89 protein-coding genes, 1 tRNA gene and 2 pseudogenes are annotated in these 85140 nt (G+C 63.5%); 66 read left to right on the forward strand and 26 right to left on the reverse strand.

What is annotated here, in order from left to right; genetic code table 11:
• Positions 1-72: 72 nt before the first annotated feature.
• Positions 73-467, reverse strand: a pseudogene (locus tag ACEN2S_RS18670) (transposase); the annotation flags it as partial.
• Positions 468-516: 49 nt separating this feature from the next.
• On the opposite strand from ACEN2S_RS18670, the pseudogene ACEN2S_RS18675 reads away from it, so the two are divergent.
• Together ACEN2S_RS18675 and ACEN2S_RS18680 are read left to right on the forward strand one after the other, a co-directional pair.
• Positions 517-702 (forward strand): annotated as a pseudogene (locus tag ACEN2S_RS18675) (transposase); the annotation flags it as partial.
• 113 nt (positions 703-815) lie between these two features.
• Positions 816-1283, forward strand: coding sequence for a hypothetical protein (locus ACEN2S_RS18680; protein ID WP_441868988.1), 468 nt, complete (start codon positions 816-818; stop codon positions 1281-1283).
• Between the two features lie 335 nt (positions 1284-1618).
• On the opposite strand, the gene ACEN2S_RS18685 is transcribed toward ACEN2S_RS18680, so the two are convergent.
• Positions 1619-2929: an aminotransferase-like domain-containing protein gene (locus tag ACEN2S_RS18685; protein WP_441868991.1), complete on the reverse strand. Its 1311-nt coding sequence runs from the start codon at positions 2927-2929 to the stop codon at positions 1619-1621.
• Between the two features lie 265 nt (positions 2930-3194).
• Here ACEN2S_RS18685 and ACEN2S_RS18690 point away from each other — a divergent pair, with 265 nt between their 5' ends.
• From ACEN2S_RS18690 to ACEN2S_RS18700, 3 genes are read left to right on the forward strand one after another with little or no spacing between them, the layout of a single operon-like run.
• Positions 3195-3548 carry an EamA family transporter gene (locus ACEN2S_RS18690; protein ID WP_441868994.1) on the forward strand — a complete coding sequence of 118 codons (354 nt, stop codon included), beginning with the start codon at positions 3195-3197 and terminating at the stop codon, positions 3546-3548.
• A 21-nt stretch (positions 3549-3569) separates the two neighbouring features.
• Positions 3570-4166, forward strand: coding sequence for an EamA family transporter (locus ACEN2S_RS18695; RefSeq protein ID WP_441868997.1), 597 nt, complete (start codon positions 3570-3572; stop codon positions 4164-4166).
• Complete coding sequence (locus tag ACEN2S_RS18700; RefSeq protein WP_441869000.1) at positions 4153-4608, forward strand: GNAT family N-acetyltransferase; 456 nt, start codon at positions 4153-4155, stop codon at positions 4606-4608. Before ACEN2S_RS18695 ends, ACEN2S_RS18700 begins: the two co-directional genes overlap by 14 nt.
• A gap of 207 nt (positions 4609-4815) precedes the next feature.
• On the opposite strand, the gene ACEN2S_RS18705 is transcribed toward ACEN2S_RS18700, so the two are convergent.
• Genes ACEN2S_RS18705 through ACEN2S_RS18715 form a run of 3 tightly spaced genes read right to left on the reverse strand, consistent with a single transcriptional unit; the run spans position 4816 to position 7627 of the window.
• Complete coding sequence (locus tag ACEN2S_RS18705) at positions 4816-5580, reverse strand: ABC transporter ATP-binding protein (RefSeq protein WP_441869003.1); 765 nt, start codon at positions 5578-5580, stop codon at positions 4816-4818.
• Positions 5577-6608, reverse strand: coding sequence for a FecCD family ABC transporter permease (locus tag ACEN2S_RS18710; protein ID WP_441869006.1), 1032 nt, complete (start codon positions 6606-6608; stop codon positions 5577-5579). Before ACEN2S_RS18710 ends, ACEN2S_RS18705 begins: the two co-directional genes overlap by 4 nt.
• Positions 6609-6616: 8 nt before the next feature.
• Complete coding sequence (locus ACEN2S_RS18715) at positions 6617-7627, reverse strand: ABC transporter substrate-binding protein (protein WP_441869009.1); 1011 nt, start codon at positions 7625-7627, stop codon at positions 6617-6619.
• A gap of 189 nt (positions 7628-7816) precedes the next feature.
• Here ACEN2S_RS18715 and ACEN2S_RS18720 point away from each other — a divergent pair, with 189 nt between their 5' ends.
• The 9 genes from ACEN2S_RS18720 to ACEN2S_RS18760 all read left to right on the forward strand — a co-directional run bounded on the left by ACEN2S_RS18720 (position 7817) and on the right by ACEN2S_RS18760 (position 23620).
• Complete coding sequence (locus tag ACEN2S_RS18720) at positions 7817-8950, forward strand: Hint domain-containing protein (RefSeq protein WP_441869012.1); 1134 nt, start codon at positions 7817-7819, stop codon at positions 8948-8950.
• Positions 8951-9317: 367 nt separating this feature from the next.
• Complete coding sequence (locus ACEN2S_RS18725) at positions 9318-10730, forward strand: MATE family efflux transporter (RefSeq protein WP_441869015.1); 1413 nt, start codon at positions 9318-9320, stop codon at positions 10728-10730.
• 821 nt (positions 10731-11551) lie between these two features.
• Complete coding sequence (locus ACEN2S_RS18730) at positions 11552-14251, forward strand: Hint domain-containing protein (RefSeq protein ID WP_441869018.1); 2700 nt, start codon at positions 11552-11554, stop codon at positions 14249-14251.
• Between the two features lie 296 nt (positions 14252-14547).
• Positions 14548-15378, forward strand: a complete 831-nt coding sequence (locus ACEN2S_RS18735) for a Hint domain-containing protein (protein WP_441869021.1) — start codon at positions 14548-14550, stop codon at positions 15376-15378.
• Positions 15379-15566: 188 nt separating this feature from the next.
• A complete protein-coding gene (locus tag ACEN2S_RS18740) occupies positions 15567-17465 on the forward strand; it encodes a Hint domain-containing protein (protein ID WP_441869024.1) in 1899 nt (632 codons plus the stop codon).
• A 273-nt stretch (positions 17466-17738) separates the two neighbouring features.
• Positions 17739-18602: an NAD(P)-dependent oxidoreductase gene (locus ACEN2S_RS18745; protein ID WP_441869027.1), complete on the forward strand. Its 864-nt coding sequence runs from the start codon at positions 17739-17741 to the stop codon at positions 18600-18602.
• Positions 18602-19834, forward strand: coding sequence for a glycerate kinase type-2 family protein (locus tag ACEN2S_RS18750; RefSeq protein WP_441869030.1), 1233 nt, complete (start codon positions 18602-18604; stop codon positions 19832-19834). Before ACEN2S_RS18745 ends, ACEN2S_RS18750 begins: the two co-directional genes overlap by 1 nt.
• Positions 19835-20031: 197 nt before the next feature.
• Positions 20032-21201 carry an RsmB/NOP family class I SAM-dependent RNA methyltransferase gene (locus ACEN2S_RS18755; protein ID WP_441869033.1) on the forward strand — a complete coding sequence of 390 codons (1170 nt, stop codon included), beginning with the start codon at positions 20032-20034 and terminating at the stop codon, positions 21199-21201.
• 130 nt (positions 21202-21331) lie between these two features.
• Entirely contained in the window at positions 21332-23620 is a 2289-nt protein-coding gene (locus ACEN2S_RS18760) for an ATP-binding response regulator (RefSeq protein WP_441869240.1), read from the forward strand.
• On the opposite strand, the gene ACEN2S_RS18765 is transcribed toward ACEN2S_RS18760, so the two are convergent.
• On the reverse strand, positions 23621-24214 hold the full coding sequence (locus tag ACEN2S_RS18765) for a hypothetical protein (protein WP_441869035.1): 594 nt from the start codon (positions 24212-24214) through the stop codon (positions 23621-23623).
• 262 nt (positions 24215-24476) lie between these two features.
• Between ACEN2S_RS18765 and recA the strand changes: the two genes are divergently transcribed.
• From recA to ACEN2S_RS18785, 4 genes are all read left to right on the forward strand, one after another.
• Positions 24477-25544 carry a recombinase RecA gene (recA, locus tag ACEN2S_RS18770; protein ID WP_441869037.1) on the forward strand — a complete coding sequence of 356 codons (1068 nt, stop codon included), beginning with the start codon at positions 24477-24479 and terminating at the stop codon, positions 25542-25544.
• Between the two features lie 452 nt (positions 25545-25996).
• Positions 25997-28660, forward strand: a complete 2664-nt coding sequence (gene alaS / locus ACEN2S_RS18775; RefSeq protein ID WP_441869040.1) for an alanine--tRNA ligase — start codon at positions 25997-25999, stop codon at positions 28658-28660.
• Positions 28657-28953, forward strand: coding sequence for a DUF1330 domain-containing protein (locus ACEN2S_RS18780; RefSeq protein ID WP_441869043.1), 297 nt, complete (start codon positions 28657-28659; stop codon positions 28951-28953). Before alaS ends, ACEN2S_RS18780 begins: the two co-directional genes overlap by 4 nt.
• A 195-nt stretch (positions 28954-29148) precedes the next feature.
• On the forward strand, positions 29149-29946 hold the full coding sequence (locus tag ACEN2S_RS18785; protein WP_441869046.1) for a class II glutamine amidotransferase: 798 nt from the start codon (positions 29149-29151) through the stop codon (positions 29944-29946).
• A 117-nt stretch (positions 29947-30063) separates the two neighbouring features.
• On the opposite strand, the gene typA is transcribed toward ACEN2S_RS18785, so the two are convergent.
• The 4 genes from typA to ACEN2S_RS18805 form a co-directional block, all read right to left on the reverse strand.
• The gene (gene typA, locus ACEN2S_RS18790) at positions 30064-31881 is read right to left on the reverse strand and encodes a translational GTPase TypA (RefSeq protein WP_441869049.1); all 1818 of its coding nucleotides are present in this window, start codon (positions 31879-31881) and stop codon (positions 30064-30066) included.
• 70 nt (positions 31882-31951) lie between these two features.
• Positions 31952-32287, reverse strand: coding sequence for a DMT family transporter (locus ACEN2S_RS18795; RefSeq protein ID WP_441869052.1), 336 nt, complete (start codon positions 32285-32287; stop codon positions 31952-31954).
• A gap of 48 nt (positions 32288-32335) precedes the next feature.
• Positions 32336-32971 carry a YitT family protein gene (locus tag ACEN2S_RS18800; protein WP_441869055.1) on the reverse strand — a complete coding sequence of 212 codons (636 nt, stop codon included), beginning with the start codon at positions 32969-32971 and terminating at the stop codon, positions 32336-32338.
• 129 nt (positions 32972-33100) lie between these two features.
• Positions 33101-33703, reverse strand: a complete 603-nt coding sequence (locus ACEN2S_RS18805) for a YitT family protein (protein WP_441869058.1) — start codon at positions 33701-33703, stop codon at positions 33101-33103.
• A 525-nt stretch (positions 33704-34228) separates the two neighbouring features.
• Between ACEN2S_RS18805 and ACEN2S_RS18810 the strand changes: the two genes are divergently transcribed.
• A complete protein-coding gene (locus ACEN2S_RS18810; protein ID WP_441869061.1) occupies positions 34229-34480 on the forward strand; it encodes a hypothetical protein in 252 nt (83 codons plus the stop codon).
• A gap of 195 nt (positions 34481-34675) precedes the next feature.
• Here ACEN2S_RS18810 and ACEN2S_RS18815 read toward each other — a convergent pair whose 3' ends face one another.
• On the reverse strand, positions 34676-35890 hold the full coding sequence (locus ACEN2S_RS18815; RefSeq protein ID WP_441869064.1) for an NADP-dependent isocitrate dehydrogenase: 1215 nt from the start codon (positions 35888-35890) through the stop codon (positions 34676-34678).
• A gap of 128 nt (positions 35891-36018) precedes the next feature.
• Between ACEN2S_RS18815 and ACEN2S_RS18820 the strand changes: the two genes are divergently transcribed.
• Complete coding sequence (locus ACEN2S_RS18820; protein WP_441869067.1) at positions 36019-36684, forward strand: hypothetical protein; 666 nt, start codon at positions 36019-36021, stop codon at positions 36682-36684.
• Positions 36685-36759: 75 nt separating this feature from the next.
• On the opposite strand, the gene ACEN2S_RS18825 is transcribed toward ACEN2S_RS18820, so the two are convergent.
• The 4 genes from ACEN2S_RS18825 to ACEN2S_RS18840 are packed head-to-tail and all read right to left on the reverse strand — an operon-like array spanning position 36760 to position 38640.
• The gene (locus tag ACEN2S_RS18825) at positions 36760-37104 is read right to left on the reverse strand and encodes a hypothetical protein (RefSeq protein WP_441869070.1); all 345 of its coding nucleotides are present in this window, start codon (positions 37102-37104) and stop codon (positions 36760-36762) included.
• Between the two features lie 2 nt (positions 37105-37106).
• A complete protein-coding gene (locus ACEN2S_RS18830) occupies positions 37107-37721 on the reverse strand; it encodes an HD domain-containing protein (protein WP_441869073.1) in 615 nt (204 codons plus the stop codon).
• Entirely contained in the window at positions 37718-37984 is a 267-nt protein-coding gene (locus tag ACEN2S_RS18835; protein WP_441869076.1) for a hypothetical protein, read from the reverse strand. The genes ACEN2S_RS18830 and ACEN2S_RS18835 overlap by 4 nt, the downstream gene beginning before the upstream one ends.
• Positions 37981-38640, reverse strand: a complete 660-nt coding sequence (locus ACEN2S_RS18840; RefSeq protein WP_441869079.1) for an alpha/beta hydrolase — start codon at positions 38638-38640, stop codon at positions 37981-37983. The genes ACEN2S_RS18835 and ACEN2S_RS18840 overlap by 4 nt, the downstream gene beginning before the upstream one ends.
• Positions 38641-38848: 208 nt before the next feature.
• Between ACEN2S_RS18840 and ACEN2S_RS18845 the strand changes: the two genes are divergently transcribed.
• The 10 genes from ACEN2S_RS18845 to ACEN2S_RS18890 all read left to right on the forward strand — a co-directional run bounded on the left by ACEN2S_RS18845 (position 38849) and on the right by ACEN2S_RS18890 (position 46791).
• Positions 38849-39307, forward strand: coding sequence for an Rrf2 family transcriptional regulator (locus ACEN2S_RS18845; RefSeq protein WP_441869082.1), 459 nt, complete (start codon positions 38849-38851; stop codon positions 39305-39307).
• Positions 39304-40347 carry a cysteine desulfurase family protein gene (locus tag ACEN2S_RS18850; protein ID WP_441869084.1) on the forward strand — a complete coding sequence of 348 codons (1044 nt, stop codon included), beginning with the start codon at positions 39304-39306 and terminating at the stop codon, positions 40345-40347. Before ACEN2S_RS18845 ends, ACEN2S_RS18850 begins: the two co-directional genes overlap by 4 nt.
• Before the next feature lie 67 nt (positions 40348-40414).
• A complete protein-coding gene (gene sufB, locus ACEN2S_RS18855) occupies positions 40415-41935 on the forward strand; it encodes a Fe-S cluster assembly protein SufB (RefSeq protein WP_441869087.1) in 1521 nt (506 codons plus the stop codon).
• The gene (locus ACEN2S_RS18860) at positions 41932-42246 is read left to right on the forward strand and encodes a heavy metal-binding domain-containing protein (RefSeq protein WP_441869090.1); all 315 of its coding nucleotides are present in this window, start codon (positions 41932-41934) and stop codon (positions 42244-42246) included. Before sufB ends, ACEN2S_RS18860 begins: the two co-directional genes overlap by 4 nt.
• Before the next feature lie 9 nt (positions 42247-42255).
• Positions 42256-43026, forward strand: coding sequence for a Fe-S cluster assembly ATPase SufC (gene sufC, locus ACEN2S_RS18865; protein ID WP_441869093.1), 771 nt, complete (start codon positions 42256-42258; stop codon positions 43024-43026).
• Positions 43026-44324, forward strand: coding sequence for a SufB/SufD family protein (locus tag ACEN2S_RS18870; RefSeq protein ID WP_441869096.1), 1299 nt, complete (start codon positions 43026-43028; stop codon positions 44322-44324). Before sufC ends, ACEN2S_RS18870 begins: the two co-directional genes overlap by 1 nt.
• A complete protein-coding gene (locus ACEN2S_RS18875) occupies positions 44324-44824 on the forward strand; it encodes a YIP1 family protein (RefSeq protein WP_441869099.1) in 501 nt (166 codons plus the stop codon). Before ACEN2S_RS18870 ends, ACEN2S_RS18875 begins: the two co-directional genes overlap by 1 nt.
• Complete coding sequence (locus tag ACEN2S_RS18880; protein ID WP_441869102.1) at positions 44814-45404, forward strand: YIP1 family protein; 591 nt, start codon at positions 44814-44816, stop codon at positions 45402-45404. Before ACEN2S_RS18875 ends, ACEN2S_RS18880 begins: the two co-directional genes overlap by 11 nt.
• A gap of 1 nt (position 45405) precedes the next feature.
• Positions 45406-46626 carry a cysteine desulfurase gene (locus ACEN2S_RS18885; protein WP_441869105.1) on the forward strand — a complete coding sequence of 407 codons (1221 nt, stop codon included), beginning with the start codon at positions 45406-45408 and terminating at the stop codon, positions 46624-46626.
• Between the two features lie 88 nt (positions 46627-46714).
• Positions 46715-46791 (forward strand) — tRNA-Arg (locus ACEN2S_RS18890).
• Between the two features lie 54 nt (positions 46792-46845).
• Here ACEN2S_RS18890 and ACEN2S_RS18895 read toward each other — a convergent pair.
• From ACEN2S_RS18895 to ACEN2S_RS18925, 7 genes are all read right to left on the reverse strand, one after another.
• Positions 46846-47898, reverse strand: coding sequence for a site-specific integrase (locus tag ACEN2S_RS18895; protein ID WP_441869108.1), 1053 nt, complete (start codon positions 47896-47898; stop codon positions 46846-46848).
• Positions 47877-48101, reverse strand: a complete 225-nt coding sequence (locus ACEN2S_RS18900; protein WP_441869111.1) for a DNA-binding protein — start codon at positions 48099-48101, stop codon at positions 47877-47879. The genes ACEN2S_RS18895 and ACEN2S_RS18900 overlap by 22 nt, the downstream gene beginning before the upstream one ends.
• The gene (locus tag ACEN2S_RS18905; RefSeq protein WP_441869114.1) at positions 48094-48762 is read right to left on the reverse strand and encodes a hypothetical protein; all 669 of its coding nucleotides are present in this window, start codon (positions 48760-48762) and stop codon (positions 48094-48096) included. Before ACEN2S_RS18905 ends, ACEN2S_RS18900 begins: the two co-directional genes overlap by 8 nt.
• Entirely contained in the window at positions 48759-49034 is a 276-nt protein-coding gene (locus tag ACEN2S_RS18910; RefSeq protein ID WP_441869243.1) for a DUF2312 domain-containing protein, read from the reverse strand. The genes ACEN2S_RS18905 and ACEN2S_RS18910 overlap by 4 nt, the downstream gene beginning before the upstream one ends.
• Positions 49035-49207: 173 nt before the next feature.
• Entirely contained in the window at positions 49208-49393 is a 186-nt protein-coding gene (locus tag ACEN2S_RS18915; RefSeq protein WP_441869117.1) for a hypothetical protein, read from the reverse strand.
• Positions 49393-49626, reverse strand: a complete 234-nt coding sequence (locus ACEN2S_RS18920; protein ID WP_441869120.1) for a hypothetical protein — start codon at positions 49624-49626, stop codon at positions 49393-49395. The genes ACEN2S_RS18915 and ACEN2S_RS18920 overlap by 1 nt, the downstream gene beginning before the upstream one ends.
• A 275-nt stretch (positions 49627-49901) precedes the next feature.
• Positions 49902-50234: a helix-turn-helix transcriptional regulator gene (locus ACEN2S_RS18925; RefSeq protein WP_441869123.1), complete on the reverse strand. Its 333-nt coding sequence runs from the start codon at positions 50232-50234 to the stop codon at positions 49902-49904.
• 437 nt (positions 50235-50671) lie between these two features.
• Here ACEN2S_RS18925 and ACEN2S_RS18930 point away from each other — a divergent pair, with 437 nt between their 5' ends.
• The 4 genes from ACEN2S_RS18930 to ACEN2S_RS18945 all read left to right on the forward strand — a co-directional run bounded on the left by ACEN2S_RS18930 (position 50672) and on the right by ACEN2S_RS18945 (position 53227).
• Positions 50672-51103, forward strand: a complete 432-nt coding sequence (locus ACEN2S_RS18930) for a hypothetical protein (protein ID WP_441869126.1) — start codon at positions 50672-50674, stop codon at positions 51101-51103.
• A complete protein-coding gene (locus tag ACEN2S_RS18935) occupies positions 51100-51753 on the forward strand; it encodes a hypothetical protein (protein WP_441869129.1) in 654 nt (217 codons plus the stop codon). Before ACEN2S_RS18930 ends, ACEN2S_RS18935 begins: the two co-directional genes overlap by 4 nt.
• Positions 51754-51923: 170 nt before the next feature.
• The gene (locus ACEN2S_RS18940; RefSeq protein WP_441869132.1) at positions 51924-52511 is read left to right on the forward strand and encodes a hypothetical protein; all 588 of its coding nucleotides are present in this window, start codon (positions 51924-51926) and stop codon (positions 52509-52511) included.
• Between the two features lie 2 nt (positions 52512-52513).
• Positions 52514-53227, forward strand: coding sequence for a hypothetical protein (locus ACEN2S_RS18945; protein ID WP_441869135.1), 714 nt, complete (start codon positions 52514-52516; stop codon positions 53225-53227).
• Between the two features lie 5 nt (positions 53228-53232).
• Here the strand turns inward: ACEN2S_RS18945 and ACEN2S_RS18950 are convergent, their stop codons facing one another.
• From ACEN2S_RS18950 to ACEN2S_RS18960, 3 genes are all read right to left on the reverse strand, one after another.
• Positions 53233-54153 carry a hypothetical protein gene (locus tag ACEN2S_RS18950; protein ID WP_441869137.1) on the reverse strand — a complete coding sequence of 307 codons (921 nt, stop codon included), beginning with the start codon at positions 54151-54153 and terminating at the stop codon, positions 53233-53235.
• 8 nt (positions 54154-54161) lie between these two features.
• The gene (locus ACEN2S_RS18955; protein WP_441869139.1) at positions 54162-54959 is read right to left on the reverse strand and encodes a HipA family kinase; all 798 of its coding nucleotides are present in this window, start codon (positions 54957-54959) and stop codon (positions 54162-54164) included.
• A 266-nt stretch (positions 54960-55225) separates the two neighbouring features.
• A complete protein-coding gene (locus ACEN2S_RS18960; protein ID WP_441869142.1) occupies positions 55226-55771 on the reverse strand; it encodes a hypothetical protein in 546 nt (181 codons plus the stop codon).
• A gap of 198 nt (positions 55772-55969) precedes the next feature.
• On the opposite strand from ACEN2S_RS18960, the gene ACEN2S_RS18965 reads away from it, so the two are divergent.
• From ACEN2S_RS18965 to ACEN2S_RS19105, 29 genes are all read left to right on the forward strand, one after another.
• Complete coding sequence (locus ACEN2S_RS18965) at positions 55970-56386, forward strand: HNH endonuclease (RefSeq protein WP_441869144.1); 417 nt, start codon at positions 55970-55972, stop codon at positions 56384-56386.
• 71 nt (positions 56387-56457) lie between these two features.
• On the forward strand, positions 56458-56895 hold the full coding sequence (locus ACEN2S_RS18970; protein ID WP_441869147.1) for a P27 family phage terminase small subunit: 438 nt from the start codon (positions 56458-56460) through the stop codon (positions 56893-56895).
• Positions 56882-58540, forward strand: coding sequence for a terminase large subunit (locus tag ACEN2S_RS18975; RefSeq protein WP_441869149.1), 1659 nt, complete (start codon positions 56882-56884; stop codon positions 58538-58540). The genes ACEN2S_RS18970 and ACEN2S_RS18975 overlap by 14 nt, the downstream gene beginning before the upstream one ends.
• Positions 58537-59835 carry a phage portal protein gene (locus tag ACEN2S_RS18980; RefSeq protein WP_441869152.1) on the forward strand — a complete coding sequence of 433 codons (1299 nt, stop codon included), beginning with the start codon at positions 58537-58539 and terminating at the stop codon, positions 59833-59835. Before ACEN2S_RS18975 ends, ACEN2S_RS18980 begins: the two co-directional genes overlap by 4 nt.
• Positions 59832-60731, forward strand: coding sequence for a S49 family peptidase (locus tag ACEN2S_RS18985; RefSeq protein WP_441869155.1), 900 nt, complete (start codon positions 59832-59834; stop codon positions 60729-60731). The genes ACEN2S_RS18980 and ACEN2S_RS18985 overlap by 4 nt, the downstream gene beginning before the upstream one ends.
• Positions 60732-60821: 90 nt before the next feature.
• The gene (locus ACEN2S_RS18990; RefSeq protein WP_441869158.1) at positions 60822-62141 is read left to right on the forward strand and encodes a phage major capsid protein; all 1320 of its coding nucleotides are present in this window, start codon (positions 60822-60824) and stop codon (positions 62139-62141) included.
• 58 nt (positions 62142-62199) lie between these two features.
• A complete protein-coding gene (locus tag ACEN2S_RS18995) occupies positions 62200-62562 on the forward strand; it encodes a hypothetical protein (RefSeq protein WP_441869161.1) in 363 nt (120 codons plus the stop codon).
• Positions 62563-62565: 3 nt separating this feature from the next.
• Positions 62566-63084, forward strand: coding sequence for a hypothetical protein (locus tag ACEN2S_RS19000; protein WP_441869164.1), 519 nt, complete (start codon positions 62566-62568; stop codon positions 63082-63084).
• Positions 63078-63404 carry a head-tail adaptor protein gene (locus ACEN2S_RS19005; RefSeq protein ID WP_441869166.1) on the forward strand — a complete coding sequence of 109 codons (327 nt, stop codon included), beginning with the start codon at positions 63078-63080 and terminating at the stop codon, positions 63402-63404. The genes ACEN2S_RS19000 and ACEN2S_RS19005 overlap by 7 nt, the downstream gene beginning before the upstream one ends.
• Positions 63401-63745, forward strand: coding sequence for a hypothetical protein (locus tag ACEN2S_RS19010; RefSeq protein WP_441869169.1), 345 nt, complete (start codon positions 63401-63403; stop codon positions 63743-63745). Before ACEN2S_RS19005 ends, ACEN2S_RS19010 begins: the two co-directional genes overlap by 4 nt.
• Positions 63735-64190 (forward strand): DUF3168 domain-containing protein, encoded by a 456-nt coding sequence (locus tag ACEN2S_RS19015; RefSeq protein ID WP_441869172.1) that lies wholly within the window; start codon positions 63735-63737, stop codon positions 64188-64190. The genes ACEN2S_RS19010 and ACEN2S_RS19015 overlap by 11 nt, the downstream gene beginning before the upstream one ends.
• 28 nt (positions 64191-64218) lie before the next feature.
• Positions 64219-64638 (forward strand): phage major tail protein, TP901-1 family, encoded by a 420-nt coding sequence (locus ACEN2S_RS19020; RefSeq protein ID WP_441869175.1) that lies wholly within the window; start codon positions 64219-64221, stop codon positions 64636-64638.
• On the forward strand, positions 64638-65057 hold the full coding sequence (locus ACEN2S_RS19025; RefSeq protein ID WP_441869178.1) for a GTA-gp10 family protein: 420 nt from the start codon (positions 64638-64640) through the stop codon (positions 65055-65057). The genes ACEN2S_RS19020 and ACEN2S_RS19025 overlap by 1 nt, the downstream gene beginning before the upstream one ends.
• Positions 65058-65068: 11 nt before the next feature.
• Positions 65069-65218, forward strand: a complete 150-nt coding sequence (locus ACEN2S_RS19030; RefSeq protein WP_441869181.1) for a hypothetical protein — start codon at positions 65069-65071, stop codon at positions 65216-65218.
• The gene (locus ACEN2S_RS19035) at positions 65211-67640 is read left to right on the forward strand and encodes a hypothetical protein (RefSeq protein WP_441869184.1); all 2430 of its coding nucleotides are present in this window, start codon (positions 65211-65213) and stop codon (positions 67638-67640) included. The genes ACEN2S_RS19030 and ACEN2S_RS19035 overlap by 8 nt, the downstream gene beginning before the upstream one ends.
• Positions 67640-68302, forward strand: coding sequence for a hypothetical protein (locus ACEN2S_RS19040; protein ID WP_441869187.1), 663 nt, complete (start codon positions 67640-67642; stop codon positions 68300-68302). Before ACEN2S_RS19035 ends, ACEN2S_RS19040 begins: the two co-directional genes overlap by 1 nt.
• Before the next feature lies 1 nt (position 68303).
• Positions 68304-69095 carry a hypothetical protein gene (locus ACEN2S_RS19045; protein WP_441869190.1) on the forward strand — a complete coding sequence of 264 codons (792 nt, stop codon included), beginning with the start codon at positions 68304-68306 and terminating at the stop codon, positions 69093-69095.
• Positions 69080-69514 carry a DUF6950 family protein gene (locus ACEN2S_RS19050; RefSeq protein WP_441869193.1) on the forward strand — a complete coding sequence of 145 codons (435 nt, stop codon included), beginning with the start codon at positions 69080-69082 and terminating at the stop codon, positions 69512-69514. Before ACEN2S_RS19045 ends, ACEN2S_RS19050 begins: the two co-directional genes overlap by 16 nt.
• A 3-nt stretch (positions 69515-69517) precedes the next feature.
• Positions 69518-73708 carry a phage tail protein gene (locus ACEN2S_RS19055; RefSeq protein ID WP_441869196.1) on the forward strand — a complete coding sequence of 1397 codons (4191 nt, stop codon included), beginning with the start codon at positions 69518-69520 and terminating at the stop codon, positions 73706-73708.
• Positions 73705-74115, forward strand: coding sequence for a hypothetical protein (locus tag ACEN2S_RS19060; RefSeq protein WP_441869199.1), 411 nt, complete (start codon positions 73705-73707; stop codon positions 74113-74115). The genes ACEN2S_RS19055 and ACEN2S_RS19060 overlap by 4 nt, the downstream gene beginning before the upstream one ends.
• Positions 74112-74525 carry a hypothetical protein gene (locus tag ACEN2S_RS19065; RefSeq protein ID WP_441869202.1) on the forward strand — a complete coding sequence of 138 codons (414 nt, stop codon included), beginning with the start codon at positions 74112-74114 and terminating at the stop codon, positions 74523-74525. Before ACEN2S_RS19060 ends, ACEN2S_RS19065 begins: the two co-directional genes overlap by 4 nt.
• A 252-nt stretch (positions 74526-74777) precedes the next feature.
• Positions 74778-75035, forward strand: coding sequence for a spike base protein, RCAP_Rcc01079 family (locus tag ACEN2S_RS19070; protein WP_441869205.1), 258 nt, complete (start codon positions 74778-74780; stop codon positions 75033-75035).
• Positions 75035-75250, forward strand: coding sequence for a hypothetical protein (locus tag ACEN2S_RS19075; protein ID WP_441869208.1), 216 nt, complete (start codon positions 75035-75037; stop codon positions 75248-75250). Before ACEN2S_RS19070 ends, ACEN2S_RS19075 begins: the two co-directional genes overlap by 1 nt.
• Before the next feature lies 1 nt (position 75251).
• Positions 75252-76421, forward strand: a complete 1170-nt coding sequence (locus ACEN2S_RS19080; RefSeq protein ID WP_441869211.1) for a phage head spike fiber domain-containing protein — start codon at positions 75252-75254, stop codon at positions 76419-76421.
• Positions 76421-76690: a hypothetical protein gene (locus ACEN2S_RS19085; RefSeq protein ID WP_441869214.1), complete on the forward strand. Its 270-nt coding sequence runs from the start codon at positions 76421-76423 to the stop codon at positions 76688-76690. Before ACEN2S_RS19080 ends, ACEN2S_RS19085 begins: the two co-directional genes overlap by 1 nt.
• Complete coding sequence (locus ACEN2S_RS19090) at positions 76687-77001, forward strand: DUF5658 family protein (protein ID WP_441869217.1); 315 nt, start codon at positions 76687-76689, stop codon at positions 76999-77001. Before ACEN2S_RS19085 ends, ACEN2S_RS19090 begins: the two co-directional genes overlap by 4 nt.
• A 72-nt stretch (positions 77002-77073) precedes the next feature.
• Entirely contained in the window at positions 77074-77265 is a 192-nt protein-coding gene (locus ACEN2S_RS19095; RefSeq protein WP_441869220.1) for a hypothetical protein, read from the forward strand.
• Complete coding sequence (locus ACEN2S_RS19100; protein ID WP_441869223.1) at positions 77262-77789, forward strand: lysozyme; 528 nt, start codon at positions 77262-77264, stop codon at positions 77787-77789. The genes ACEN2S_RS19095 and ACEN2S_RS19100 overlap by 4 nt, the downstream gene beginning before the upstream one ends.
• Positions 77786-78025, forward strand: a complete 240-nt coding sequence (locus tag ACEN2S_RS19105) for a hypothetical protein (protein ID WP_441869226.1) — start codon at positions 77786-77788, stop codon at positions 78023-78025. Before ACEN2S_RS19100 ends, ACEN2S_RS19105 begins: the two co-directional genes overlap by 4 nt.
• 302 nt (positions 78026-78327) lie before the next feature.
• On the opposite strand, the gene galU is transcribed toward ACEN2S_RS19105, so the two are convergent.
• On the reverse strand, positions 78328-79221 hold the full coding sequence (gene galU / locus ACEN2S_RS19110; RefSeq protein ID WP_441869228.1) for a UTP--glucose-1-phosphate uridylyltransferase GalU: 894 nt from the start codon (positions 79219-79221) through the stop codon (positions 78328-78330).
• A 451-nt stretch (positions 79222-79672) separates the two neighbouring features.
• Here galU and ACEN2S_RS19115 point away from each other — a divergent pair, with 451 nt between their 5' ends.
• The 3 genes from ACEN2S_RS19115 (at position 79673) to ACEN2S_RS19125 (ending at position 84478) form a co-directional block, all read left to right on the forward strand.
• Positions 79673-80293, forward strand: a complete 621-nt coding sequence (locus tag ACEN2S_RS19115; RefSeq protein ID WP_441869231.1) for an SOS response-associated peptidase — start codon at positions 79673-79675, stop codon at positions 80291-80293.
• A 191-nt stretch (positions 80294-80484) separates the two neighbouring features.
• The gene (locus ACEN2S_RS19120) at positions 80485-81291 is read left to right on the forward strand and encodes a DNA adenine methylase (RefSeq protein ID WP_441869234.1); all 807 of its coding nucleotides are present in this window, start codon (positions 80485-80487) and stop codon (positions 81289-81291) included.
• A 295-nt stretch (positions 81292-81586) separates the two neighbouring features.
• Positions 81587-84478 (forward strand): NACHT domain-containing protein, encoded by a 2892-nt coding sequence (locus ACEN2S_RS19125; RefSeq protein ID WP_441869237.1) that lies wholly within the window; start codon positions 81587-81589, stop codon positions 84476-84478.
• The last annotated feature ends 662 nt before the right edge of the window (positions 84479-85140 follow it).

Genomic DNA, 85140 nt, shown 5'->3' on the forward strand with positions numbered 1-85140 from the left:
CTACCTCAGCCCGATGGAGTTCGAGGCCCGCGCTATGCTAGCTTAACCTGCTGTCCACGAAACCGGCAGCAGCTCATCCTGTCGAACCACCTCATAGCGCATGGTCATCCGGCAACAGCCGATCACCCGGCACGCCCGCCGTTCGCTCATCCCGAGATTTGCCGCCAGATGCGCGACCGCTTGCCGCGTCGCGACGGGCGTCCCCACTTTTTTCCCAAGAGATCCTTCAACCCGGCATTGTCGACCATCGCATCCGCCAGCAGCCGTTTCAGACGGGCATTTTCGTCTTCGAGCCCCATCAGGCGTTTGGCATCGCTGACATCCATCCCGCCAAACTTGGCGTTCCACGTGTAGACGGTCGCATCGCTGACGCCGTGCTTGCGGCACAGATCGGCGACGCAAACGCTTGCCTCATGCTGCTTTAAAATGCAGATGATCTGGTCTTCGGTAAACCTGCTGCCCTTCATCTTTGGACCTTTCGCGTGGGCCAGACTGGTTCAGGGTAGCGTTGAAACAAAGCCATGCATCCCAGGTCGGAAGTCACGCGGCAAGCCAATCAGGCACGACAAGCGCCGTTACAGGATCGAGATTATATTCGGTCGCTTAAAAGACTGGCGCAGGGTCGCCACCCGATACGATAGGTCCCCAAAGGTCTTCCTTTCAGCCATCACCCTCGCCGCAACCGTCATCTTCTGGCCATGACGCGAGAACGAGATGCCGCAACGGGGCCTGCGTCGCGATCCGTTCGTTACCGTTGCAAAATGGAGGGTAATTTGGCGTCATTCCCGTATCGGATCCCTAGGGAGGACTGCGGGATGAGACTGTTTACCGGATTGAATGTGTCGCTGGCAAACACCGCCATTGGCGTGATCCGCGAACAGGGGCAGCACGGGGTTGCGCGCCGCCGTGTCGCAACGCGCGCCATGGTTGCCCTGGCCAGACGCGTCGGGGTGATCCTTCACCGAACGGGGGGTGAGGACACCGCCTTCCGGTCCGGCATCGCAGGCCCCATTCGGCCTGACGACTCGCGTTCCCAACTGTTTCCTGCCGAAACGCAGGCTTTCGCGGTCCCCCCGGGACGCGGTTCCGATGAGGCCGTGGTCAGGATTGCTGCCCGCAACACGAAGCACCCCAGTGAGACGGGCACATCGGCATTGCATGGAACCAGCATCATCTTGGCAACCGTTGCGCTGGCCAACAAGCTCGCCCGAAACGCAGGGAGCGTTCTGCGCAACGGGATCCGATTCAGCGCTCGAAGAGACATGGCCGTGGACACCATCTGACGCTTTCCACGGTCAACAGGGGGGGGCGACATGGAGGTCAGCATGGAAAGGAGAACATACGCCCCCAGAGTCTGACGGTCCTCAGGGTCAGCAAGGACCTTGCCGCCAATGAGACCAAGGCGCGTGCGTAACCCCATCAAGGCCACGGCCCGCGCGCCGATCAACAGGCCGGATACCTATGCGTGATTTCCGAAGTCGTGCCAAAGTCTCAGTTGCGAACAGCAGCCGACAGATACGCCAGGGCCGGGTTTGACCCGAAAAGGCGTACCGGCGCCTTTCAGTCCGACCGCTCCGCAGGGCCCGCCATCACCTGCGCCAGCACCTCCCAGAAGCGCTCATTCATTTGGCTGACGTTGAACCGCATGAACTCCGCCGCCGCCTGCGCCGGGCTGAAGATATTGCCCGGCGCCAGCACCACGTTCTGACGCATCGCCGCCTGCGCGCTCGCTGCCGCATCCCGGCCATCGGGCAGCCTGCACCACAGTTAGAACCCGCCGCGCGGCATCAGCCAGGGTTCGATGCCCAGGTGCGCCAGCCGGGCGGCACAGTCCTTGCGCGCGCGCCAGCCTGCGCCGCACACCCCCGACATGTTTGCGATAGCTGCCGTCGATCAGCGTTGCATGGACGATCGCCGCCGCCACCGGACCGGGCCCCCCGAAATGCGTTGCCACCTGCAGATCGGTCAGCGCCGCGATCATATCGGGCGGTCCCGCGATATAGCCGCACCGGAGCGCGGCCGAGAGCGTCTTGGAAAAGCTGCCGATGCGGATAACCCGCTCCAGCCCGTCCAGGGTGGCCAGCCGTGGCGACAGATCGGGTTCGAGCACCGCGAAAGTGTCATCCTCGACAATGTTCAGGTCATGCGAAGCGGCGCGTGTCAGCAGCCGGTGCGCGGTTTTCGGGCTGATCGTGCCGCCGGTCGGGTTGCGCAGTGCGGAATTGGTGATGTAGAGGCGTGGGGCGTGATCGGCCAGCGCCGCCGTGAAGGCGGGCAGATCCGGCCCGGAGGGCGTGAAGGGAACCGACACGATCCTTTCCTTGTACACCCGGAGCAGCGCCTGGAAATTGAAGAAACAGGGGTCGTCCACCAGCACCGTATCGCCCGGCCGCAGCAGATAGCGACAAATCAGATCAAGGGCTTGCGAGCCTGAACTGGTCAGCAGGATCGTCTCGGGGCGGATCGCCAGCCCCTCATCTGCAAATTGCCGCGCCAGAATCCGGCGCAGGTTCTGCGACCCGAGGCTGCTGCCGTAGTCGGTCAGATCGGCATCCGGTCCCCGCGCCAGTTGCCGCAAGGCCCGCCGCATCTCCGCCTGCGGCATCCAGTCCGGGGGCAGCCAGCCACAGTCGGGTTTCAGCACGTCAGGCTCTGCATCCAGCGACTGGCGCGACACCCAGAAAGGATCCATGTCGCGTGCAGGCGCGGGTCCGGGCCCGCGCAGGTCCAGCGACGGCGAGCTGCCCGCGACATAAAAGCTGGATCCGGCGCGCGAGCGGATCAGACCTTCGGCGACCAGCCGGTCATAAGCCTCGACCACCGTCGAGGGCGACACCCCCATCATCCCGGCAAAGCGCCGGATCGAGGGCAGGCGCTCTCCCGGCACCAGCGCGCGCGGCGAGCTTGCGTCGGATCGCCTCCATGACATCGTTCGTGCGGGGGGATCGGGTCATTGCAGTGAATTGTATCCCTGACTGGAGCCGTACAGTTTGGCGCAATCGTATCGGTCCGTCCCTGTCCGCGCCAGCGCCAGGGCATTATCCCGGCGCAAAAGCGATCAGGTGGCCAATGAAGCGGTTTGGGGCAGGCTGGGGCAGCGGGCTCTTAGGGGTCATCATCTTCAGCGGATCGCTGCCTGCGACGCGGGTGGCGGTGCGGGATTTTCGCCGCTGTTTCTGACCTCAGCGCGGGCGGTGATCCCGGCATTGCTGGGCCTCGACCTCTTGATCGCGCTGCGGCAGGCGCGGCCGGTGCGCCGTGATCTGGCATCGCTGGGCTTTACGGCCGCCGGGGTGGTGATCGGCTTTCCGCTGCTGACGGCGCTGGCGCTGCGGCAGATGACCTCGGCCCATTCCATCGTGTTCATCGGGCTTTTGCCGCTGGCCACGGCGCTTTTCGCCGTGCTGCGCGGCGGCGAGCGGCCCGGTCCGGTCTTTTGGCTGTTTTCCGGCGCGGGCAGTCTGGCGGTCGCGGGCTTTGCCGAGGGCGCGGTATTGTCGCGCCGGCTCGGGGGCTGGCAGGTGATCTCGTGGGCGCTGGTGCTGTGACTGCCGATGATGGCCGCGCTGATGCTGGCAACCTGGCCTGCGGGTTTCGCGGAGATCACGCCGTCGCAATGGCTGAGCCTTGGCTATGTCTCGGTGTTCAGCATGCTGGTGGGGTTTGTCTTCTGGTATCGCGGTCTGGCGCGTGGCGGGATCGCGGGGGTGGGCCAGTTGCAACTGCTGCAGCCCTTCTTCGGGCTGGCGCTGGCGGCACTGCTGCTGGGCGAGCCCGTGGCCTGGTCCATGATCGCGGTGACGGTATTTGTGGTCCTTTGTGTCGCGGGGGCGAAAAGGTTCGCCTCAGGCGGAGAACTCCCCGCGCGGCGGCGCAATACCCTCTTGCCCCGCACCCGAAGGGGGCAACAGTCACGGGGGCACAGTCACGCGGCCTCATCGAGAGATCCGCGGCCGCAGGCTTTGGCAGGGGCAGAACAGGTCTCTTGCAGTCAGAGCGAAGAATTTTACGCGCGGAGCATGGAAGCAAGACAGCTGGGCCGCAAGATGGGCGGGCCGCGCCGCCGCACGTCCGCTTTGAACCCTTCGCCGCCCGGGAAAATCCTGCTAATCTCGGCGGATGACAGCGACCGGACAGTATCTCTTTCGCAAAGTGACTACGGGTGATCTGGCCCTGCTGTCGGGGTGGCGGGCACAGCCGCATGTCCGTGCCTGGTGGGGCGAAGATCAGCCCGATGGTGCAGAGAACCGCGCTGACCCACGCGTTGCCAGATGGATCGTCGAGACGGCGGGCAAACCCTTTGCCTTCATGCAGGATTACACGGTCCATGGTTGGGAGACGCATCATTTCGCCCCTCTTCCGGCGGGGTCACGGGGGATCGACCAATATATCGGCGCGGCTGAGATGATCGGCCTCGGCCACGGCACGGCCTTCATCCGGCAAAGGGTGCGAGATCTGTTCGCGGCCGGTGCGCCCGTCGTTGCGACCGATCCGCATCCTGAGAACGCACGCGCGATTGCCGTCTACCGGAAAATCGGCTTTGAAGTCTTTGGTCCCGCGCAGGAAACCCCGTGGGGACTGATCTTGCCGATGAAGATCGAAGGCTAGATCGACCGGCGGCCTTGCGCCCGAAGGGCTGATGCGGCGCGGCAGAGCAGGGTCGTCCCTGAAACTCTGGCCTTTGGTATGTTTCGCGCTGGCCAGTCCCGCCCGACAGGCGGCGAGGGTCCGCGCACCGGTGCCTCAGGCGGCCATATCGTTGCCGCTATCTGTCGTCCGGCCCCTATGGCTGGTGGGTGGGGACGGGCGGCGGCGCTACGCGACCTTGAAGCGGATATGCGGTTGTCCCGGCACGGCCGAGGCGCTGATCTCGGCCTCAACCCGGAAGACATCGCGCAAAAGCCTCTCGGTCAGCACGGTCTCGGGCGGGCCAAAGGCCACCACGGCGCCGTCTTGCAGCACCACGATCCGGTCGCAGAACATCGCGGCCAGATTAAGGTCGTGCAGGGCGACGATGCTGGTCTGCTCAAGGTCGCGGACCATCCGCAGGATCTCGATCTGGTGGTGGATGTCGAGATGGTTCGTCGGCTCATCCAGAAACATCACGCGGGGGGCCTGCGCCAGCGCGCGGGCAATGTGAACCCGCTGCCGCTCGCCCCCAGACAGGGTCTGCCAGGGCTGGGTCCGGCGGCTGGTCATGTCCACCCGCGCCAAAGCGTCGGCCACCGCGGCCTCATCCTGCGCCGACCAGCCCGCCAGCGCCGAGCGGTGCGGGGTCCGCCCCAGCCGCACCACATCGCGCACCGAGACATTGGTGTCGGTCGCGGCGCTTTGCTGCACAAAGGCCACCTGCCGCGCCAGCACCCGGCGCGGTACATGTGCAATGTTCTGACCGTTGATCTCGACCTGCCCGGATTGCGGTGTCCGCAGCCCCGCCAGCAGCCGCAGGAGTGAGGATTTCCCCGAGCCGTTCGGCCCGATCAGGCCCAGCGTTTCCCCCGGTTCCACCGCCAGCGAGACATCCGAAACGATGGTCCGGCGGCGGACGCCCCAGACCAGATTACGGGCGATGACACTCATATCTGCGGCCTCGAACGGTAGAGGATGATGGCAAAGAAGGGCACGCCGACCAGCGCGGTGACCACACCGATCGGGATGGTCTGCTGCGTCACGATCACGCGTGAGGCGATGTCGGCCAGCACCATGAAGACCGCGCCCGCCGCCGCGCAGGCGGGCAGCAGCCGCAGATGCATCGGCCCGACGATGGCGCGCGCCGCATGGGGTACCACCAGGCCGACAAAGCCGATCGCCCCCACCATGCTGACAATGGTCGCCGTCACCATCGCGGTCACACCGAACAGGATCAGCCGGATCCGGCCCACCGGCACGCCCAGCGCCGCCGCATCTTCATCGCCGAAGGTGAAGGCATCGAGCGAGCGGGCCATCCAGAGACAGACCGCAAACCCCAGCACCACCACGAAAAACAGCAGTTGCGCATCGGGCCAGCGCACGCCGCCGAAGCTGCCGAGCAGCCAGAACATCACATCGCGCGCCTGCTGTGCATTGCCCGAGGTGGTAACGATATAAGAGGTCAGCGCGTTGAAAAGCTGCGAGGCGGCCACCCCGGCCAGAATGGTGTGGTTCGGCCCGCTCGTGGCGCCATTCGACAGGAGGGCCACCAGCGCGAAAGCGGCAAAGGCCCCGGCAAAAGCCCCCATCGAGAGCGAGAGCCCGCCAGCGCCGATGCCCAGCACAATCACGCAGACCGCCCCCGTCGAGGCCCCCGCCGAAACGCCGAGCACAAAGGGTTCGGCCAGTGCGTTGCGCAACAGGGCCTGCAGGATCGCGCCGCAGAGCGCCAGCCCGGCCCCGGCAAGGGCCGCGACCAGGGCGCGGCTCAGCCGCAGGTCCCAGACCACGCTTTGCTGGATCGGCGGAATGTCGGCGTGGGTCAGGCCCAGACTGTTGCTGACCGCCAGAAATACCGTGCGCAGCCCGATGGTGTAATCGCCAATGGCGGTCGCCGATGCGACCGCCATCACCAGAATGACCAGTGCCAGCACGAGAACAAGAACCAGCCTGCGTGTCTGGTCGCGTGTGTCATCCATCGGCGCGATCACGGCAGCTCAAGCGTCCTGAGCTGTGCCGCCACTTCCTCGGCGCCGTAAAGGGTGCGGATGCTCGGGTTCATCGCGGCCCCGCTCATCTCGACGATCCGGCCGGATTTCACCGCCTCCATCTGGCTGACCGTCGGGTCCGAGGTCAGAAAGGCGATCTTGGCCGCCGCCGTGTCCAGATCCCAGCGGTTGCGGTCGACCTGTGCCGCCACAAAGACGGTCGGGTTGGCGGCCATGATGCCCTCCCAGCCGAGCGTTGGCCATTCGGCCTCGGTTTTCACGGCGTTGGTGCCGCCAAGGATGTCGGCGATATAGCCCGAGGGGCCATTGCCGCCGCCCAGATAGGCATCATCCGCCGGCGAGGGGCTGGAGAACCAGAACAGGAAGCTCAGCTTGTCATTCTGGGCGAATTCGGCGCGGAGCTTGGCTTCGCGCGCCTTGAAATCCGCGATCAGCGCGTCGCCCCGGTCCGCCACGTCATAGATGCGCGCCATATCTTCGATCTCTTGGTAGAGCAGATCCATGGTCCAGAGGCTGCCGCGGCTGCCATAGGCATCCTTGCCCGTCTGCGCGGTGGAGCAGGCACTGGGCGAGAGATAGGTGGGGATGCCGAGCTTTTCGAAATCCGCACGCTTGGCGACCTTGCTGTCGGGCCCCATCAGGGTGAGCAACATCGCGGGCACGAAATCGGGCTGTTTCGACAGCACCGCTTCCAGCGTCGGGAATTCGACGGTCAGCACCTCCACCTTGCTGTTGGCGGCCTCCAGCTCCGGCAGAACCTTGTTCGGCCAGAAAGCAGTGGCGGCCATCCGGTCCTCAAGCCCCAGAAGGAACAGGATCTCAGCGCTGTTTTGCCCCAGCGCGACCGTCCGCTCGGGCGCCTTGGTGAAGGTGACCTGTTCACCGCAATTCTCGATGGTGAGGGGGTAGCTCGTCCGCTCCGCCTGCGCGGCGGTGCAAAAAAGTGCCGCGGTGAGGCCGCTCAGCGCCGCAAGGCCAGTGGTGCGCATGTGATCCATCCATTTCCGACAAAAAAAGTCGGTTGCTGGTAGGCGGCGGCAGCGGAAAGATCAAGAGTGTTTTTGTCGGAAAATGCCGCGAGGCTGGCCGTGGCGCGGGTAGTGACTGTGCGGGGGGCGTGGTTTACCGCACGGTAAGGGCTGACGGCTATGCTGCGCCCCGAGGAAGGGGCCCGCGCGATGACAGACACCACCACCTGGGGATGGTATTCACCCAGCCCATGGCCCGGGTTTTCCATCTCTGATCAGGACAATCTCGACGCCAGCGGGAACGGCCTTGCCGTCAATCCGGCAGGCTATGTCGAGTTTGTGATGCGCGACAGCAATGGCGATGGCATCATCTATGACCATGACACGGATGATGTGCAGCCTGCCGATTACGCCGAATATATCCTGGGCCCGACACTGACGCTGCATCCGCAGGAAATCGCGCTGTATACCGGCTCGACCATGGTGATCGGCGGTGTCACCTACACCAACCTCAATATTGAAGTGACACTGTTTGAGGACGGTTCCTGGGGGGCGCGTCTGATGGACAGTTCGATCCCGCCCGGGACGCATCACATGAATGTGGAGCAGGTGACGCTCGGCACCTGGAATGGTGTGGAATATGATGGGGTGTATACCGCGAATGTGGACAATCCCTTTGTCTGCTTTGCGGCGCAAACCCGGATCGCGACCGAGCGCGGATGGCTGCGCGCCGATGCGCTTGCGGTGGGTGACAGGGTCGTGACGCGGGATGATGGGGTGCAGGAGATCCTCTGGACCGGGCGGCGGCAAGTCTTCGCCCGGGGACGGCATGCGCCCTGGATGGTGCGGGCAGGCGCCTTCGGGGCGCATGGCACGCTGATGCTGTCGGCGCAGCACCGGCTGTTTCTGGCTCCGGCAGCGGCGCAGGGCAGGGACAGCGGCTATCTTGCTGCCATCAAACATCTGGGCCAGGCCCGAGACGGCCGGATCGCGCGGCTGACCACGGGACGGTTGCTGACCTATGTGCATTTCCTGCTGCCGCGCCATGCGTTGGTCTGCGCCGAGGGGCTCTGGGCGGAGAGCCTCTATCCCGGACCCGAGGCGCTGGCCGCGCTGAGTGAGGCGGTGCGCGATGATTTGCTGGCCCGCGGCGGCCTTGCGGGGGCGGCGCTGCCCGCGGCCTATGGCCCGATGGCGCGCCGCTGCCTGAACCGGCGCGAGACGGCATCGCTGCTCCGGGGGCAGGGCGCTGAGGCCTGGATCAGACCGGTCGCGGAGGATCTGCCGCGGTGGCGGCAGGTCCCCGGTGGGGATGCTGCGCGCCCCGAGCCGCTGGCCTGTTGAGGGCCTGGCCCGTTGCGGGCCTGATTTGGTGAGGGCCAGACCTGTTGGTGGCCACACCTGTTGGGGACCCGTTGTTTAGCGCCTGACCTGTTGGAGGCAGCGCAGCCGGCTTTGGCCCACGCGCGCCGCACCGCACGGGTAACGCTCCGGTACCGCTGCGCCGCATCCTCCGTCAGGGCGGGCGTGCGGCATTGACAGGGCGCCCCATCGCCCGCTATCCCGGCGTCAAGGTTTCGTGCACCTGCCGCCTGCGGATGAAAATCACGGTGAAGCCCGACACGACGTTCTTCTCTTTCCCAAAGCGCATTTCGCAGCTGGGCAATGCAGGTCCCCATCCCGATCGAAATGCCTCTTTGAGGAATGAGCGATGTCGTCCGGAACCGCATCTGATAACCGTTTTCTGACCGCCCCCATCGGGCGGTTGTTCCTGTCCAATGCCCTGCCCATGATCGTGCTGATGTCGATGGGCGGGCTGCTCAATCTGGCCGATGCCGCGTTTCTGGGGCATTTTGTCGGCCCGCAAGCGCTGGCGGCCGTGAGCATCTGCTTTCCGCTGGTGATGCTCACCCTGGCGCTCTCAACACTGGTCAGCGGCGGCATGGCGAGCCTGTTGGCGCGGCATCTGGGGGCGGGGGAGCGCCGGGCCGCGGGCGTTGTGTTCGCCCGCGCGCATGGGCTGGCCTTGTGCCTTTCCCTTTGTCTCTTCCTGGCTTTTGGGGCCGGGGGAGCCGGAATCCTGCGGCTGATCACCGCGGATGACGGGGAAACCGCGCGGATGGCGCATCAATACATGCTGATCCTGGTGATCGGCACGCCGCTGCAATTCTGGCTGGGGGTGCAGGCGGATGCCCTGCGCACCGAAGGGCGGGCAGGGTTGATGGCCCTGATGTCGGCCGGGGTGACCTTGGCCAATCTGGGGCTGAATTACCTGCTGATTGTCGCGCTGGATCTGGGGGTGGCGGGATCGGCGCTGGGCACGCTGCTGGCGCAGGCTCTGGGCCTTGGGCTGCTGATCGGGCTGCGGCTGCGCGACAGGCGGCTTTTGGCCCTCTCGGTGCTGGCCCCCCGCCACTGGCCGCGCCGCGGGGGTAAGCTTTGGCGCGACGGCTGGCGTCCGATGATCCTGCTGGGGCTGCCGCTCTGCCTGAGCTTCATCGGCATGGCGCTGGTCTCGGCCATGGTGATTGTCACCTTGAAACGAACGCTTCCCGCCGGATACGCCGACGCCATCGCGGCTTACGGCATCGTCACGCGCATTCTCGGCCTGACCTTCATGCCGATCATGGCCATCGCGCTCGCCACCCAGAGCATCGCCGGGCACAACCTTGGCGGGCGTTTGTATCCGCGCTCAGATGCGGCGCTGCGCTGGGCGCTTGTGGCAAGCTTTCTCTATTGCCTCGCCTGTGAGGGGCTGCTTGCCGGGGCCGCTGCCCGCGTCGGCCCCGGTTTTGTTGCCGATCCGGCGGTCGCGGCGCAGGTCGCCCTGATCCTGCGGCATATGCTGTTGCTCTATCTCTTCACCGGGCCGGTGCTGGTGCTCGCCCTCTACTTTCAGGCGATCGGGCAGCCGGGACGCGCGGCGCTGCTCACGCTGACCAAGCCCTTCGTGCTGTCGCCGCTGCTGATCGTGCTCTGCGCCGGGTTTCGCGGGGGCGCTGGTCTCTGGAGTGCGTTTCCGCTGGCCGATGCTGTCATGGTGATCATCGCGGCGCGCCTGATCCTGCGGATCCGGGCAGGGCGGCGGGGGCAGGCGGGGTTCGGCCTGGCGGCAGCGGGGTGACAGACACCCGGTGGCCGTTTGGCGGCGGCAACCGGAAGCTGCCCGAATTGATTCGATTTTGATTGTTCACAATTTCGCACAAAGTCGTGGAATTGCGGATTTTAGCGTCAATTCAGGGACAGAGCCCCGACGCGGCTTTGGCGGCGCCTTGCGGTGAAATCAAGGCAGGCGCCGCCCCTGATTGTTTCCAATTTGACACCGGGACCGGGCAGGGCGATCTGCTGGGCAGCCCGGGCGCATTGCCGCCGCCGCCTTTTGCAAGTGCAGCATTTGCTGGGAATTGTTGAAGCATTCGAGGGCATCGGCCATACTTTTGCGCGGCCGGGGCGCGGGTTCAGCCGGTTTTCCCGCGTCCTGAAAGATGCAGCTGCGGAAACAGTAGCCGTCCAAAAGATGCCAAATTTATGAACATACGCTTAAGGCGGTGGCGACTATCGTCGTTAATCTGCCCTGTTAACGACATTTTTTGCTTTTTCCGCACCGCGTCACAGGGTACATCTTTAACGGCCCGACTGGGGGGCAAAAGTACGGCCATGGGGGTGGCCGGTTGTGAGTGTGGCGCCTTTCGGCGCCGGGTTGTGTAATGTCTGCTGCTGCCGTTGTTTCGAGGGCAAACTGCTTGTCCTCTCAATACGATACATTTGCATAAGTCTTTTGGTGCCTTTCGGCGCCCGATGGCGGCTGACATCTCTGATCCGGCCTTGGTGCCCTCTCGCGATTTTGTCCGGTCTTGTGACCGGGATGAATGGGTCGAGGCGCCGTTTCTACGCGCTGATTATCAACGTGTGGCACGGTGCGCTGCTGCGGATTAAAGAGGTGTAATGATGACGACGTCATATAATGACTGCTCGGATGATAAACTGGACGGGATTGTCGAGGGCACGTCGGGCAGCGATCTGATCAATTACTATTACACCAAGGACCCCGACGGGGACCGGATCGACCACAGTGATGCGATCCTGGCTGGTGAAGCGCCGAATGATGACATCGTTTATGCCGGATATGGCAATGACACCGTCTATGCCGGCGCGGGCAATGACGAAGTCCACGGCGAATCCGGCAATGACGTGCTCTATGGCGAGTCCGGCAATGATTCCCTCGATGGCGGCAGCGGCAATGACAAATTATTCGGCGGCAGCGGCGATGACACGATGCATGGCGGCTCGGGCGCTGACAGCTTCGACGGCGGCACCGGTATGGACTATGTCGATTACCGCGACTCGGGCGCTGGCGTGAACGTCAACCTCGCGACGGGCGTCGGCTCGGGCGGCGATGCGGCGGGTGACACCTATACCGGCACCGATGGCATCTTCGGCTCGGCCTATAACGACACGATGACCGGTTTCGACCAGTCCTCGACCGCCCCCAGCGACACTTTCACCAATGTTTTCTATGGCAATGGCGGCAACGATCTGATGTCGGGCGCTGGCGGCAATGACTACCTTGACGGTGGTGCCGACAATGACACGATCGATGGCGGCGCGGGCGATGACACGATCATTGGCGGCACCGGCAACGACAGCCTGATCGGCGGCGCGGGCAATGATTACATTGATGGCGGCGCGGGCAATGACACGCTGATCGGCGACGGTGACGTGGCGGGCTCGCCCGTGAAGATCACCGTGCTGGCCGGGTCGGACGCGAGCTATCACAACAAGCTTTTCGCCTACACGATCGATCCGGACACCGGCGCGATCACCAATGTGCAGATCCTGACCAACGATGCCTCGTGCAGCGAAGGCAACACCTATACCTACAACGCCGCGCCCGGCGCGACGGTGGGCGTGGGGATCATCACCCCAGAGGGCAAAACCTATTACAGCTCGGGCTATGGTTCGAACGTTGGCTTGAATGGCGACGGCCTGGCGCATACGGCCGGTCTCGGCACCACCGCTTCCGGTGCCGTTGACATTGGCTTTGAAGACATCAAGGGCCTCGGCGACCGCGACTTCAACGATGTTGAGGTCCGGGTGGATCTGGGCACTTCCGGCGCCACCTTCGACAATGCGCATTACGATTATACCTCGACCGCACCCGAGGCAGGGGCTGGCAATGACACGCTGATCGGTGGTGACGGCAATGACGTCATCCTGGGCGGCGGCGGCGACGACAGCATTCTGGGCGGCAACGGCCGGGATTCCGTCGATGGCGGCAGCGGCAACGATTACATCAACACCTCCTCGACGCTGGAGCGGCCGGACCTTGGCTATCCGGGTCTGTTCCCCGGCGACACCAACACCACCGACGACATGGACACCGTCTATGGTGGCGCGGGCAATGACACGATCATCACCGGTGACGACCGCGATTACATCGACGGCGGCGACGGCAATGACAGCATTGATGCGGGCGTGGACGCCGATACCGTCTTTGGCGGCGCGGGCAATGATTACATCGTCGGCGGCGAAGGCTCGGACAGCATCGACGGCGGCGACGGCGACGACACCATCTATGGCGGTCTGGCACCGGGCTATCCGGATGCGCTGAACGTGCCGGATGCCACCGATCTGGTGCCGAACAACGGCCGTGACACGATCAACGGCGGGGCTGGCAATGACCACATCTATGGTCAGGACGACAACGACCTGATCCACGGCGGCGCGGGCAATGATTACATTGACGGCGGCATCGACAATGACACGATCTACGGCGATGCGGGCAATGACACGATCATTGGCGGCGACGGCGTGGACAGCCTGGTCGGCGGCGATGACCGCGATCTGTTCATCGTCGGGTCGCAATCGGCGGGGGCGGGTGATGTCATCGACGGCAGCGAAGGCGGCGACGATTACGACACGCTGGATCTGACCGGTGCCGGGCCGCTGCGCATCGTTTATGATGCGAACAACCCGGAAAATGGTGTGGTCAACTTCTATGACGCGGATCACAACATCACCAACACGCTGACCTTCACCAATATCGAGAACATCGTGCCCTGCTTTACCCCGGGCACGCTGATCGCGACGCCGAAGGGCGAAAAGCTGGTGGAAGAGCTTCGCGTCGGCGACCGGGTGATCACCCGCGACAACGGCATTCAGGAAATCCGCTGGCTGGGCCGCCGGGATCTGACCCGGGCAGAGCTGGAACTGGCGCCGCATCTCAAGCCGATCCTGATCCGCGCGGGTGCGCTGGGCAATGGTCTGCCCGAGCGCGACATGATGGTCTCGCCGAACCACCGCATGCTGGTCGCCAATGACCGCACTTCGCTCTATTTCGAAGAGCATGAGGTTCTGGCGGCGGCCAAGCATCTGGTGGACCACAAGGGCGTGCGCGCCGTCGAAACCCTGGGCACCAGCTATGTGCACATGATGTTCGACAACCACGAGGTTGTGTTGGGCAACGGCGCCTGGACCGAAAGCTTCCAGCCCGGCGACATGACGCTCGGCGGCATGGGCAATGCCCAGCGCAGCGAGATTTTCGAGCTCTTCCCCGAGCTGAAAACCCGCGAAGGCATTGATGGCTACAGCGCGGCCCGCCGCACGCTGAAGCTGCATGAAGCGGCCTTGCTGAAGATCGGCTGAGCCCTGCGGCCCCGCGCCGTTCTGCACGGGGGGAGCTGGCCGGATTTCGGGGTCTGCCCCGGGGTGTATGGCTAGGGGACATGACAAAAGGCCTGAAAAATAAGCCGCCGCACCCGGAAACGGGGGTGGCGGTTCTTCGTTTTGCTCATGTTTACCAATCACTAAGGGTGCTCCGGTAAAGCTTGGAGGCAGGGATTTCCCACTGCCCCGGGCGGAGGTCCGGTTGGGGCAAGATACCGGAACAAAGCGCTGGACCAAATCGGGCAGGCAGGTGTGACAGAACAAGGACGTGGCCGATGACGCTGGGGGACATGCGGATGCAGACGGCGGGGTTGCAGGAGGCCCGTGACCGTTTGGGCGGGGTGTTTGACGCCAGTCCGGCGCCGGTCACCCGGCTGATCGGCGACCTGGACGCTGGCCCGCTGCAGGTCCATTCGGAAGCCGAGGGCGGGGCCGCGCTCTGGCAGGGCGATTGCGCGCTGCTGATGGCCGCGATTCCCTGTTTCACGCCCGGCACCACCCTGGCCAGCCAGCGCGGGATGATCGCGGTGGAAGATCTGCAGCCCGGCGACCAGTTGGTCACCCGCGACAATGGCCTGCAACCGTTGCTCTGGTCCGGACGCCGGAGATTTGATTGGCGGATGCTGGGGATGAACCCGGTATTGCGCCCGATCGAGATTGCGGCCGGGGCACTTGCGCCCGGTCTGCCGTTGCGCAAAGTGCTGGTCTCGCCGAACCACCGCCTGCTGACGCGTGCGCCCGAGGCGGGCCATGACGAAGGCGGCGAGCGGCTGATCGAGGCCCGGGCGATGGTGGGCCAGCCCGGCATCACCCGCGCGGCGGTGCCGGAGGTCAGCTATGTGCAATTGTTGTTCGCGCGGCACGAACTCTTGCTGGGCGAAGGCATCTGGAGCGAGAGTTTCCAACCCGATGCGCTTCGGTTGCTGGCACTGGGCGAAGAGGGCCTGGCCGATTTTCTCGCGCATAATCCTGAATTTATGCCGGATGAGGCGGGATGTGCCGCTCCGGCCTATGCCAGCGCGCGGCCGCATATGAACCCGATCGCCGAATGGGATCAGGACCGCCGTGAAGACGGCGATGATCTGGGCCAGGCCTCGGTCGCCTGAGCCGGCTGTGCGCGCGCCGGGGCGCTGTCCCGCAGCGCTGGCGCAGGCAGCACCCGCCACAAAAGCTGCCGTCACCGGCAGGATGACCCCTCGGCGCGACTTTAACCTGTCATTAACCAGCCATGAATCTGCCCCGATTGCCGGGCATCTCAGACGGTGGGACATGCCCCGCCCCGAGGAGATTCGACTTGGCCACCTACAATGGTAACAATTCCAGCAACGTCATCTACGGCACCAACGGCGCCGACACCGCCTATGGCAATGGCGGCAATGACACGATCTACGGCTTTGGCGGCGACGATTACATCGAGGGCAATGCCGGGCGCGACAGTCTGCTCGGCGGCGATGGCAATGACACGCTGGATGGCGGCGCGGACAATGACAACCTTCAGGGCAATGCGGGCAACGACAGCCTGATCGGCGGCACCGGCAATGACACGCTCTCGGGCGGGGCGGATGATGACACGCTCTCGGGGGGCGATGGCACCGATCTGCTGAACGGCGATGACGGCAATGACCTGTTGATGGGCGATGCCGGGTCCGACACGCTGAACGGCGGCACCGGCAACGACACGCTGGATGGCGGTGCCGACAATGACTCGCTCTCGGGCAATGACGGGGATGACTATCTGACGGGCGGTGCCGGGGCGGATACGCTGATCGGCGGCACCGGGAATGACACGCTGGATGGCGGCACCGAGAATGACAACCTGCAGGGCAATGACGGCAATGACAGTCTGATCGGCGGCGCGGGCAATGACACACTCTCCGGCGGGACGGGCGATGACACGCTCGACGGGGGCGACGGCGCCGACAGCCTGAGCGGCGATGACGGCAATGATCTGCTGAACGGCGGGGCGGGGAATGACACGCTGAACGGTGGCGTGGGCAATGACACGCTGATCGGCGGTGCGGGGGCCGACTACCTGAACGGCGGCACCGGCATGGATTTTGCCGATTATTCTGCCTCGGGCGCCGGGGTGAATGTCAATCTGAACACGGGCGCCGGGTCGGGGGGCGATGCGGCGGGCGACACGCTGACCGGCGTCGATGGGGTCTATGGCTCGGCCTATAACGACACGCTGATCGGCTTTGACGGCTCCTCCACCTCGGCTTCGGACACCTACACAAACATCTTCTACGGCGGCGCGGGCGATGATTACATCGACGGCGCGGGCGGTGATGACAGCCTCTATGGCGGCGAGGGCAATGACACGATCTATGGCGGATCGGGCAATGACTATATCGATGGCGGCGCGGGCGCGGACCTGATCGAGGGCGGTGCCGGGTCGGACACGATCACCCTGCGCGAGGGGGAAAGCGGCGGTGATACGATCGTCGGGGCCGAGGATGCGGGCGATACCGATGTCGATGTGCTCAACATCATCGGCCGGGCCAAGGTTGTCAGCACCGCCGGAGACCCCGAGAACGGCTATATCCGCTGGGCCAATGGTGACATCACCTATTTCACCAATATCGAGCGGGTGAATGTCGTGCCCTGTTTCACGCCCGGGGCGCTGATCGAGACCATCGACGGCCCGACCCCGGTGGAGGAGCTGCAGATCGGTCAGCGGGTGCTGACGCGTGACAATGGCTATCAGCCGGTGCGCTGGGTCGGGCAGCGCGATCTCACGGCGGCGGACCTCGCGGCGGCACCCGAGCTGTTGCCGGTGCGGATTGCCGCGGGCGCGATGGGGCGCGGGTTGCCAACGCGCGATCTGATCGTCTCGCCGCAGCACCGGATGTTGGTGACGCGGCGGCGGTCTGAATTGCTGTTCGGCGAGCCGGAGGTTCTGGCCGCGGCGGTGCATCTGATCGGCCAGCCGGGCGTGACACGGCATAGGGTGCAGCAGGTCAGCTATCTGCATGTGCTCTTTGATCAGCATGAGATCATTCTGGCCGAAGGCGCCTGGACCGAGAGCTTTCACCCCGGTGAGTTGGTTCTGAGCGGCATGGACAGCGCGCAGCGGGCGGAGTTGCTCACGCTCTTCCCGCGCCTGGCCGAGGTTCTGGCGGGGCGTCAACGCTATGATGCCGCCCGCCTTAGCCTCAAGCGTCACGAGGTTGCGGTGCTGATGGCGGCCTGATCCCTGTGCCGCTGTTGCTCCCGTTGTTGCTCCCGCCGTCGTGACCCCGGCTGCTGTTGCCGCCGCCGAGATTGCCCGCACCGAGATTGCATCTTCAAGATTGCCCTTAGCGTCATTGCCGTCACCGTCGGTGCCGCCGAGGCCGCTGCCGGGCGCGGCCGTCGCTGTCCCCGGCAATGCACGCCCCCTGCGGCTTTTTGATGCCGGTTGGTCTTGACCTTTCCCCCCCGCACGCGGTCTCTAGGCGCAACGCGTTTGAACAGGGGAATTGGCATGGCAAAGGTAGCATTTCTGGGTCTTGGGGTGATGGGCTATCCGATGGCGGGCCATCTTGCCGCCAAGGGGCATGAAGTCACCGTTTACAACCGCACCGCCGCCAAGGCCGAGGCCTGGGTGGCACAGCATGGGGGCCGGGCGGCCTCGACCCCGCGGGCCGCGGCACAGGGCGCCGAGATCGTCTTTTGCTGCGTCGGCAATGACAATGATCTCCGCTCGGTGGTTCTGGGCGAAAGCGGTGCCTTTGCCGGGATGGAGCCGGGCAGCCTCTTTGTCGATCACACCACCGCTTCCGCCGAAGTGGCGCGCGAATTGGCGGCGGTGGCCGAGGATCTGGGCCTGACCTTCATCGATGCCCCGGTCTCGGGCGGGCAGGCGGGGGCCGAGAACGGCGTGCTTACGGTGATGTGCGGTGGCGATGCGGCGGTCTATGCGACGGCGGAACCGGTGATCATGGCCTATGCCCGCGCCTGCCGTCTGCTGGGGCCGGTGGGCTCGGGGCAGCTGGTCAAGATGGTCAATCAGATCTGCATCGCGGGTCTGGTCCAAGGCCTCTCGGAGGGGGTGCATTTCGCGCAAAAGGCGGGCCTTGATGTCGAGGCGCTGCTGGAGGTGATCTCCAAGGGTGCGGCGGGCAGCTGGCAGATGGAAAACCGCGGCAAGACGATGAATGCCGGGAAATTCGATTTCGGTTTTGCCGTGGACTGGATGCGCAAGGATCTGGGGATTGTTCTGTCCGAGGCGCAGCGCAACGGCGCGAGCCTGCCGGTGACCGCGCTGGTCGATCAGTTCTACGGCGATGTGCAAAAGGCGGGCGGCGGGCGCTGGGACACTTCCTCGCTGCTGACGCGGTTGAAGTGATGGGCATTCCGGCCTGCCGCGCGGCGGCTTTGGAGGCGTTTTTGGCGGGGGTGGCGGCCGCCGATCCGGGGGCAGCCGTCACCCGGGCGCTGGCGGCCGAGCCGATGGCGATTGGCAATGGCCGCCGGGTGATCCTGGCGCTGGGCAAGGCGGCACCGGCGATGGCGCTGGCGGCGCGGCTGGCCTGGCCGGGGGCCGAGGTGCTGGTGGTAACCCATCCCGAGAACCGGACCGAAGTCCCTGGCGCGCGGGTCCTCTATGGCTCGCATCCGGTGCCGGGCCCAGAGGGGGCGGCGGCGGCCGAAGCGGTGCTGGCGCTGGCCGTCTCGCTGACGGCGGCGGATCAGCTCCTTGTGCTGATCTCGGGTGGGGCCTCGGCGCTGTTGCCCGCCCCGGTCGAGGGCGTCACGCTCGCGGACAAGATCGCGGTCACCCGCGCGCTCTTGGCCTCGGGGGCGGAGATCAATCAGATGAACCTCGTGCGCCAGAACCTGTCGCGGCTGAAGGGTGGCGGGCTGGCGCGGGCGGCGGCCCCGGCCCAGATCCGGGCGCTGATCCTGTCGGATGTGATCGGCGATGATCTGAGCGCCATCGGCTCGGGCCCCACCGTGGCCCCTCTGGGCGATGCGGCGGCGGCGCGCGATCTCTTGCAGGATCTGGGTCTCTGGGCGCATCTGCCCACCTCGGTCGTCAAACATCTGGAGCGGAACGTGACGCCGCCGCCGCTGCCGCCGGTGCAGAACCAGTTGATCGGCTCGAACAGCCAATCCCTCGCGGCGATGGTCGAGGCGCTGCCGCCCGCCATGGCGGAACCCCTGCCGCTGGTGGGCGATGTGGGGGCGGCGGCGCTGCGTCTGCTGGGCGATCTCGAAGCGGGGCCGGTGGTGCGCGCCTATGGCGGGGAAACCACGGTGCAGCTGCAGGGCAAGGGCCTTGGCGGCCGCAATCAGGAGCTGGCCCTGCGGCTGGCGCTCTTGGCCGAAGCGGCGGGGGTGCCGGAGGGCTGGGTGTTCCTCTCGGCGGGCACCGACGGGCGCGACGGCCCGACGGAGGCGGCGGGCGCGCTGGTGGATTCCGGCACGCTGGCGCGGATGCGGGCCGCGGGGGTGGACCCGGTCGCGGCCCTGGCCGAGAATGACAGCAATCCCGCGCTGGCGGCCTCGGGCGATCTGATCGTCATTGGCGCCACGGGGACCAATGTCGCCGATCTGCAGATCCTCTGGCCCGGGTGATCTGCGCTCTGCCGGGCGGGGTGCCCCCTGCCCGGCGCGGACGGGCGGTTGGCTTTCGCGGGCGGATGGCTTTTCCCGATGCCCGAAGCGGGGTAAAGAGGCGGGACTGCCAGCGAGAATTGGCAGGTGAAAATGAAATAAGATAGGTCTGAGAACATGTTGTCGTTCATTGCTCATGCAAAACCCGAGGTGCGCTCATGACCCCTCCCGCCCGCGCTGCGGCCGCGATCGAGATTTTGGGCCTCTGGCTCGCGGGGCAACCGGCGGAGGCGGCGCTGACCCAATGGGCGCGCGGCAACCGTTTCGCGGGCTCGGGCGACCGCGCGGCGATCCGTGATCTGGTCTATGCGGTGCTGCGCTGCCAGCGTTCTTATGCGGCGCTGGGGGGCGCGCTGACGGCGCGGGGGTTGATATTGGGCCATTGCCGGGCGCAGGGCATTGATCCGGCGGAATATTTCACCGGCCTGCGCTACGCCCCCGAGGCACTCTCGGAGGCGGAACTGGCGGCGGGTCGCGCGCCCGAGGGCAATGAGGCGCTGGATCTGCCCGATTGGCTGGAGCCGATCCTGCGCGCGGATCTCGGCGATGATTTTGCGGCGGTGATGCAGGCGCAACGTGCCCGGGCGCCGGTGTTCTTGCGGATGAACCTGACCAAGGCCAGCGCGCCCGAGATCATTGCCGCGCTGACCGCCGAGCAGATCGAGGTCTTCCCGCATTCCTTGGCCAGCACCGCGCTGGAGGTGACGCTGAACGCCCGCAAGATCGCGCAGACGAATTCCTATCAGCATGGTCTGGTCGAGCTGCAGGATGCCGCCAGCCAGGCCATGGTCGAGGACCTGCCGCTGGCCCCGGGCATGCGGGTGCTCGACTATTGCGCGGGCGGCGGTGGCAAGGCGCTGGCGGTGGCGGCGCGCTGCAAGGTTGAGGTGATCGCGCATGACATTGACCCCGCACGGATGCGCGATCTGCCGGTGCGCGCGGCGCGGGCGGGAACGAAGATCGAGATCCTGACGCCGGAGGCTTTGGCGCGCGAAGGCGTGCAGCCCTGCGATCTGGTGCTGGTCGATGCGCCCTGCAGCGGCTCGGGCACCTGGCGGCGCACGCCGGAGGCGAAATGGCGGCTGACGCCGGACCGGCTGGCCGAGCTGCAGGCGATTCAAACCGAGGTGCTGGATCTGGCGGCGAAACGCGTCAAACGCGGCGGTCATCTGGCCTATATGACCTGCTCGCTGATCGGCGCCGAGAATGGCGATCAGGTTGACGCTTTCCTCGCGCGCCACCCCGGCTGGACCGAGGTCAGCCGCCGCGCGCTGACGCCATTGCAAGGGGGCGACGGGTTCTTTGGCGCCATTTTGCAGCATGGTTAAAATTTTCTTGGGGTTTTTAGCGGTCCATCAACTATCGTTAAGAGGCTCTTAAGCATTTTTCGGCCGAATGCAGAGGCTCGATTCTGAAGGAGGGCTATGAGTGACGCATCCGGCGCTGTCTCCGCAACCGATGACCCGCACGGCCCTTGCCACCTCTTCGGGGGCGATCTGGCTGGTGGTCGCGGCGGTCGTTTCGCTGGCGATAGCCTTGGTTTCCGAGGCTGAGGTGCTGATGTTCGTGGCGCTGTCGCTCGCCGGGACCTTTCTCACACTGGCGGCGATGCTGCGCGGGCTGTCGGCCCGTCACGCGCGCGCCCGGGCGGCGTTTCAGGATCAGCTGTCGGCCTTTATCGCCAATGACGCGGCGCCGAGTTTCACCACCGACAGCGACGGCGGCATCGGCTTTCAGAACCGCGCCGCGGTCGAGCGGTTCGGCTCGCGCGGGGGGCAGTCGCTGACCCGCGCTTTGGGCGAGATTTTCGCCAACCCCGGCGCGGTGCTTTACCGGCTGCAGAACAAGGCGGCCACCTTGGGCAATGCGCGCGAAGATCTGGTGACGCGGCGCGGCCATGTCCGCCTCTCGGTGCATCAGATCGGCGACGAGGGCTTTTTGTGGCGGCTCGAGGATATGGCCGAGCGGCCCTCGGGCGGCAAGGGGGCGGAAACCATCAGCCTGCCGATGCTGACCGCCTCGAAGAACGGCACCATCCTCTTCATGAACGAGGCCTTGCGGCGTCTGGTGGGCGAGCGGGTGCGCACGCTGGACCGGATCTTTACCGATCTGCCGCTGCGCTCAGGCGAGGAGCATGAGGTGACCACGGTCAACGGCTCGGTCCGCTGCGTGATCGCCGAGATCGACGCCTCGGGCGGGCGGCAGGAGGTGTACCTCTTGCCGATGGTGACCGGGCGCGCGACGGCGACGGATCCGTCCTCGTTCGACGCGCTGCCGGTGGCCTTGCTGCGGCTGACGGCGGATGGCCGGATTCTGGCCGCCAACCGCGCGGCACGCGGCCTCTTGGGCGACCTCGGCCCCGAGGCGAATTTTGTCGAGCTGATGGAAGGGCTGGGGCGTCCGGTCAGCGATTGGCTGGCAGATGCCATCGCGGGCCGTGCCGAGCGGCGGCCGGAAGTGCTGCGCGCGCATCGGGGCGATCAGGAGGTGTTCTTGCAGGTCACCCTCGCACGCGTGGTCGATGAGGGGCGGCCGGGTCTGGTGGCGGTGCTCTCGGATGCGACGCAGCTGAAAACCCTGGAAGCGCAGTTTGTCCAAAGCCAGAAGATGCAGGCGATTGGCCAGCTGGCGGGGGGCGTGGCGCATGATTTCAACAATCTGCTGACCGCGATCTCGGGCCATTGCGACCTGTTGATGCTGCGGCATGACAAGGGCGATCCGGATTTTGCCGACCTTGACCAGATCAGCCAGAATGCCAACCGCGCGGCCAGCCTTGTCGGGCAGCTGTTGGCCTTTTCGCGCAAGCAAACGCTGAAGCCGCGGATCATTGATCTGCGCGACACCATGTCCGATCTGACGCATCTGCTGAACCGTCTGGTGGGCGAGCGGGTGCGGCTCTCGCTCAAACATGACCCCGATCTGCGGCTGATCCGCGCCGACAAGCGGCAGCTGGAGCAGGTGATCATGAACCTCGTGGTGAATGCGCGCGATGCGATGCCGCAGGGCGGCGAGATCCGGATCGAGACGCAGAACCTGCATCTGACCGATGAGCTGAAGCGCGACCGCGCGGCGGTGCAGCCCGGTGATTACGTCGTGGTGCGGGTGATCGACGAAGGTGTCGGCATCGCGCCCGACAAGCTGACCAAGATTTTCGAACCCTTCTACACCACCAAACGCACGGGCGAGGGCACCGGGCTGGGCCTCTCGACGGCTTATGGCATCGTCAAACAGACCGGCGGCTATATTTTCTGCGATTCGGTGGTGGGGTCGGGCAGCTGCTTCACGCTCTACATCCCCTCGCATGACCTCCTGGCCGAGCCGGATGTGGATGAGGACAGCGCGCGGCGCAGCCTGCCTGCGGCCCCCGCGCAAAGCACCGCCGCCACCGTGCTTCTGGTGGAGGATGAGGCGCCGGTGCGGGCCTTCGCCAGCCGGGCGCTGAAACTGCGCGGCTACACGGTGTTTGAGGCGGAATGCGCCGAGGATGCGCTGGAGCTGTTGCAGGATGATGCGCTGCACATCGACATCTTTGTGACCGATGTCATCATGCCGGGCCTCGACGGACCGAGCTGGGTGCGCGAAGCGCTGAAACAGCGCCCCGGCACGGCGGTGGTCTTTGTCTCGGGCTATGCCGAGGATGTGTTCTCGGATGGGCGCGAGCCGGTGCCGAATGCGGTGTTCCTGCCAAAGCCATTTTCGCTGAGCGAGCTGACGGCGACGGTGCAGAACCGGCTCGACGGGCTCTGATCAGCCGACCGCGTCGTAAAGCGCGAAATCCCGTGCCATGTGCCGCCGCAGCGCGGCTTCCGTCTCGGCGCTCAGCGCCACATCGGCCTTGGGCGGCACGTTGACCCAGGGCAGGGTGATCGCGCAATCCAGCCGGTCCTCCAGAAAATGCACGAAATTCTCGATCTCTTCATAGCGGAAGATCTGATCGACATTCCGCCGCCCCTCGGCATCGGTCAGATAGGCGGCCTGGGTGCCGATCGCGGCATGGGGGGGCGGTGTCTCGGCCATGTAATCGCGGGCGAATTGCTCAAAGCTGACGCCCTGCACCGCGTGATCCGGATCCTCGAAATCGTCGCGCTGGCGGAAGCGGTACCAGCTGCGCAGCCAGCCCAGGGGCTCGCGGATCAGCGCCACGGTGGTGAAGGACGTGCCCCCGCTTTGCGCCAGCAGCGGTGCCATATGTGCATGATAGGCCGCTGCCGTCAGATGTTTGAGGGGGGCGGGGCGTTGCAAAGCAACGCTGGCCAGTGATTCAAGCGCCATTTCAATGGCGGTCGATCCCGCTTTTGGCGTGGCCAGAAAGACCAGTTTTTGGTCCCAGAAAATAAGCATTGGTGCTCAATCCTCGCGCAGGCTTTGGCCCAAAGGGCCCGTAGGGAGTGGCTATACGGAAATCGGTGCCGGGGGAACCGCCTTCCTGCCGCAGGGTCAATGCCGGGTTCCTGCGGCAAAAGCATGGCAAGGGCTACGCCCGTGCGAAAGCAGTTGCAATGTTCCTGTTTTGGCCTCATAGAGGTGAGAACGGGACGGGAACATTCTGAAGGCCAAGCAAAGATTGCCCCCGCTGCTTGGCTGTGGAATAAGGATAGAAAGCATGGCAACGGCGAGCCTTTTTGACATGAACGATAAAAAAAACGCGGACAAGCAAAAGGCCCTCGACTCGGCCTTGGCACAGATTGAGCGGCAATTCGGCAAGGGCTCGATCATGAAGCTCGGTGCGGATAATGCCGTGATGGACATCGAGGCGACCTCGACGGGGTCGCTTGGCCTCGACATCGCGCTCGGGATCGGCGGTCTGCCCAAGGGCCGGATCATCGAGATCTACGGGCCGGAAAGCTCGGGTAAAACCACGCTGACGCTGCATGTGGTGGCGGAAGAGCAGAAAAAGGGCGGCGTTTGCGCCTTTGTGGATGCCGAGCATGCGCTCGACCCGCAATATGCCAAGAAGCTGGGCGTCGATCTGAACGAACTCCTGATCTCGCAGCCCGATACGGGCGAGCAGGCTTTGGAGATCGTCGACACGCTGGTGCGCTCCGGTGCCGTCAGCCTCGTGGTCGTGGACTCGGTGGCGGCTCTGACGCCGAAAGCCGAGATCGAAGGCGATATGGGTGACATGCAGATGGGCAGCCAGGCGCGTCTGATGAGCCAGGCGATGCGCAAGCTGACCGCCTCGATCGGCCGCTCGAACTGCATGGTGATCTTCATCAACCAGATCCGGATGAAGATCGGCGTCATGTTCGGCTCACCGGAAACCACGACCGGCGGCAATGCGCTGAAATTCTACGCCTCCGTGCGTCTGGACATCCGCCGCACCGGCTCGATCAAGGATCGGGACGAGGTGGTGGGCAACTCGACCAAGGTGAAGGTGGTGAAGAACAAGGTGGCACCGCCGTTCAAAGTGGTGGAATTTGACATCATGTATGGCGAGGGCATCTCGAAGGTCGGCGAATTGGTCGATCTTGGGGTCAAGGCCGGTGTCGTGGATAAATCCGGCGCCTGGTATTCCTTTGGCGATGAGCGGATCGGGCAGGGGCGTGAGAATGCCAAGCAATTCCTGCGCGATCACCCGGAAACGGCGGCAATCATCGAAGAGAAGATCCGCGCGAGCCACGGGCTTGATTTCACGGCGACGGATGGCGATGAAGCCGTGATGGAAGAATAAGCACCGCTGTGTTGCGATGATGGATCGGGCCGCGCTGGCGTCAGCGCGGCCCTTTTTCATGTTTTCGTGGCGTGTCGTGGTGGTCACAGACCGTGTGCGACGCTCTGTGATCCTCGCCGCCGGTCAGGCGGAGGCTGATCAGAGAGCCCGGAAACGCTGTGTCGGAATCTGCGGTGGCAGGAGATACGGTGCCGGAAATTACAGTAGCCGGACATGCGGTGCCCAAAATTCGGTGTCCGAAGGGCCTGGGGCGGAAGATCGGATGGCGGAAGATGCGATGGCGGAACGGTGCGGCGGGGCAAGGTGGCCGCAGGTGCGGCATCACCAGGTGCTGCCCGGCGGCGTGACACCGCAGAAACCCCGCAAGATGCACCTGATTTGCGGGACTTTCTGGACAGCGACCGGGCCGGGCGCTAAACGGAAAGGCGAAATTGCCCATAAAGGCCCCAGACATGCCCAGCTTGAACGACATCCGATCGACCTACCTCGGCTATTTCGAGAAAAACGGCCACCGCGTGGTCGACTCGAGCCCCCTCGTCCCGCGCAATGACCCGACCCTGATGTTCGCCAATTCCGGCATGGTGCAGTTCAAGAACTGCTTCACCGGCGTCGAGACCCGCGATTACAAACGCGCCACCACCGCGCAGAAATGTGTCCGCGCGGGCGGCAAGCACAACGATCTGGACAATGTGGGCTATACCGCGCGCCACCACACGTTCTTTGAAATGCTGGGCAATTTCAGCTTTGGCGATTATTTCAAGACCGAGGCGATCCCCTTTGCCTGGAACCTGCTGACACAGGAATTCGGCATCCCGAAGGACAAGCTGCTGGTCACCGTTTATCACACCGATGATGAGGCGGCGAACATCTGGAAAAAGGTCGCGGGCCTCTCGGATGACCGGATCATCCGCATCCCGACGAATGACAACTTCTGGATGATGGGCCCCACCGGCCCCTGCGGCCCCTGCACCGAGATTTTCTATGATCACGGCGACAAGATCTGGGGCGGCCCTCCGGGCTCGGCCGAGGAAGATGGCGACCGTTTCATCGAGATCTGGAACCTCGTCTTCATGCAATACGAGCAATTCGAAGACGGCACCAAACGCGACCTCGACATGCAGTCGATCGACACCGGCATGGGGCTGGAGCGGATCGGCGCGCTGTTGCAGGGCAAGCATGACAACTACGACACCGATCTGATGCGCAGCCTGATCGAGGCTTCGGCCCATGCCACCTCGAACGATCCCGATGGTCCGGGCAAGGTGCATCACCGGGTGATCGCCGATCACCTGCGCTCGACCTCTTTCCTGATCGCCGATGGCGTGACGCCCTCGAACGAGGGCCGCGGCTATGTCCTGCGCCGGATCATGCGCCGCGCGATGCGGCATGCGCATATGCTGGGCGCGAAAGATCCGGTGATGTTCAAACTGGTCTCGGAACTGGTGCGGCAGATGGGCGGTGCCTATCCGGAGCTGGGCCGGGCGCAGAGCCTGATCGAAGAGACGCTGAAGCTGGAGGAGACCCGCTTCAAGCAAACGCTGGACCGTGGTCTGAAACTCCTCGATGACGAGCTGGCAGACCTGCCCGAGGGCGCGCCGCTGCCCGGCGCTGCCGCGTTCAAACTCTATGACACCTATGGCTTCCCGCTCGACCTGACGCAGGATGCTTTGCGCGAGAAGGGCCGCGAAGTCGAAACCCAGGGCTTTGACGCCGCCATGGCCGAGCAAAAGGCCAAGGCACGCGCGGCCTGGTCGGGTTCGGGCGAGGCCTCGGATGCCAAGATCTGGTTTGAGCTGGCCGAGACGCATGGCGCCACCGAATTCCTCGGCTATGACACCGAGACCGCCGAGGCGCAGGTGCTGGCGCTGGTGAAAGACGGGGCCGAGGTCGCCAAAGCCGGTGACACGGTGCAGATCGTCGTCAACCAGACGCCGTTCTACGGCGAGTCGGGCGGGCAGGTGGGTGACACCGGCACGATCCAGACCGAGACCGGGATGGCGCAGATCACCGACACCAAGAAGGTGGCGGGCGTCTTTATCCACATCGCCACGGTGACCATGGGCGAGATTGCCAAGGGACAGGCGGCGAAACTGGTGGTGGATCATGCCCGCCGCTCGGCCATCCGCGCCAATCACTCGGCCACCCACCTATTGCATGAGGCGCTCCGCCGGGCGCTCGGCGATCACGTCGCGCAAAAGGGCTCGCTCAACGCCGAGGACCGTCTGCGCTTTGACTTCAGCCATTCCAAGGGCCTCTCGCCCGAAGAGCTGGCGCAGGTCGAGCTGGAGGTGAATGAATTCATCCGCCAGAACACTGCGGTCGACACCCGGATCATGACCCCGGATGACGCCCGTGGCCTCGGCGCGCAGGCGCTGTTTGGAGAGAAATACGGTGATGAGGTCCGCGTGGTCTCGATGGGCCGTCTTGAAGGCTCGGGCAAGGGTGCGGATCGCGCCACCTACAGCCTGGAGCTCTGCGGTGGCACCCATGTGGCGCGCACCGGCGACATCGGCGCCTTTGTCCTTTTGGGCGACAGTGCCTCTTCGGCCGGCGTGCGGCGGATCGAGGCGCTGACCGGCACCGGGGCGCTCGCCTATCTCAACGGGCAGGCGCAGCGTCTGGCCGAGGTGGCGGGTCTGCTGAAGACCGCGGTGCCGGAGGCGGTCGAGCGTGTGCGGGCGCTGGTGGAAGAGCGCAAGGCGCTCGCCAATGAAGTGGCGCAACTGCGCCGCGAACTGGCGATGGGCGGCGCGGGCGGCACGGCGGCAGAAGCCAAGGAAATCAACGGCGTGAAGTTCATGGCGCAGGTGGTTTCCGGTGTCTCGGGCAAGGATCTGCCCGCGCTGGTCGATGAGCTGAAATCCCGCATCGGGTCCGGCGCCGTGCTGGTCGTTGCCGATACCGGCGGCAAGGCGGCGGTGGCCGCGGGCGTTACCGCAGACCTCACCGCCCGCATCTCGGCTGTGGCGCTGGTCAAGGCCGCAGCCGAAGCGCTTGGCGGCAAGGGCGGCGGTGGCCGTCCCGATATGGCGCAGGCCGGGGGTGCCGATGCCTCGAAATCTGCAGAGGCGATTGCCGCTGCCGAAGCCGTTCTGATGGAAGGAGTTCCCGCATGACCACGCCCACCGCTCTCTGGATCGCCCATGTTACGGTGACCGATGCCGAGGCCTATGGCCGCTATGCAGCGCTTGCCGGTCCGGCGATTGCCGCCCATGGCGGTGCCTTTCTCGCCCGCGCATCCCGCTATGTACAGCTGGAGGGCAATGAGCGCGCGCGCAATGTCGTCGCGCGCTTCCCCAGCCTTGAAGCCGCAGAAGCCTGCTACCACAGCGCCGAGTATCAGGCGGCGCTCAGCCATGCGATCGGTGCGGCGGAACGCGATCTGGTGATCGTGGAAGAGAACGCCTGAGCGCCGCACTGCCCGCGCGACGGACAAGGCCCGCTTCGGCGGGCCTTTTTCTTGCGCGCCCGGTGAAAATCCGCGTGATTGCCGCCGGATGCTGCAGATGCCGCCTTCCGGAGGACGCTGACGGGCGCTATCATGTCGTTAACGTGACAAGCGTAGCATTCGGGGCAGCGTCAATCCCGAAGGGGGCAGAGAACCATGTGTCGTTGGGCGGCCTATATCGGGCAAGCGATCTTTCTGGATGAAATCATCAGCCGTCCGGGCCATTCACTGATCCATCAAAGCCATTGCGCCACCCAATGCCACACGGCGATCAATGCCGATGGCTTCGGCCTCGCCTGGTATGGCGAGCGGGCCGAGCCGGGGCTTTACCGCGATGTGATGCCCGCCTGGTCCGACCCCAATCTGAAATCGCTGACCGCCCAGGTGAAATCCGGCCTGTTTCTGGCGCATGTCCGTGCCTCGACCGGCACCGCCACCAGCCGCAACAATTGCCATCCATTCGCGGTGGGCCGCTGGAGCTTCATGCACAACGGCCAGATCGGCGGCTATGAGGCCTTCCGCCGCGATGCCGAGATGCTGATCCCCGACACCTATTATCCCCATCGCAAAGGCGCCACCGACAGCGAGGCCTTGTTCCTCGTTGCCCTCGGCGAGGGGCTCGAGGCCGATCCCAAAGCCGCAATGGAGCGCGCCTGCGCCAAGATGGAAGCGCTGAGCCGCCTGCGCGGCGCCGGGCCGCATCTGCGCCTGACCTGTGCCCTGTCCGACGGCACCCGCCTTTACGCGGTGCGCTATGCCTCCGACAATCAGGCGCCTTCGCTCTATCACCGCTGGTCCGACAGCCGTCGCGGCCGCGCCGTGGTCTCGGAACCCTTGGAAACCGAAGAGGGCGGCTGGGAAGAACTCGCTCAGAACGCCTTTTACACCTTTGAAGGCAAGAAGGTCACCAGCGTGCCCTTTGCCCCCGGCGCGCTGGCGCAAGCCGCCGCCTGAGCCAGCTGCCACCCTCTCAAACGAAAAGGGCGCCCCCAACAGGAGGCGCCCTTTCACATTGCTTCGTCTGAAATATCCCGGGGGTCCGGGGGCAGAGCCCCCGGTTCCGCCCTCAGATCAGGCCGATTTCGCCTGACGTTTGCGCTCATGCGGGTCGAGGAAGCGCTTGCGCAGACGCACGTTCTTCGGCGTCACCTCCACCAGCTCGTCGTCGTCGATATAGGCGATGGCTTCTTCCAGCGACATCCGGGTGGGGGTGGTCAGCCGCACCGCTTCATCCGTGCCCGAGGCGCGCATGTTGGTCAGCTTCTTGCCCTTCAGCGGGTTCACTTCCAGATCGTTGTCGCGCGAATGCTCGCCAATGATCATGCCCTCATAGACGGTTTCCTGCGCGCCGAGGAACAGCTTGCCGCGGTCTTCCAGGTTCCACAGGGCGAAGGCCACGGTGGTACCGTTCTCCATCGAGATCAGCACGCCCTGACGACGGCCCTGGATCGGGCCTTTATAGGGGGCCCAGCTGTGGAAAATCCGGTTCAGCACGCCGTTGCCGCGGGTGTCGGTCATGAACTCGCCATGATAGCCGATCAGACCGCGCGAGGGCACATGCGCGACCACCCGGGTCTTGCCATGGCCCGCCGGGCGCATCTCGACCAGATCGCCTTTGCGCGGCCCGGTCAGTTTCTCGATCACGACGCCCGAATATTCATCATCCACATCGACGATGACTTCTTCGATCGGCTCCATGCGCTGGCCGCCTTCGTCCTTGTAGATCACGCGCGGACGCGAGATCGACAGCTCAAAGCCTTCGCGGCGCATGTTCTCGATCAGAACGCCCATCTGCAATTCGCCGCGGCCCGAGACGATGAACGCTTCACCACCCGGCGTGTCTTCCACGCGGATCGCGACGTTCGATTCGGCTTCCTTCATCAGACGCTCGCGGATGACGCGCGACTGCACCTTGTTGCCGTCTTTGCCGGCCAGCGGGCTGTCGTTGATCCCGAAGGTGACCGAGATGGTCGGCGGATCGATCGGCTGCGAGGGCAGGGCCGCATCCAGCGTCAGATCGCAAAGCGTATCGGCGACGGTGGCTTTGGTCATCCCGGCGATGGAGACGATATCGCCCGCCACCGCTTCGTCGATCGGCTGTTGGCTCAGACCACGGAAAGCCAGGATCTTGGTGACGCGGAACTGCTCGAGACGCTCGCCGGTGCGGCTCAACGCTTTCAGGCTGTCGCCGACTTTCAGCGTGCCGGTTTCAACGCGGCCGGTCAGCAGACGGCCGATGAACGGGTCAGCGCCAAGCGTGGTGGCCAGCATCGAGAAGGCTTCGCCCGACTGCGCCACCTGTTTCGGGGTTTCCACATGCTCAACGATCAGGTCGAACAAGGCCGAGAGATCCTTGCGCGGGCCGTCCAGTTCGCGGTCGGCCCAGCCGCCGATGCCCGAGGCATAGACATGCGGGAAGTCGAGCTGTTCGTCGCTGGCGCCGAGGTTGGCGAAGAGATCGAACACTTCGTTCAGCGCGTTTTCCGGGTCGGCGGCGGGTTTGTCGACCTTGTTCAGCACCACGATCGGCTTCAGCCCGAGGGCGAGCGCTTTCGACAGCACGAATTTTGTTTGCGGCATCGGGCCTTCGGCAGCATCGACCAGAAGGCAAACGCCATCGACCATCGACAGGATGCGCTCGACCTCACCGCCGAAATCGGCGTGGCCCGGCGTATCCACGATGTTCACGCGGATGCCTTTCCATTCGACGCTGGTACATTTCGCCAGGATGGTGATCCCGCGTTCACGCTCAATGTCGTTGCTGTCCATGGCGCGTTCCGCCGTGGCCTGATTCTCCCGGTAGGTGCCCGATTGCTTGAGAAGCTCGTCCACCAGAGTCGTCTTGCCGTGGTCAACGTGTGCGATGATCGCGATATTGCGAAGGTCCATTTTATCCGCCGTTTTATGCTGCGCTGCCGCGCATAGTCGAAAACGCCCCGTTTGGCCAGCCTTATAGGGGCTAATGCACCGAGGATTTCGACAGAAGGTTGATGATAAGGATACCGGCGATGATGAAACCAAGGCCCACCATGGCCGCCAGATCCAGTTTTTGTCCAAAGAAGAGCCGCCCGGAGGCGGTGATCAGCAGAATGCCGATGCCCGACCACAGCGCGTAAGTGATGCCGAGAGGCAGTACTTTCAACACATGGGTAAAGCAATAGAAGGCGCCCGCAAAACCAACGATCACCCCCAGTGACGGCCAAAGCCGGGTGAATTGCTGGCTGGCCTGCAGGCAGGTTGAGCCAAAGGTCTCAAACAGCACCGCCACGAGCAGGTAGATATAAGTCTTCAGCATGGTGCGCCTCCGGCGGCAGGGTTCGGGCTGCTCATAGCCGATTCTGCCTCAGCTGACGACATACCAATCCCGCCGATGATTCAGCGCGATGACAAGATTGAGGATCATTGCCCCCAAAAGCGACCAGACCACCTTTTCCGGGGCCAGAACCGCGAGCGAGATCACGAACAGCACCGCATCATAGCCGATCTGCACCCAGCCCGCCCGGATCCCCCAGCGGTCCTGCACGATCACCGCCACGATGGAGACGCCGCCGAGGCTGGAGCCATGCCGGAACAGACCCAGCAGCCCGACGCCCGCGCAGACCCCGAACAACACCGCCGCAATCGCCGGGTTGAGATGGTCGATCACCAGCCAATGCGGCAGGGCCTCGGCCAGGGTCGAGACCAGCGTGACGCTGGCAAAGCTTTTGACCGCAAAGACCGGCCCTTTGCGCATCCAGGCGAGGGCATAGAAGGGCAGGTTGACCAGAAAGAACACACTGCCGAAATTCCAACTGGTCGCATAGGCGATCAGAAGGGCAAGCCCCGCCGTGCCGCCGGTGACCAGCCCCGCCGCGCGCAGAAGATGGATCCCCAGCGCGCATTGCACGGTGGATATGGCCAGACCCTGCGCATCCTCCAGCAGCGTATAGCGGCGGGCGGGCGTGGCGGTGATGGCGGTATGAGTAAGGTCAGCTTGCATGACCTATTTTCGCACGGCGCAGCCCGCCGGTCCAATGCTCGCGCTGCATGGCGCCACTGCGCCAAACGCATGGCTCCGGCGCGCGACGGCGCGGGGTGGCTCCGGCCACGGCTCAGGTGACGGTCCGGCTCAGGTGACGATATAGCGGTCCTTGCGGTGGTTGATCGCGATCACAAGGTTCAGGACCAGCGCGCCGAGAAATGACCAGGCCACGGTCACCGGCTCGCGCAGCATCAGGGCCACGGCAAACAGGCAGACGTCAAAGATCAGCTGCGTGTAGCCCGCGCGAAACCCGGTCTTGTCCTGCAGATAGAGCGCCACGATCCCGATCCCGCCCAGGCTCGCGCCATGCCGGAACAGCGCCATCAGCGCCGCCCCCGAGATGAAACCAAACAGCACCGCCCCCATGCCCGGCGCCAGATGCGCAAAGCTGACCCATCCGGGCATGACCGTGGTCAGCACAGACAGGATCCCAACGGCGACAAAGGTCTTGATGGTGAACCGCAGCCCCATGCGTTTGTAGCCCAGCCAGTAGAAAGGCAGGTTGATCACGAAGAAGACCGGCCCGAAACCCCAGCCGGTGGCATAGGAGATCAGCACCGCCGCCCCCGCCGTCTGCCCGGTGACAAAGCCGAGATGGGTGAGGATCAGGATGCCGAAACTGGCCATTGTGGCGCCAAAGACAAGGCCCTGGGCATCGTCGATCAGGCTGTGGTTCTGGGGTTCGCTCATCCGCCCTACATGCCAGCCCCGCCCCCGGGCGTAAAGGGGCCAGACAGGGGGCTTGCTTCGGGTGAAATATCCCCGCCGGAGGCTCCCGCAGATGCCCCGCCGCACCCCGGTGGGAATTTGCGCACAAACAGGCTTGGCAGAAGGGAGAACCCGTGGCATCTTGCCGCACATTGTCGCATCAGCACCAGCATCGGAGGGCGCATCATGACCACGTATTTTGCACAGCCCGCCGCTGCCGCCGGTCAGGCCATGGTTCAGGGCAAAGCCCGGACCGCGGGCTCAGGTCAGGGCGCTGCCCCGTCGGTAAACCCGCGACCGGGCACCCCGCGATCCGCCACCCTGCGATCGGCCACCCCGCGTCGGGATGCTCTGCGCGCCGTTTCACCGCGAAACCAACGCGGCTGAAAGCCCCGGGCCTGAGGGCCCTTCTTCTCAACCACAGCTGACCTCTGTCCGGGCTTTCGCGTCCGGAATCTGGGGTTCATTTTATCAGAAAGGCCGGTGCGCGTGGCGCCCGGATACCAAATGACCGACTCCCATCTCATGCGGGGGGCTGCCCCCGTGCTGCCGACCATTCCGAGTATCGAAAGCGTGCTTGCCGCACATGGTGCGGGCAAGGTGCTGCGCGCGGCACTGCTGGCGTTGCTGCGCGGGCAGGGCGATCCCGAAAAAGCACTGGTGGCGCTGCCCGATCACCTGCGGCGCGACATCGGCCTGCCGCGCAGTGCGGCACCCCCCGCCGATAGCCGCGACCTGCGGCTGCGGCAGTGGCCCTGATGCGGGGCCCCTGATCTGGGGGTGAATTGGGGGCGTTGACGCGTCCCACTGACCGGCGCGCTTATTGTGACCGCCGGACGCTCCGCGGGGGATATTTGTCATCAGGCAAAGTGCAGAGGGCGCGCCTGAGGCATAACCCCATGAAAAAGGGCCAGCATCTCTGCTGGCCCTTTGACATCTGATGGCGGGGTGGGATCAGCCCACCAGCGCTTTGTTCAGATATTCATCGACTTTCTCGAGGTAACCCATGGTCGAGAGCCATTTTTGATCCGGGCCGACCAGCAGCGCCAGATCCTTGGTCATGAAGCCGTCTTCGACGGTGGCCACGGTGACCTTTTCCAACGTCTCGGCAAAGCGCAGCAGCTGCGCGTTGTCGTCGAGTTTTGCGCGGTGCTTCAACCCGCCGGACCAGGCGTAGATCGAGGCGATGGAGTTGGTCGAGGTCTGTTTGCCCGCCTGGTGCTGGCGGTAGTGACGGGTCACGGTGCCATGTGCCGCTTCCGCTTCCACCGTCTTGCCATCCGGCGTCATCAGCACCGAGGTCATCAGCCCGAGCGAGCCAAAGCCCTGCGCCACGGTGTCCGACTGCACGTCGCCATCGTAGTTTTTGCAGGCCCAGACATAGCCGCCCGACCATTTCATCGCCGAGGCGACCATATCGTCGATCAGGCGGTGCTCGTAATGGATGCCCGCAGCTTTGAATTTGTCTTCAAATTCTTCGGCATAGACCTTGGCGAACAGATCCTTGAAGCGGCCGTCATAGGCTTTCAGGATGGTGTTCTTGGTCGAGAGATAGACCGGCCAGCCCTTGACCAGACCATAGTTCATCGAGGCGCGGGCAAAGTCGATGATCGACTCGTCCAGGTTGTACATCGCCATGGTGACGCCGGCGCCCGGTGCTTTGAACACTTCGCGCTCGATCACTTCGCCGTCGTCGCCGACGAATTTCAGCGTCACGGTGCCTTTGCCCGGGAAGCGGAAATCGGTGGCGCGGTATTGGTCGCCAAAGGCATGACGGCCCACCACGATCGGCTGGGTCCAGCCCGGCACCAGACGCGGGACGTTCTTGCAGATGATCGGCTCGCGGAAGATCACGCCGCCGAGGATGTTGCGGATGGTGCCGTTCGGCGATTTCCACATCTGCTTGAGGCCGAATTCCTCAACGCGCTGCTCATCCGGGGTGATCGTCGCACATTTGACGCCGACGCCGTATTTCTTGATCGCCTCGGCCGAGTCGATGGTGATCTGGTCGTTGGTGCGGTCGCGCTCTTCGATGCCCAGATCGTAATATTTCAGGTCAATGTCGAGGTAGGGCAGGATCAGCTTTTGTTTGATGAAATCCCAGATGATCCGGGTCATTTCATCGCCGTCGAGTTCGACGACGGGGTTGGCTACCTTGATCTTCGACATGAGGCCCTCTTGATGTTGGAGTCGATTGCCGCGTGCATAGCGGAAATCCGGCGTATTGGGAAGTGCGGTATGCAGATGTATACTGTATTGGCGCTGTTTTTCGCGCGGGGATGCACTAGATCAGTCGCATGAACAGGATCATCACCATAATCGCGCTGTCTTCCATCGGTTTTTTGCCGATTCCGGCAGCATCTCAGGGAATTCCGCGCGGCATGGTGGCGCTGTCGCAGCGGGTCTATGTCGATGCGGCGGCGAGTTCCGCCCAGCGCACGGCGATCCGTCGGCGGATTGCCGCTGCCGAGGCCGGCGTGGCGCAGCATTTCGGCGCGCTGCGGGTGGCGCCGATGTGGCAGGTCTGCGTGACGCCCGCCTGTGACGCGGCGAACCGGATCACCAGTCGGGCGCTGACCTATGGCCCCTTGCTGACGCAGATCTCCTCCAAGGCCTTTGCCGATGACAAAACCTATCTGCATGAGCATGTGCACACGCAGATGGCCGCGGCCTTGGGGTTGCAACTGGGCGGGGCGCGGCGCCTGCCGAACTGGTTTGATGAGGGGCTGGCGACGGTGATCTCGAGATCGGTGGGCTATCCTAAGAACCGCCGTGCAGATTGCGCCGCCGTGGCGCAGATGGCGCTGCCGAAAACCCGGGCGGAATTCGTGGCTTTGTCGAAACCAAAAGGGGCAGGGCCGGTTTACACCCGCTCGGCCTGTGCGGTGTTGAATTGGATGGATCAGGGGCGCGGCGCGCCCGAGGCCTGGGCGCAGCTGCGGGCGGGCAAAAGCCTGCCGTAAATCGCGCCGGAGCGGGGAATGCGGCGGGCCAGATTGGCCCGACCGCGCCTTTGCGGCCCCGCAGGGCCGGAGCACTCAGCTGGAATATTCGCCCATCCACAGCTCCATCCGATAGGCTTTGCCAGTGGCGCGCATCTTGGCGATCTTATCGAGCAGAATGAGCCGCATCCGCTTGGGTTCCATCGGAATTTCCCAATCGTCCTCGCCATCGAGGCCCATGATCGCCACGTCGATCTGACCGATTTCGCGGTCCTCGCGCAGCTCCCAGACCTCCATCGTATGCACCCATTCATCGAGCTTTTCGAGGCGGGGCGCCAGATGCTCCAGATCATCGAGGCTGGCCACTTTCACTGGGCCGTCCTCCAGCAAGGTCTTCACTTCGGCATTGGTCAGCGTCGGTTTGTAAATGCGGGCGGCCATGTCTATCTGCCTTTGAAAAATGCGGCGGTTTTCGCCTGAACATAGGGCCAGAGGCGCGGCGCGCCGCGGGCAACCTTGGCGCCAACGCGGGATTCCAGCTGCGCTGCGGTCACGTTGTATTCGATCCAGGTGCCACCGCCGGAGGCGATGTTGTGCAGCACCGGCTGCACCCGGTCGAGCGATTTGGCAAAGACCGCATCCGGGGTCTCGGCCGCCTCAAACTCTTCCCAGATCGCGCGAAGTTCAGCCTCCAGATCCTTGGGAAGTAATCCGAAAATACGGTCAGCGGCGGCGGCTTCCTTGGCGGCTTGCAGGGCCGCGTCATGCGCGCCGTGGATCGGTGTGTCGCCCGCATCAATCTCGACAAGATCATGCAGGATCAGCATTTTCACCACGCGCGAGATGTCCACCCCGGGGCCCGCCTGATCGGCCAGCACCAGCGCATAAAGCGTCAGATGCCAGCTGTGCTCGCCCGAGTTTTCCCGGCGCGAGCCATCGGCCAAAGTCGTCGCGCGCAGCACCTGTTTCAGCCGGTCCGCCTCCATCAGGAAGGCGAATTGCTGATCGAGGCGGCTCTGCGCTGCATCGTTCGGCGGCGGGGTCTGCACGATGCTCATGCGTCGCTTTCGGGCGAGATGAATTCCCGGTCGATGGTTTCGGCCTCTGCCCGCGCCGTGGCGAGGCGCGCGGCCAGATATTCGCGCGCCTTGACCTCAGCCATCCGCACCCGGATCGAGGTCATGAAGGCCTCCTGCATGGTTTGCGAGGCGGCCCCCAGCACTTTGGAGACTTCATTGACCAGCGAGGCATCGCCGGTTTCAGCGACGGCGGCCAGCGTGTCGCGGGCCAATGCGTCCCCCAGCTCGTCAATAAAGCTCATCTGCTGCCTTCGGTCAGACGGCGGCGGACATAGGTCTGCACGCTCGAAATCATCGGTTTCATATGCGCCTCGTCATCCTTGAAGAAGTGGTCGGCCCCTTCGACCTCTTCATGGGTGATGGTGATGCCCTTCTGCTCGCGCAATTTGCCGACGAGGGTCTGGGTATCTTTCGGCGGCGCGATGCGGTCGGCGGCGCCGTTGATGATCAGACCCGAGGCCGGGCAGGGTGCGAGGAAGCTGAAATCATACATGTTTGCCGGCGGGGCGACCGAGATGAAGCCGGTGATCTCGGGACGCCGCATCAGAAGCTGCATGCCGATCCAGGCCCCAAAGGAGAAACCCGCCACCCAGCAATGCTTGGAATTCGGGTTCATCGCCTGCAGGTAATCCAGCGCCGAGGCGGCATCCGACAGCTCGCCAATGCCCTGATCGTATTCGCCCTGGCTGCGCCCGACACCGCGGAAGTTGAACCGCAGCACGGTGAACCCCAACTTATGGAAAGCGTAGTGCAGGTTGTAGACGACGCGGTTGTTCATCGTGCCGCCAAATTGCGGATCGGGATGCAGAATGATCGCGATCGGTGCATCCGGCATCTGCTGGGGGTGGTAGCGGCCTTCCAGACGGCCTTCGGGGCCGGGGAAAATAACTTCGGGCATGAGCCTCGCCTGTAGCTGTGGGGGCTTTCGCAGCACCGTCGGAAAAGTTGACGGGTTCGCTGGGCTCCCCTAGTAGGGGGCAGCACTGCGTTGGGGCAGTCTGCCGATTGTGATCTGAGTTAAGCGGCCTTCCGTGCCACGTCAATGCTGGACGCGGAAGCAAGGGGCAAATGCGGGGCCATCTGGCCTGCTGTTTGGGAGAAATGCGATGAAATTGTCGACCAAAGGCCGTTATGCGATGGTGGCGCTGGTGGATCTGGCGATCGCCAAGGATGGCGAGCTGACCTCGCTTGCCGGGATTTCCAAACGGCAGGATCTGTCGCTGCCCTATCTGGAGCAGCTCTTCGTGCGGCTGCGGCGGGCGGGGCTGGTGACCTCGGTGCGCGGTCCCGGCGGCGGCTACCGTCTGGCGCGGCTGCCCGCCGAGATCCGGGTGAGCGAGATTTTCGAGGCGGTGGATGAGACCGTTTCCGCCATGCATATGGGGGCAGGGGCGACCGGTGGCGTCTCGGGCAGCCGCGCGCAGAGCCTGTCGAACCGGCTGTGGGAGAGCCTCTCGGCGCAGGTCTATGTGTTTTTGCACCAGACGACGCTGGCCGATGTGGTGAAAAACGGGCTGAAACCGTGCCCGGCGGTGCCGACCCTGTTTCATGTGGTGGATGAATGAGCCGGACCTATCTCGACCATAACGCCACCACGCCTTTGCGGCCTGAGGCGCGGGCGGCGATGCTGGCGGCGATGGATCTGTTCGGCAATCCCTCTTCGGTCCATGCCGAGGGCCGTGCGGCCAAGGGGCTGATCGAGACGGCGCGGGCGCAGATTTCCGCTGCGCTTGGTGCGGATGGTGCCGATATCATCTTTACCTCCTCGGCCACTGAGGCGGCAGCGCTAGGGATGGCCGGGCGTGATCTGGCGGTGGCGGAGATCGAGCATGACGCGGTGCTGAGCTGGGGCCGCCCGGCCCTGCCGGTGGACCGCGATGGCCGGGTGACGGTGACGGATCCGGCGCAATCTGCGCTGCAGCTGGCCAATTCGGAAACCGGGGTGATGCAGGATCTGCCGGAGGGGCTCTGGCTCTCGGATCTGACGCAGGCCTTTGGCAAGGTGCCGCTGGCCTTCAACTGGCTTGGCTGTCAGACGGCGCTGATCTCGGCGCATAAACTCGGCGGTCCGAAGGGGATCGGCGCGCTGATCGTCAAGCGCGGCACCGAAATTGCGGCGCAGCTGAAGGGCGGCGGGCAAGAGATGGGCCGCCGGGCGGGCACCGAAAACCTGATTGGAATCGCGGGCTTCGGGGCGGCGGCCGCGGCGGCGGCGGCGGATCTGGCGGCGGGTCGCTGGGACGAGGTTGCCGAACTTAGAAATATTCTAGAAAAGGCACTGGAAGCTGGCGCGGAAGATGTTATCTTTCCGGGTAGGAACGCCAGTCGGCTACCCAACACGCTCAATGTCCTGAGCCCCGGCTGGAAAGGCGAGACGCAAGTGATGCGGCTTGACCTCTCAGGCTTCGCGATTTCGGCCGGATCGGCCTGTTCGTCGGGGAAGGTGCGCGCCAGCCGGGTGCTGCGCGCGATGGGATATGACGAGATGGAAGCGGGCTCGGCCATCCGCATCTCACTGGGGTTGCAGACGACCCTGGCGGATGTGGAGCGCTTTGCGGATGCATGGCTTTCGGCCCGGGGCAAGCACCGGGGCCGGGCGGCCTGAAGGGCCCCGTCAGGGGCAAGATAGTTTAAGGACGGGGCGCAAGCCTCTGGCAAGGATGGAAAAGAACATGGCATTGGACGACGAGCTTGAAGTCCGCGAGGGCGTAGATCGTGAAACGGTCGAGACCGTCCAGAACATGGGCAGCTATAAATATGGCTGGGAAACCGAGATTGAGACGGAATATGCGCCGAAGGGTTTGAACGAGGATATCGTTCGGCTGATCAGCGAAAAGAACGGCGAGCCGGCATGGATGCTCGACTGGCGGCTTGAGGCCTATCGCCGCTGGCTGACCATGACCGAACCCAGCTGGGCGATGCTGAACTACCCTGAGATCGATTATCAGGACCAGTATTACTACGCCAAACCGAAAAGCATGGGCGACAAGCCCAAAAGCCTGGATGAGGTTGATCCCAAGCTGTTGGCGACCTATGCCAAGCTCGGTATCCCGCTGAAAGAGCAGGCCATTCTGGCAGGCGTCGAAGGGGCGGAGGCCGCGCTGGACGCGCCGCGCAAAGTGGCGGTGGATGCGGTCTTTGACAGCGTTTCCGTGGGCACCACCTTCAAGGAAGAGCTGAAAAAGGCCGGCGTCATTTTCTGCTCGATTTCGGAAGCCGTGCGCGAGCATCCGGAGCTGGTCAAGAAATACCTCGGCTCGGTCGTGCCGCAGTCGGACAACTTCTTTGCCACGCTGAATTCCGCTGTGTTTTCCGATGGTTCTTTCGTCTACATCCCCGAGGGCACCAAATGCCCGATGGAGCTGTCGACCTATTTCCGCATAAATGCCGAGAACACCGGCCAGTTTGAGCGCACGCTGATCATTGCCGAAAAAGGCTCGTATGTCAGCTACCTCGAAGGCTGCACGGCGCCGAAACGCGACACGCATCAGCTGCATGCGGCGGTGGTCGAGATTGTGATCCTCGAAGATGCCGAAGTGAAATATTCGACCGTGCAGAACTGGTATCCGGGCGATGAAAACGGTCTGGGCGGTATCTATAACTTCGTGACCAAGCGCGCCGATTGCCGCGGTGACCGGGCGAAAGTGATGTGGACGCAGGTGGAGACCGGCTCGGCGATCACCTGGAAATACCCCTCCTGCATTCTGCGCGGCAATGAGAGCCAGGGCGAGTTCTACTCGATCGCCATCGCCAACAATCATCAGCAGGCCGACACCGGCACCAAGATGATCCACCTTGGCAAGAACACCCGCTCACGCATTGTTTCCAAAGGGATTTCTGCCGGACATGCGCAGAATACCTATCGCGGTCAGGTCTCGATGCACCCGAAGGCGACCAACAGCCGCAACTATACGCAATGCGACAGCCTGTTGATCGGTGATCAATGCGGCGCGCATACCGTGCCCTATATCGAGGTGAAAAACACATCCTCCCGCGTCGAGCATGAGGCGACCACCTCGAAGGTGGACGACGATCAGCTCTTCTATTGCCGCGCCCGCGGCATGGATGAGGAAGAGGCCGTGGCGCTGGTGGTGAACGGCTTCTGCCGTGAGGTGCTGCAGGCGCTGCCGATGGAATTTGCCATGGAAGCTCAGGCACTTGTGGCGATTTCTTTGGAAGGGTCGGTCGGATGATCGTTACCACCACCGACCGCGTTGAAGGCCATCCGGTCACCCGCTACCACGGCATCGTGACCGGCGAAGCGATCATGGGCGCCAATGTGGTGCGCGATCTGTTCGCCTCGATCACCGATATCGTCGGCGGCCGCTCGGGGGCTTACGAGTCAAAGCTGAAAGACGCACGCGAAACCGCGCTGCGCGAGTTGGAAGAGCGCGCCCTGGCCTTGGGCGCAAACGCCGTGATCGGCGTGGACCTGGATTACGAAGTGGTCGGCAATTCGATGCTCATGGTGAGCGCATCCGGCACTGCCGTCACGATCGACTGAGGAAGAAAAATGCTGGAAATCAAGAACCTGCACGTCAAACTTGAAGATGAAGACAAGGTGATCCTGAAAGGGGTCAACCTGACCATCAACCCGGGCGAAGTGCATGCGATCATGGGGCCGAACGGCTCGGGGAAATCGACGCTTTCCTATGTGCTCTCGGGCCGCGATGGCTATGAGGTGACCGAGGGCTCGGCGACGCTGCTCGGCGAAGAGCTCTTGGAGATGGAACCGGAGGAGCGCGCGGCGCTCGGCCTCTTCCTCGCTTTCCAATATCCGGTGGAAATTCCGGGGGTTGGCAACATGACCTTCCTGCGCACCGCGGTGAATGCACAGCGCAAGGCGCGCGGTGAGGAAGAGCTGACGGCGGGTGAATTCCTGAAAGTCGTGCGTGAAAAGGCCAAGGCGCTCAAGATCGACGCCGATATGCTCAAGCGTCCGGTCAATGTGGGCTTCTCGGGCGGCGAGAAAAAGCGCAACGAAATCCTGCAGATGGCCATGCTTGAGCCGAAGATGTGCGTGTTGGACGAGACGGATTCGGGCCTCGACGTTGATGCGATGAAACTGGTGGCCGATGGCGTGAACGCTTTGCGCGATGCCGGGCGCTCCTTCCTCGTCATCACCCATTACCAGCGTCTCCTGGATCATATCGCACCGGATGTTGTGCACATCATGGCCGATGGCCGCATTCTGAAAACCGGCGGCCCCGAGCTGGCGCTGGAGGTTGAAAAGAACGGCTATGCCGCGATTCTGGCCGAAAACGGGCTGGAAGGGGTGCTCTGATGGCGGGTGCCGTGAAACCGGCCGAGGTGAAGGCCGCGGCGCTGGCCGCGCGGCTGACGGGGCTGAGCCTGCCGGAGGGTGGCTTTACCGCCCCCGCACGGGCGCAGGCCATGGCGCGTCTGCAGGCGATGGGCCTGCCGGGCAAGCGCGATGAATACTGGCGCTACACCGACCCGAGCTTGTTGACCGCGCCCGCGGCCACAGCGGCATCGCCGCATGACACGCAGGATGAGGCGCCGCTCTTCGCCGAGATCGCGGCGTTGCGTCTGGTGTTCAACGACGGCGTTTTCGATGCGGAAGCTTCGGATGCGCTGGCGGGCAGCGGGGTTGAGCTCCTGTCTTCGGTGCAGGCGCTGGATCTGCATTGGGCGCAGGGCCTTTACGGGGTGCTGGAAGCCTCGGGGCAAAAACCGGTGGACCGGCCCTTGGCCGCGCTGAACACCGCTGTCGCGCAAGAGGGCGTTTTGCTGCGCGTGACGCGTGTGGTCACCAAGCCGGTGCATCTGATTTACAACCATATTTCAGGTACCTCTGACAGCTATCTCCACCACTGCGTCAAGATTGAAGCCGGGGCCGAGCTGACGCTGATCGAGACGGGTGCCGCCGCCGCGCGCTGGAACCATGTGCTGGAAGTGGATGTGGCTGAGGGCGGCAAGTTCCACCATATCCGCAGCCAGGGCCGCGACCGCGAGCGTCAGGCCGCCACGCATATCTTTGCACGGATCGGCACCGGCGCGCTGTTCAAGAGCTTTACGCTGACTGCCAATGGCGTGATGACCCGCAACGAAGCGGTGATCGACATGCTCGGCGATGATGCGGTGGCGCATATCGCGGGGGCGGCTCTGGGCGATGGCCATTCGGGCAGCTTCCACCATGACGATACGGTTTTCATCACCCATGCGGGTCTGCGCGGCGAAAGCCGTCAGGTCTTTAAAAAGGTGTTGAAACATGGCGCTACCGGCGTTTTCCAAGGTAAGATCTGGGTCAAACAGGGCGCGCAAAAGACCGATGGTTATCAGATCAGCCAAGCGCTTTTGCTTGATGAGGACAGCCAGTTCCTCGCCAAGCCGGAGCTTGAGATCTATGCCGATGACGTGAAATGCTCGCATGGTTCGACCACCGGCGCGATCGACGAGACGGCGCTGTTCTACCTGCGCTCGCGCGGCGTGCCGCAGGAAGAGGCGATTTCGCTTTTGGTGCTGTCCTTCCTCGCCGATACGATCGCCGAGATCGAGGATGAGGCGTTGCAGGCCGAGATTGTCGACCGTCTGGAAGGCTGGCTGGCCCGGAGACGGTAATGGCGGTCAGCGATGATATTCTGGCCTCCTATCGGGGTCCGCGCCGGGTTCTGGCGCGGATCCTTGCGGCACCGCGGCGCGAGGATCGGCCGCTCGGCTATCTGATCGCGGCGCTGATCGTCGGCTTTATCGCCCTCTGGCCCGGGATGGCGCGGGACGCGCATTTCGCCCCCGAGGTGCCGCTTGGTCAGCGCATGCTGGGCGCGGCCCTGGGGATGCTGGTCCTGGTGCCGGTTTTCTATTTGCTCGCCGGGGCAAGTGCTTATGTGGCAAAGCTCATTTGGGGACGGCTGGATTTCTACGGCGCCCGCGTGGCTTTGTTCTGGGCCTTGCTGGCGGCATCGCCCTTGATGCTTTTGCAGGGCCTGGTGTCGGGCTTCATCGGTGGCGGGCCGCAGTTGACCCTGACCGGGGCCTTGGTTTTTTGCGTTTTCGCCTGGTTTTGGATCAGCGGTTTGCGACTATCGGCATTGGGCGGGGAGCACGTGGATGGAGCTTAGTTTTGCATCATTGATGCCCTTGGTCCGCGAGAGTTTCCGCGCGCCGAAGGTGACCTTTGCGCAGATCCTGGCGCTGGCGCCCAGCCTGGAAGCGCGGGTTCTGGCGGCGGCGGCGGTCACCGTTCTGTCGGCGCTGATCGGGCATCTGGCCAATATCCTGTTTCCGGTTCCCATGGAGTCAGCCTTCACCTGGGCGACGACATCACCGCTCAGGCTCTTGCTGATTCAAGGGCTTATGATCTGCTACACGGTGGCTGCCGTCACCGTCGTCGGCCGCATGTTTCGCGGGACGGGCAAGGCAGCCGACGCGCTGTTGCTGGTCGTTTGGATCGAGTTCATCCTGCTGATCCTGCAAGCCGTCCAGCTGGTGATGATGGTGCTGTTTCCGTTGGTGGCGACGCTGGCCGGCATCGCCTCGGTGGGGCTGTTCTTTTGGTTGCTGACGCAGGTGGTGGCGGTGCTGCACGGGTTCAAAAAGCTGCCGCTGATTTTTCTGGGCATTCTGGGCACGATTTTCATCAGTGCGCTGGCGCTGAGTTTCCTTCTGTCCTTGCTGGGTTTCCCGGCGCTGGAGATGTGACATGTATGACATTGATGCGATCCGCGCCGACTTTCCGATCCTGTCGCGCGAGGTGAACGGCAAGCCGCTGGTCTATCTCGACAATGGCGCCTCGGCGCAAAAACCGCGGGTGGTGATCGACGCGATGACCCGCGCGTATGAGCATGAATATGCGAATGTTCACCGTGGCTTGCACTATCTTTCGAACCTTGCGACGGAGAAGTATGAGAGCACCCGTGCGGTCATCGCGCGCTTTCTGAACGCGCCGGATGAGGAAGAGATTGTCTTTACCACCGGTGCGACCGAGGGGATCAATCTGATCTCTTACGCCTGGGCCGCGCCGCGCTTGCAGGCGGGGGACGAGATCATCCTGTCGGTGCTTGAGCATCACGCCAATATCGTGCCCTGGCATTTCCTGCGCGAGCGTCAGGGCGTCGTGCTGAAATGGATCGAGCCTGAAGATGACGGCAGTCTTGATCCGCAAAAGGTTCTGGCGGCCATTGGCCCGAGGACCAAGCTGATCGCAATCACCCATATGTCCAACGTGTTGGGCACCAAAGTTGATGTGACCACCATCTGCAAAGCTGCGCGCGCCGCAGGGGTCGCGGTGCTGATTGACGGCAGCCAGGCCGCCGTGCATGGTCCGGTGGACGTGGCCGCCATTGGCTGCGATTTCTATGCCATCACCGGGCATAAACTCTATGGTCCCTCGGGGTCGGGCGCGATCTACATCCGGCGCGAGCGGATGCAGGAGATGCGCCCCTTCCTCGGCGGCGGCGACATGATCCGCGAAGTCAGCCGCGATGTCGTGACCTATGCCGAGCCGCCGCTGCGGTTTGAGGCGGGAACGCCGGGCATCGTGCAGCAGATCGGTCTGGGTGTGGCGCTCGACTATCTGATGTCGATTGGCATGGATAAGATTGCCGCGCATGAGGCAATGCTGCGTGACTATGCGCAGGCCCGTTTCGCGGGGTTGAACTGGTTGAACGTTCACGGTCAAGCCGCTGGAAAAGGCGCGATTTTCTCCCTCGCGATTGCGGGACAGGCGCATGCGCATGACATCTCGACCGTGCTGGACAAGCGGGGCATTGCGGTGCGGGCGGGCACGCATTGCGCGATGCCGCTGATGCAGCATCTGGGCATCAGTGCGTCGGCCCGCGCCTCGTTTGGCATGTACAACACCACGGGTGAAGTGGACGCTTTGGTCTCGGCGCTGGAACTCTGCCACGAGCTCTTTGGGTAAATGCATGGCGGGGGGATGAAAATTGCCTCCGCCGGTGCGCGGCCCATTGCAGGGGACTGCGCGAGCGGTTATAGAACGCTCATCCGGCGCACCCGTAGCTCAGCTGGATAGAGCGCTGCCCTCCGAAGGCAGAGGTCACTGGTTCGAATCCAGTCGGGTGCACCACTTTCAGAATATTATGATTGCTTTCAACTGCTTGCTCGGCCGGTTTGGAAATTTTCAATCACGGTTTACCGTGTTCCCATATCGTTCCGCACTTAGAATTCCTTTCTGATCCGCCTGCCGCGTGTAATGCGCGATCTCCGAGAGGCTAGCATGTCCGGTCCATGCGCCGATTTGCAGCGCCGAGGCACCGGCTTCGGCCAAGGCTGCGGCGCGGGCTTTGCGCAATCCATGGGCCGTGCAATCGGCGGCGAGTCCGGCGGCTTTGGCATTGGCGCTCATCCATTGGCTAAGGCCTTTTACGCTCCGCGGCTTGCCTGTGCCTGTGGTGATCCAAAATGCTGTCTCAGGCGACAGAGCCGCGAGGAAATGCTCGTGATCCGCGCGCATGCTGCGCGCCCAATTAGGCAGAACCCGCACCGGGCAGGTGGCGGGGCCTTTGGTCTTGGCCTGAACATAGGCCAACCATCCCGATCCATCGACACGGGACCATCCGAGCGCCACGGCATCAACGCAGCGTGCGCCGGTCCAGTAAATGACCTCGAAGGCGATGCGCTCGGGCGCACCCGTGGGCCAATGGGCGCGATAGGCTGCAATCTCGGTTGCGGTCCATTGCCGGTGCGGCGTGACCTCGCCTCGCTGGGCTTTGATCCCGAAGCTTGGGTCGCTGATGATCCAGCCTTCCTCGACAGCGAATTTCAGAATCGAGCGCCAGGCCTTGATCCGGTTCGATGCCGCGCCGGGCGTCAGCGCCCTGATATCCTTGCGGATATGATCCGGCCGCAGATCCGAGACCATTCCCTTGCCGCGCTGCTCGCGGATGCGGTCCAGCGTGTTGCGCCACACATTGCGCGTGCTGGGTGCCAGTCGCGCATATTCCGGCGACCGCAGGTAGGCCACGCAGAGTGCGGCAATGCTGCCCGCCACCTCACGGTTGATCGGCTTTGCGGGCGCGGAACCTGCTGCGGCATAGGCGGCAAGAAAGCGCGGGTCATTCTCCGGCAGATCGGGGAGGCGGTGCAGCGTGGTGCCAACCCGGCGGTAGATATAGCGCTGGCCATTCTTCTTTGTGATGACCTTGATTCCGGTCAGTCGAATACCGCGTCGCATGTGTTTCCTTTGGGAGTTGCGGCCTCGGTCGGAAGATCGGAGGCATAGGTGTCCAGATCGAGGCGATCAAACAGGCGTTTGGCACCCAGCATTTTTCGCGGAATTCCAAGCGTCAGCAATTTGGACATGCTGACGCCGAGGTAATGCGCAGCCTCGGGGGCGGGCATCAGGCGGGGCGCAAAATGCGGCTCGTGCTTACCCATGTCGGACCTCCTGTTCTCGGGCACATCCGCCCCATTGGTTAGCGCAGGCTTCGGCGATGCCGGTGAAGCTGCGGGATCTGAATTTCCAGCGGTCTGGCCCGGGCGGGGCGCGGTGGATGGCGGACCATGCTTTGTGCCGGTCTGGCTCCTGCGCCTTCCTGGGCGGCGACAGGCGGTTTGTGGCGGTCAGCGGGGCAAGGCCGCGCAGATAGAAGCCGGTCGCCTTGAAGTAGGGCTCGCCGAACCACCACGGCTGGACGATCTGCGGCTTTGGCAGATCGGTGGGCAGCAGGGCGCGGGCGTGGCGGTGCATCACCGGGTTCTCAATGGCGATGCGCGGGATCGGGGCGCGCCAGCAGTCCGAGAAGAGCGCAGCGCCCGCCTCCAGCTCAGCCTGCATATCGGCGGCGGTGCGGCCGGGCGGCGGAACGTGCAGCCACCGCACCCCGGAATTGCAGAGCCGCGTGCAGGGTGGATGCATCACCGCCAGCATGTCCCAGCCGTCGTGCAGATGGTCCCGCACGTCGCCCCGGATGTGGCGGTTGCTGCCGTCCTCGGCCGCCAGCAGATCGCAGGACCAGACGTCATGCCCGCGCGCGGCAAAGGCCCGGCGCATCACGCCCGAGGTCTCGCAGCCGATCAGGATCCGCATCGGGGTCATGTCATCCCCAATGAGGCTTTGTAGAGATCCATGATCGCCTCTTCCTCGGCGAGGTCGTTCTTGTCGCGCTTCCGTTCGGCGATGATTTTCTTGATGACTTTGGTGTTGTAACCGCGGCCCTTGGCCTCGGCCATCACCTCTTTCTGCTGATCGGCGATGTCCTGCTTTTCCGCCGCAAGATGCTCGTATTGCTCGATGAACTGGCGCAGCTCGTCGGCGGTCACGTCGAAAGCGGTCTGGTTGTGTTTGCGGAAGTCCGGATCGTCCTTCATCGGCGGCTTGCCCTGTTCCTGGCGCAGGCGGTCATGGGCCGCGCCGATTTGGGCCGCCAGAGCGGGTTTTTCGTCTTTGGGCATCTGAACCTCAGGAAGAAAGGGCCCCGGTGGCCGGGGAGGAGCGTCAACAGCCGCCGGGGCAGGTGGCGCGGTTGATCCGCGCGGATTGTTCAATAGCGGGGCGCGCCAGCTTCGAGCGTGATGCGCAGGGAGACGGCGGTGGCGAGGGCCGCGCGGGCGAAGAGCAACCCGCCGAGGCAGATCAGCGCCACCAGAAGGACGGTGGGCCAGAGGCTCGGGCGCTCGGGCGGTGTGCGCAGGTTCAGAAAGCGGGCGCTGCGGTCGGGATCCTGCATCAGCGGAACTCCAGCGTGAGCGGCAGCGGCTCGCCCGTCTCTTCGTGCAGAGTATCGGGTTTCAGGTGCCAGCGGCGGCTCCGCAGGATTTTGCGAACACGGTGGAGGGCGATGCCCGTCTCGCGCGCCAGCTCCGGTGCCGTGCCGTACCAGTTCCGGGCATTGGCGGCGCGGTAAAGGGTGAAGGGTTCGATCTGGGCAGTGTTGTGCGCTTGAACGGATTTTTCTTGCACGTTGTCTCTCCTCTTGTTGGAGAGAGATAATGTACAGAAAAAATGGACTGTCAAATACTAATGTACAAAAAATATGTACTTCCTTACGCTGCCTCCCCGGCTCTTCTCTCCTGGTGAAGCGGATTTCGTTTACCCACAGGAATCTGACTGGCAGGTGATTGACCCGCGCAGGCGTCCTGCCGTAACAGGAACGAATATAGAACAAAAAGATTGTGAGGTGTCGGTGAAGATGCAGTTTTGGCTTGGGAGAATTGCAAGGAAGTTAGGCTTGGACCTTAACCTTCTCTTTGATCCCATTCATTGTTTGCGGCTTCGAGCGCGGCGAACAGCTTCTCCTGAACGTCACCCGGAAGTTGAGCAAAGTCGCCATTCATCATGAAATTGAAGTCTATCCGGTAGGCGCGGTACAGATGCTTCATCACGGTACGGTTGGGATGGGTAAGCCCTGCTTCCGCGTTGTTGAGCACTTGCTTCGTCGTGCCGATCTCTTTTGCCAAGTTCTGTTGGCTCAGGCCGGTGAAAGCGCGCGCAGCACGCAGCCTGATGGCGCATGCCGCTAGGCCCATATCGTTCTGGTGGGCAAGCCGCTGTTTCTGTTCGAAATCCATAGTTCAGTTATAGACCCCGTACAGAAATATTGAACTCACTCCGGCATGTACCTTGTCGGTACAGAATTTTTGTACTACGCCATGTGCATGTCTCGATTTGGGGGATGCACATGACAGTCCAGACTATTTGCGATGTTCTTGGGCGACGGTCCATCGCGGCCCGGGTTCGGGTTGGCCTTCCAGCCGTCAGCAATGCTTCGGTTGCGGGGCGGTTTCCGGCGCGATGGTACCTCGCGATCCGTGCGATGTGCGACGAGGCGGGGATTGCCTGCCCGGATGAACTTTTCAGCTTCATTCCCACCTCCGGCGGCGTCGGTGTCGAGCGAGATGCGGCATGAGTGGCACCATTCACTGCCAGGGTTTGTCCCGTTGGCACTTTTCAACTGCCCGGCCGGCTGCCTGCTTTCAAGAAAACCACGTTGCTGAAGGGGCTGCACATGTCTGACCCGGTGCTTATTCTCAACGCCCATATGTCGGCGTTGGTCTCACGCCTCGGTTGCTTTGACGCGGTGGCGGAAACGCTGACCGCGCGCTGGGGCGGGGGCTGTTCCAAGGGGACGATCAGCCGCAAGGTCTCGGGTTCGCTCGATTGGACCGTGCGCGACGTGATCGGCATTGAAGATGCGCTCAGCGAGTTCCCGGTGACCCGGATGCTCGAGCGGCGGCGGGCCGGGGTCGCGGTGGCGGCGCCGGTCAGCATGATCCTGCAGGCGGGCGCGATCAGCCGCGAGACGGGCGAGGCGGTGGGGGCGATCCTTGCCGCCGAGCAATCGGCCCGCGCCGAGGACCGCGCGCAGGCCTGCAAGGAGATCACCGAAGCGATTGCGGCGCTGCAAACGGCGCTCTCACGTCTGGAGGCCGCAGCATGATCCCCGCGCGCGCCGGACCGCAACTGATCGATACGGGGGATTTGCCGCTCTATCCCATCGATGCCAGCGCCCGGTTGACCGCGCATTATTTCACCATGTGGCGGCATGACCAATTCCTGGCGTCTGATCTGCATCTGCTGGCCAGCTATGAGGTGCAAGGCGTAGCGCGGGCGCTGTTCGATTACGCCCAGAAGCAAACGCCCATCGGCACCCTGCCGGATGATGATCTGCGGCTGTCCAAGTTGTTGCGGATCGATCTGGCAAGCTGGAAGGATCTGCGCGCCCGCAGCATCGGCCCGCTGCACCAATGGCAGCGCTGCCGCTGTGGTGACGAGATCCGGCTGATGCATCCGGTGGTGCTCGAGGTCGCGATGGCGGCGATTGAAAAGCGCGATCTGCGGGAGGCCAGCAATGCCGACAAGGCGGTCTATCAGCGGCAGCGCCGGTTGCGTGAGGCGCTGACCGAATTGGGCTGCAGCCGCGATGTGATCGCCGATGAAGTGCTGATCACCCGGATGGATGACTGGCTGCTGGAGACCTGCCGCAGCAACCGGCGCACCCGTGCCGTCTATGAGCGGGCCTTGGCGCATGCGGGCGCGCAGGGTTGGTTTGGCTCTGGCCGCAAGCGGTTTGAATCATTCAATAATTAGTGTTCCCGGAACAGTAATTACTGTTCCGGAACGTTCCAGCACTGTTCGGGAACAGTTCCGGCCTAAAGGAAAGGATAGGAAATGAAATCAAAAAACACCTTCCGTGCCGTGTCACTCCGGCGTGCCGTGCCTGTGGATAACCCGGGATTTGCTGAGAAAGGGCTGGGGTGATGAGCGAGGCAAAGGCAGAATACCGGGCGCGGGTGAAGGCGCTGCTGGTGGAGCGTTTGAGGCTGGCGGGTTTGCGCCGTCCGTCCAGGTTCTCGGTGGCGGATCAGGATGCGGTGGCGCTGCGGCTCGGTGAGAGGCTGGGTTATATGACGGCGGAGAACCTAAAGACCTTGGCCGAGACTCTGATCAACAATTCTGGCGACGGGATCTGGCCGAGCGAGCGGGTGGTGATGATCTTCGCCCACTCCTTGCAGGAACCGCCGCTGACCGAGCATCGGATCATCGGTTCCTGGCTTGCCTCGGTCGAGGGGCCGAAGGCGGAGGCGGGCGGCTATCTGGTCGAGCTTTACCGCTATCTCGCGCGGGCGGGGCGGCCGCCGATGCCGGTGGATGCGCGGCAGATCCGCACCGATGCGGCGGCGAATGCGCGGCAGGTGATGCTGATCCGCGACCGGATCGGGCGGGATGCGGCGGGGGCCGAGGATCGGGCATGGCTGGAGCATTATCTGGCAGATCAACAGGCGGCGCGGGCCATTGTGGCGGCGGGCGCAGAGAAACGGGCAGAAGACAAAGGGCAGGCGGCATGATGATGGCACGGAAAGAGGCGACGGTGATGCGCCCGGCGACGGATGGCCAGGGCAGGGCGCGCCTGTCAGCAGAGGCGGCGCGGCTGGCGCAGATCCTCGCCGCGGCGACGCCGCCGGAGAGCTGCGGCCCGGAGATCCCGGTGGCCCCGGCGCGGGGTGCCTGCAAAGTGCTGCGCCCGGTGGTGATGGTGCCGGGCGGCAAGAACGGCTGGAAAGCCGAGCCCGCAGGCTACAAGGGCCGCAACGCGGTGGCGGCGCTGGATGTGTTCGATGACATGGCGCGCAAGGCGGCGGCCAAGGGCCTGCCCGCACCGTTCACCCCCGCACAAGTGGCGGTGGCGCGCCGCTACCGCACGCTGGTCGAGCGGCATTCGGCGGGCGGGGTGCGTTGTTCCAGCCTCGAGGCGCAACGGGGCGGCTCGGGCAGGGGTGGCGAGTTCATGGATGCCTTCGTGGCCGAGGGCGATGAGATCCGCCGGATGCGGGCGCGGGTCGGCACCGGCGCGGCAATGCAGGTGCGGCGGATCCGGCCTTCGGCGCGGGGAGTGGCGTCGCGGGGGATCATCACCGATCTGGCGTTGCTGGATGCGGTGTGTTTGGAGGGGCTGACGCTGAGTGCGGTGTTGGAGCGGTATGGGTGGGCTGTGGATGGGAAGCACCGGGAGGCGTTGCGGGCGGCGTTGGGCAGGGCACTGGATCGGGTGGCCGGTCGGTAAACTCCTTAAGCTGCTTCGTCATACCGCAACAGTCTTTCACCTATGGCAGGGACTGAATTCAATGTGAGCAAACGAAGGTCTTCTTGGTCTGCTTGCATTTCAAGAGCTTGTAATGCTTCGCTTATATTCGCCTGCTGCTGGTCGGTCACTTGCGGATCGTCCATGCTCGGACGATGAAGTATCATCTCGTGGGAACGCTTGAATGCTTCTTGTGTTTCTCTGTCGCGTTCGACTTTCAGATCCCACAGACGTCGCTTGATCAAGTGGATTGAGCTAGTTAGTGAACCTGCGCGAAGGGTGCCAAAATTCGCCACAAGCTTTGGCCCTGCAAAATCAATTACGACCTGATGGCTTGCACCTTTCTTCCTACGGGCACGGCCTTCCTGCAGGTCACGGCTGAAAAATCGGCTGTAACCCTCTCGTTGAGACCGAACATAATCACATACCAGAAAGGGTAAGCGGTCGCTTATGCTCGAGGCCTCAGAGGCAACCATTAAGTCCGGCTCTGGCGCCAATACCAACGCATCTTGTCCAAGCGTTGCGTCATAAAGCGAGGAAAGAGCCGCCATCCAGCTCGAAGCCATCTGTTCTAGGCTGAAACCTTCGGCTTCACGACATTCGCCTATAACTACGCCTGAAACTGCTGACTCTGGTTGGAGGATAGCATCGCGTGAGCGCTGTGCTAGGTCATGTTGCAGGCACTTTCCCGCGATCTGCACGGCAGTCACAGCAGCAGCGGCACTCTCACCATAGAGGCAATTCAGGCGACTTAGGACATTCGCCAGCTCGAGATGAAAGCCGTCACTGTTTACTGCCACAACGCCCACGACAAGGCGCTCATAGGAGCCAGCGATGGGTTCAAGAAGAACGGGCGCCCACAGGGCTCGCACGCCGCGATCAATTGTCGGAAATTCACTATGGTCCATCAGTGAAATCATACCAACACCGGGATGCCGAGGGCTATGCTTGTCTGCCGAGAAATTTGTGCAGTACGGGCTTCCAGAAATGCCTTCAAGGCGCTGATACACTCTACCGGTAAAAGTTGTGTTATGCGACTGGATTCCGAGGGCTCTGTGGCACTGAAACCGCGTAGCGCCGTCTCGAAGGCTGTGGCTTCTGCCTTTCGCTCGCGCTTCTGAACGGAGGATAGAAATGGTGTCATCCATTCGGAGAGTCGATTTACGAAATCGCTTGCTGGGTTGAGGTCTTCGGGCCGCCACGCTGGACCACTGAAGCAGTGACCATGGTCAATGAGCCAGGTATCACCCGGGTTTCCGAACAGAAAATTTCCTGGGTGCCGATCTATATTGGCAATCCAAGCATCAAACGCATAGAGGCGTCCTAAATCGGACCACTCAGCTATTTCATTCAAGAGTGCCAATTGTCCCGCAGGGTTGGAGCTCTTGAGCCGAAATGTAACATTCGGGACCTTCACGTCCGCACTTACGAAAACGAGCCGAGATCCGTCCTCAAACGATGGCGCTTTACTTGCTGGCATCACCTCGGGGCGGGCGAGGCCAAGAAAGCAGTCTGGAACTGGTAGCCCGACGAGTCGCGCAAGGCAAAACGCGAGAAGCTCGTTGCAGAGTTGGGGTAACTCAAGGTCTTTGATGATCGCCTGGCGAATTTTCCTATCGTTCAAGAGCACCTGTCCACGATAGGTGTCGTTGACATTCCCGACATTAAATCCTGTCGCACCCAGCAAAACTGTCGCAGTTTCAATCGCGGCCATACAACCTCAGCAAAGTAGGATAATTTTGAAATCACTCGATACGTGTCAGCTAAGCTGCGAAATTGGCAGATGGCAACTAAAACCCTTCGTTGGCATTGACGTGCGGAAGCTGAGCGGCGTAGCGGGCTGCAGAGAGCTGACCGAACTGGGCGCGGGATATTGCGCGGAACATCAAGAAGTGCGGGACACGCGGGTCACATTTCGTGAGGCGGTGAGATCAAGCGCGTTTGGCTCGACCCCGGTTGGTGGGGCCGAGCCGGAGATGGTCAGATCGCGCTGGCGAACTGCGGATTGGTCACGATGGCATTGATGAATGCCGCCGCAGCTTTGTTGAAGGCAATCGCCGCATTCGGGCAGGCCGAGGCTGCGGAGAAGCTTGTCTTGTAGTCGAAGCGCGACTGCACTTGGAAACCGCCAGGCATCTTCGGCGATTGCACGGTACCGGCGAGCAGCCAGTAGCCTTCCATCGAGCTTACTTGCAGGTTGGTCAGCGTGATCGTCAGCGGCGTCCCGTTGGCGGCATATACGCCCCCGGCGAGAAGCTCTGCCGTCATCGCATCCTTCAGCGCCGCAACGGTCGATTGACCGCCGCCGATATCCAGCGGCCCCATCAGGCGGCAGGTCGGGTTGAGGTTCACATTGGAGTCTGCCGTCACCGAGGCAACGATGACGTGTTTGCCGCGCGCGGCGAGCGGCTGCAGCGCAACCGTATTCTGCGGGCTGGTTTGGTAGCTCGGGGCAACGGAACTGTCGCAGGCCGCGAGTGCGAATAGCGGGATCGAAAGGGTGAGAACTTTTGCGAGTACGCGCATGTAAACCTCTTGGTACAAAAAAATGCACGTGTGCAATATCATGATTGGCCGGGCCGACAACGTTGAACCTTCCTGAATCCACGGTAAAATTTCCCCCCTTGACGCTTATCCCCATCGCTGGCATCTCTGTTGACATCATCCACAACTCCGCCCGCAGGTCGCCTGACCGTGCGGGCGTTGTCATATCCGGGGGCTGGCATGCGGAAGCTGTGCGGCGCGCCGGGCTGTGATGAGCTCGCCGAGCCGGGCGCGGGCTATTGTGCGGAACATCAGGAAGAACGGGATGCGCGGGTCAGATCGCGCAAGGCGGCAGCCAAGGGCTCGGCGGTGGCGCGGGCCGGTGCGGCTTTCTATGCCACGGCGCGCTGGCGGCATGCCCGGCGCAGGTTCCTGATGGCGCATCCGCTCTGTGTCGATTGCGCGGGGCTGGGGCTTGTCGTGGCGGCGCAGGACGTTGATCACATCCGGCCGCATCGGGGCGATGCAAGGCTGATGTGGGATGCGGCGAACTGGCAGGCGCTTTGCAAAAGCTGCCACAGCCGCAAGACGGCGCGCGAGGTTTTCGCCGCCGCACCCCCGGGGGGTATCCGGAAATCGAGGGGTCGCGCCGGGTAACCGTCCTCCGCTCCTTTGTTTTCGCGCGCGGGGAATTGGAGAAAAAAGCCCACTTGGGAAAGGAGTTAGCCATGAAAGGTGCCAAGCCAAAGGTCAGCAATGTGGTGCCGATGCGCGGCGATGCCCTGGGCCATGTGCCCGAGGCGCCGGAGTGGATGAGCCATGAGGGGCGCGAGGTCTGGGAGCGCCTGGCGCCGATCATGGTCGCCAAGAAACGGCTCGAGCCGCATTTTGAGGATACCTTTGCCGCCTATTGTGAATCGGTCGCGGCCTTCATTCGCTGCACCGGCGATGTGGCGATCATGGGCAGCTATTATTCGGTGAAGACCCGCAACGGCGAGCAGGAGAAACACCGCGCCGCCTTCACCCAGCAACAGGCGGCGCTCAGCAATATGCAGCGGCTTTCCAGCCTTTTTGGCATGTCGCCGGTGGATGAGGCACGGGTGAAAACCGGAGGCCAGGGCGATCTCTTTGACGAGATCCTGGCGAAGCTCGATGGAGGCCATTGATCACCCGGTCTCGCGCTATGCATTGGATGTGGTCGAGGGGCGCGAGATCGCGGGCGAGCTGGTGCGGCTGGCCTGCCTGCGGCATCTGACGGATCTGGAAACCGGCCGCGACCGCGGGCTTTACTTCGACTGCAAGGCGGCGAGCCGGGTCTTGAACTTCGCCGAGCTGATCCAGCACACGACCGGGCCGCTGGCGGGGAAACCGCTCAGCCTGCAGCCGTGGCAGGCGTTCCGGCATGGCTCGGTCTTTGGCTGGAAACAGGAGGGCGGGCTGCGGCGGTTCCGGGCGACCTATCATCAGGTGGCGAAGAAGAACGGCAAGACCACCGACACGGCGGTGCCGATGCTCTATTCGACGCTGTTCGACGGCGAGGCGGCACCGCAGGGCTATTGCGCGGCGACCACCCGCGACCAGGCGGGGCTTTTGTTCCGCGAGCTGAAGCGGATGATCCGCGCCTCGCCCTCGCTCTCGGCGCTGATGAAGGTCTGGCGCGGCTCGATTGAGGTCGCCAAAACCGAGGGCGTGATCTCCTGTCTCAGCCGCGACGGCAACAGCTCGGACGGGATCAACCCGCATTTTGCGGCCCGCGATGAGGTGCACCGCTGGACGGATCGCGAGCTGGCCGAGGTTCTGGTCAATTCGATGATCGCCCGGGCGCAGCCGATTGATTGGGCGATCACCACCGCCGGGGCCGATATGGCCTCGATCTGCGGCGAGCTCAGGGAATATTCCGAGGGGGTGGTGCGGGGCTCGGTGAAGGATGACAGCTTCTTTGGCTATGTCGCCGAGCCGCCGCAGGATTGCGATGTGGCCGATCCGCGTTTCTGGAAGATGGCCAACCCGAACCTCGGGGTCTCGGTGCCGCAAAAGCGGTTTGGCGAGATGTACCAGGAAGCGACGGTGATCACCGGCAAGATGCCGAACTTCCGGCGTCTGCACATGAACCTCTGGACGGAAGGGGCGCAGGGCTGGATCTCGCGCGATGTCTGGGATGAGGGGGCGGGGGCGTTTGATCCCCGGTCGCTCTACGGGCTGCCCGCCTGGGTGGGGCTGGACCTCTCGAAAACCACCGACCTCACCGCGATCTCGGTGGCGGTGCCGAAGGACGGGCTTTTGTTCCTGGTGAATTACTCCTTCATCCCGGAAGGGCCGAAAGGGTTCATCCAGCGGGCGCAGAAGGAAAAGCGCGAATATGTCGGCTGGCGCGATGAGGGCTGGCTCGAGGTGCATAAGGGCGGGGTGATCGATGACGATCAGATCATCGAGCGGCTGGAGATGATCCGGGCCAAGTTCGATCTGCGCGAATTGGCCTATGACCGCTGGGGCATGAAATACATGGCCAAGGAGCTGAACCGCCGGAAGTTCCCGATGGTGGAACATGGTCAGGGCTATGCCTCGATGTCCTCGCCGATGAAGCGCTTTGAGGAAGCGGTGGCCAAAAAGCGGCTGCGGCATGCGGGCAATCCGGTGCTCGCCTGGGCGGTGGGCAATGTCCACCGCGACGAGGATGCGGCGGAGAACATCAAGCCGAACAAATACAAATCCCGCGGCCGGATTGACCCGGCGGTGGCGGCAATCATGGCGCTGGGGCGGGCGGAAGCCGCCGAAGGCAAGCGCCGCAAGAGGGAGTTTGAAACGGCATGAGTCTGATCAGTCGTATCTTTGGGGGCAGGGTGTCTGCGGCACCAGCGGCCCCGGCCGCGCGCATCGAGCCGGTGATCTCCGGCGTGGTGCCCGAGCCAATGGCCAGCACGGGTGAGCCGTCGGGCACCTCGGTCCCGGCCGCTTGGATGCAGGAGGCGGGCTTTGCCTCTGTGCCTTCCGTCGCGCGGCTGCCGCGCGTCTCGGCGGTGCTGGCGCAGCGGCATGCGACGATCTACGCCTGCTGCAATGTCATCGCCGGGGATCTGGCGAAGGTGCCGCTGAAGCTTTACCAGCGGCGCGGCGGGCTGGAGGAACGGGTGCGCGATCACCCGGCGGCCTATCTCCTGAATGTCGAGGCAGCCCCCGGCGTCGCAGCCTCGGTGCTGCGCTTCGCCCTGGGCTATGCCTTTACCCTGCGCGGCAACGCCTTCGCCTATGCGCCGCGGGATGGCGCGGGCGAGTTGGAACTCCTCGATCTGATCCGCCAGGACGGCTGCACGGTTTTGCGGGCAGGCCGGGCGCGGTTCTATGATTTTGAGGATGGCGAGGGGGTGCGGCGGCGCGCGCCGGGGCGGGCGATGGTGCATCTGCGCTATATGGCCGAGGATGGCTGGAACGGCCGCTCGCCGCTGGAAGTCGCCTCGGAATCGGTGGGCCTCGCGCTGGCGGGCCAAGAGGCTGCAGCGCGCACGGCATCGGGCGGCACCACGCGCGCGGTGATCAAGGTCGAGGACGCTTTCGAGGATGATGAGGCCTACCGGCGCAACGCCCGCCGAATCTCGGCGGCGATCCGTAATCCCGAGGTGGAGGGCTTTCCGATCATTGGTGCTGCGGATGATATTAAAACGCTGGATCTCTCGGCAGCGGATCAGGAACTCTTGGCCAGCCGCAAGTTTGACCGCGAGCAGCTGGCCGCGATCTACCGGGTGCCGCCCGCCAAATTGCAGATGATGGAATATGGCGTGAAGGCCAATGGCGAGCAGCAGGCCATCGATTATCTGACCGATTGCCTGCTGCATTGGGCGGGGCTTTTTGAGGATCAGCTGGCGCTGACGGTGCTGACGGAGGCCGAGCGGCGGGCGGGGTTCTTTCTGCGCCACGACTTCGGCGCGCTCCTGCGCCCCACGACCAAGGAACGCTATGAGGCGCTGAACAAGGCGGTGGGCGGGCCGTTCATGACGCCGAACGAGGCGCGGGGCATCGACGGGCGCAGCCCGGTGCCGGATGGCGACACGCTGAACCCGGCCCCGAACATGACGCGCACGGATCAAGGAAAACCGGAGGAAAAGCAATGAAAAGCACAGTTGCGGGCCTCCTGCAGCCGCAAGCGGTGATGGCGCTTTGCGACAGCCTTGCGGGGCCGTTGCTGGCACAGCCGGTGCCGTCAGATCCTGCGGCGCTGGCGGGTGGGGCCGAGCGCTATGCCGTTGCGCGGGGTGTGGCGGTGGTGCCGGTGCGGGGCATTCTCTCGGCCAACAGCGGCTTTGCCGATTGGTTCGGTTGGGCCACCTATCACGGGCTGGCCGAGACCTGCGCGCAGATCGCGGCGGCGGAGGATGTGGCGGCGGTGGTCTTGGAGCTCGACAGCCCCGGTGGCTATGTCACCGGCATTCAGGCGGCGGCGGAGGCGATTGCCACCCTCGCCACCCTGAAACCCGTCACCGCGCTGATCAACCCGCTGGCGGCTTCGGCGGCCTATTGGCTGGCCTGTCAGGCGAGCGAGGTGGTGATGACGCCGGGGGCCTCGGCGGGATCGATTGGCACCGCGCTGATGACCGGCTCTTATGTGCAGCCCGGCGGTAACGGCATGCAGATGGTGGAGATGGCCTCAAGCCATGCCCGGGCCAAGCGCCCGGATGCGACCAGCGAGGCGGGCCGGGCCGAGCTGCAGCGCAGTCTTGATGTGGCGGAGGCCGATTTCCATGCGGCGGTGGCCTCGGGGCGCGGGATCGCGGTGGCGGATCTCCTGGCGGCGCTCAGCGTGACGGAGGATCCGCGCGACGGTGGCGCGGTGTTCGGCCCGGCGGAGGCGGTGGCGCGGGGCCTTGCCGACCGGATCGAGACCCGCGCCGCCTGTTATGACCGGATCTTTGCTGCGCATGCGCCGCAGGTCCGCAACCCTTCCCGCGCGAGCTTGGGCGGTGGCTATGCCGCCCGGGCTGCGGCGGCGCAGGCTTTGGCCTCTCTCTGACATTCCGCGCTTGCGGTGACAGACAACCCTGCCGGGTCGGCGGGGTCTTTCGGCTGCGCATGTGCGGCCGCTTTTTGCAAAGGAAACAGGATGTTCAAACTCGACGATCTGCGCCGTGCCCGCAAGGCTGCGGCGGATAAGATGACCGAAACCGCCACGGCGATTTCGACGCTGGAGGCCACGGAAGGCGGGGCAGATGCCGCCGCCCTGGAAGCGGCGCAAACGGCTTTCACCGAGGCCGAAGCGGGGTTCAAAGCGGCGGATGTTGCCGTGAAGCGCGCGGAAGCGGTCGAGGCCGCGCAGGCCGCTGCCGCTGTCGGCGATCTCGGCGCCCAGGGCCAGGCGCACGGCGCGGGCACCCCGGCGGTGGCCGCAAACCCGGCAGATCGCGGCGTCGCGGCGGGGTTCATGGTACATGCGCTGGCCAATGCCGGGGGCGACCGCGACAAGGCGGTGCGGCTTTTGGAGGCGGGCGGGCACAGCGCGATCTCTGCGGCGCTCTCCGGCGCATCGGAATCGGCAGGCGGGGTGACCATTCCCCGGGCGCAGGCCGCCGAGCTGATCGAGCTCTTGCGCGCCCGGGTGGTGGTGCGGGCCGCGGGCGCGCGGACGCTGCCGATGCCTGCTGGCGAGCTGCGCCATGCGCGTCAGAGTGGTGCTGCCTCGGCGAGCTATGGCGCGGAGGCGACGGCGATCATGCCCTCGGAGCCGAGCTTTGAGCCGGTCGAGCAGAAGTTCCGCAAGCTGACCGGCCTTGTTCCGATCAGCAACTCACTCCTGCGGCATTCCGGCGTGGCGATGGCGGCGCTCGTCCGCGATGACCTTCTGAAGGTGATGGCTTTGCGCGAAGATCTGGCCTTCCTGCGCGGCGACGGGCTGAACAACACGCCGAAGGGTCTGCGCAACTGGATGCTGGCGGCGAACTGGCCCGGCGCGGTGGTTGCGGCCACGGCGACGGCGGCAGAGGTGGCGATCCGGCGCGCGGTGTCCAAGGTCGAGGATGCCGATGTGCGGATGCTGAAACCCGGCTGGATCATGCGGGCCAGCGCCAAGAACTGGCTGGCGAGCCTGAAGGATGCCAACGGCAATCCCCTGTTCCCGAGCGTCGATCTGCGCGGCGAGCTGCAGGGCTATCCGATCCATGTCACCTCGCAAGTGCCTGACAACCTTGGGGCGGGCGGCGATGAGACCGAGATCTACTTCGGCGATTTTGACGAGGCGATGATCGGCGACAGCATGGCGCTGACGATTGGCAGCTCGACCGAAGCGGCCTTCGTGGACGGTTCGGGCGATTGGGTCTCGGCCTTCCAGAACGATCTGACGCTGATGCGCTCGATCTCCGAGCATGATTTTGCGCCCGCGCATGATGAGGCCTTCGCGGGCTTCAATGGCAAGGGTTGGACGCTCTGATCCGACAGCCCGGGGCTAGGGCTCCGGGCGCATTCCCACTGATTTGAAAGGTCACCCGATGACGAAAACCATTCTCAAATTCTCGCGTTCCTGGGGGCGCTACAACAAGGGCGAGGTGGCAGGCTTTGCGCCCGATATTGCCGCCCGGCTGATCGGCAAGGTGGCCGTGGTCTTTGATCCGACCGCGCCGGTCGCGGTGGTCAATGCCGCCGCGCAGGATGCCGCCGCTGCCGATCTTGCGGCGCGTGAGGCGGCATTGGCGGCGCGCGAGCGGGCGGTGGCCGAGCGCGAAGCCGAAGTGGCCGAGGCGGAAGCCTTCCTGATTGAGCCGGAAGAGGCTGAGGAGGAAGAGCCTGCTCCCGAACCCGAAAAGCCCAGCGGCTCCAAAGCCAAAGACCTGCCGATGCAGGGCAAGGTGTAAGCCATGCAGGTGATCACGCCTGCGGCCGGGCTGCCGGTGACGGTGGCGCGGTTCCGGGCGGCGGTGCCTTTGGCCGCCGCCGTCGATGATGAGACGCTCGCCGCCTATCTGGAGGCGGCGGTGAATGCGGTGGAGGTGTCCTCGGGCCGTCCGATGCTGGCGCGGGATCTGCGGCTCGTCACCCCCGCAGGGCCGTGGCGGCGCTGGTGGTTCCCGGTGGCCCCCGTGCTGGCCGTGACCCTGATCGAGGGCGGCACGGCGGAACTGCTGACCCCGTTTGGCGAGCCGGTGCTGGCGCGCGAGACGGGCAATACCGCGCTGACGATCACCGCGACGGTCGGCTATGCCGATGCGGATGCCGTGCCCGCCGCGCTGAAACAGGCCGTCATCCTGATGGCGAAAGACTGGCTGGAGGCCTCGGTGACGCTGGAGGAGATCAAGCGCGATGGTCTCAGCTTTGGGGCCAAGGCGCTGATCAAACAGCAGCGCTACCGCCGCCCGGCGGAGGTAGTGCCATGCTGATGAACGAGTTTGTGCGCTTTGAGCGCCGGGGCCTTGATGTCAGCGACCCGTATGGCAACCCACAGCGGGCATGGGCGGAGATCGTCGCCTTGCGTGTGAGTGTCCTCGAACAAACGGGACGCGAGGCGATTGCAGCGGGACGACTGGAGAGCACGCGGCTCGCGACAGTGCGCTTTCCGCCGCCGCCCGGGATTGTCGCGCTGACAGATGCGGATCGGATGATCTGGCGAGGGCAGGTCTGCAAGATCATCTCCGTGGGGCGCTTTGGCAAAGGCAGCTGGGGCATGGAAGTGCTGGTCGAGATTGGGGGTGCAATATGACCATCGAGGGGGCAGATCGCCTGAAGCGCCGTCTGAACCTGCTGCCCGGCCGGGTGAAGCTGCGGCAGGCGGCGGCGGTGGCGCGCAATGGCGAAGACCTGATCAGCGTGGCACGGGTGCTGGTGCCGGTGGTGGACGGTGATGCGCAGGCCGAGATCCGGGGCGGGATGCAGGGCGACGGCTATCTCGCCGACTTCGGCTCACATGCCAAGGTGATCGAGGGTGACAGCGGCCCGCGGCCCTTCGTCAATCCGGCGCTGAGCTACACCCGCAAGCGCCGCTCGGGCCGTCATCGCCGGGCGCTGAAACAAGCGATGAAGGATGTGTTCCATGGCGGATGACGACGCATCTTCTGCCGGGCTCGCCTTCGGCGATCCGGCTCTCGCGCTGCAGCTCGGGGTGATTGCGGCACTCAAGGCCTCTCCGGTCCTGACCGGTCTGGTAGGCGGCCGGATCTATGATGAGCCGCCGGAGAATGCCGAACTGCCCTATATCCGGCTTGGCAATATCGACCTCTCGCCACTGCGGATGGATGGTGGCACCGATCATGTGATCCTGTTCTCGGTCGAGGCGCATTCGCGCCCGGAGACGGCAGGCCGGGTCGAGGCCACCCGCATCGCCGGGCTGATCCGCGCCGCCTTGGATGATCCGGCCCCGGTCACGCTGCCCGATCATGAACTTGAGTGGATCTTCTATCTGACGCAGGCGGTGGGCCGGGCCTCGGATGGGATCACTTACACCGCCGTGGTGGCGTTCCGCGCCGCGATGGCGGGCACATCGTTCTGACAAAACCCCAACCGAAAGGAGGCCGGAGATGGCCAAAGCAAAGGGCCGGCTGATGCTGGTCAAGATCAAGGATGGCACAGCCTTTGAGGCGCTTTGCGGTCTGCGCTCGAAAACCCTGACCATCAACAACAGCGAGGTGGATGTGACCACCGCTGATTGCGTGGATCCGGGCGGCGCGCTCTGGACCGAAGTTCTGAGCGGGGCCAAGCGGATCTCGGTCTCGGGCAACGGCTTCTTCAAGGATGCGGCGCATGAGGCGCGGCTGAACACGGTGGCGATGGCGTCGGATCCGGTGGCCGACTTCCAGATTATCGTGCCGGATTTTGGCACTTTTGAAGGGTCGTTCTTTCTGTCCTCGGTCGAATATGGCGGCGAGCAGGAGGGTGGCGTGACCTATTCGCTCTCGCTGGCCTCCAGCGGGGCGGTCACCTTCACGGCGCTGCCCTGATGGCGATCAAGGGCACAGCCGCCTATGCAGAAGAGATTGGTGGCAAAAGCCGCCGTCTCATCCTGCGCAATGGCGAGATCGAGCGGTTCGAGGTGCAATATGCGCCGTTCGGGATCTTCGCCCTTTGGGATCAGCTCTTCGGGCGGGGCGCAGCACCGCAGGTGCGGCATGTCCGCGATCTGGTGGCGCTGGGGTTGGTCGGCGGCGGCATGGGCGACGCGCAGGCCGATGCGCTGGTGGCCTCGCTGCCGCCTTCGGAAAACCCCCGGCTGCGGGCCATCGCGCAAAGGCTTCTGGGGGTGACCTTTCTGCCCGAGGCTTTGGAAGACGCGGGAAAAAAGCCGGATGGATCGGCAGCGGAAAGCGGGGCCGATCCGAATCTGACGCCAGCCGGTATGACGCCAGATCCCGGATCCTGAACCTCTGCGGCGTGCTGGGGCGCAGCCCGGCCGAGATCCGGGCGCTGACGCCTGCCGAGACCGCGCTGATGGTGGAAAGCTGGAATGCGGCGCAGGCGGGCGATCAGGTCGCCGCCCCGTCTTTGGATGAATATGAGGAATTGGTGAGCCGCTATGAGTGATGAAGCGACCGAGCGCCTGACAATCCTGTTGCAGGCGAAGGACAAGGATCTGGCGCGGGTGATCGACCGCTCCAACCGCTTGTTGGCGAAATTTGCCAAGGATGCAGAGGGCAATGTCTCGCGCGCCTCGCGCAGCATCGACAGCAACCTTTCCAAGATGGGCAGCAAGATCTCCGGGATTGGCGCGGCCTTTGTCGGGGGCCTCGCGGGCGGGATCGTCACCGGGGCTTTTGCCGGGCTGACCACGAATATCGCGGGCACGGTCAAGGGGATTGCCGAGATCGGCGATGCGGCGAAGCGCGCGGGGCTGGGGCTGACCGAGTTCCAGGAATGGAAGTTCGTCGCCGAGCAAAACCGCATTGGCGTTGATCAGATGGTGGACGGGCTGAAGGAGCTGTCGCTCCGGGCCGATGAGTTCGTGGTGACCGGGGCAGGGCCAGCGGCGGAGAGCTTTGTGCGCCTCGGCTATACCGGCACCGAACTCGCGGCGAAGCTGAAAGACCCTTCGGCGCTCCTGAAGGAAATCATCGGCCGGATGGGGGATCTCGACCGCGCGGCGCAGTTGCGGGTGGCCGATGAGGTCTTCGGCGGCTCGGCGGGCGAGCGGTTCACCGAGCTGGTGGCGCAGGGCGCGCAGGGGCTGACGGTCACGATGGGTCTCGCGCATGAGCTGGGCGCGGTGATGGATGCCGAGATGATCGACAAGGCGGTGGAGCTGGATCGCCGCTGGAACGAGCTTGCGACCCGGGTCGGGTCGGCGGCAAAGGCGGGCATCCTCGGGATCGCCGAGCTGGCGGGCGCGGGGGTGGATGCGATCAACGCGCTGCATCAGGCGGTGGCCGACCGCGAAACCCTGCAGGTCGAGCGCGCACTCGGTCCGGACGTGGCGGGGAACGCGGCGGTTCTGGAGGAGCAGGCGGTCGATGTGGACCGCGTCAAGATCGCCTATAGTGACCTCGAACGGCAGGCGGCGGCGACGGCGGAGGCGATTGCGGCGACGCCCTATCTGCTGGCCAATCTTGGCTATGAGGATGTCTCGGCGGAGATGGTGGCGCTGACGCAAGAGATGCGGGCGCTGGTGGCGGGGTTCGGTGACGGATCGGTGGATGCCGAGGCCTTTGCGGCGGGGCTGACCGAGATCCAAACCCGCGCCCGCGAGGCGCTTGCGGCGCTCGATGTGGTGGATCGGGTAGACTTTATGAATGTCTCTTCCGAACTCGATCACCTCGGGGCAACGCTTTCGACTGTGCGCAATGTGGCGGTGCAGCTTGTGGCGGCAGTGCAGGCAGCGGCGGGCCTGTCGCTGCCTTCCGCTGTGGAGTTGCTGGGGCCGGGGGAGGATGCGGACAAAGCTGCCTCGCTCAAAGACCGGCGCGATGCGGAAGCCGCGGTGACCGCGAAGCGGGAGTTCCTGGCGCTGCAGGATGCGGAGAATGCCAAATCGGCCAAGCAGCTTGAACTGGACAAGGCGATTGCCGCCTTCCGCGAGCGGGCGGCAAAGGCGGGGGTCACCCTCACCGAGGCCGAAGCACAGGCGGGCGGGGCGGCTGCGGTTGCGGCCAGTGCGGCGCGCAGCCCGCGTGGGGGGGCGGGCAAGGCGGACAGGCCCGGGGCCTATGCCGATCAGGTGACCGATACCGAGCAAAAGATCGCGGCCTGGGAGGCCGAGGCAGCGGCGCTCGTCGCGGTTGCGGCGGCGGGCAAAGACTATGGCGCGGCGGTGGATTATGCCCGCAAGCGCGCGGAGCTTCTGCAGGCGGCGCAGCAGCAGGGTCTCACGCTCACGCCGGAACTGACCGCGCAGATCGACGGGCTGGCGCAGAGCTATGCCAGCGCCGGGGAATCGGCGGAACTGGCGGCCGAAAAGCTCGACCTGATGCAGGAAAACGCCGAGCGCGGCGCGGATGCGCTGTCGGATATCTTCACCTCGGTGCTGACCGGCGCGAAATCGGGCCGGGAGGCGGTGGCGGATCTTCTGGCGGAAATTGCCAAGATCCAGATGCAAAAGGCGATTGCCGGGCTCTTCAGCGGCGGCGGTGGCAGCAGCTGGCTCGGCGCGCTTGGCGGGCTCTTGGGCGGTGCGCGGGCGGGCGGCGGCGGTGTCTCTGCCGGGGTGCCTTATCTCGTCAACGAAAACACCCCGAACTCGGAGGTCTTTGTGCCCTCCCGCTCGGGCGCGATCCTGAATGTGCCGCAGGCGCAGGCGGCGTTGCGCGGCGCGGCGGGCGGTGGCACGGGCGGCGGGAAAGGTGTCGCGTCTGGCCATCTGGCGGTGTCGATTGGCTTTGATGAGGGGGCCAGGAGCATGACGGCGATGGTGCGCAATGAGGCGGGCCAGCTCGTCGCAGAGGCGGTGCAGGCCTATGACAAGGCGCTGCCGGGCCGCTTTGCGGCGATTCAACGCAATCCAAGGGGGCGCTGATGGCGGCTTTGTCCTATCCGTTCGATCTGGCCACGCTGTCGGATCGGCTGAACATTGCCTCGGTGAACTGGGGCCTGCAGCGCAACGATGAGCTGTCGGGCACCGGCGATGGCCGGGTGTGGTCGGCGGAACTGGCGCGGCCTTTGTGGACCGCCACGGTGACGCTGGCCACGGCACGGAGCCTGCAGGCGCGCGGGATCGCGGCCCGGCTTCGTGCCTTGCAGGGCTCGCGCGGCACGTTCCTCTTTGCCGATCCGTTCACCCGCTATCCGGCCTCGGATCCGCGCGGGGAAGCATTGGCGGGGGCCGCCGTGCGCCTCGATCTGATCGGCAGCGGCCGGGTGGTGGTGGATCTGGCGGGCCTGCCTGCGGGCTTTGCGCTGACGGCGGGGGATCGCTTCACGATTGTCTCCGGTGGGGTCTCGGGCGGCGTGATCTATCACGGCGAGATCTCGGGCGATGTCGTGGCGGGTGGCACCGGCGTGGCAGAGGATGTGCCGGTGTTCCCGCGCCTGCCTTTGGCGATTGCCAGCGGGGCCGCGGTGGTGCTGGTGAAGCCCTACCTGCAGGCGATCATCAGCCCCGGCAGTTTGCGTGGGGCGACGGACGTGCCCGGGGCCTTGGCTTCGGGCGCCAGCTTCCAGATCATCCAGAAGATGTAACATGAAAAATCTAGATGCGGCCTTCACCGCCCGCCTGCAGGCGGCGCGGGGGGAGGGGATTGAGCCGGTGCGGCTGGTCTGGATCACGGCGCGCGACCGGATGACCGGGGCGCAGGCCGAGATCGGCTTTTGGACGGGGGACGGCGAGATCCGCACCCCCGCCGATATCACCTCTGAGCAGGGCTTTGGCTTTGCTGAGGAGCCGGTGCTGACCCTCGACTTTCCCCGGATGCGCTTTGCCTCCGACACCAGCGGCTGGGCCAAAGCCTATGCGGCGGAGGGCCAGCCGCCCGCGCTGGTGCTGGATCCGGCGCGGGGCATCTATGGCGTGACGGCTGAGGATGACACAGCCCCGCAGCTCCTGCGGCGCTACATCGGCGGCGTCAATCTGACGGTCGGCGATATCTCCTATGTGTCGGACCTGACGATCCAGAGCGTTGAGATCTCGCTCAGCCAGATCGCCGAGGCGGCGCAGTATCTCTTGCGCGGGTTTGATGCGCGGCTGGCGCGGGTCGAGATCCATGAGATGACGCTTGATCCGGAGACCGGGCTGTTTGCCGCAGCACCTGAGCTGGTCTTTCTCGGGCTGATCGATCAGGCCCCGCTCACCACGCCTGCGGCGGAGGGCGAGGGGGCGATCACGCTGACCGCGATCTCAGAGCCGATCTCGATGCTGAGCCGGATCAACCCGAGGAAGTCGAGCTATCACGGTCAGGCGCAGCGCCAGAACGATCAATGGGGGCGCTATGCCTCGAGCATCAGCAGTTGGAATTTGAAATGGGGCACATCGTGATGCGGCGGCGGCCGGATTGGCGGGCGCGGTTTGACCGGGAAGTGGACCGGCTGCGGCGCGCGGCTTTTGTCTGGGGCGAGAATGATTGCGCGGTGGGGCTGGCGGGCAACCTCAGCCTGGCGCTGACCGGCGTGGACAGCGCCGCCGCCTATCGCGGGGCTTATACTTCCGAGATCGGGGCGTTGCGTATCCTGCGCGCGGGTGGCTTTGCCACGCTCGGCGATCTGATCGCCACGCTTGCCCCTGAATATGACCACCCGAGCCGGGCGCGGATTGGCGATGTCGGCGCGGTGCCGGTGCCCGGCCCCTTCGGCCATGCGCTGGCGGTGGTGGATTATGAACGTCTGTTTGTGCTGACCGAGACCGGCTTTGGCACGCTTGACCGCAGCGCGATGGTGCGCGCCTACAAGATCGGCTGACCCATGATTTTTGCTCTCGTTCTTCTTGCCCTGATCACCGGGGCCGATGCCGCATATGCCGGGCCGTTGCAGGTCTTTGCCGCACTCATTGCCAATGGCGTCTCCTTTGGCTCGGCGTTTTTGGCGGTGGGCGGCGGCGCGCTTCTGGGCCGGGCGGTGATCAGCATTGGCACGTCGCTGCTCAGCTCGGCCTTGCGCAAAAAGCCCGAGGTGCGCAGCGGCACCGAGCTCGATGTGCAGATGGGCGATGACCAGCCGATGAGCTTTGTGCTCGGGGCGGGGGTGACGGCGGGGCGGCGCAAATATGCGGGTGCCTGGGGCGAGGCGAACACCTTCTTTGTGGATGTGATCGAGATCTCCAGCCTGCCGATCGCGGGGCTGCGCGGGGTCTGGGTGAATGACCAGAAGGTCACGCTGTCGGCGTCCGGACCGGGGGAGCCGGGGGATTTTTACGCCGTTGAATTTGAATTTGGCGCGACGCGGACGGTCTACTTTGAGCTGGTTGATGGCACGCAGACCGCCGCCTCGCCCTATCTTCTCGACAAGTTCGGCGCGCATGCCGACCGGCCCTTCACGCCTGAGATGATCGGGCGCGGCTGTGCCTATGTCATCATGACCGTGCGCTATGACCGCGACCATATGAACACGCTGCCCTCGGTTCTCTTTGAGCCGGAACCGCTGGCGCTTTACGATCTGCGCCAGGACAGCACCAATGGCGGTTCCGGGCCGCAAAGGTGGGATGCACCCGAGACATGGGCGCCCTCCGAGAACCCGGCGGTGATGGCCTATAATGTCATTCGTGGCATCTTCTATGGGGATGAATGGCTGTTTGGCGGCCAGAACCTTCCGGCCTCGCGGCTGCCTGCCTCGTCCTGGATTGCGGCGGCGAATGAATGCGATGCCCCGGCGGAGCTGGCGGGGGGCGGGACGGAGCCCTCCTACCGGGCGGCGATGGAAGTCACCGTGGACATGGAGCCTTTGAGCGTGATCGAGGCGCTGGGGCAGGCGGCGAACATGCGGGTGGCGGAGGTCGGTGGCCTCTTCAAGGCGCTTGTCGGCGCGCCGGGCTCGGCGGTTTACGCCTTCACCGATGAGGATATCCGGGTGACCGAGGGCCAGAGCCTGACGCCGTTCCCGGCGTTGAATGACACATACAACACGCTGACCGCGACCTATCCCGAGCCCGGCGAAAAATGGGCCAGCAAGGATGCGCCGGAATATCAGGATGCGGCGGCGATGGCGGCAGATGGCGGGCGGTATCTGCCTGCCAATGTCAGCTATCCTGCGGTGCCCTTTGCCGCGCAGGTGCAACGGCTGATGCGGGCGCAGATGCAGGATTACCGGCGCTTTGCCAGCCACCAGTTCCATCTGCCGCCCGACGCCTATGCGCTGGAGCCGAATGATGTTGTGGCCTGGAGTTCGGTGCGCAACGGCTACAACAACAAGAAGTTCCTGGTCGTGCAGGTCTCCAAACAGCGCGGCTTTGGGGTTCTCGTCTCGCTTCGGGAGATCGATCCGGCTGATTATGACTGGTCGGGTGATTATCAGGTGCCGACGGCATCCGGCTGGACCGGGGCCGATGATTATCCGGTGCAGGTGATCTCGGGCTGGACGGCAAGCCCGGTGACGCTGGCCGATGATCAGGGCCGCGCCCGGGTGCCCGGCATTCAGGTTGGCTGCAACCCCTTGGCGGCGGGCGTCAGCCACATCCGCGTTCAGGTGCGGGTGAAGGGCACGGCGGCGGCGGTGCTCGATACCGCGCGGCTGCCTTACGAAGCGCCCTTTGTCTGGATCCTGCAGGGCGGGTTCTCGCCCGCCACGCAATATGAGGTGCGCGGGCGCTATGTCTCGGCGCTGACGCCGCTGCAGGAATGGTCAGCCTGGCTGACGGTCACCACGCCTGACATCCGTCTCACGGCGGCGGATCTTGCCGCCGAGGTGACCGATGCGCTGGCGGGGGCCGCCGGGGCGGCAGCGGATGCGCTGGAACGGATCAATGCCGCCGATGCAGCAATTGCGCTCTTGGATGCGGGCCTTGGTGATGTGCAGGCCGAGCAGGCGGAGACCTCTGCGCTGGTGGTCAGCACGGCGGGGCAGGCGGGGGTGATCGGCGATCAGTACCTCGATCTGACCGCGAACTGGACCCGGGTGACCGGGCAGGGGGTGCTGACCAAAGTGGCAAACCAGATCTACCCGCTGGGGCAGAGCTGGGGATTTGCGGTGACGGCGGCGCAGGCGGATGGGCTGTCCACCCGCTCGACGCGGGCGCTTTGGACAGGTCAGGCCAATGCGGCGGCCTATGTGGCCGAGGTGGACTTCACGCTCGACAGCGGCAGTTTGTCGGGCGCGGGGTTTGCCGTGGTCTGGAACAACACCGGCGGCACCGGCTACGCCCATAGCATCGCGCTTTCGGCGGCGATCAATGCGCCCTTGGTTTTGGGCCGGCTGATGACGGCGCGGGCGGTCTTTATGCGCCCGGCCGGGTTTGCCGGGACCTTCGACTACAACCAGTTGCTGCTCTACGCCAATGGCGCGGCGGCGGCCTTTGGGGGCATGGCGGCGAAGGGCATCACTTTCCATGCGGCGCGCCTGCGGCTGGCCACGGCAGAAGAGCTGGGGTCGGGGCAGGTCTCCGCGGTGATCGATGCGCGGATCTCGGAGGAGCGGGTGGTGCGGGTGGCGGCAGAGGGGGCGCTGGCCTCCTCGGTTGCCACCACGCAGGCCAGCCTGAATGGGGTCAGCGCCACGGTGGCGATCCAGCAAAGCGTGCTGGCCTCGCTGAACGGGACGGTGGCGCGGCTCAATCTGGTGAGCATCGCGGGCACCGGCTACATCGCCGGGATCGAGGCGGTGGCATGGGATGGCACGGGGGCGGCGTCGGGCAGCCTCTTGCGGCTGATTGGCGATGATGTGGTGGCCGAGGGCACGCTTTCCACCAACAAGCTGGTGGTGGGGCTCGGGCGCAACTTCATCGAGAACGCCGATTTTGCCGATGGCACCGAAGGCTGGGTGACGGCGACCACCGGCTTTGCCGGGGCGCTGCCCAGCTTCGGTCTGCGGGCGGCCGGGCAGACCTATGCCGGGGCGACCTATCCGACCTATGGGATCACGCAAGCCACGGCGGAGACGGGGGGCTTTGCGCTTCTGCGGTATCGGCCCACCTCGCCCTCCGGCGTGCTGTCGAACGGTATGCCGGTTGCGCCGGGGGATTGGGTCGAGGCCAGCGTGCGGGCGTCCACCCTGCGCTGCGCCGGGGATGTGCGGATCCAATGGCTGGACAATGCCGGGGCCTTCATCGCGAGTTCTGCGCTCGGGGCGATTGCCGAGAATCTGCCCGGCTCCAGCACGAACCCGGCGACCTGGGCGCGTTCCTGGATCAAGGCGCAGGCACCGGCAGGGGCGACATTCGCGCTGCTGCAGGTGACAAAATACGCCACCTCGAGCGGGACGAACTCCTATCTCTTCCTGCATGAGCCGCAGCTTTGCCTGACCCATGCGGCAGCAACCCAGCCGACGCCATTCTCGCCGCGCGGCACCACGCTGATCAGCGGCGGGCGGCTGGTGACCAACTCGGTGACGGCGCAGGCGGTGAACACCTCCAGCTTCTCGGCGGCGGGGCTGGCAGTGTTCGGGGGTGACCTGAAGAGCGCCAACTTTGCCACCGGGGCCTCGGGCTGGCGGATCGCGGCAGATGGGAACATGGAGCTGAACAACCTGGTGGTGCGGGGATCCATTGTCGATGGCGCGGCCTCTGACAATGCGACCCTCTACATACCGGGCAGCATCACCTATCCTTTTGAGAACTATGCGACGGGCGGGGAATATGTCCCCTCTGCCCTGTACCTTGGTTCCATTGATCCGACGCAGCTCTATCAGTTCGCGATCTATACGGAATACCGCTTCCCGGTGTCGGGTGGCGGGGGACAACCCAGTGACTCCATCGCCGTGGTGCATCAGATCCGCAGCATGCCGGTGGGCGGTTCCTGGGGCGCGTGGGGCACGATCCAGAACCTCACCAGATTCTACAATCAGGGGACGGGCTGGGTCAGCGCATCCAACGTGTTCGACGTGAGTGGCTATTACGACAACGTGCAGGTCAGGACGGTGCTGCAGGGGTTTGGCACGACCTTTGACTACACCGGCACGACATTCTGCCGCCGCCTTTGCATTGCGGGAAGGGCCTTGAGACGATGAAATACCTGAAACTGACCGCGACGGGGTGCGTCGCGGAATATGGCGTTGCGCGCGCCCTGCCGGAGGGCGCCATCGCGGCCCCGGACAGCTTTGATCCGGCAATGGCCGAGCAACTTTACCGCACGGCCGGGGGCGATTGGGTTGAGCGACCGCTCTGCCCCGTGCCGGTGGTGGTCTCCGGCGGCATTCAGATCAGCGGCTGCCCGGAGGGGGTGCGGGCCGAGGTTTATGATCTGGACGGGACCGAGCATCTGGCCAGCCTGACCCCGGATGCCGCAGGGCTGATCGCGGCCAGCTTGCCGGAGGCGGGGCGCTACCGGATCGAAGTGGAGGGGCCCGAGCCCCTGCGCCCCGTCGCGGTGGAAATCACGGTGGAGATCGGGGTGGAGATCGGGGTGCTGCCATGATCGAGATCCGCCGCACCGATGCCGGGCGGCAGCGGGCGCTGGCAACCCTCGCCGCATCGGCACAGGCCGAGGTCAATGCCATGAGCGGTGCCGCCCGGCGGGGCTGGATCACCGATCTGCCGGGGCAGGATCTGGTCTATGCCGCCAAGCGGGCCGAGGCCGCCGCCTGGCTGGCGGCAGATCCGCCACCCGCTGACCTCTCGGCCTTCCCCTGGATCGCGGCCGAGGTCGGCATCACCGCCCCCACGGCGGCGGAACTGGCGCAGATCTGGCTCAACCTCGATGCCCTTTGGCAGGCGGAGGGCGCGCGGATCGAGGCCTTGCGCCAGGCCGCTTTGACCACCATCGCAGCGGCCGAAACGGCCGGCGAGATCACCACCGCTGTCGAGACCGCCCGCGCGGCGCTCTGAGCGGAGCGATCATCGCATAGGGCAGAGTCCCGCCAAGGCGATCCTCGCCTGGCGCTGTCCCGATCCGTTGCCCTGACCGCCGCAAATACCTCCGAAAAGTTGCGCCGCGCCGGTTTCGGCCGCGCGCTGTCTTAGGGCGATTATTGCCCCTTTTGGGCACGCTACGCCCGAGCCCTTGCCCGCGCCGGTCCATTCCGCGCGGTGCGCGGTGCGCCTTCATGCTTTCCCATTTCCCGACGAAAGGAGCCATTCATGGCCGATCTATACGCCAGTCATGCCCGGGGGTTGCAAAGCCCGGCCACCCAGCATTTTGCCATTACCCCCGCCAATGGCGCCAATTTGCCCAACCGCCCGCGGGTTTTGAAAGTGCTGACGGCGGGCACGGTGGCGCTGCGCGACAGCGCCGGGGTGGTGCTGATTTATCCGGTGCAAGCGGGCGAGCTGTTGCAGTTCTCCGCCATGGGCGTTGAGGCGACGGGCACCACCGCGACCGTTGTCGGGTGGCTCTGATGCTGGGCCTCGGGCTTGGTGTCACCGGGGCATCTTCGGTGCGGATGTCCTTCACGGCGTATCAGAAGGACGGGGTGGCACCGACGCTGATCCTCAACCCTGCAGGCAATATGTTCGCCAAAGACCCGGAAGGCTGGGCGCTGTCCTATGCGGTGGAGGGCGTGATGCCTGCAGCCATTCTCAATTTCACGGCACAGATTTACGGGAGATCCTGACATGGCACTCACTCAAAAGGCCCTGGCCGAGATCGTGACCACCCTGCGCGCCACGACCGGCACGGTGATCGACGCCAGCGGCAAAATCGCGACGGTGCCCGCTGACACCGCGCGGATCGACTACAGCGATGGGGAGGCGGCGCTGTTGGAGGAAGCGGCGAGCACGAACCTCGTACCGTATTCGGCTGCGAGTATCGACAACTGGCTCATTGATGGGGCTACCCTGACTGGCCTCTCGCTGAATGCGCTTGGTACGTTTCCGGGCCTTAAAATCGCCAGTGACGGGCAGAGTTACCACAGAGCAAGCGCTGGAAATGTCAATTGGACTTCTGGCAATACCTACGCCGTGTCAGCTTGGTACAAGGCTGGCACTAGCGGTAAGTGCCGAGTGGTCATGCGAGACTCTGCGGGTGCCATCGAGGTATCTGTAAGCGGCCTTGTTGGGGCACTGTCCCTTGGCTCTTCCGCAGGCGGGAACGTGTTCGGTATCGTGAACACTGCTCTCGGAGATGGCCTGTACAAGGTTACTTTCCTCTTCACCCCCAACACTTCTACCACTTCGGGTCGCCCAGCCATAGGCCCGCACACTGTCAACGTTGGTGAGGATGTTGTCGCGCTCGGCATTCAGGTCGAAGCGGGCACCGTCCCCACCAGCTACATCCCCACCAATGGTGGCGCAGTCACCCGCGCCCGTGATATTTGCACCGTGGATGTAAGCGATCTCGGGATCGCCGCTGGCTGCACCATAGCCGTTAAGGGCCGCTTCGATGGGCTGACCCAACCCGCTCCGGGCACCAACGATCGTATTCTGAGCATTGATGACGGTGGCTTCAATAACCGTTTAATTCTAGCCAGTACAAATCTCGGGGCGATCTTGGCACAGGTCCGAAAAGACAACATTCTTGAGGCGTCGTCTAACGGCCCTGACGGGGCTTCCACCTCTAACTTTGCCGTAGCGATGCGGGCCGGTCCGAACAATTTTAAGACGGCTATAAACGGCGTTTTATCTGGTCAGGACAGTTCCGTTAACTACCCGGCGGTTACTACCATGCGCATCGGGGCATCGGACGCCAGTGGCGGAGGCACCCCGCCGCGCCTGCGCGTCAAATCCATCCTCATCTATCCCGTGCTGCTGTCTGACGCAGCCCTTGCCGCATTGGGGACCGTGTAATGCAGATCATCCGTTTGAAATTCGCCGATGCCACTGAGGCTGAAACGCCGCTGGCCCCTTACCGCGAGGATGAGCGCTGCACTGTCGCGCTCACCTACCCGATGCAGGACACCGGCACGCTGGACGGCGAAGGCCAGCCGCTCCTGGCGCTGGTCGAGGGCCATCACATCGACATTCTGGCGCGCCCCGGGGTGGATCTGTCACCGCTGGCGGAGTGGGTCGTGACGCCTGTCACGCCGCAGCACGGGTTTGCGGGGGTGACAGAATGATCGCGGCGCTGATCCTCCTGGCGCTGGCCTCGCTGGCTGATGCGGTCACTACGGTCATCGCGCTGCGCCTTCCTGGCTTGCGCGAGGCGAACCCGTTGGCGCGCGGGGTGATGGCGGTGGCGGGCGTGCCCGGCTGGGTGATCCTGCGGCTTGCCGCGGCCGGGCTGGCCGGATGGGCGCTCTGGTCCTCGCATGCTGCGGGCGGGTCGGGCGCGGCACTGGCCACTTTGGGGGCATGGGTCCTGGCGCTGATCACCCTGCGCGTCGCGGTGATCAACACGCGGCACATTCTGGCGCGCCGATCCTCCTGACCGGCCGCGCCGTTCCACAGCATGCAAGCCGTCCCGCCCGGGGCGGCTTTTTCGATTCCGGGGACACAAGACATGAACCAGCACGAGGGAACCATCGTGAAAAGCACCAATATCATCGCCGGATTCGGCCTGACCTTTCCGGCGTGGTGGCCGAGCCTTGAAGTGATCAACAGCGCGGCGGCGCTCCTGGTCTCGATCCTCTCGGCGGTCTGGCTCTTGCTGCAGATCCGCAAGGCCCTGCGCGACAAGGGGGAAAAGGCATGATCGCCCGTATCTTCCTGGCCCGCATCCGCGCCTTCCTGCGCGGCACGCTCGGCGCGGTTGGCAAGCAAGCGCCGGGCTGGCTCTTGATCTGCACCGCGGCGGTCAGCGGCTTTGAAGGACTGCGCCTCATCGCCTATCGTGATCCGGTGGGCATTCCGACGTTCTGCTTCGGGGAGACCGAGGGGGTGCGGATGGGCGACCGAGCCACCCCGGCGCAATGCGCGGATCTCTTGCGCGCCCGGCTCATTGCCTTCGATGCGGGGCTGGCGCGCTGCTATCCGGGGCTGGTGCAGCAACCCGACCGGCGGCGGGCGGCGCTGGTGTCCTGGGCCTATAATGTCGGGCTGGGGGCGGCCTGCGGCTCGACCCTAATCCGGCTGGCCAAGGCGGGCGAGATCGGTGCCGCCTGCGATCAGCTGCCCCGCTGGAACAAGGCGACCAAGGCCGGGATCCGGGTGGTGCTGCCGGGCCTGACCAAGCGCCGGGCGGAAGAGCGCGCCATGTGCCGCGAGGGGCTGGCATGAGCAGCCTTCCCCTCGCGGCCGTGGCGCTGATCGCCAGCTTTGCCGCCGGTGCCTGGTGGCAGGCGGCAGCGCTCGCCGCCGCCCAGGACGCCCGGATCCGGGCCGAGATTAACCTGCGGGCCAAGGAGGATGCCATCGCGCTCTCCGCCCGCGATCTGGAGGACCAAGCCCATGCGCAGCCTGCTACTGCTGTTTGTCTGCCTCTCGACCGGGTGCGCCGCCTCAATCTCCGCTGACGCGCCCTGCGCCGATCCGGTCACGCTGCCGGAGCGCGCGCTGACCGATCAGGAGGTCGAGATCTTCTGGGGGCGGGACAGAACCGCGCTCAGGATCTGCAAGGGCAGGGCGGGCGCGTCATCATGACCCGGCGGGAATGCAGGCCTGTGCGGCGCAAGCCACGAATTTTCGAATTAGCCCTGCCGACCGGCGATCAGAATAACAGAGGCGAATAGTGTGCCACTTCTTTCGGCGCGTGGCTTGGGTGCAAACCTGTATGGCCCGCACCCTCGGCAATCAAAATATATCTGGTCTCCGCTTACTATTCGGCAGCGTTTTGCAGCATCGTGACGTCAGCGATGAATTGCGCGAATTCGTCGCGCAGATCGGGGCGTGCGAGACCGAAGGAAACGGTGGCCTGCAGGAAGCCCGCCTTTGTGCCGCAGTCGAAGCGCTGCCCGCGGAAGCGGAAGCCGAACACGTCGCGGCCCTCCCGGATTTCCTGCGCAATGGCGTCGGTCAACTGAATTTCACCGCCAGCGCCCGGAGCCTGATTGTGCAGGTTTTCCATGATCTGCGGCGTCAAAATATAACGACCGATCACGGCGAGGTTTGAGGGGGCGTCCTCCTTCTTTGGTTTTTCCACCATGCCACGGGTTCGGACGATTGATCCCATATCTTCCGAGACGTCCAGAACGCCATAGGAGGAGGTCTTCTCCATCGGAACTTCCATTGCAGCAACCATACAGCCGCCGGTTTCTTGATACGCCTCGACCATTTGCTGGAGACAGGGCTTGTCGGCCGCGATCACGTCATCGGTGAGGATCACCGCAAAGGGCTCGTCGCCAATCAGGCGCCGGGCACACCACACTGCATGGCCCAGGCCAAGCGCTTTGTGCTGGCGAAGATAGGCAATGGCGCCCGAGTCCATGTTGGTCGCCTCTAGGATCTTCAACAGATCTTTCTTGCCCGATTTCTCCAGAGAATTTTGCAGTTCATGAGAGTGATCGAAGTAGTCTTCGAGGGCACCCTTGCCGCGCGAGGTCACGAAAATGAACTCTTCAATCCCCGCGTCACGGGCTTCGTCGATTGCGTATTGGATCAGAGGGCGGTCGACCAAAGTGAGAATTTCTTTTGGAATTGATTTGGTCGCAGGAAGGAATCGCGTTCCGAGACCCGCCACGGGAAAAATGGCTTTCGTTACATTACGTTGCATCTCACACCTATGATTTTCGCCCCGGCAGGGCATGTAATGGGTGCATTAGACCCTTTACCACTTTCTCTCGCAAGAACTGCCACCTTGAGTCACCATAGAAATGGCGAAAAGTTCGCGGAACGAGCTTTTTTGGTGCACCGTGAGGAGGCATTCGCGCGGCGTTTTTGCCGAGCTGTGCTTGCTCGCAGCGCGGTTGCCCGGTTTCTCTCTGTGTATTTGGGCGGGAATGATCTGAAGGATGCTGCAGGCCGGGGTGCGCCGCCTCAATCTCCGCTAACCCCTGTGCCGATCCGGTCACGCTGCCGGAGCGCGCGTTGACCGATCAGGAGGTTGAAATCTTCTGGGGGCGGGACCGCACCGCGCTCAGGGTTTGCAAGGGCAGGGCGGGCGCGTCATCATGACCCGGTGGGCATGTAGGCCTGCGCGAAGCCACGGCAGGGGGGATAGGGTGATGTGCGGACGCTTTGTCGATCCAAACCTGCGGGGCAGCGAGATGGATATGTCGCAAACCAAGATCGACCCGATCCCCCGGCGCTACAACGTCAAGCCGACACAGGAGGTGCTGGTGATGGGGCGGCTGCCGCAGCAGGCGCAATATGCGCGCTGGGGGCTGATCCCCTCCTGGTATCGCGGCGATATCCGCGAGTGGAAGGCCGCGACGATCAACGCCCGGATCGAGGATGCCGCGCAAAAGCCGAGCTTCAAGGCCGCCTGGAAATACGGCCGCTGCCTGATCCCCACCGGCGGCTATTACGAATGGACGGGCGCAAAGGCCCCGAAACAGCCCTACTTCATCGCCTCGGCCGGGAATGAGGAAACCCTGTGGTTTGCCGGGCTGGTCTCGCTCTGGGGCGATCTGCAGACCTGCGCGATCCTGACCCGCGCCGCGACCGAACCGCTGGTGGCGCTCCACACGCGGATGCCGGTGATCCTGAGCGTCAGCGAGCGTGAGGCATGGCTGACCGGCCATGAAGGCCCGGACCTCGGTGCCGGGGCGCAGCTGCGCTACCACCCGGTGAAACGCTTCGGCATTGCCGATGAGGGCGAAGCGCTGATCGAGCCCTTCGCCTGAAGCCAAAGCCCTTCTGCATCCGACGGGCATTCCCCAAAACTATCCTGAAATTCCGCCCCTTTGCAGGGGCCGGGCTGCGCTAACAGCCCGACCACGCAGCATCTGTTGACGCAGGCTGCGCCGACCCAAGAGTGACCTTGAAAGTCGCCTGACCCTCGCGAGGGAGCGACCTATTGAGGTAGAATCACCCCATGGAGCAAGTCAAAATCGCAGCCCCCGTCGCCCCCTGGCTCGGCGGCAAAAAGCGGCTTTACCCGGAGATCATCCAGCGGATCGAGGCGATCCCGCACCAAACCTATATCGAGCCGTTCATCGGCATGGGCGGTGTGTTTCTGCGCCGCCGCTTCCGGCCGCGCCTCGAGGTGGCCAATGATCTGAACGGCGAAATCGTCAATCTCTTCCGCATCCTGCAGCGGCATTACCCGCAGCTAATGGAAGTCATGCGCTTCCAGATCACCTCGCGCCGCGAGTTTGAGCGGCTGCGCGGCATGGATCCCGCAAGCCTCACTGACCTCGAGCGGGCGGCGCGGTTCCTCTACCTGCAGCGCCTCTGTTTTGGCGGCAAGATCGGCGGGGTGTTCGGCGTCTCCGCCACCACCAGCCCGCGGTTCTCGCTGTCCCGCCTCGAGCCGCTCCTCGATGCCGCGCATGAACGGCTGGAAGGGGTGGTCTTTGAGCAGTTGGATTGGGCTGAGCTGATCCCGCGGTATGACAGCACCGGCGCGCTGTTCTATCTCGATCCGCCGTACATGGGCGGCGAGGATGACTATGGCAAAGGGCTGTTCGACCGGGGGCAGTTTGCCCGGATGGCCGAGATCCTGGCCGGGATCGAGGGGGGCTTCATCCTGTCGATCAACGATACGCCCGAGGTCCGCGAGATCTTCGGGGCGTTCCATCTGCATGAGGTCAGTCTGAAGTATTCGGTGTCAGCGGCGGGGGCAACGGAGGCGAAGGAGCTGATCATCAGCAACCGGGAGGTTCGGACTCGGTTGATTTGAGCGGAGAGAGCGAGAAACTTTAAGGGCACGCGGCTGATAGCTCGGGATCCGAGGTAAAACAGTGATCCTTGCAGCATATAGCGAGGGCACTGTGAATGAGAGAAAATGTAGGCTCTCAAGGTGAAGTTGACCGTCAGCGCTTCGAATTCGCTATGAAAATGTCGCGTGTTCAACGAAGCGATCATTGCGTTCATGTAAGAACTCCTGTTACGATTAAAACGCTTCACTCGACGGGGCGAGATATATGGAATTCATCAACACTTGCCGTCGTATTTTTTAAAGTTTGGAAAAATAAATGTCAATAATCCTCTATGCATCAACGTTTGTGATCTTTTTTTTGGTTGCTCTTGTCCTGTGGATGCGGTGGCGAATGACGGTTTCAAAGGGGCGATTTGCTTTAACTATAGTTTCGGCATTGTTGACGTGTTTGTTTTTTGGTGTTGCTGCGGTGTCTTCGAATGTTCCTAAGTTAGTTGTTTCCAAGATTTCAGAAATCTTGGGCTATGGACCAGTTGATGATACGCCGCCGTCGGTTCTTGTTTTGGTTCTGACTATAGTGGCCATGATGCTTATTTATCGATTTGGTTCGACTTCAGTTGTGAATTGGACTGCTCCAGTGCGAGTTTCTGAGATCGATCTTGCAGAAAAATTCCTTGAGAATAACGTTCTTGCGTTATCGATTGAGCAGATTAAATTTATTTTAAAGGGACAGAAAGATCCACTTGCAAGTGACGCAATGGTCAATTGGAATAAGAAAGTATCAGAGCCACCGCCACCAGTTCCAACGAGAAACCTTCTCAAAGATATGCTTGTTTCGGCGTACGCGGAAATTCGAATCTCAGATGATGGATGGCGCGACGAAGGCAAATTATGGGTTGGCGAAATATTAGGTGTTCGTTCGCGGGATACTAAGTCAGTAATAGCGTTTGTTTGTGATGCGCGCCCCGAAAAGGCGGAGTTGGAGGCGAAAATTGAAGAGCTGCAGTCAAAATCTGTTGATCTGAATGATTTTCGCTTTTTTGCACTCTACCTCTCTAATGGACATTGCGGCAATGATGATAAATATTTCGATATCGCGGGGACGGCAGTCACAGTAATTTCTTCTCGTCAGTTAATTTTAAAAAGCCTTGATCTTCTAAATTATGCAAGAGATATCGTTGATTCATTTGAAAGAACTCGTGTCGGCGGCACATTGACGACACTTCAAGGCTCATATGTTGATCTTGAAGCGGAGCGGAGATCTGAAAAAGGTGATTTGGAAGCGGAGTATGTTTCAAAAAGACTCAACGATTGGCTCATGCAAGATACCCGTGAGAATATTGTGATTACAGGTGAGTATGGGCAGGGCAAGAGTACGGCGCTGTTAAAATTTTGCTACGATTGGGCCAGGAAATTTATTGATTCTGGGGAGATTGAAGGTCGGATACCCTTACTAATTGAGCTTAGAGGGCAAAATCCATCAGAAACCGATCCTCTAGGATTTCTGTCGCCATGGTGCGCAAGGTACCGCCTTCTGCCGCAGCAAGTGCTCAACCTTATCAAAGCAGGTGAAGCTGTAATTATTTTTGAGGGTTTTGATGAGTTGAGGAATGCAGGTCGAGCGTTCTATCGTCATCAACACTTTAACGCTCTGTGGCGGTTTGCCTACCCTGGCACAAAGATTATTTTCACAGGGAGGCCAAATTTTTTCTTAGATCAACATGAGGCTAATCGCACACTTCGTACTCAAGATGAGAGAAAGATAACTGGCGCTGCTTTCACGTCGGTCTGGAAGCTCAGGAAATTGAACCTAGAGCAGATCATTGACGCCTGCCGAAGCTATGATGGAGATGCAAAAGAAGGGATTGCTGCAGCGGCCGAGTCAAGTGCTGAGTTTCTAGACATCGTTTCTCGCCCTTCGATGTTGCCAGTCGTGGCAACAATTTGGGATGATATTTCGGAATTGCAGAAAGTTGGAGCGCCGTTGACAGGTGCAGCTTTGATCGAGAAATATATTCAGGCTGCATTTTCACGCAAGGAAGTCGAACTCGAGCGGGATACGATACTGTATGATGCGCCATCCGGCTCACGGTATCTTGTTTTGCCTAAGCAAGTGAGGGAACTGCTTACTATTTGTGTTGCTTGGAGAATGTCGGGGTTGGGAGCTAAAAACACAATTCCTCGCTCAGAAATAAATGACATGGTTCGAGAACTATATGATACTCTTCTAGCTACGTCGAAATCTGTTGGTGTATCAGCAACGGTTGCTGAGGGTTTAATTGAGTTTGAAAGACGGTTTGGTGATGATAGTTTGGCTGAGCGTGTCGAGGTGATCACGGCAGAAATTTGCAGTGCAGGTCTGCTGGTTCCTGATCCTGCGGGTGGTGCAAGTAATTTAAGATTTCCGCATAAGCAATTTTTCGAGTTTCTTATTGCTAAAGGTGTTGCAATTAAGGCATGTTCCGATCATCCACATGCCTCGAGATTAATAGAAAGGTCATCAGCCGAAACAAATGTCGCGATGAGGCTCAACTCAGAACCAAATGCTATTTCCTATTTGGCGGAGTGTATTGGAACAAATTTTGATAAAATTGCGCCGGTTAAGAGGCGATTTCATATGAGAGTCGCGATACTACAGGTGATCTTGATCGAGAGATTTCTGAGATTTATAAGCAAAAAGATGTCGGCGGCATTTTTGAAGAATTTTTATATGAAGGCTGGTGGGTCATTCGGATCTTATCTGTCTGTGCGTACGGCAATACGACGCAATTTTTATATATTCACTTGGGGCGGGCCGATAGGTATGTTGGCAATACTGATGACGTCGGCGGCATCGTATTTTGGTTTTGGATCCGGTATTCATATAGAAAGCGCAGATTCGGCATCTTTGGTTTCCCTGGAGTTTATTTCAATTTTTTCCATTATTTACATATCATTGATTTTTATTCTTTCTCCCGTTCTGCTACTAGCAGGCGATCCCATGTTTGAAACTATGCTGGTAAATTTCTTCCGCGCTCACTGGAAGAGACAGGGAGTAGTGCCCAACGACTTCATTGATGAGCTCAGGCTTGCTAGTCTTTCTTTGGCAAGGGGGAAGGTGCAGTTTGGTAGATGTTACACAGATGATGCCGAATACAGTCATTTTCTTTATCCGGCGCTGGAGTTTGGCAAGGTGGAAATTAAATTGAAATCGGGACATGGGCATTGAACCGCAAAGAATCGAGTTTAGGTCTGGTTTGGCGGCTACAGTGTCCCGATGGTCAGGACATTGGGAATGGGGCGTCGCAATGAAGGGCTTTCGCGCATGTCGAATGTCTCGCCTAACCGCGGTCTTTTCCTTAGAACCTTCGATCTGCTTCCCTGTTCTACGATCTTCTTTTGAGATTGACCCGAGTGAATGCTTCGGTCGGTAGCCGCCAACATGAAGCGGATTCAATGCAATTCCAGTGTGCCCACCTCATTACCGTGTTCGGCACGGTCGGCATCAATCCTGAGCACGGCATCACTGAAGCCGCATTTCGTGGGGACCTCGATGGACTGGGATCAAGTGGGTGATAGGCTGGAACCAGTGTTGTCAAGGAGCATGAAGCACCAGCGTATCGAAACAGAAGTCGCTGTCATCCTTCCAGATCCGGTGAAGGATGGCGGCGATAGGTCGGCCCACTTTCCGGCGCAAGGCCCATTAGCCGTCACTTGGCGATAGTGTCAAAAGGGCTTCGCTTGTCGAATTTTGTTGGACAGATTGAGAACCAGTGCCAATCCGAAAGTGTTTCGGCTTGGGTCCATTTTTCAACGTAACCGACCGGTTGGCACCGCCTGCCTGATGGCATGGTGATCGTTTAAGGCACGTGCATAACGACGTCGTTAACG

The sequence above is a fragment of the Phaeovulum sp. W22_SRMD_FR3 genome (genome assembly GCF_052113705.1).
Classification (GTDB): Bacteria; Pseudomonadota; Alphaproteobacteria; order Rhodobacterales; family Rhodobacteraceae; genus JBGQOG01.

Bases quoted from the DNA above. Each gene is read 5' to 3' on its own strand.
- ACEN2S_RS18680 (WP_441868988.1), top strand. From the start codon at position 816: ATGAGACTGTTTACCGGATTGAATGTGTCGCTGGCAAACACCGCCATT.
- ACEN2S_RS18685 (WP_441868991.1), bottom strand. From the start codon at position 2,929: ATGTCATGGAGGCGATCCGACGCAAGCTCGCCGCGCGCGCTGGTGCCG.
- ACEN2S_RS18695 (WP_441868997.1), top strand. From the start codon at position 3,570: ATGCTGGCAACCTGGCCTGCGGGTTTCGCGGAGATCACGCCGTCGCAA.
- ACEN2S_RS18705 (WP_441869003.1), bottom strand. From the start codon at position 5,580: ATGAGTGTCATCGCCCGTAATCTGGTCTGGGGCGTCCGCCGCCGGACC.
- ACEN2S_RS18710 (WP_441869006.1), bottom strand. From the start codon at position 6,608: ATGGATGACACACGCGACCAGACACGCAGGCTGGTTCTTGTTCTCGTG.
- ACEN2S_RS18715 (WP_441869009.1), bottom strand. From the start codon at position 7,627: ATGCGCACCACTGGCCTTGCGGCGCTGAGCGGCCTCACCGCGGCACTT.
- ACEN2S_RS18720 (WP_441869012.1), top strand. From the start codon at position 7,817: ATGACAGACACCACCACCTGGGGATGGTATTCACCCAGCCCATGGCCC.
- ACEN2S_RS18725 (WP_441869015.1), top strand. From the start codon at position 9,318: ATGTCGTCCGGAACCGCATCTGATAACCGTTTTCTGACCGCCCCCATC.
- ACEN2S_RS18730 (WP_441869018.1), top strand. From the start codon at position 11,552: ATGATGACGACGTCATATAATGACTGCTCGGATGATAAACTGGACGGG.
- ACEN2S_RS18735 (WP_441869021.1), top strand. From the start codon at position 14,548: ATGACGCTGGGGGACATGCGGATGCAGACGGCGGGGTTGCAGGAGGCC.
- ACEN2S_RS18745 (WP_441869027.1), top strand. From the start codon at position 17,739: ATGGCAAAGGTAGCATTTCTGGGTCTTGGGGTGATGGGCTATCCGATG.
- ACEN2S_RS18750 (WP_441869030.1), top strand. From the start codon at position 18,602: ATGGGCATTCCGGCCTGCCGCGCGGCGGCTTTGGAGGCGTTTTTGGCG.
- ACEN2S_RS18755 (WP_441869033.1), top strand. From the start codon at position 20,032: ATGACCCCTCCCGCCCGCGCTGCGGCCGCGATCGAGATTTTGGGCCTC.
- ACEN2S_RS18760 (WP_441869240.1), top strand. From the start codon at position 21,332: ATGACCCGCACGGCCCTTGCCACCTCTTCGGGGGCGATCTGGCTGGTG.
- ACEN2S_RS18765 (WP_441869035.1), bottom strand. From the start codon at position 24,214: ATGCTTATTTTCTGGGACCAAAAACTGGTCTTTCTGGCCACGCCAAAA.
- recA (WP_441869037.1), top strand. From the start codon at position 24,477: ATGGCAACGGCGAGCCTTTTTGACATGAACGATAAAAAAAACGCGGAC.
- alaS (WP_441869040.1), top strand. From the start codon at position 25,997: ATGCCCAGCTTGAACGACATCCGATCGACCTACCTCGGCTATTTCGAG.
- ACEN2S_RS18780 (WP_441869043.1), top strand. From the start codon at position 28,657: ATGACCACGCCCACCGCTCTCTGGATCGCCCATGTTACGGTGACCGAT.
- ACEN2S_RS18785 (WP_441869046.1), top strand. From the start codon at position 29,149: ATGTGTCGTTGGGCGGCCTATATCGGGCAAGCGATCTTTCTGGATGAA.
- typA (WP_441869049.1), bottom strand. From the start codon at position 31,881: ATGGACCTTCGCAATATCGCGATCATCGCACACGTTGACCACGGCAAG.
- ACEN2S_RS18795 (WP_441869052.1), bottom strand. From the start codon at position 32,287: ATGCTGAAGACTTATATCTACCTGCTCGTGGCGGTGCTGTTTGAGACC.
- ACEN2S_RS18800 (WP_441869055.1), bottom strand. From the start codon at position 32,971: ATGCAAGCTGACCTTACTCATACCGCCATCACCGCCACGCCCGCCCGC.
- ACEN2S_RS18805 (WP_441869058.1), bottom strand. From the start codon at position 33,703: ATGAGCGAACCCCAGAACCACAGCCTGATCGACGATGCCCAGGGCCTT.
- ACEN2S_RS18810 (WP_441869061.1), top strand. From the start codon at position 34,229: ATGACCGACTCCCATCTCATGCGGGGGGCTGCCCCCGTGCTGCCGACC.
- ACEN2S_RS18815 (WP_441869064.1), bottom strand. From the start codon at position 35,890: ATGTCGAAGATCAAGGTAGCCAACCCCGTCGTCGAACTCGACGGCGAT.
- ACEN2S_RS18820 (WP_441869067.1), top strand. From the start codon at position 36,019: ATGAACAGGATCATCACCATAATCGCGCTGTCTTCCATCGGTTTTTTG.
- ACEN2S_RS18825 (WP_441869070.1), bottom strand. From the start codon at position 37,104: ATGGCCGCCCGCATTTACAAACCGACGCTGACCAATGCCGAAGTGAAG.
- ACEN2S_RS18830 (WP_441869073.1), bottom strand. From the start codon at position 37,721: ATGAGCATCGTGCAGACCCCGCCGCCGAACGATGCAGCGCAGAGCCGC.
- ACEN2S_RS18835 (WP_441869076.1), bottom strand. From the start codon at position 37,984: ATGAGCTTTATTGACGAGCTGGGGGACGCATTGGCCCGCGACACGCTG.
- ACEN2S_RS18840 (WP_441869079.1), bottom strand. From the start codon at position 38,640: ATGCCCGAAGTTATTTTCCCCGGCCCCGAAGGCCGTCTGGAAGGCCGC.
- ACEN2S_RS18845 (WP_441869082.1), top strand. From the start codon at position 38,849: ATGAAATTGTCGACCAAAGGCCGTTATGCGATGGTGGCGCTGGTGGAT.
- ACEN2S_RS18850 (WP_441869084.1), top strand. From the start codon at position 39,304: ATGAGCCGGACCTATCTCGACCATAACGCCACCACGCCTTTGCGGCCT.
- sufB (WP_441869087.1), top strand. From the start codon at position 40,415: ATGGCATTGGACGACGAGCTTGAAGTCCGCGAGGGCGTAGATCGTGAA.
- ACEN2S_RS18860 (WP_441869090.1), top strand. From the start codon at position 41,932: ATGATCGTTACCACCACCGACCGCGTTGAAGGCCATCCGGTCACCCGC.
- sufC (WP_441869093.1), top strand. From the start codon at position 42,256: ATGCTGGAAATCAAGAACCTGCACGTCAAACTTGAAGATGAAGACAAG.
- ACEN2S_RS18870 (WP_441869096.1), top strand. From the start codon at position 43,026: ATGGCGGGTGCCGTGAAACCGGCCGAGGTGAAGGCCGCGGCGCTGGCC.
- ACEN2S_RS18875 (WP_441869099.1), top strand. From the start codon at position 44,324: ATGGCGGTCAGCGATGATATTCTGGCCTCCTATCGGGGTCCGCGCCGG.
- ACEN2S_RS18880 (WP_441869102.1), top strand. From the start codon at position 44,814: ATGGAGCTTAGTTTTGCATCATTGATGCCCTTGGTCCGCGAGAGTTTC.
- ACEN2S_RS18885 (WP_441869105.1), top strand. From the start codon at position 45,406: ATGTATGACATTGATGCGATCCGCGCCGACTTTCCGATCCTGTCGCGC.
- ACEN2S_RS18895 (WP_441869108.1), bottom strand. From the start codon at position 47,898: ATGCGACGCGGTATTCGACTGACCGGAATCAAGGTCATCACAAAGAAG.
- ACEN2S_RS18900 (WP_441869111.1), bottom strand. From the start codon at position 48,101: ATGGGTAAGCACGAGCCGCATTTTGCGCCCCGCCTGATGCCCGCCCCC.
- ACEN2S_RS18905 (WP_441869114.1), bottom strand. From the start codon at position 48,762: ATGACCCCGATGCGGATCCTGATCGGCTGCGAGACCTCGGGCGTGATG.
- ACEN2S_RS18910 (WP_441869243.1), bottom strand. From the start codon at position 49,034: ATGAAGGACGATCCGGACTTCCGCAAACACAACCAGACCGCTTTCGAC.
- ACEN2S_RS18915 (WP_441869117.1), bottom strand. From the start codon at position 49,393: ATGCAGGATCCCGACCGCAGCGCCCGCTTTCTGAACCTGCGCACACCG.
- ACEN2S_RS18925 (WP_441869123.1), bottom strand. From the start codon at position 50,234: ATGGATTTCGAACAGAAACAGCGGCTTGCCCACCAGAACGATATGGGC.
- ACEN2S_RS18930 (WP_441869126.1), top strand. From the start codon at position 50,672: ATGTCTGACCCGGTGCTTATTCTCAACGCCCATATGTCGGCGTTGGTC.
- ACEN2S_RS18935 (WP_441869129.1), top strand. From the start codon at position 51,100: ATGATCCCCGCGCGCGCCGGACCGCAACTGATCGATACGGGGGATTTG.
- ACEN2S_RS18940 (WP_441869132.1), top strand. From the start codon at position 51,924: ATGAGCGAGGCAAAGGCAGAATACCGGGCGCGGGTGAAGGCGCTGCTG.
- ACEN2S_RS18945 (WP_441869135.1), top strand. From the start codon at position 52,514: ATGGCACGGAAAGAGGCGACGGTGATGCGCCCGGCGACGGATGGCCAG.
- ACEN2S_RS18950 (WP_441869137.1), bottom strand. From the start codon at position 54,153: ATGGACCATAGTGAATTTCCGACAATTGATCGCGGCGTGCGAGCCCTG.
- ACEN2S_RS18955 (WP_441869139.1), bottom strand. From the start codon at position 54,959: ATGGCCGCGATTGAAACTGCGACAGTTTTGCTGGGTGCGACAGGATTT.
- ACEN2S_RS18960 (WP_441869142.1), bottom strand. From the start codon at position 55,771: ATGCGCGTACTCGCAAAAGTTCTCACCCTTTCGATCCCGCTATTCGCA.
- ACEN2S_RS18965 (WP_441869144.1), top strand. From the start codon at position 55,970: ATGCGGAAGCTGTGCGGCGCGCCGGGCTGTGATGAGCTCGCCGAGCCG.
- ACEN2S_RS18970 (WP_441869147.1), top strand. From the start codon at position 56,458: ATGAAAGGTGCCAAGCCAAAGGTCAGCAATGTGGTGCCGATGCGCGGC.
- ACEN2S_RS18975 (WP_441869149.1), top strand. From the start codon at position 56,882: ATGGAGGCCATTGATCACCCGGTCTCGCGCTATGCATTGGATGTGGTC.
- ACEN2S_RS18980 (WP_441869152.1), top strand. From the start codon at position 58,537: ATGAGTCTGATCAGTCGTATCTTTGGGGGCAGGGTGTCTGCGGCACCA.
- ACEN2S_RS18985 (WP_441869155.1), top strand. From the start codon at position 59,832: ATGAAAAGCACAGTTGCGGGCCTCCTGCAGCCGCAAGCGGTGATGGCG.
- ACEN2S_RS18990 (WP_441869158.1), top strand. From the start codon at position 60,822: ATGTTCAAACTCGACGATCTGCGCCGTGCCCGCAAGGCTGCGGCGGAT.
- ACEN2S_RS18995 (WP_441869161.1), top strand. From the start codon at position 62,200: ATGACGAAAACCATTCTCAAATTCTCGCGTTCCTGGGGGCGCTACAAC.
- ACEN2S_RS19000 (WP_441869164.1), top strand. From the start codon at position 62,566: ATGCAGGTGATCACGCCTGCGGCCGGGCTGCCGGTGACGGTGGCGCGG.
- ACEN2S_RS19005 (WP_441869166.1), top strand. From the start codon at position 63,078: ATGCTGATGAACGAGTTTGTGCGCTTTGAGCGCCGGGGCCTTGATGTC.
- ACEN2S_RS19010 (WP_441869169.1), top strand. From the start codon at position 63,401: ATGACCATCGAGGGGGCAGATCGCCTGAAGCGCCGTCTGAACCTGCTG.
- ACEN2S_RS19015 (WP_441869172.1), top strand. From the start codon at position 63,735: ATGGCGGATGACGACGCATCTTCTGCCGGGCTCGCCTTCGGCGATCCG.
- ACEN2S_RS19020 (WP_441869175.1), top strand. From the start codon at position 64,219: ATGGCCAAAGCAAAGGGCCGGCTGATGCTGGTCAAGATCAAGGATGGC.
- ACEN2S_RS19025 (WP_441869178.1), top strand. From the start codon at position 64,638: ATGGCGATCAAGGGCACAGCCGCCTATGCAGAAGAGATTGGTGGCAAA.
- ACEN2S_RS19035 (WP_441869184.1), top strand. From the start codon at position 65,211: ATGAGTGATGAAGCGACCGAGCGCCTGACAATCCTGTTGCAGGCGAAG.
- ACEN2S_RS19040 (WP_441869187.1), top strand. From the start codon at position 67,640: ATGGCGGCTTTGTCCTATCCGTTCGATCTGGCCACGCTGTCGGATCGG.
- ACEN2S_RS19045 (WP_441869190.1), top strand. From the start codon at position 68,304: ATGAAAAATCTAGATGCGGCCTTCACCGCCCGCCTGCAGGCGGCGCGG.
- ACEN2S_RS19050 (WP_441869193.1), top strand. From the start codon at position 69,080: ATGGGGCACATCGTGATGCGGCGGCGGCCGGATTGGCGGGCGCGGTTT.
- ACEN2S_RS19055 (WP_441869196.1), top strand. From the start codon at position 69,518: ATGATTTTTGCTCTCGTTCTTCTTGCCCTGATCACCGGGGCCGATGCC.
- ACEN2S_RS19060 (WP_441869199.1), top strand. From the start codon at position 73,705: ATGAAATACCTGAAACTGACCGCGACGGGGTGCGTCGCGGAATATGGC.
- ACEN2S_RS19065 (WP_441869202.1), top strand. From the start codon at position 74,112: ATGATCGAGATCCGCCGCACCGATGCCGGGCGGCAGCGGGCGCTGGCA.
- ACEN2S_RS19070 (WP_441869205.1), top strand. From the start codon at position 74,778: ATGGCCGATCTATACGCCAGTCATGCCCGGGGGTTGCAAAGCCCGGCC.
- ACEN2S_RS19075 (WP_441869208.1), top strand. From the start codon at position 75,035: ATGCTGGGCCTCGGGCTTGGTGTCACCGGGGCATCTTCGGTGCGGATG.
- ACEN2S_RS19080 (WP_441869211.1), top strand. From the start codon at position 75,252: ATGGCACTCACTCAAAAGGCCCTGGCCGAGATCGTGACCACCCTGCGC.
- ACEN2S_RS19085 (WP_441869214.1), top strand. From the start codon at position 76,421: ATGCAGATCATCCGTTTGAAATTCGCCGATGCCACTGAGGCTGAAACG.
- ACEN2S_RS19090 (WP_441869217.1), top strand. From the start codon at position 76,687: ATGATCGCGGCGCTGATCCTCCTGGCGCTGGCCTCGCTGGCTGATGCG.
- ACEN2S_RS19095 (WP_441869220.1), top strand. From the start codon at position 77,074: ATGAACCAGCACGAGGGAACCATCGTGAAAAGCACCAATATCATCGCC.
- ACEN2S_RS19100 (WP_441869223.1), top strand. From the start codon at position 77,262: ATGATCGCCCGTATCTTCCTGGCCCGCATCCGCGCCTTCCTGCGCGGC.
- ACEN2S_RS19105 (WP_441869226.1), top strand. From the start codon at position 77,786: ATGAGCAGCCTTCCCCTCGCGGCCGTGGCGCTGATCGCCAGCTTTGCC.
- galU (WP_441869228.1), bottom strand. From the start codon at position 79,221: ATGCAACGTAATGTAACGAAAGCCATTTTTCCCGTGGCGGGTCTCGGA.
- ACEN2S_RS19115 (WP_441869231.1), top strand. From the start codon at position 79,673: ATGTGCGGACGCTTTGTCGATCCAAACCTGCGGGGCAGCGAGATGGAT.
- ACEN2S_RS19120 (WP_441869234.1), top strand. From the start codon at position 80,485: ATGGAGCAAGTCAAAATCGCAGCCCCCGTCGCCCCCTGGCTCGGCGGC.
- ACEN2S_RS19125 (WP_441869237.1), top strand. From the start codon at position 81,587: ATGTCAATAATCCTCTATGCATCAACGTTTGTGATCTTTTTTTTGGTT.